Source organism: Citrobacter braakii (genome assembly GCF_002075345.1).
GTDB lineage: Bacteria > Pseudomonadota > Gammaproteobacteria > Enterobacterales > Enterobacteriaceae > Citrobacter > Citrobacter braakii.
Window position 1 is genome coordinate 114,778 of the sequence record NZ_NAEW01000008.1, and the last position, 85,287, is coordinate 200,064.

Consider the following 85,287-nt stretch of genomic DNA (forward strand, 5'->3'; position numbering starts at 1 on the left):
AGCACGATCTCCGTTGCCATCCGGCCTTCTGGTTACGCCATACTTCTCAACGGAATGGGAAGCCTCCATATGGAAATTTATAACTCAGATCGCAGAAATTAATTTCTAAATCATAAAATCTATTTCCGCTTTTCCCTTGCTAATATCCCCTCGAGAGCCAATGTGGCGTAAGTGCCACATAATAAAAGGTGCGCTCCATGCGAAAAAATTTAACCAATAATGAACTGCGAGTTTATAAATTCTGTCAGGAGAACCCTGCTGATGTTTATAAAATGAAAATTCATGAACTGGCAGATCGCGTTTATACTACCGCGCCATCTATTTCTAAGCTGGTAAAGAAATTAGGCTTTAATAATTTCCAGGAGTTTAAGGTCAACATTCGGGACGTATTCTCCAGATCGCAAAACTCGCAGCACCATAACGCGTTTGTTAGCGAATATATACAAGAAATGCAGGATGCTTTAGCCAGAGTGTCTGAGAATAAAGTCAAAGTCTTTTGTGATTTTTTGTCCGACTGCAATACGATTATCACCTGGGGATACGGTACATCAGATAGCGTGGCGAACTATGTTAGCTATAATCTGATGGTGCTGGGCTTTAATATCCTCAATGAAACAGACTACACCAACTGTAATGTCCGCAGCCGCTTTCTGACCGCTAACGATTGTATGCTGATTGTTTCCAACAGCGGTGAGTCAGAAATGCTGGAAGAGATAATTTTTAATGCCAGAAAAAACGGCATCAAGGTGGCCGCGATTACCAGCCGGGAAAACTCTACGCTGGCGCTTAAGGCCGATGCGGTCTTGATCTACAAAAACGCCATTATTAAAGATACTGCTTTCGAAAATATAAGCTATCCGATCCAGATAGCCATCGTAGATATTATGCTTTTCCATTTATCCAATGTCAGAAAAGTGTCGTTGAAATTTAATTCAAAAGTAGAAGACTAATGAAAAAACTAAAACTCGTGGTGATTGGTGCGGGTAGCAGCTATACGCCAGAACTGATTGAAGGTGTAATTAAAAACTACCACCAGCTTCCCATCTCTCACATCGCTTTTGTCGACGTTGAAATGGGTAAAGAGAAAATGAACATCATTTTCGATCTCACCAAAAGAATGCTTGCCAAAGCAAATTTACCAATTGATGTCATCCAAACTTTTGACCGCAAAACAGCGCTGCTAGGTGCCGACTTCGTGGTGACTCAACTGCGCGTCGGTGGTATCGATGCCCGAATCGTTGATGAAAAACTGCCGAAGTCATACGGTTTTATTGGCCAGGAAACCAACGGCGCGGGCGGGATGTTCAAAGCTCTGCGCACCATTCCGGTCATCATTGAAATAGCGAATGAAATGAAGGCGATTTGTCCAAACGCCTGGCTGATTAACTTCACCAATCCAGCTTCCATGGTGACAGAAGCGGTACTCAAATACAGCCACAACAATCGGGTCATCGGCCTGTGCAATGGTCCTGTCAATATGACCCATCAGGTGGCCGGGCTGCTGAATGCCAACGTAGAGGATTTATACGTCGAGTTCAAAGGCTCCAACCATATGAACTTTATTACCAAAATTTTGCATAACGGCGTCGACCGTACCCGTGAAACCATCGAGATAATCAACGCCGCTGACGTCGATGCATTGAGCTTTAAAAACATCAGCAATGAGCAGTTTAATAAAGAGCTGCTGGCCGCCACCAATCTGATCCCCTCTTCCTATTTAAAATACTACCTCAAGACGACTGAAATGCTGGCCGAGCAGGAAGCAGCCGAGCAATCACGGGGTGAGATCGTCAAAAATATCGAAGCCGAACTGTTTAAAAAATACAGCGACGTTACGCTTCAGGATAAGCCTAAAGAGCTGGAAGCCCGCGGCGGTGCGCTTTATTCCACCGCCGCGCTGAACGTTATTCGCGCTATTTACCTCGACGATAAGAGCATTCAAACCGTCAACGTTCGTAACGGCGGTGCTATCACTAATTTACCGGAAGAGGCGGTAGTTGAAGTGAACTGTGTGCTTACCCGTAATGGTCCGATTCCAATTTGTACTGGTGAGATCCCATCTCCTGCGAAAGGGATTGTTTCCATGATGAAAGACTATGAAGCGCAGATCGTTAAAGCCGCCGCCACCGGCGATTATCAAGCGCTTATTTCTGGCTTTATTTTCAACCCATTATGCTCAAGCGACACTTCGGGCGTGGCGTTAGTCAAAGAGATGCTGCTGGCCAATAAAAAGTATCTTCCTTTATTCGCCAAAAAGATTGAATCACTTTAATAGCGAGAAGAAACGGATGAAATGTACAACGTTTGATACCAATGCCGCGCTGGCTGAACAGGTCGTTAGTGAGCTATCCGCGCTCAAACCACATTCTCGCGTGCTGATCCCCTCCGGTAGCACGCCTCACTGGATTTACGAAGCACTGGCAGCGACACCGTTTGCCGAACGCCTTACCTTCTTTGCGCTGGATGAGTGGGTCAACGTGCCCAGCGAATCAGATGGCAGTTGTCTGAACATGATTAATCAGGACTTTGTGCACAAATGTGCCTATCCGGTGCGGTTAGTCCATTTCAATCCGTTTGCCTCTACGGCACAAAATATTGCCCATTACCAAACTGCGCTCAACGGTGAAGAGTTTGACTATGTAATTCTGGGCGTGGGAATGAACGGGCATATCGGCTTAAACGAGCCGGGCGTGCCGTTTGATGAGGATTATCTACAAACTCAACTGGATGACGTAACAATTAACGTCGCCAGCCATAAATACTTCTCCGGAGATGTCACCCTCACCGAGGGTATTACCGTCGGGCTGAATAAAATCATCAAGGCTGGAAAAGTGATTGTCATCATCAACCACGATACGAAAAAAGATATTTATCAGGAGATTGTTAACGGCGATGCGCACCACACTCAGGTTCCTGCCATCTATATCAAGCAGTTCCCGCAGGTTAATTATTACGTGACAAAAAACCTTATAGGGTAAGCGGGCATGAGCATAACCTCTCTACTCGAACAAAAGATGTTGCCACTGGCCGAGAAAATCTCGTCAAACATCTACCTGACCGCACTAAAAAATGCGTTTATTGCCCTGATTCCCTTTTTGATTGTCGGTTCATTTTTCGTATTGTTAACCAACTTTCCTGTTAACGGCTATCACGAGTTTATGAGTTCGCTGTTAGGGGAAGGCGTGCTGGATAAGCTCAATTACGGGATTAACGCCAGCTACGGATTAATGACGCTGCTGGTGATTATCACCTTCTCAAAGGAGTTAGTTGAGAAGCTTAATCTCAGCCAAAGTTCCGCTATTTTACCGGTGGCGATCTTCTTCTTAATGTCGCCTGGTCATATTACGACAGGCTCGGGAGAAATCGTCGCCGATGCTTACGCGTTGCTCGACTTTAGCTCTGAATCGATGTTCTTAGGGATTATCGTCACTGTGGTCACCATCAAGGTGGTTCAGTTTCTGGAAAACAGGGCTTTCACCATCAAGATGCCTGCGAGTGTCCCGCCAGAGATTGCCAGGTCGTTTAAATCGCTGGTACCTATCTTCTTGGTGCTACTGTTCTGGATTATCGTCAAGGTGCTGTTTGAGAACACGCCTTTTGGTACGCCGGGGAAATTTATCAGCGTCATGCTGCAACAGCCGTTGCTGTATCTGGGGAATTCCCTCTTATCGCAACTGATTGCTGAGATGATGATCAGTTTCTTCTGGTTCTTTGGGATCCATGGCGACTCTATCATGACATCCGTAATGGGGCCTATCTGGCAAACGCTCAGTGCGCAGAACCTGGCGCAAACTCAGGCCGGGCTGGTAGCGACCAACATCATTACTCAGCAGTTCAGGGATGTCTATTTGATTGCCGGCGGTACGGGTTTTACCGGAGCGCTGTTGATTAGCATCTTTATGGTTGCCAAAAGTACGCGATTAAAGCAGCTCTCACGGCTGGCGGCACCGGCGGCAATTTTTAACATTAATGAGCCGGTTATTTTTGGTTTGCCAATCGTGCTTAATCCGCTGATGCTTATCCCGTTTATCATTACCCCAATGGTGCTGTGTACGGTTACTTATGTGGTTATCGCACTCGGCTGGGTTCCCCCCACCTCTGGTATCTCCATTCCCTGGACAACGCCGATCTTTATTTCTGGTTTCCTCACCACCGGGATTTCAGGCATTGTTTTACAGGCCGTGAATCTGGTTATCGCCACCGCGATTTATACACCGTTCGTGAAGATTTTAGATAAGCAGTATCTGCATGAAGAGAGCCAGTCAGAGAACGCTATGGGCGAAATGCAGCCCCAGCAGTAAGGGCATAGAATCCAGGCCGGATGAAGTATTTACATCATCCGGCACTTTCTGCAGACGAAGAGGTTAGATTTCGTTTTCCGCCAGTTCACGCAGATACTGGAAAATCTGACGTGCTGATTTCGGCGGCTTGTTGCCTTCTTGCTCTTTCTTCGCATTGCGAACCAGAGAACGAAGCTGCTGGCGATCGGCGTTTGGCCACAGGTTCAGCACTTCCGCTACCGCATCATCACCTTCGGCGATCAGGCGATCGCGCAGTTGCTCAAGCTTATGAAACAGTACAACCTGTTGGTTGTGACGGTTTTTCAGCTTGTCCAGCGCCTGACGGATAGGATCAACATCGCGCTGGCGCAACATTTTGCCAATCAGCTGCAGCTGGCGGCGGCGACCTTCCATCTTAATACGCTGGGCCAACTCAATCGCGGCACGTAAATCCGCGTCGAGCGGGATTTTATCCAGCGCGTTTTTCCCCAGTTTTACCAGTTCCACACCCAGGTGTTTTAACTCCTCGGCGTCACGTTTTATTTCACTTTTACTAACCCAGATAATTTCATCGTCTTCGTCTTCGATGTCATCACCGGGAACGTCGTCGAGCCAGTCTTCGGGCTGCTTAGTCATGTCAGGCTCCTTAAAAAAAGAGGCTAATGTTACCAGTTAAGATGCGCACTGAAAAACGGTTCTCTGTTAGACTTCAGAGAAACTCTCTCTACATTATGGCATTTGCGATGAAAGTAATCTCACAAGTTGAAGCGCAGCGTAAGATTCTGGAAGAAGCGGTCTCGACGGCACTGGAATTAGCGTCAGGTAAGTCGGATGGCGCGGAAGTCGCTGTGAGCAAGACCACGGGTATTAGCGTCAGCACCCGTTATGGTGAAGTGGAGAACGTAGAATTCAATAGCGATGGCGCGCTGGGGATTACGGTTTATCACCAAAATCGTAAGGGCAGCGCATCGTCCACCGATTTAAGCCCGCAGGCGATTGCACGTACCGTGCAGGCCGCGCTGGATATTGCACGTTACACCTCACCGGACCCGTGCGCGGGCGTGGCAGATAAAGAACTGCTGGCCTTTGATGCGCCCGATTTGGATCTGTTCCACCCGGCGGAAGTTTCCCCTGACGAAGCTATCGAACTGGCAGCCCGCGCGGAACAGGCGGCGCTGCAGGCCGATAAGCGTATCACCAATACCGAAGGCGGCAGTTTTAACAGCCACTACGGCATCAAAGTGTTTGGTAACAGTCACGGGATGCTGCAGGGCTACTGCTCTACGCGTCATTCTCTTTCCAGCTGTGTCATCGCGGAAGAAAATGGCGATATGGAGCGTGATTACGCCTACACCATTGGCCGGGCGATGGGCGATCTGCAAACGCCGGAATGGGTGGGGGCAGACTGTGCTCGCCGCACCTTATCTCGCCTCTCTCCGCGTAAACTTTCCACCATGAAAGCACCGGTGATTTTTGCCAACGAAGTGGCGACTGGGCTGTTCGGACATCTGGTCGGCGCGATTGCCGGTGGTTCGGTGTACCGTAAATCCACCTTCCTGCTCGACTCGCTGGGCAAACAAATTCTGCCGGAATGGCTGACTATTGAAGAACATCCGCACCTGCTGAAAGGGCTGGCGTCGTCGCCGTTCGACAGCGAAGGCGTACGGACCGAACGGCGTGACATTGTTAAAGACGGCGTGCTGACCCAATGGCTGCTGACCAACTATTCCGCACGTAAGCTGGGACTGAAGAGCACCGGTCATGCGGGCGGGATCCACAACTGGCGAATTCCGGGACAGGGTCTAAGCTTCGAGCAGTTGCTCAAAGAGATGGGCACAGGTCTTGTGGTTACCGAGCTGATGGGGCAGGGCGTTAGCGGCATTACCGGCGATTACTCTCGCGGCGCGGCGGGTTTTTGGGTCGAAAACGGCGAAATTCAGTATCCGGTGAGTGAAATTACCATCGCCGGGAACTTAAAAGAGATGTGGCGCAATATTGTGACCGTAGGCAACGATATTGAAACGCGCAGTAATATTCAGTGTGGTTCGGTATTGTTACCGGAGATGAAAATCGCCGGGCAATGATACTCGTTAAGGCGTTAATTTTTTAATAATAAAAAAGGAAGTGAGCAATGCGTAAACACCTGTTAGCGATCGTCGCGGCTTCAACGCTGGTTCTTGGTTCTTCTGCGTTTGCAGCCGATCTCGAAGATGACATGGGGATCCTCAACGACAACCTGAAGATCGTCGAAAAAACGGACAATGCGACTGAACTGAAAGACGCGTTGACCAAAATGCGTGCAGCCGCGCTGGATGCTCAAAAGGGAACGCCGCCGAAGCTGGAGAGCAAATCCCCGGACAGTCCGGAGATGAAAGATTTCCGCCACGGCTTTGATACGCTGATCGGTCAGATTGACGGCGCGCTTAAACTGGCGAACGAAGGTAAAGTCAAAGAGGCGAAAGCCGTTGCGGAAGACCTGAAAAAAACGCGCAACGAAAACCACAAGAAGTTCCGCTAATCTACTCTATCCGGCCTGCATAACCGTAGGCCGGATAAGACGCTGCGCCCCTGCATCCCATAAGTAAACGCTATCCCCATCACATTTTTTCATTTTTATCGTCCATTCATTGTTCGCATTTCCTTCCATTTTGCTGCTCACTCTTGCGATCTCAATCACATTCTTCCAGTGATTAATCGTGGTCCCGGCCCTTTTTGCGGCACAGATCACTATCGCTGCGCCCCTTTCCACTTCGAAGTGGAAAACAACTCGCTACAAACTTTTAACCCCCACCGCTAAGTTACCCTCAGAGCCACTAGTGGGGTAAGACGAGTGAATAACGGAGCTGTAATGAATGACATGGGGGAATCGGTGGAACTGGCCGACCGCATGCTGGCGCAGGTGTATGCCTTGCTGCGTGAACGCCACATTATTCCCAACGCTGTACAGGAACAGATGCTGACGTCGCATGTTCGCGCCATGGCGCACCGCTCGGTAACGGGTGAACCCTTACCAGAAGTCGATGCCAGCTTGTTTGATGAAATTTCTGCCGAATCAATGGCGCTTGCCCGTGACGTGGTCGCTGAGTTTGGCAATCTTCCTGAGGAAGAGGCCTGGCTGCTGTCGGTGCACTTCGAAGTCGCGAAAGACAACCTTTAAGGAGCAAAAGATGGAACAGATTACCGTAGTGATTGGCGATCGTCTGGGTAAAGGCCAGAAAGTGGCGGCAGGCGTTGAGAAAGCGGGCGGCCGTGCGGTTGTGGTGCCGGGCGTTGCGGCAGATATGAAGCTGGGTGACGTGATGAAAGCGGAAAACGCCACCTTTGGTATCTCGTTTTGCGGCAGTGGCGGCGCGGGTGCGATTACCGCGCAGACCAAATACGGCTACAAGGCGAAATACGGCATGCGCTCGGTTGATGAAGGGGTCACGGCCATCAACGAAGGTTGCAACGTGCTGGGGTTCGGTTTTATGGACAAAGAAGAACTCGGTGAGCGCCTGGTACAGGCGTGGCAAAAGAAACACGGCGCTTAAGCATGAAAGAACAATTCACCACCACGGTGAGAGTCACTGGCAAGGGCGAGGCCAAAGCACGCGCCTTTGCCGATGCCCTGAACCACGTTCAGGCTGCGGTGATGAAAGCGTCGCCGCATATCTTACTGCGTATTGAGCCACAGGATGTGCAGGTTGTTCAAGCGCGTGAATCGGTGCGCAAAGAGGCATTTTTATTCCTCTTTTTGCGCCGGGAAAGACGCACCTTCAGCGTGGAGCTGGACGTGACCGTCAACGTGACTGCCATCAATCTCGACAAGGTGGATTTCGTTACGCAACGCTGATTCTTTATTAAAAGGCATAATTATGTTCCTGATAATATTAATAAAATCGCTCATCATCGGCGGCCTGGTTGGCGTCGGTGTCGGCGCTGGGGCTGCACGCATGTTTCATGCGCCTACCACTCAAGGGATGGGCGCGTTTCGTACTCTGGGAGAACTGAATTCCTGCGAAGGGGATCCGGCTTCTCACTTCTCGTTCGGCCTGGGCTTCTTCTTTAACGCCTGGGCTTCCTCCGTTGCGGCGGGGGCGTTCACTCAGGACGTCGACCATCGCATCATCCCCAACTGGGGCGCTGCTGCGCTGATGGTTAAAAACCGCAACGTCGGTGAAACGCTGCACGATCCCAAGCGCATGGCGATTGCCTGCGGCGTTATCGGGATGATCGTCGTGACCTTCCTGAACCTCACGGCGTCATCCGTACCGGAAGCGTTGCAGGTGACCGCCGTCAAGGTGCTGGTGCCTGCGGCTAACCTGCTGGTCAACACCGTGATGCCAGTGATCTTCTGGCTGGCGGCGATCGATGCCGGTAAAAAATCAGGCTTCTGGGCCACCGTCTTTGGCGGCGCGGCGCAGCTGATTATGGGCAACGCCGTTCCGGGTCTGGTCCTTGGCATTCTGATCGGTAAAGGCGTGGAAGAGAGCGGCTGGAACCACGTCACTAAAGTGATGATGGTGGCTATCGTCGCGCTGTTTGTCCTGAGCGGCTTCTTCCGCGGCTTCGACATGAAGATGATCGAATCCTTCCATCTGACCGTGCCTAACTGGCTCGAACTGATCCACAACTCGCTCAGCGGCAAATAACGGAGGCCATCATGGAACAGAATAAAGGTTTTTGGTTCGCTGACTGGTCGTTCCCGATCTTCGTTGGCCTGCTCTCCTCTGGCGTATTTGCCGGAACGCACATGTACTACCTGTACGGTATTGGCGCATTTAACGAAGTCGCTTTTGTGGCGATGCTGAAGGCGGGAATGGACACCGGCTCCTACGGGGCGGTGGCGGCATTTGGTGCAAGCTTCCTGTTTGCCCGCATCATTGAAGGTTCGCTGGTGGGGATTCTGGATATTGGCGGGGCGATTCAGACCGGGGTCGGGTTAGGTGTTCCGGCGCTGCTGTTGGGCGCAGGTATTATCTTCCCGGTTGCCAACTTCGCAGCGTCGCTGGTCACCGGTCTGGTGATTGGTCTGGCGATTGGCTACATCATTATTCTGGCGCGTAAGTTCACCATCAATCAGAGCGACTCGACCTACGGTGCGGATGTCATGATGGGGGCCGGTAACGCCTCCGGTCGCTTCCTCGGACCATTGATTATCCTCAGCGCGATGACGGCGTCTATCCCTATCGGCATCGGTTCACTGGCGGGCGCGCTGCTGTTTTACCTGTGGCAGAAACCGATCACCGGCGGGGCGATCCTTGGGGCGATGATCCTCGGGTCCATCTTCCCGATTGCCATTAGCTAACTGTTGATTTGTAGGCCGGATGAGGCGGTTGCGCCGCCATCCGGCAAAGGAGAGAGCGATGTTTGATTTACTCCTGCGCCGTGCGCGCCTTGTTGACGATACGGTGAGCGATATTGCGCTCAAAGACGGCAAAATTGCGGCGTTGGGCGACGTAGATGGCCCGGCGCTGAAAACCATCGAACTTGGCGGCGAGTACTACGTCAGCGCAGGTTGGATTGATTCCCACGTTCACTGCTATCCGAAATCCCCGATTTATCACGACCAGCCGGACAGCGTCGGTATAGCTACCGGCGTTACCACGGTGGTGGATGCGGGCAGTACCGGGGCGGACGATATCGATGATTTTTATACCCTGACCCGGGAAGCGGCCACTGAAGTGTATGCGCTGCTGAATATCTCCCGCGTTGGGCTTATCGCCCAGAACGAGCTGGCTAATATGGCCAACATTGACGCCGATGCGGTGCGACAGGCGGTGAAGCGCCATCCTGATTTTATCGTCGGCCTGAAGGCGCGCATGAGCAGCAGCGTGGTCGGTGAAAACGGCATTACGCCGCTGGAGCGCGCCAAAGCGATGCAAGCGCAGAACGGTGACCTGCCGCTGATGGTGCACATCGGCAACAATCCGCCGGATCTGGATGAGATCGCCGAACGCCTGACCGCGGGCGACATCATTACCCACTGCTACAACGGTAAGCCGAATCGCATTCTGACGCCGCAAGGCGAGCTGCGGGCGTCAGTGACGCGGGCGATTTCACGCGGTGTGCGTCTGGACGTTGGGCATGGCACTGCCAGCCTGAGCTTTGCGGTGGCAAAACGCGCTATCGGTCTGGGCATTTTGCCGCACACCATCAGCTCCGATATTTATTGTCGCAACCGTATCAGCGGCCCGGTGTATTCCCTGGCGAATGTGATGTCGAAATTTCTCGCCATTGGGATGTCGCTCCCGCAGGTCATTGAGTGCGTTACTGCCAATGCCGCCGATGGTCTGCGCCTGAAACAGAAAGGGCGACTGCAGGTTGGTCTGGATGCCGATTTAACCCTCTTTACGCTTAAGCGCCAGCCAACCGTGCTGGTAGATGCAGAAAACGACAGCCTGCAGGCTGAACAACTGCTGGTGCCGCTTGCCGCAATACGTGCGGGCAAGGGCTATATGACCGAACAAGGGAGCGCGGAACATGCCTTCGATTTTTGAGAAATACAATTTAAAACAGGTGATTAACACCTCAGGCCGCATGACGGCGCTCGGCGTTTCTACGCCACGACCAGAAGTGGTTGAGGCCGCAATGGCGGGGATGAATCAATATTTTGAGATGAAAGACCTGGTCAATAAGACCGGTGACTACATTGCGAAATTGCTGGAGGTGGAAGGGGCTACCGTCGTCTCCTGCGCTTCGGCCGGAATCGCCCTGTCAGTGGCTGGAGTGCTGGTTAAGGACAGCGACTGGCTGCTGGAGAACCTGCACGTCGCGCCGATCGAGAACAACGAAATCGTGCTGCCCAGAGGCCACAACGTCAACTTTGGCGCTCCGGTTGGCACCATGGTGGCGCTCGGCGGCGGCAAGCTAGTGGAAGCGGGTTATGCCAACGAATGTTCCGCCGCTCAGCTGGCGGCGGCCATTACGCCACGCACGGCGGCCATTCTGTATATCAAATCTCACCACTGCGTCCAGAAAAGCATGCTCAGCGTGGAACAGGCTGCGGTGGTGGCGCGTACGCATAATCTGCCGCTAATCGTGGATGCGGCGGCGGAAGAGGATTTGCAGTGCTACTACCGGGTTGGTGCGGATCTGGTGATTTATAGCGGTGCGAAGGCGATTGAAGGGCCAACCAGCGGCCTGGTGATTGGCAAAACCCAATACGTTGAGTGGGTGAAGCGCCAGACCGCGGGGATTGGTCGGGCGATGAAGGTGGGCAAAGAGGGGATTCTTGGCCTGACCTGCGCCATCGAACTGTATCTGAACGCGCAGAAAGAGAGCGGCGCGGAGATGGTCGAGAAAATGACGCCGTTCATTAATGCGTTAAACCAGCTTCACGGCGTAAGTGCCCGCGTGGTGTGGGACAGCGCAGGGCGCGACATCGCGCGCACCGAAATTAAGTTTGACGAAGCGGCAACCGGCATCGCCACAGGTGAACTGGTCGACGCGCTCAAGCAGGGAGAGTACGCGATTTACTTCCGTGGTTACAAAGCTAACGAAGGCATTATCGAAGCCGATGTGCGCAGCGTGGATCGCGCGCAACTGGAGATTGTGGCCCGTCGAATTGGTGAAGTGATTTCGCAGGAGAAAAAAGCATGAAACTGACCCCTAACTTTTATCGCGACCGCGTCTGCCTGAACGTGCTGGCGGGCTCCAAAGAAAATGCCCGGGATATTTACGCGGCGGCGGAAGGACACGTGCTGGTCGGTGTGTTGTCAAAAAATTACCCGGATGTCGCAAGCGCGGTCGCGGATATGCGTGAATACGCAGCGCTTATCGACAATGCCCTCTCCGTGGGGCTGGGGGCGGGCGATCCCAACCAGTCGGCGATGGTCAGTGAAATCTCCCGTCAGGTGCAGCCACAGCATGTTAATCAGGTCTTTACCGGCGTGGCGACCAGCCGCGCGCTGCTGGGTCAGCAGGAGACGGTGGTCAACGGTCTGGTCTCGCCAACCGGCACTCCGGGCAGGGTGAAAATCTCCACCGGTCCGCTGAGCAGCCAGACGCCGGACGGCATTGTGCCGGTAGAAACCGCGATTGCGTTGCTCAAAGACATGGGGGGGAGCTCGATTAAATACTTCCCAATGGGTGGCCTGAAGTGTCGTGAGGAATACATTGCAGTCGCCCAGGCCTGCGCCCGTCATGACTTCTGGCTGGAGCCAACTGGCGGTATCGATCTGGATAATTTCACTGAAATTTTGCAGATCGCCCTGGATGCCGGAGTGAGCAAAATCATTCCTCACATCTATAGTTCGATTATTGATAAGGTGAGTGGTAACACCCGCCCGGACGACGTGCGCCAGCTGATGGCGATGACCCGGGCCTGCGTAGGCTAACTGACTGATGAGGAAACTGACGTGCGATTCCCCAACCAACGTTTAGCGCAGCTGTTTGGCATGCTGCAAAACGAAGCGCTTCCACAGGACGAGCTGGCGCAGCGGTTGTCGGTTTCCACACGCACCGTACGGGCGGATATCACTGCGCTAAACGCGCTGCTCACCCAGTACGGCGCGCAGTTTGTCCTCAGCCGGGGTAACGGTTATCAACTCAAAATTGACGACCCGGCACGTTATCATGCCCTGCAAACGCAGCGGCCAGACGCGTTGCTGCGCATCCCTCGCACCAGCCAGGAGCGGGTGCACTGGCTGGTGGTTCGTTTTCTGACGTCGGCCTTTTCGCTGAAGCTAGAGGATTTGGCTGATGAATGGTTTATCAGCCGCGCGACGCTGCAAAACGATATGGCTGAGGTGCGCGAGCATCTGCAACGTTATCATCTGACCCTGGAAACGCGCCCCCGTCACGGTATGAAACTGTTTGGCAGCGAGATGGCGATCCGCGCCTGTTTGACCGATCTGCTATGGACGCTGGCACAGCAGGATCCACAGCACCCGCTAGTGACGCAAGAGGCACTAAATGCCGGGATCCCTGAACAGCTACAACCTGTTTTGCAGGATATTTTTGCCCGTTTTCACATTCGCCTGACCGATGAGGGTGAGCTGTTTTTGCGGTTGTACTGCGCGGTGGCGGTACGGCGGATTAGCGAAGGGTATCCCCTCCCGGAGTTTGCCGCAGAAGAAGCCGAGCAATCGGTGTGCCTGGCCACGCGGGAAATCGCAGCGGTATTGCACCGACTGGCGGATAAACCGCTTACCGTTTCCGAAGAGAACTGGCTGCAGGTGCATATCGCCGCCCGCCAGGTACAAGAGATCGCCCCCAGCGCCATCAATGCGGATGATGACGAAGCGCTGGTCAATTACATCCTGCGGTTTATCAACAGCCAGTACAACTACAACCTGTTGAATGACAAACAGTTACATGCTGACCTGCTGACGCATATTAAGACGATGATCACCCGGGTGCGTTACCAGATAATGATCCCCAATCCGCTACTGGAAAATATTAAACAGCACTACCCGATGGCGTGGGACATGACGCTGGCCGCCGTCTCGGGATGGGGAAAATATACGCCGTACACCATCAGTGAAAATGAGATTGGCTTCCTTGTGCTGCATATTGGCGTCGGGCTGGAGCGTAGTTACAACATCGGTTACCAGAGGCAGCCGAAAGTTCTGCTGGTATGCGATGCTGGAAATGCGATGCTGCGGATGATTGAGGCGGTGCTGGCGCGTAAGTATCCGCAGATAGAAATCGTTGATACCGTGACGCTACGCGACTACGAACAGCGGGAAAGCATCAGCGAAGATTTCGTCATCTCTACCGCGCGGGTTGGTGAAAAAGATAAGCCTGTGGTGATGATTGCACCGTTCCCTACCGATTATCAACTGGAGCAAATTGGCAAACTGGTGCTGGTCGACAGAACCCGTCCGTGGATGTTGAACAAATTCTTCGATGCCGCCCATTTTCGTGTGATCGACGAGCCAATGGATCAACAAACGTTGTTCAACGTTTTATGTCGCCAGTTGCAGGATGAAGGCTTTGTCGATGCGGAGTTTCTTGATTCGGTGGTTGAACGTGAGGCCATCGTCAGCACCATGCTGGGTGACAGCATTGCCCTGCCGCACGCCCTCGGTCTGCTGGCAAAGAAAACGGTGGTCTACACCATCCTCGCCCCGCAGGGTATCGCCTGGGGGGATGAAACGGCGCATGTGATCTTCCTGCTCGCCATCAGCAAAAGCGAATACGAAGAAGCGATGGCGATCTACGATATTTTCGTCACCTTCCTGCGCGAGCGCGCGATGACGCGACTCTGCGCATGCCGGAATTTCAGCGAGTTCAAAACGGTTGCAATGGAGTGTGTGAGCCGTTTTTGAGGGGCGGAAAACAGAACCTCTACTGCTGGAAATTAACGCAAGTGATGTACAACCTGATTACTGCTCCCGCGCCAGATTAGCGCCGGGTCTTTGAGATCCTGCACGTATTTGCCATCGACCAACACGTTGATGAGATCCACCACCTGCATTTGCGCGGCATCGAGTTCATCGAGCTTGTAGCCGGTCCACACCCAGATGTCTTTTCCCGGACACTCAGCGCGAATGCGCTGCACCAGTTGCAGAATATCCGGCACGTTTTGTGGATGCAGCGGATCGCCGCCGGAGAGCGAGATCCCCTGACGGTGAATACGCGTGTCGTTCAGATCGGCAATGATCTTGTCTTCCATCTCTTTGCTAAACGGCTGGCCGGAATTGAGCCGCCAGGTGCTTTTGTTATAGCAACCGGGGCATTCATGCACGCATCCTGAAACAAACAGGGTACAGCGAGTACCGGGACCATTAACGATGTCGACAGGGTAATACTGATGGTAATTCATTTTCGCTTCTCATCCGTTTATCAATTCGCGCCATAGCTGCGTTCGTGCGCCCGAGTCACTTACTTATGTAAGCTCCCCGGGACTTACTCATTTGCTGCCTTGCTATGACGTGAATTGCGTTGCGGAAATAATGGCCCGAAAAGCGTCGCATCGCCGGGCAATAAAATCGTCTAAATTAACCGATCTGCCCGTTCCCTAAATGCTTAACGCGGCGCTTCACTTCTTCCTGCTTACCGGCGTTAAACGGACGTGCGTCCGGGCTGCCTAAGTAACCGCAGACGCGGCGGGTGACCGATACGCGGGCGGCGTCGTGGTTACCACATTTCGGGCAGGTAAAGCCTTTGCTGGTGCACTCAAATTCACCGGTAAAGCCGCACTCGTAGCATTCATCGATTGGCGTGTTGGTCCCGTAATAGGGCACGTGCTGATAGCTATAATCCCAGACGTCTTCCAGCGCTTTCAGGTTGTGCTGAATATTCGGGTATTCGCCGTAGCAAATGAAGCCCCCGCTTGCCAGCGGCGGGTACGGCGCTTCGAAATCGATCTTGTCGTACGGGTTAACCTTCTTCTCCACGTCGAGGTGGAAGCTGTTGGTGTAGTAGCCTTTGTCGGTCACGCCCGGGACCACGCCAAATTCGGCGGTATCCAGACGGCAGAAACGGTCGCACAGGTTTTCACTTGGCGTGCTGTACAGGCTAAAGCCGTAGCCAGTCTCGTCTTTCCACTGATCGACCGCCTGACGCAGGCGTTCCACAATGGCGATACCTTTGGCGCGCAGCTGCTCGCTGTCATACACATGCTTGTCGCCAAACAGCGCATTGATGGTTTCGTGAATACCGATGTAGCCCAGAGAGATGGATGCACGACCATTTTTAAAGATTTCTGACACATCATCGTCCGCTTTCAGACGCACGCCGCAGGCCCCTTCCATATACAGAATGGGCGCCACGCGGGCCTTCACGCCTTCCAGGCGCGCAATGCGGGTCATCAGCGCTTTACGCGCCAGCACCAGACGATCGTCGAGCAGTTTCCAGAAGGTGGCTTCATCGCCATGCGCTTCCAGCGCGATACGCGGCAGGTTGAGGCTGATAACGCCGAGGTTGTTACGTCCGTCGTGAATCTGCTCGCCGTTCTCGTTTTCCCACACGCCGAGGAAGCTGCGACAGCCCATTGGCGTTTTGAACGAGCCGGTCACTTTGACCACCTGATCGTAGTTCAGGATGTCCGGATACATACGCTTGCTCGCGCACTCCAGTGCCAGCTGCTTGATGTCGTAGTTCGGATCGCCAAACTTGTGGTTCAGACCGTCACGAATCGCGAACACCAGTTTCGGGAACACTGCGGTTTTACGATTTTTACCCAGGCCGGCAATACGGTTACGCAGAATGGACTGCTGGATCAAACGCGATTCCCAGCTGGTTCCCAGGCCAAAACCAAAGGTCACGAACGGCGTCTGACCGTTGGCGGTATGCAGGGTGTTCACTTCATACTCGAGAGACTGGAATGCGTCGTAGCACTCTTTCTCGGTACGGGAATGGGCATAACCGTCGGCGTCCGGGATTTGCCACTCTTCAGCGGTTTTACGATGTTTATTAAAGCTCTCGGTGACGAACGGCGCGAGAACTTCATCAATACGGTTAATGGTGGTGCCGCCATAAATATGGCTGGCGACCTGCGCGATAATTTGCGCGGTGACGGCGGTCGCGGTAGAGATGGATTTTGGCGGTTCAATCTCCGCGTTACCCATCTTAAAGCCCTGCGTCAGCATGCCTTTCAGGTCGATCAGCATGCAGTTAAACATTGGGAAGAACGGAGAGTAGTCGAGATCGTGATAGTGAATATCACCACGCTCGTGCGCCTGGACGACATCACGCGGCAGCAGGTGCTGACGCGCATAGTGTTTGGCAACGATACCGGCCAGCAGGTCGCGCTGGGTTGGGATTACTTTGCTGTCTTTGTTGGCATTTTCATTCAGCAGAGCAGAGTTGGTTTGCTCAACCAGACCACGAATTTCCTGGTTCAGACGGCCACGTTTTTCACGCTGGATATCACGGTCGTGGCGATATTCGATGTACGCACGGGCGAGTTGTTTGTACGGGCCAGACATTAGCTGGTTTTCTACCGCTGTCTGGATCTCGTTGATATCGACCTTGCTGCGCTCATTCATCTGACTACTAACGACTTCTGCGACGGTGGCACAGTAATCTGCGTCATCGACTCCCGCTGCTTTAGCTGCACGCAGAATGGCTTCTTTGATGCGCTCTGATTTAAACGGCACTTTACAGCCATCTCGTTTCATCACATGCGGTGTCATGATCACTCCATATTTATAAGAACAGGTTATCCACAGAGGTTGGGGAGGCCATCAGGGCTTTATTCATCTCTATTGCCAATGACTTCCCGCAATCCTGACCCACTTTATCCACAATTCCACCGTGAAGCGGTGCACTGTAGTTGTAGCAATTGTAGTCGATTAATACAACATATTGGGTCGGCGTGCATTTTAAGTTCTATATGTAGTGATTTGCATCAAGGATGTTTACGATTTATTTGATGTAGCGCAAAGTAAAAATCGGAGCGTACAGATGACGGGCACTACAGCCGATTGTAAATTGTGGGCAGAAAATTCTGATTAATTATTCAACAAAAACAGAAAGGTAAGCTGAGCGTAGGCATCAAAGCCCGGCAGCGTTATGCGTACCGGGCCTGAACATAATTGCAAGCTATTTTTGCAACCACCAGACAGCTTCAAAAGGACGCAGCGTCATGTCTGCGGGTTGGCTGGCGACCTCGGCATAGTTGTGCATCAGCACCTGCCAGTTGCCGTCGGTCTGGGTCGGCTGCCAGCTCTGGAAGGTATCGCTCAGATTAGCAATGACCAGCAACCGCTGTCCTTGCCATTCACGTTGATAGCACCACAGATGCGGGCTGCCCGGTAGCAGATCCTGATAGTCGCCCCAGGTGATAACCGGCTCTGCTTTACGCAATGCGATCAGCTTCTGATAGGTATAGAACACCGAGTCGGTATCGCGCAGCGCTGCCGCCACGTTGATATCCGCTGCGTTGTCGCACAGATTGATCCACGGTTCACCCGCGGTGAAGCCCGCGTGTTTGCTGGCATCCCACTGCATCGGTGTGCGGCTGTTATCGCGCGATTTACTGGCGAGGATCGCCAGCAGCTCTTGCGCATCGCGCCCCTGGCCGTTCAGGGCGGCAAACATGTTATGGCTTTCCACATCGCGATAATCGGTAATCTGGCGGAAGTGCGGATTGGTCATGCCGATCTCTTCACCCTGGTAGATGTAGGGCGTGCCCTGCATACCGTGCAGCACCATCGCCAGCATTTTTGCGGCCGGAACGCGGTATTTACCTTCATCGCCAAAACGCGACACGATGCGTGGCTGGTCGTGGTTACACCAGAACAGCGCGTTCCAGGCCTGATTGTGCATGCCTTGCTGCCAGTGGCGGAACAGGGTTTTGAGCGCCACATAGTCGGGTTTGGCTAACGTCCACTTCTCACCGTTGGGGTAATCCACTTTCAGGTGGTGGAAGTTGAAGGTCATCGACAGTTCGCTGCCATCGAGTGCGGCGTACTGCTGGCAGTTTTCCAGCGTGGTGGAGGACATTTCTCCGACCGTCATCAGGCCGCGGGGCGTGAAGACGTCGCGATTCATTTCACGTAAAAACGCATGCGCGCGCGGGCCGTCGGTATAAAAACGCCGCCCATCGCCGTCGGGATCGCTCGGGAAGTGCTGATCTTTAGAGATAAGATTCACCACGTCGAGACGCAGCCCGTCCACGCCGCGATCGGCCCAGAACTCGCACACTTTTTTTAGCTCGGCGCGGACCGCCGGATTCTCCCAGTTCAGGTCTGCCTGCTCCGGAGCAAAGAGGTGCAGATAGTACTGCTCGCTTTCGGCGTGCCAGCCCCAGGCGCTGCCGCCAAATTTGGAGCGCCAGTTATTCGGGAGACTGTCTGGCGTACCGTCGCGCCAGAGGTAAAACTGACGATACGGGCTGTCTTTATCCAGCGCCTCGCGAAACCAGGGGTGCTGGGTTGAAGTGTGGTTAAACACCATATCGAGAATAATACGGATGCCGCGCGCTTTCGCCTGCGCCACCAGTTCGTCAAAGTCTGCAAGCGTTCCGTAGGCCGGATCGACAGACATGTAATCCGCGACGTCGTAGCCGTTATCAACCTGCGGCGAAATATAGAACGGCGTTAGCCAGATGGCATCAACCCCCAGCGTTTGCAGATAGCCGAGACGCTGCGTCACGCCGCGTAAATCGCCGGTGCCGCTGCCGGTGGTGTCCTGAAAACTCTTGGGGTAAACCTGATAGATGACGCCGTTTTGCCACCAGTGGGGAATATTCATGGTTGTTTCCTGGAAATACGATGGGGCGCAACTGCGCCCCGAAGAAAAGTTAGACAATTTGTAGTGTGCCCATACGGTGTTTACGCTGATAAACGAATGAGGTCAGTACCATGGGGATAACAATCGCAATGACCATTGCCATGCCAAATACCTGCCAGTAAGTCGGCTGGATGGAGAGGATGCCTGGCAAACCGCCGACGCCAATTCCGTTCGCCAGCACACCGTTCAGGCCGCACAGCAGTCCGGCGAGACCGGAACCGATCATCGCGCACAGCATTGGGAAGCGGTATTTCAGGTTGATCCCGTACATGGCCGGTTCAGTGACCCCGAGATAGGCGGAGATCGCGGCAGGAACGGAGATTTCACGTTCATTGTGTTTGCGACTGGAGATGATGATCCCGACTACCGCTGAGGCCTGAGCGATATTCGACAGTGCGATCAGCGGCCATACTGGCGTACCGCCCATGCTCTGAATCATCTGCATGTCGATAGCCAGCGTGGTCTGATGCACGCCGGTTATCACCAGCGGGGCATACAGGAAGCCGAACAGCGCCGCGCCAATCGGGGCAAAGCTGCCGGTCAACAGGTGACGGACCGCAAACGCGACACCGTCGCCGATCATGCGGCCAAACGGACCAATAAAGGCGTGCGCGAGGAATACCGCGAGGATCAACGAGCACACCGGGACGATCACCAGATACAGATAATCCGGGACGATGCGTTTCATGCGTGTCTCAATAAACCCGAGCGCCAGACCGGCCAGCAGTGCCGGAATAACCTGTGCCTGATAGCCCACTTTCTCAATGCTGAACAGGCCGAAGTTCCACACTTCCGGTACCTGTTGACCGAGTAGATAGGCGTTCATTAGCTGCGGTGAAACCAGGGTCACACCCAGCACAATACCGAGGATCGGCGTACCGCCCATTTTCTTCACTGCTGACCAGCAGATCCCGACCGGCAGATAGAAGAAGATCGCTTCGCCAATTAGCCACAGGAAGTCGTAAAGGGTTTTCAGCGAAGGGTGCATCTGCGCCAGCGTCTGCCCGTTGCTCATGGGCAGATCGCCAATCACATTACGGAACCCCAAGATCAAGCCGCCGCTAATCAGCGCTGGCAGCAGCGGGAAGAAGATCTCCGCAAAATGAGAAATCAGCTGTTCGTGCCATTTCATATTCTGCCGCGCGGCTTTTTTCGCCTGCTCTTTGTCGGCGCTGGCCTGACCGGTTGTCGCCAGCAGCGCTTTGTAGTAATCGCCCACTTCGGTACCAATCACCACCTGAAACTGCCCGGCGTTGGTGAAGCAGCCTTTGACCATCGGCAACTGTTCGATCTCTTTTGGCCTGGCATTCGCAGGCTGATTCAGCACAAAACGCAGGCGAGTAATGCAGTGACTTACCGTGGCGATATTGTCGCGCCCGCCTACCAGCTCAATCAGCCGGTCGATGTCTGCTTGTTTTATTTTGCTCATGATGATGTGTGTTCCCCGTAGGCCGGATAAGACGTTTTAGCATCGCCATCTGGCAACTCTCTCGTTGCTGTGGCCAGAGTATATCGTCGATGATTTTTTAAAAATGGGAACGTTCCCGAAACGCAGCGAAGATCACAAATTAACGCTCAGAAAGCGATCAGGAGAGGGTGGAAGGAATAACGATTTGTCGTAGTTCGCTACGGCCATTGATCTGCTCGATCAGCTGCGAGGCCGCTTGTCGTCCGGCTTCGGCATATCCTGGATCGACGGTGATAATTTCCGGATGGAGGAATTTCATCAGCGGCGTACTGCCCACGCTCGCCAGCTGTAGATTCTCAATTCGCTGCTCTTGCAGATATTTGCTGACACCAAGGGCGAGGGTATCCGTCGCGCAGACTAAGGCAGTGGTTTCCGGGGTGATGACGTTGGCGGCCTGCTCATAACCCTGCTTCATGGCAAGACCCGGTAGCGCGGCTACAGGATGCAGTTTGTGGTTCTTACAGAACGCCAGGTAGGCTTCATGGCGGCGCTTACCGGTGGTCACGTCGCTATGGGGAACGCCAAGAAAGCTGATATGGCGATGCTCGCGATCGTATAAACGCTGCATCAGGGTGCGAATGGCGCCTTCATCGTCATAGCAGACGGAGGCAAAGCCTTTGGCATCTCTTGCCAGCAGCACCAGCGAATCCTGCCAGGAGGCGAGCATGGATTCACTTATGCCGGTAAAACCAAACAGCACCACGCCGTCAATATTGCGGCGTCTGAGCATGCCGAGATGCTCTTCAACCAGCTCGGGCGAGAACTGGCTTTCCATCATGATCGGGTCGTAACCCTGCTCATAAAAGGCGGGCAGCATGGTTTGCACGGCGAGATTTTCCGAAAGCGAGTCCAGACGCGTGACGATGATCGCCACCACCTTGTCACTTTGTCCACGCATGGCGCGAGCGGAGCGGGAAGGGGAAAAACCGTGCTGATTCATCACCGCTTCAACGCGTTCGCGGGTGCGTTCGCTCACGCCGCTTTCATTGTTAAGCACACGGGAAACGGTTGATTTTCCCACACCGCTTAAGCGGGCGATGTCTTTAATTGTCAGCCGGTTTTGCATCCTGTTTTCCCGTGTTGCGTGTGAAGTTATGCCAAATAGAGAATAACTTTACTCAAGCGCAGCGCAATGGGCAAAGTCTGGTATACGTTTGGTTTAGTTTCCATGGTTTATCATACTGCCATAATTGCCACAAACCTTATGGTTTTCTGCGTATAATCCGCAGCGAAAATCATTCACTTACCGGAGGCTATATGGATCCCGATCCCACCCCTCTCCCGAGATGGAGAAACTCCCCTTTCCGGTAAGCCTGTCTTTCACTGTCTTACCGGAGCAGTAAGACAGTGACGTTCTGACGTCCCTGTTGTGATTTTAATATTGCCATCAGGTAAGGCTTTGCCACGCCTGAAGGATTTACTGCGTCTGTTGAGACTGGCGCAGAGGGACTGCCTATGTTCAAAAATATTACTCGCCAGCTATTTGCCCGGCTAAACCGCCATTTACCACATCGTTTGGTGCATCGCGATCCGTTGCCTAATGCCCAGACCGTTGCCAGCACGCCGATCCCGCCATCGCTGAGCGAACATTGTCTGAAAATGGCGCTGATGGACGAAGCCGCGCTGTGGAAAACGTTTGGCGCGCACCCGGAAGGATTAAACGCCGCAGAAGTGGAAAACGCTCGCGAATTACATGGTGAGAACCAACTGCCGGCGCAGAAGCCGTCGCCGTGGTGGGTGCATCTGTGGGTCTGCTACCGCAACCCGTTTAATATTTTGTTGACCATCCTCGGTGCGATTTCCTATGCCACCGAAGATCTGTTTGCTGCTGGCGTCATTGCTCTGATGGTCGTCATCTCTACGCTGCTGAATTTTGTGCAGGAGGCGCGTTCCACCAAAGCGGCAGATGCGCTGAAAGCGATGGTCAGTAACACCGCTACGGTGCTGCGCGTTATCAACGAGAAAGGAGAGAACGGCTGGGTTGAACTGCCGATCGACCAGTTAGTTCCCGGCGATATCATTAAGCTGGCGGCAGGGGATATGATCCCGGCCGATCTGCGTGTGGTGCAGGCTCGTGACCTGTTCGTGGCCCAGGCTTCGCTGACCGGTGAATCGCTGCCGGTGGAGAAAGTCGCAACCAGCCGCGACCCGCAGCAAAGCAACCCGCTCGAATGCGATACCCTGTGCTTTATGGGCACCAACGTGGTGAGCGGCACGGCGCAGGCCATCGTGATTGCGACCGGAGCCAATACCTGGTTCGGGCAACTGGCGGGCCGCGTCAGCGAGCAGGAAAGCGAGCAGAATGCTTTCCAGAAAGGGATCAGCCGCGTCAGCATGCTGCTGATCCGTTTTATGCTGGTGATGGCGCCGATTGTGCTCATCATCAACGGCTATACCAAAGGCGACTGGTGGGAAGCGGCGCTGTTTGCCCTGTCTGTCGCGGTGGGGCTGACCCCGGAAATGTTGCCGATGATCGTCACCTCGACGCTGGCGCGCGGGGCGGTGAAGCTGTCAAAACAAAAGGTCATCGTCAAACACCTCGACGCCATTCAGAACTTTGGCGCGATGGATATCCTGTGTACCGATAAAACGGGCACCCTGACACAAGACAAAATTGTACTTGAGAATCATACAGATATATCTGGTAAACCCAGCGAGCACGTCCTGCATTCTGCGTGGTTGAACAGTCATTACCAGACCGGGCTGAAGAATCTGCTGGATACGGCAGTGCTGGAAGGCGTGGACGAAGAATCAGCCCGCCAGCTCTCTACCCGCTGGCAGAAAATTGATGAGATCCCGTTTGACTTCGAACGCCGCCGCATGTCGGTGGTGGTCGCTGAAGAAACCGATGTGCATCAGCTGGTGTGCAAAGGCGCGCTGCAGGAGATCCTCAGCGTCTGCACCCAGGTGCGCTACAGCGGTGAGGTTGTCCCGTTAGATGACAACATGCTGCGTCGGGTGAAGCGCGTCACGGATACGCTGAATCGCCAGGGGCTGCGCGTGGTGGCAGTGGCGACGAAATACCTGCCAGCGCGTGAGGGCGATTACCAGCGTATTGATGAATCAGATCTGATCCTCGAAGGCTATATTGCGTTCCTCGATCCGCCGAAAGAGACCACCGCGCCAGCGCTCAAAGCGCTGAAAGCCAGCGGTATTACGGTGAAAATCCTGACTGGCGATAGCGAGCTGGTGGCGGCGAAAGTGTGTCACGAAGTGGGGCTGGATGCGGGCGATGTGGTTATCGGTAGCAACATTGAAGGGTTAAGCGACGATGAGCTGGCAACGCTGGCCCAGCGCACCACGCTGTTTGCTCGTCTGACGCCGATGCACAAAGAACGCATTGTCACGCTGCTCAAGCGCGAAGGTCATGTGGTTGGCTTTATGGGGGATGGCATTAACGATGCCCCGGCGCTGCGCGCGGCGGACATTGGTATCTCCGTTGACGGCGCGGTTGATATTGCGCGTGAAGCGGCTGATATCATCCTGCTGGAAAAGAGTCTGATGGTGCTGGAAGAAGGGGTGATCGAAGGACGCCGTACTTTTTCTAACATGCTGAAGTATATCAAAATGACGGCCAGTTCTAACTTCGGTAATGTGTTTAGCGTGCTGGTGGCGAGCGCCTTCTTACCGTTCCTGCCGATGTTGCCGCTGCACTTACTGATTCAGAACCTGCTGTACGATGTATCCCAGGTGGCGATTCCGTTTGATAACGTTGACGAAGAGCAGATCAAAAAGCCGCAGCGCTGGAATCCCAGCGAGTTGGGGCGCTTTATGATCTTCTTTGGACCGATCAGCTCGATCTTCGACATTCTGACATTTTGCCTGATGTGGTTCGTCTTCCATGCGAATACGCCAGAACATCAGACGTTGTTCCAGTCTGGCTGGTTCGTGGTTGGCCTGCTGTCGCAAACGCTGATTGTGCATATGATCCGTACCCGCCGCGTGCCGTTCATCCAAAGCCGCGCCGCATGGCCGCTGATGCTGATGACGCTGGTGGTCATGGTGGTAGGCATTGCATTGCCGTTCTCGCCGCTGGCCAACTATCTGCAATTGCAGGCGCTGCCGCTGAGCTACTTCCCGTGGCTGATTGCGATTCTGGCGGGCTACATGACATTAACCCAGCTCGTGAAAGGTTTTTATAGCCGTCGCTACGGCTGGCAGTAATCCTCAACTTCTTTGCAGGAGGGTGTTAATACTCTCCTGCATTTCTCTTTTTCATTCGAAAGATATTCTCCCGAAATATTGGTGTTTTATTTTTATTGAAATGCTAACGCGGGTAATTAGTATCAAATTGCCTTCTTTGCGTTGTTTTTTTATCAATAAAACGATCTGCGTTGCAAAAATGAAACAGCGTGCTAAAAATTATAAGCATCTGCGATTTTTTGTGAACGCAGTCATCGAAATAAATTGTTACACCAGTTAGTCTGCGCAGGTAACGTCGTTAAGAAAGTTTCTCGCTGCCCGTTTTTAATTCCGGCAGTCATTTGCTCTGCAAGCTATTCCTGTTAATGGATATTATGAACTTCTGGAGAAGGACAAATGAAACTGACAAAAAACCTGTTAAGTCTGTGTATTGGCGCGTCTGTATTACTGGCGAGTCATGCAACGCTGGCACAAACCTTTCGCGCCGCAGATGTGCATCCGGCTGATTACCCAAACGTTGTTGCAGTGAAACATATGGGGGAGAAACTTAACGCCGCGACCGAAGGTCGTCTGGAGATCAAAACATTTCCAGGTGGTGTGTTAGGCGATGAAAAACAGATGATTGAACAGGCGCAATTAGGCGCCATTGATATTATTCGCGTCTCAATGACGCCAGTTGCCGCAATTCTCCCTGAAATAAACGTGTTTACCCTGCCATATATTTTCCGCGATGAGGACCATATGCATAAGGTTCTCGACGGCATGATTGGTCAGGAGATTGGCGACCGTCTGACAGCCAATACCAAATCACGACTGGTGTTCCTTGGCTGGATGGATGCGGGAACGCGCAACCTGATCACCAAGAATCCGGTAGTGAAACCGGAAGATTTGCACGGCATGAAAATCCGCGTTCAGGCCAGTCCGATAGCGCTGGATACCCTAAAAGAGATGGGCGCTAACTCCATTGTGATGGGCGTCAGTGAAGTATTTAGCGGCATGCAGACCGGCGTTATTGATGGTACGGAAAATAACCCGCCAACGTTTGTTGCGCATAACTATTTGCCGGTCGTGAAAAACTATACCTGGAGTAAACACTTTATTATTCCTGAGCTTTTTCTGTTCTCGAAAGCCAAATGGGATAAGTTAAAAAAAGAAGACCAGGAACTCATTATTAAACTCGCTAAAGAAGCCCAGGTAGAGCAACGTAAACTTTGGCAGGATTATAATGCGAAATCGCTGGAGACCATGAAAGCCAACGGTGTTCAGTTTCACGATATTGATACGGACTATTTCTATAAAGCCACGCAGTCAGTACGGGATAATTACGGTAAAGACCACCAGGATTTGATCAAACGTATTCAGGATGTGAAGTAATTCATCGGGTGGAGGATATCAATCCTCCGCCTGAGTCTTTTGATTAATTCGAGGTGATAATTATGGGTGAATGCTATTCATCGGTAATGGATTTTCTTTATCGAGTGTCAATGTGGATTGCCGGTATCGCATTATTGGTTATGGTCGCCATTATCCCCATTGGCATATTCGCGCGTTATGTCCTGAATAACGCCCTGTCATGGCCTGAGCCAGTCGCCATTCTTTGTATGGTGACATTCACCTTTATTGGCGCGGCGGTGAGCTATCGCGCAGGTTCGCATATCGCGGTAAGCATGGTGATTGACCGTCTGGGGGAATCTTCCCGCCGTTACTGCTCGGTAGTCGCAGACGTTATGTTAATGGCGATAAGCCTGTTCATTCTGTGGTACGGCTCCATGCTATGCCTCGAACTGTGGGAACAGCCCGTGGCGGAATTCCCAATTTTAAGCGCCGGGCAAAACTATCTCCCGTTGCCGATTGGCTCTGCTATTACGCTGCTGTTTATCGTTGAGAAGATCTGCCGTGGCTCGCAGTACCAACGCCCTGTTGTCATGCTGGGATCGACCAGCTAGTTACCGCCCCCATTTCAGAAAGGAAAGCAGATGGATGCATTTATTCTCGTCTTTACGCTCGGCATTATGCTGGCGATTGGGGTACCGGTAGCGTACGCGGTTGGCATTAGCGCCATCATTGGGGCCTGGTACATTGATATTCCGCTGGAAGCGGTGATGATCCAACTGACCAGTGGGGTGAACAAGTTTTCGCTACTGGCGATCCCGTTCTTTATTTTAGCCGGGGCTATTATGGCTGAAGGGGGCATTGCGCGGCGGCTGGTAAACTTTGCCTATATTTTCGTTGGCTTTATTCGCGGCGGGCTGTCGCTGGTCAACATTGTGGCCTCGACCTTTTTTGGCGCAATTTCTGGATCGTCGGTGGCCGATACCGCGTCTATCGGTTCGGTAATGATCCCGGAGATGGATAAAAAAGGTTATCCGCGCGACTTTGCTGCAGCGGTCACTGCCAGCGGCTCGGTGCAGGCGATCCTCACGCCGCCGAGCCATAACTCGGTTATCTACTCGCTGGCAACGGGCGGGACGGTGTCGATTGCCGCGCTGTTCATCGCCGGGATCCTACCGGGCCTGCTGTTAAGCTTCAGCCTGATGGTGATGTGCGTCGCTTTTGCGCACAAACGCGGTTATCCAAAAGGGGAGCGCGTACCGTTTCGCCAGGCGCTGAAGATATTCGTCGATACGCTGTGGGGCTTAATGACCGTTGTGATCATCATGGGCGGTATCTTGTCAGGTATCTTTACCGCGACGGAATCTGCGGCGATTGCCTGTCTGTGGGCCTTCTTTGTCACCATGTTTATCTATCGTGACTATAAATGGTCTGAACTGCCGAAGCTGATGTTCCGTACGGTGAAAACGGTCACTATCGTCATGATCCTGATAGGTTTTGCCGCCGCGTTCGGTGCCGTCATGACCTATATGCAGTTGCCGATGCGTATCACCGAAGCTTTCACCAGCATCTCGGACAACAAATACGTCATCCTGATGTGCATTAACATCATGCTGTTGCTGATCGGTACGCTGATGGATATGGCGCCGCTGATCCTGATTTTGACGCCGGTTTTGCTACCGGTAACCAACGCGCTCGGCATTGATCCGGTCCATTTTGGGATGATCATGCTGGTGAATTTAGGGATCGGCCTGATAACGCCGCCGGTAGGGTCGGTGCTGTTTGTGGCCAGTGCGGTGAGTAAGCAGAAAATTGAGCAGGTGGTGAAGGCGATGCTGCCGTTCTACTTCGTGCTGTTCCTTGTGCTGATGATCGTCACGTACATTCCGGCGATTTCGCTGTTCCTGCCGAGACTGTTTGGTGTGATGTGATAAATGCCCGGTGGCGCTCGCGCTTACCGGGCCTGCAAACTATGCTTGCGTAGGCCGGATAAGGCGAAGCCGCCATCCGGCACAAAAAGACTTAGCGACGAACGGCGATCGCTTCAATCTCGATTTTCACGTCTTTCGGCAGACGGGCAACTTCCACGCAAGAACGGGCCGGGAAGGTGGCGTTGTGCTCGGTGAAGAACGCTTCGTAGGTCGCGTTTACGGTTGCGAAATCGTTCAGGTCTTTAACGAAGACGGTAGTTTTTACGATGTCGCCCACTTTCAGGCCTGCTGCTTCAACGATAGCTTGTACGTTTTCCAGCGACTGACGCGCCTGAGCGGACACGTCTTCCGATACGGCACCGGTTTTCGGATCGACCGGGATCTGACCGGAAGTGATTACCATGCTACCCAGGTCAACGCCCTGAACGTATGGGCCGATTGCTGCTGGTGCATTTTCCGTCGCGATAGTCTTGCTCATGATTTCTCCTGAATTACAGCGGTAATAGAATGTTCCCGGCCATTATAGGGAGCCGGGAAATCATTACCAACACCAATTAATTGGCCAGCACCACATAATGCGAAAACTCTTTTTCACAGTATTTGCATTTGAGTGCGATGTCGTCAGCGCGCTTTTTCACTGAAAAACTGGACGATACTGGTTCAGCATGGCTGATGCAGTTGCTGTTCGGGCAAACCAGCACGTTATCGATACGTTCAGGCAGGCTCGGACGTGATTTACCCACCACGTCATAATCGTCAATGCGGTTTACCGTTGCCTGCGGAGCGTACAGGGAGAGCTGGTTTACCTGCTCGTCGGTCAGGAACGTATTTTCGATTTTAATCAGGTCTTTACGGCCCATTTCGCCAGACGGCAGGTTCAGGCCGATGGTGATACGCTGGTCGGTTTCAGTCAGTTTGAACAACGTCAGCAGCTTAAAACCAACCTGTGCGGGAATATGGTCAATTACGGTGCCACGTTTGATGGCTTCAACCTGCAGTTTGTTATCGTGTGTCATCTCTTTTTCTCCCTTACAGTGCCAGTTCGCTATTCAGTACCAGTGCCAGTAACGCCTGGCGGGCGAAGATGCCGTTGCCAGCCTGCTGGAAATACCAGGCGTGCGGCGTCTTGTCGACGTCGGTGGTGATTTCATCGATGCGCGGCAGCGGATGCAGCACCTTCATGTTCGCTCTGGCACCGTTCAGATCGCTGGCACGCAGAACAAACTGCGCTTTCACGTTGGCGTATTCGGACGGGTCCAGACGCTCTTTTTGTACGCGGGTCATGTAAAGGATATCGACCTCCGCCATTACCTCTTCGATAGTGCCATGCAGGCTCCAGGCGATACCTTTTTCATTCAGCATATCCAGAATGTATTGCGGCATGGCCAGCGCATCCGGGGCGATGAAGTAGAAGCGGTTACCTTCGAACTTTGCCAGCGCCTGGGTCAGGGAGTGGACGGTGCGGCCATATTTCAGGTCACCCACCATGGCGATTTGCAGATTGTCCAGGCGACCCTGCGTTTCCTGAATGGTAAACAGATCCAGCAGCGTTTGGGTGGGATGCTGGTTGGAACCGTCGCCGGCGTTCAGTACCGGCACGTTACCGGAGAACTCCGTTGCCAGACGCGCGGCGCCTTCCTGCGGATGACGCATCACGATGGCGTCGACATAAGTGCTGATGACGGAAATGGTGTCGGCCAGAGTTTCGCCTTTTTTGCCAAGCGACGTGTTGCTGCTGTCAGAGAAACCCACCACGCTGGCGCCCAGACGGTGCATGGAGGTTTCAAAAGATAAACGGGTGCGGGTTGACGCTTCAAAGAAGCAACTGGCGATGACCTTATGTTTTAACAGCTCGGGCTGCGGGTTAGCTTTTAATTTCGCCGCCGTCGCGAGGACCAGATTGAGGTCATCGCGGCTGAGGTCGTTTATGGAAATGATGTGTTTTTGATAGAGCGGGTTAGCCATGTTTATCTCCTGACGCCTGGGCAAAAAAAAAGCCCCTCAATTGAGGGGCTCGGAATGGGTGATCAACGGAAAGAAAAACGGCAGGCCAGCGTCCTTTTTCAGACGCGGTAAGACAAAATGTCGTACACACTGAACCATACATCCTCCCGGCAAATTGTCCGCGATTATACTCAGCTCCGTTATGGGATCAAGCGAAAAATGCACTATTTATTCATCGCAAACGGTTCTTATGAATTTTAATTCATTTTGAATAGATAATTAATCTGTTTATGGACCAGGCCCGTTCGCTGTACCACCCGCGGCGCGACCCAGACAATACTGCTACCGGCAATGACGCCGAGAATTTCTGGCAACGCGTGATAATCGAGGATTCTGGCTACGGCGCGACCATAGCCAGCCGCCGTGTGGATGAGGATAAACTCGCTATTGTGTTCCACGCTGACCACCATTTCAGCAATCGATCGGGCAGCATCAGGCGCGGGTCGTGATTGCGGATTTACAGAATAAATTTTTTGCCCTTTTGTATTTCTTATTTTTATAGCACCGAGCAGTTTCAGCAGACGAGATACCGTTGACTGGCTAATCCCGGTGAAACCATGGTGTTGTAGATCGCGGCGAAGCGCTTCCTGAGACAGGTAGCTTTTTTCGCTAATCAGGCGCTGACAAATCGCCAACTGTTTCTGCTCTTTGGTCGAGTAATCATCGAATTCCTTCATAAAAACACCCTAAATTTATCATTTGTATCAATGCGATGGCGAAATTCACCACATTTGCAGTATCAATAACGGCTCAAACGGGCGGTTGTGCAGAAAAACGAGAGCGCGCTCAAAAAAGCCGTCGGGATCCGACGGCCAACAGGACTACAGCATCGCGCCGATACTCAGAACAACCATGTTCAGCACCGTCAGAATTAGCAGCAGTGGTGCGACCCATTTCAGGTAGCGCACATAAGGAACACGAGCGATGGCCAACCCTCCCATCACAACCGCTGAGGTGGGGGTAATCAGATTCACAATGCCGGAAGCGGATTGATACGCGGTGACGACCAGATCCCTTTGCACATGGGCGAAGTCAGCCAGCGGGGCCATAATGGGCATCGTGAGCACCGCCAGTCCAGACGAGGAAGGGACCAGGAAGGAGAGCAAGACTTCCAGCCAGTAAGTCACATTGATGAAAATGGTGGTGGACAGACCGGAGACTAAATTTTCGGCGCTGTGCAAAATGGTGTGGGTGATCATGCCGTTGTCCATCACCACGACGATACCGCGCGCAATGCCGATAATCAGCGCCACGCCGAGCAGATCCCGAGCCCCGTCAATGAAGGTACTGGTGAATGCCTCTTCACTCATGCGGGCAATCACGCCGACGATAATCGCAGATGCCAGAAAAACCCCAGATATTTCCGCCATCCACCAGCCGAGCACCGCGACGCCATAAATCATCACGGCAAAGGCGGCGGCGAATATCAGCAGGATCCACTTACGCGTAGCCGTGAATTCAAGATTGGTATTGGCACGACTACCGAGAAAATGGGCACGGTTTTCCTCCATTTTATCGGCCACGATGGAAAGCTCAGGATGGCTGCGAACTTTCCGTGCATAGCGCATGACCCATACCACACAGATTACATAGCCGACGACCAGTAGCAGAATGCGCATCAGCATTCCCTGGGTGAAGGGGATCCCGGCGGCGTTAGCGGCGATAACTGTTGCGAAAGGGTTGATTGTTGAACCGAGGGTGCCGATGCCTGCGCCAAGCAAAACGGTTGCAGCAGCAACCAGTGGATCAAAGCGCGCAGCCATCATGACCGGAACCAATAAGGTGTAGAAAGGGAGTGATTCTTCCGCCATGCCGTAAATCGTGCCTCCGGCGGCGAAAAGTCCCATCAGGATGGGGATCATCCACTCTTCTTTGCCGTTCAGCCTGACCGTCACGCGTTCGATGCCGGCGTCGATGGCGCCCGTTTTGTTTACCACGCCGAGAAACCCGCCAATAATCAGGACAAACAACGCCACATCAATCGCGCCTGCGGTGTAGGTTTCGTGGTTATAAAGCCCGTCAATCGGAGCCAGCAGTACAGCCGTTAAACCTTGTGGATGCGCCTCTGTTGGGGCATAGGTACCGGCAACCGGCACTTCTTTGCCCAAGGTGGCATTCATCGCCATCTGGTATTTCCCGGCTGGGACAATCCAGGTCATAACGGCGACGAGCGCAATAAGAATAAACAGGATGGTATACGCGCTGGGAAATTTGAATTTGCCCATGATGTTCTCCGGATAGCTTGGGCATATGCCGCCAGGCGACACATGCCCGCTGGGGTTAGTCGCCGAGTGTCGCTACCATGACCGCTTTGATGGTATGCATCCGGTTTTCTGCTTCGTCGAAGACGATGGAATGCGCTGACTCAAATACCTCCTCCGTGACTTCAAGCCCTTTCAGGCCGTAAGCCGCTTCGATTTCACGGCCCACTTTGGTGTGCTCGTTATGGAAGGCGGGCAGGCAGTGCATGAATTTCACGTTGGGATTGCCGGTCGCATCGATGACCTGCTGGTTAATTTGATAAGGCGTCATCAGGCTGACGCGTTCTGCCCACGCCTCTTTGGGTTCCCCCATCGAAACCCAGACATCGGTGTAGAGAAAGTCCACGTCGTAAACGCCTTCCTCAACATCCTCTGTGAGCGTAATGCGCGCGCCCGTCACGCTGGCGATTTCACGGCATTCGGCAACCAGCGCCTCGTCCGGCCAGAAGGATTTCGGTGCGACCAGACGAATATCCATCCCCATTTTCGCCGCGCCGACCATCAGCGAATTGCCCATGTTATTGCGGGCGTCACCGAGGTAAGCGAAGCTCAGTTCGGGTAAGGTTTTACCCGGGGCGTGTTCCAGCATGGTCATCAGATCCGCGAGGATCTGCGTAGGGTGGAATTCATTCGTCAGCCCGTTCCAGACCGGCACACCAGCGAACTGACCCAGTTCTTCCACGATCTCCTGGCCGTAGCCGCGGTATTCAATACCGTCATACATGCGGCCTAACACGCGGGCGGTATCTTTCATCGACTCTTTATGACCAATCTGCGAGCCGCTTGGGCCAAGGTAGGTCACCTGTGCGCCCTGATCGAAAGCGCCGACTTCAAAGGCGCAGCGGGTGCGAGTTGACGTTTTTTCGAAGATTAGCGCGATATTTTTACCGACCAGCGTTTGCCTTTCGCGCCCGGCTTTTTTCGCCGTTTTTAACTCGATAGCCAGATCGATCAGGTACTGGATTTCCGTTGGGGTGTAGTCCAGCAATTTGAGAAAATTGCGATTTTTCAGGTTAACAGTCATGAAAATATCCTTATGTAGGCTGGATAAGGCTTCGCTTTACCCAGCAAAAAAAAGCCTTAAGCGTTAACATCAGTGGCTTCGCGCCGAATTAGCGTGCCTTTGTCACCGGCGAGAATGGCCGAACCGTCAGCCAACGAGCCGATGCCAGCAATCCCGTGACAGTGAGAGACAAATTCCGCGCAGGCGGTGACTTTGGGGCCCATTGAACCGGCGTCGAATTGCATTTCGCCGAGCCGTTCCGGTGTAACCTGGGCCAGCGGGCGCTGGGTAGGTTTGCCCCAGTCGAGATACACCGCATCGGCATCGGTCAGGATCAGCAGCGCATCGGCGTGGATTTGTTTGGCGAGCAGGGCGGCGGAGAGATCTTTGTCGATCACCGCTTCAATACCGTGGTAGCCATCGGCTTTTTCCACCACCGGTACGCCGCCACCGCCGTTGCAGATAACCAGATGATCGCGGGCGATCAGTGTGCGAATGGCGTCACTTTCCACGATTCGTTTGGGTTGTGGAGAGGGCACAACACGGCGGAACGCTTTACCATCGGCTTTGAAAACCCAGCCTTTTTCCGCCTGTAACGCGTGGGCCTGGGGTTCGTCATAAATCGGCCCGATATATTTGGTGGGATTGCTGAAGGCCGGATCGTGGGCATCGACTTCAACCTGAGTCAGCAGGACACTAATTTCACGCTGTGGGAGCTGGTTTTTCAGGGCCTGTTGCAGCATATAGCCAATCATTCCCTGACTTTCTGCGCCGAGAATATCGAGCGGATAGGGGGTGACGTTGGCATAAGCACTGTTTTGTAACGCCAAAAGTCCAACCTGCGGGCCATTGCCGTGTACCAGAATTACGCGCCACTGCTGCGTGAGTTGAGCGAGAGTTCTTGCCGCCAGCTCAATATTCTTGCGTTGGATGTCGGCTTCCAGTGGTTCGCCACGTTTGAGTAGTGCATTGCCGCCCAGCGCCACAACCAGGGTAGGTTTGTTTTCCATAACGTCTCCTTAAATACCGTCGCGTTCCAGTGGGCAACTCATGCAGCGCGCACCGCCGCGCCCACGTCCCAGTTCGTCGCCAGGAATGGGTAAAACAGTGATGCCAGCTTTGTCGTATTTTTCGTTGGTCCAGATGTTACGTTCGTAGCCCACCACAACCCCGGGGCGCAGCGTCAGAACATTGTTCGCGTCATTCCACTGTTCGCGTTCAGCTTCGAAGGCGTCGCCACCGGTGGTGATCAGATTGATCTGGTCGAGGCCAAGTGCTTTTTCGAGGGCATGTACCAGCGTACTTTCCTGGGTGCGTTTCAGGCCGCCGCGCCCGTCTGGTGTCAGGGTCCAGCACTGGACATCCGGGCGCACCACTTCCGGGTAGACGGAGAAGGTATCGATATCGATGTGGGTCATGACGGTATCGAGGTGCATACAGGAGCGATGTTTCGGCAGTTCGACTGCGATAACGCGTTCTGCCTGGCGATGCTTAAAGAGCGACTGGGCAAGGAATTCAATGCCCTGCGGCGTGGTACGTTCCGACATACCGATGAGAACTGCGCCGCGACCAATGACCAGCACATCTCCACCTTCTAATGTGGCGTGGTCGTAATTAATATTTTCATCGCCGAAATATTTAATAAACTCACCATCGGCAAATTGTGGATGCCAACGGTAAATCGCCCGCAAGTTATTAGTTTCTCGTTGACGTGCAGTTTTTGCCATCGGATTAATGGATACGCCGTTATATATCCAGCATGAGGTGTCGCGGGTAAATAAGTGGTTTGGTAATGGCTTCATAATAAAGTCATTAATATCGTGAGTATCGACCACCATATTTTTGATTGAGGCAGGAATTTCTCCGTATGTCAGCCCACCGCTTAAATGTCGGGCGAGCTCCCGGTGCTGCATATCTGCAAGCCAGGCGCGAATATCCGTGGCGAAAGCGGGGCCAAGGCGATAATCAGAAATTTGTGTATCCAGTAGCCAGCTTTTGGCATCGGGGATATCCAGAGTTTGTGTCAATAAATCAGTGAGTAACAGAACCTCAATTCCCTGTTGACGTAACGTGTTGGCGAAAATGTCATGCTCTTCTCCTGCACGTTCTACCGAAAGAACATCATCAAAAAGCAGTTCCTGGCAATTTGACGGCGTCAGCCTTTTTAGGCTGAGGTTAGGGCGATGTAGCATTACACTACGTAATTGACCGATTTCAGACCCGACATAATGCTTTTCCATCATTATTCCTTTAATACGATTTTAAAAAATAAAGAGGAGGTGCCTGCAAATAATGTTTATTGCAGTCATGATTTTTCAGCTGATTTCAGAATCTATATTTAGATCTTATCTGATATAGAAACGTGATTTATTTCACAGTCAGGTCGATGTTTGGCATTTGTTGTTTAATTTATGAGATGGCTCTGAGAATTTAAAAAATAAAAACATGAATAATTGAATTACTACGCAGGAATATGTCTTGTTATTTAACTGTGTTAATTTTATGTACATATTTAAATATTTAACAAATTAAATAGTGCGTTGATTTTTATATATTTTTCTATATTTAATGAATTTTTATGCGAATCTATTATTTTATTATTTGTGCTGTAAGGTTTATTTCAAAATAAATATGACGATGAAGAAAGATAACGAAGGAGACGTAAACTGTGATCGATTGCTGGTTTTTCTAACAAAGCTTTCTATAACAGTGAGTTAGTGACTGAGTTGAAAAGTATGAGACGAAAGTTATGCAGAGTTTATGCATAACCTGTTGCTGGCTATTAGCAATTATTTAACATCATCAGCGATAAACATGCGTTGACGCAAAATATCGGCAAATAGCAGTGGTATGGCAGACCGTTTTTTCGTATAACAACCAAAATGAAACGATGTTTTAATTAAGAGGTTTGAAATGATTGTCGGCAATATTCACAACCTGGATGCCTGGCTGCCGGAAGAGCTGCGTCAGGCGATTGAGCACATTAAAGCGCACGTGACGGATGCGACGGAAAAGGGTAAGCACGACATCGACGGCGAACGTCTGTTCTATCTGATTGCTGAAGATATGACGGAGCCGTTTGCGCAGCGCCGCGCCGAATATCACGCTCGCTATCTGGATATTCAGATCCTGCTCAAAGGTCAGGAAGGCATGACTTTCAGCACGCAGCCTGCGGGCGCACCGGAAACTGACTGGTTGGCGGATAAAGATATCGCCTTCCTGCCGGAAGGCGAACAGGAGAAAACGGTGGTGCTGAACGAAGGTGACTTCGTCGTCTTTTATCCGGGCGAAGTGCATAAACCGCTGTGCGCGGTCGGCGCTCCGGCACTGGTACGCAAAGCCGTGGTGAAAATGCGGGTAGCATAAACCGGTTTGCCGGGGGCGACTTACCCGGCCTAAGGAAGTACGATGGTAGGCCGGATAGGGTGCGTCAGCATCGCCATCCGGCAATTCAATCGCGCAATGCTATGATTTGGAAAGCGTCGCGACCATCACCGCTTTGATGGTGTGCATTCGGTTTTCCGCCTGATCAAATACGATACTGGCGGGTGACTCAAACACCTCGTCGGTCACTTCCATGCCGCCGTGCAGACCATATTCCTGCGCCATTTGTTTGCCAAGCGTGGTTTGATCGTCATGGAACGCGGGCAGGCAGTGCAGGAATTTCACCTGCGGATTGCCGGTCAACGCCATCATCGCGCTATTAACCTGGTACTTACGCAACTGCGCAATACGTTCGGCCCATTTCTCTTTCGCTTCGCCCATCGATACCCAGACGTCGGTATAGATGAAGTCCGCGCCTTTCACGCCCGTGGCGACATCTTCGGTTAGCGTTATATTGCCGCCGTTTTTCTGTGCCAGCGCTTTACACTCCGCAACGAGGCTTTCCTCCGGCCAGCAGGCCTGGGGCGCGACCAGACGCAGATCCAGTCCGGTTAACGCAGCGGCTTCCAGCATGGAATTGCCCATATTGTTGCGGGCATCGCCGGTGTAGACCAGCACCATCTCATTAAACGCTTTACCCGGCAGGTGTTCCTGCATCGTGAGTAAATCCGCCAGCAGTTGGGTAGGGTGAAATTCGTTGGTTAATCCGTTCCAAACCGGAACTCCGGCATATTCCGCCAGCGTCTCGACAATTTCCTGACCGTGGCCCCGATACTGAATACCGTCGTACATACGACCGAGTACGCGGGCGGTGTCTTTGATCGACTCTTTATGACCAATCTGGCTGCCGCTCGGCCCGAGATACGTCACGCGCGCGCCCTGATCGTATGCGGCAACTTCGAAAGAGCAACGGGTGCGGGTTGAGTCTTTTTCGAAGATGAGCGCGATGTTTTTACCGGTGAGTTTAGCGACCTCGGTACCGTTTTTCTTATCCGTCTTGAGCTGCGCGGCGAGCTGGAGCAGTGACGTGAGTTCAGCAGAGGTGAAATCAAGCAGTTTCAAAAAATGTTTCTGATAAAACGCAGACATAGTTCCCTCACATGGCTTAGGCCATTTATTGAATTAAAATTCAATTTATATGGATGTTTATTCATTTGCAACCTTGTTTAACAAATCTTTCCTGGAAAGGTGGAGGCAATGACAGCGGTATGTGACAATAAGAGTATCGGCAGGACATTATGAGGAATGAGCCATGGCAAACCCGGAACTACTGGAAGAACAGCGTGAAGAAACGCGCTTGATTATTGAAGAGTTACTCGAAGATGGCAGCGATCCAGACGCGCTGTACACCATCGAGCATCACCTTTCCGCGGACGACTTTGAGACCCTGGAAAAAGCGGCAGTAGAAGCCTTCAAGCTGGGTTATGAAGTGACCGAGCCGGAAGAGCTGGAGGTGGAAGAGGGCGACACGGTTATTTGCTGTGACATCCTGAGCGAATGTGCTCTGAATGCCGAGTTGATCGACGCTCAGGTTGAGCAACTGATGAACCTGGCTGAAAAATTTGATGTGGAATACGACGGTTGGGGCACCTATTTTGAAGACCCGAACGGCGAAGAAGGTGAAGACGGCGACGATGAAGACCTCGTCGACGAAGATGATGACGGCGTGCGTCACTAAGTCATCTGCTGACCTACGGTAGCGTCTGCTGCCGTAGGCCAAGGATAACGTATGGATTACCTGCAAATACTCTCCCCGATCCACAACCTCCTGCACTGTAAAACGCCCCAGGCCTGGCTTGATAAAGCGCGAGCCCCGGCGAATCTCCCTCTGTTACTGACGGATCATCTCGTCTGCGAGCTGAAAGCGGCGCAAACGGCCATGCTGCTGGTGCGTAAGTATGTTGCAGATAAACAGGGATCGCAGGCGCTACTGGACTGGCTGAAACCCTATGAAGCGTATGCTTTCAGAGAAGGGGATGAACCGGATTTTATCGCGCTGAATAAACAGATAAGCAAAAGCGTAATGCCGCAAACTGACGATCCGTGGGGACGCAAGCTGATCGACAGCATGGTTTTGCTGATCAAAGAAGAGCTGCACCACTTCTGGCAGGTGCGTGAAGCGATGATGAGCCGCAACATTCCCTACGTCAAAATTACCGCCAGCCGTTATGCCAAAGGCATGCTTAAAGAGGTGCGAACCCACGAGCCATTAACGCTCATCGACAAACTGATTTGCGGGGCTTACATTGAGGCGCGTTCTTGTGAACGGTTCGCCGCGCTGGCGCCGTATTTGGATGACGATTTACAGGCATTTTATCTTTCGCTGCTGCGATCCGAGGCGCGGCACTATCAGGACTATCTGGCGCTGGCACAGCAGGTTTCTGCCGACGATATCAGTAGTCGGGTGCGGTTCTTTGGCGAAGTAGAAGCTGCATTGATTACTTCTCCCGACGATGAATTCCGCTTCCACAGCGGCGTGCCAGCCTGACTCCCTTCTCTGACGCGCGGCGCTAATCGTCGCGCGGTTTAACCTTTCCTGTTTCCATTAGCAAAATCTGGTGGCTGGAAATCGCTCGCTGCTGCCGTAATAATCAAAACACACGAAGGGGAAATATATCCCCGCAACAGAGACTGTTTTGCATAAGGATGGTTAATGAACTGGGCACACGTATTATTGGCGGGTTATATCGGGGCGGTGATTGCTATCGTCGTTGGCATGTTTCGCAAAAAAGGCTGGCTGGGCAAGATCTCCGGCGCGGTGGTTTTTGTGGTGGCGATTGTCGCGTGGAATCTGTTTGATGTGCACTACCTGATCCCGCGCGAAAGCCCTGATTATGGGCTGACGGACGCGCAGAAATTTGAAAATGCGATGCTGGCAATGCCTGTTTATCAGGTACTTAAAGAGCAAGAACCCGCGTTATGGCAGAATATCCTCAACCAGGCAACGCAACTGAAAGAAGCTGGGAAAAGCGAACAACAGATTATCGACGCTATTCAGCCGCAAATCCTGCAGGTACAGATGGCGCGTTTGCAGCAGGCACCCGATGCCAATGTGATTGAGTATATGAAAATTAACCTCGAGCAGATTGCTGCGGTGGCAAAAGTGGGCGATGACGAGTGTTTTCGCTTTCTGTTCCCGGCGGTGAAAGGCGGGATTAACCCGGTGCGTATTATTCCGCGGGAGCTGATGAATCGTCGAATGGCCAGCGACATGAGTATGATGCACGCGGCTTATGGCCCGAACAAACATACGGTTACGGCGCAAGAGAAACAGCTGGCGCTTCAGGATCTGCAATCCATCGGCCCGGGATTGGTACAGCGCTTTGGACCGGATATCCAGATTATGGCTGATCCGAGTAAAGGTGTGGGCAAAGAGAAAGTCGCTTGTGAAATGGTGCAGGATTTATGGTCACAGGTGCTGACGCTGCCAACCGCTCGCGCGGCTGGCGTCATTCGGCTGATGCTCTCCGCCGAAATGCAGTAACACAACCATTGCCCCTCCGGCTGAAGTCAGAGGGGTTTTAACATCCGCACTTCGCAATCCACGTGCCCGGTACAGCCCAGCGCTTCGTTGATATGCTCAAACCCTAAATGTTCATACAGGCGGATTGCCTCGGTCAGAAACGCCGTGGTCTCCAGATAGCACTGTTTGAAACCCTGCTCACGGGCATGTTCGAGGGCCATCAGCGCCAGCTTTTTCGCCAGCCCCTGACCGCGTGCGCTCGACAGGAAGTACATCTTTTGCAGTTCGCAAATGTCCGGTTCGCTACATCCTAACGGCGCAACGCCGCCGCCGCCCACGACTTCACCGTTTTGCTCAACCACCCAGTAGGCCGCGCCCGGCTGGCTGTAAACCTGGAATAGTTCATCCAGATTAGGGTCGGCAACGGTATAGCCTTTATCGGCAGTAAGCCCGTATTCAGCGGAAACTTTGCGGATCACCGCAGCGATAGCGGCATTATCTGCTGCGGTGATTCGGCGCAGCGTAAGCGTGGTGGGTAGCACAACATTCATAATATGGCTCAATTCTAAAAATACACTTATATATTTATTTAATACCACTCTCTTCTGTCGGGTGCAAGACGTTCCTGAATCAGAAAAAATTAAAACACATTGGCTAATTAAAAATAGTATTGTAAACGAACCAGTAAATAAACACTGGTTTTTATTTTTTATCTTAATGGAATTTATATTAGGGATATTGTTCATGAATGATTTTGTTGGTGGTCGGGAAAATCAACGACACACATTTATTTTTATCGGTAAAGGATGGCAGTACTTTATTATTTGCATTGTCAATTTTTTGCTGTGTTGTATTACTCTGGGTATTTATACACCGTGGGCGATAGTGAAATGTCGGCGTTATATTTACGAGAATATGACTCTCAATGGCCAACCCTTTACCTATAAGGCGACAGGTGGCGCGATATTCGTAAGCTTCTTGTCGATTATGGTGGTTTATGGTGCCAGCATGAGTTCTATTGCTAACGGCAGCCCTCTCGTTGGTTTTACTTTGATTGGTTTACTGGTAGCTGTCCTTCCATTAATGACCATAAAAAGCCTGCAGTATCAGGCGATGATGACGTCGCTTAACGGTGTGCGTTTTGGTTTTGACTGCTCACAATTACATGCATGGCTTTTTTTACTGGTTGTGCCAGTGGTGCTTGCTGTGGTGAACTGGGGAGTGATTTATCTTCTGATACTTGCCACCGACTGGATTGAGGGCAGTACTGGAATGCTTATCAGAATAGCATTTATCGCGTTGGTGGGAATTGTGGGCATGGGTATCACCTACGGTATTACCTATGCAAAATGGATGCAGTTAGTGGGTAATGGCGGTAATTTTGGTATTCACCGCTTTACTATTAACGTCAATATGAAAGCAAGCATAGTGGGGTGTATTAAAGCCGTGCTGGTACTGCTGCCATTTGTTGTTGTGATTGTCTGGCTAATTGCCCCTATTTTTCTGCAAATGGTGATGTTGGCTGTGTTAGGCGTGGCCGACGACGAATTTATCCGGGAGAATCAGAGCAGAATAATGGCGAGCTATTTTCTCTATTTCGCCGGAATTATTGTGGTTGGAAGCTATTTATACACCACGCTACGTAATCTGTTCATGAATAACCTGGCGCTGGCCGAGGGCAAAATCCGCTTTCATTCTTCCGTCACTGCACATGGCCTGATCTGGCGTTTTGTACTGGTGTTGTTTATTTCAGGCATCACGTTTGGGCTAGCTTATCCGTGGATGAAAATGTGGCTGGTCAGTTGGCTGGCCAGTAACTCCCATGTACAAGGGGATTTGGATGCGCTGGAACTGACTGACCATACAGAGGCGTTGGAAACAGGTCCGGCGATGTGGGTATCACGTGGTGTGATGACCTACTTCCCGTTCATCTGATACAACAAGGCCGGAGCATGCTCCGGCCTTTAATACGTGTATAACGTAACGGCAATTACAGCGCGGCGATGACCGCCTGCTGCTCAATCAGCTTCGCTTTCGCTTCCGCATAACCGTCCAGCTTCTCACGCTCTTTGGCGATAACCGCTTCCGGTGCGCGAGCAACGAAACCTTCGTTGGAAAGTTTGCCTTCGATACGGGCAATCTCACCTTCGATTTTCGCTACTTCTTTCGCCAGACGCGCCAGCTCATCTTCTTTATTGATGAGGCCAGCCATCGGGATCAGCAGCTCGGCGCCGTCGATGATTTTGGTCACGGAGACTGGACCTTTGTCATCGGCTGGCAGTACGGTGATGCTTTCCAGACGCGCCAGGTTCAGCAGGAAGCTGCGGTTATCGTTCACACGGCGCATCGCATCAGCGCTGCAACCGCGCAGCAACAGTTCGAGCGGTTTACCTGGGGCGATGTTCATTTCCGCACGGATGTTACGTACGGCAACGATCGCCTGCTTCAGCCATTCGGTATCAGCCAGTGCGGCTTCATCAACCTGTGCGGCGTTATATTCCGGGAACGGCTGCAGCATGATGGTGTCGGCGGTAATACCGGAAATCACCTTCACGCGCTGCCAGATGGTCTCGGTGATGAACGGGATGATCGGATGCGCCAGGCGCAGCAGACCTTCCAGAACGGTGACCAGCGTATTGCGGGTGCCGCGCAGTTCAGACTCGGAACCGCCGTTCATTACCGGCTTGGTCAGCTCCAGATACCAGTCGCAGAACTGGTTCCAGGTGAATTCGTACAGAATGCCCGCGGCGATGTCGAAGCGGAAGTTGTCCAGCGCTTCGCGGTACGCTTTGATGGTCTGGTTGAATTCAGCAAGGATCCAGCGATCCGCCAGCGACAGGGTCATTTCGCCGCCGTTGAAGCCGCAATCCTGGTCTTCGGTGTTCATCAGCACAAAGCGGCTGGCGTTCCACAGCTTGTTACAGAAGTTACGATAACCTTCCAGACGCTTCATATCCCAGTTGATGTCGCGACCGGTAGAGGCCAGCGCCGCCAGGGTGAAGCGCAGTGCGTCGGTGCCGTGCGGCTCGATGCCGTCCGGGAACTGCTTCTCGGTACGCTTGGCAATCTTCTCGGCCAGTTGCGGCTGCATCATGTTGCCGGTACGTTTCTCCAGCAGTTCTGCCAGGGAGATTCCGTCGACCATATCCAGCGGGTCAATGACGTTGCCCTTGGATTTGGACATCTTCTGGCCTTCGTCGTCGCGGATCAGACCGGTCATGTAGACGGTCTTAAACGGCACTTGAGGCTTGCCGTTTTCATCTTTGATGAAGTGCATGGTCATCATGATCATGCGGGCAATCCAGAAGAAGATGATGTCGAAACCGGAAACCATCACGCTGGTTGGGTGGAACTGACGCAGCGCGTCGGTGTTTTCCGGCCAGCCCAGGGTAGAGAAGGTCCACAGTGCGGAGGAGAACCAGGTATCGAGAACGTCTTCGTCCTGGCGAAGCTGAATGTCGGCACCGAGGTTGTTTTCCTGACGCACTTCGTCTTCAGTACGGCCAACGTAGACGTTGCCGTCGTTGTCATACCATGCCGGGATACGGTGACCCCACCACAGCTGACGGGAAATACACCAGTCCTGAATATCGCGCATCCAGGAGAAGTACATGTTTTCGTACTGCTTCGGTACGAACTGAATGTCGCCGTTTTCAACCGCTTCAACCGCCGGTTTCGCCAGCACGTCGGCACGGACGTACCACTGGTCGGTCAGCATCGGTTCAATAACCACGCCGCCACGGTCGCCGTAAGGTACGGTCAGGTCGTGCGGTTTAATTTCTTCCAGCAGGCCCAGCGCATCAACGGCGGCAACCACCGCTTTACGCGCGGCAAAGCGCTCCAGCTTCTGGAACTCAGCCGGGATTTCATTGGAATAAACGTCAGACTCTTCGCCTTTGGTGTCGTACACTTCCGCGGTTTCACGGATGTCGCCGTCAAAGGTCAGAATATTGATCATCGGCAGGCCGTGACGTTTCCCGACTTCGTAGTCGTTAAAGTCGTGCGCCGGGGTGATCTTCACGCAGCCGGTGCCTTTTTCCATATCAGCGTGTTCATCGCCGACGATGGGAATGCGGCGGTTAACCAGCGGCAGAACAACAAATTTGCCAATCAGATCTTTATAACGCGGATCTTCCGGGTTGACGGCCACGCCGGTATCGCCCAGTACGGTTTCCGGACGGGTGGTGGCGACGACCAGGTAATCTTTACCATCAGCGGTTTTCGCGCCGTCGGCCAGCGGATAGCGGATGTGCCACATTGAGCCTTTCGACTCGCGGTTTTCCACTTCCAGGTCGGAAATCGCGGTGCGCAGTTTCGGGTCCCAGTTCACCAGGCGTTTGCCACGGTAAATCAGGTCTTCTTTGTACAGGCGAACGAAGACTTCTTTCACGGCATTGGAAAGACCTTCGTCCATAGTGAAGCGCTCGCGCTCCCAGTCAACGGAGTTGCCGAGACGGCGCATCTGGCGGGTGATGGTGCCGCCGGATTCCGCTTTCCACTGCCAGATTTTGTCGATAAACGCTTCGCGACCGTAGTCGTGGCGGGTTTTACCTTCTTCAGCGGCAATCTTACGCTCAACCACCATCTGGGTTGCGATACCCGCGTGATCGGTACCTGCCTGCCACAGGGTGTTTTTACCCTGCATGCGCTGGTAGCGGATCATGGTATCCATGATGGTTTGCTGGAAAGCATGACCCATATGCAAACTGCCGGTGACGTTCGGCGGCGGGATCATGATGCAGAAGGACTCTTTGCTTTCATCGCCGTTAGGTTTGAAATAGCCCTGCTTTTCCCAGTGCTCGTAAAGCGGCTGTTCGATATCTTGTGGGTTGTATGTCTTTTCCATTATTTCCAGGTTGCCGTATTCAGGTTAAAACCAGCCACGCGGTAAGCTTTGTAGCGATCGCGTGCCGATTGTTTCAAAGAATCTTCGTAAGGGACGAAGTCTATCACTTCTGTGAAAGCGGTGGCAAAATCTGCAAAGCCAACGCGCAAACTGATAAGCAGGTCGCGCGGGCTGCTGTTGCGTTTCTCCGGCCAGGCAATTTCTACCGGTGCGCCGCCTCTGGGGCCTTCACCTGCCAGATTATGCGGAACAAAGCTTTCTGCCGGTCTTGCCCACAGGGCTTCATCCAGTCGAAGAGCCTGCTTTTCGTTTTCGCAGGCGATCAGCACGCGCTTGCCAGCACGCCAACGTTCTGCGGCAATTTCACACACCAACTGCTCGACGGCGCTTAAGCCATCGTGTTGCGTGTCATTGTCCAGAAGATAGAAAGTTGCGTTTCTCATATATGGGGCTTCTTCTGGTGAATTTAAATGCGTTGCCATGATGCACAACCGTAGGCCGGATGGCGTTGCGCTTATCCGGCCTACGGGTCTTATTGCTTGTGCTTACCGCCTTACTCTTCGCCGTTAAAACCGGCGCGATTGAGCAGGAACTGCGACAGCAGCGCCACCGGACGACCGGTTGCGCCTTTGGCTTTCCCTGAACGCCATGCGGTACCGGCGATATCGAGGTGCGCCCAGTTGTACTTACGGGTAAAGCGTGACAGGAAGCAGCCCGCGGTAATGGCGCCGCCAGGACGTCCGCCGATGTTCGCCATATCCGCAAAGTTGGACTCTAGCTGCTCCTGGTATTCATCACCCAGCGGTAAACGCCACGCGCGGTCGCCAGCCTGTTCGGACGCACCGATCAGCTCATGCGCCAGCGGGTTGTGGTTCGACATCAGGCCAGTGATGTGATGGCCCAGCGCAATCACGCACGCGCCGGTCAGGGTTGCGACGTCAATCACCGCTTCTGGCTCAAAGCGCTCGACGTAGGTTAATACGTCGCACAGGACCAGACGGCCTTCGGCATCGGTATTGAGTACTTCAACGGTCTGACCAGACATGGTGGTCAGCACGTCGCCTGGGCGATACGCACGGCCACCCGGCATGTTTTCGCAGCCTGCCAGCACGCCGACGACGTTGATTGGCAGTTGAAGCTCGGCCACCATGCGCATCACGCCATATACCGCTGCCGCGCCGCACATGTCGTATTTCATCTCATCCATGCCTTCGGCAGGTTTGATGGAGATACCGCCGGAGTCAAAGGTTAACCCTTTACCGACCAGCACGATCGGACGCGCGTCTTCGGATGGATTGCCTTTGTACTCGATGACCGACATCAGCGACTCATTCTGCGAGCCGTGACCGACGGCCAGATAAGAGTGCATGCCCAGCTCTTTCATCTGCTGCTCGCCGATCACGCGGGTTACAACATTTTTGCTGTAGCTGTCTGCCAGCTGGCGCGCCTGAGAGGCAAGGTAGGCGGCGTTACAGATGTTCGGCGGCATGTTGCCGAGATCTTTTGCCGCTTTAATGCCGGCGGCGATCGCCAGACCGTGCTGGATCGCACGCTCACCGCTGGTTAGTTCCCGGCGGGTCGGTACGTTGAAGACCATTTTACGCAGCGGACGACGCGGTTCGCTTTTGTTGGTCTTCAGTTGATCAAAGCTGTACAGCGTTTCCTGTGCTGTCTCAACGGCCTGACGCACTTTCCAGTAGTTATTGCGCCCTTTGACGTGCAGCTCAGTCAGGAAGCAGACGGCTTCCATTGAGCCAGTATCATTCAGCGTATTGATGGTTTTCTGAATGACCTGCTTGTATTGGCGCTCATCAAGCTCGCGCTCTTTGCCACAACCAATGAGGAGAATTCGCTCAGACAGAACGTTAGGAACATGGTGCAGCAACAGGGTTTGACCTGGTTTGCCTTCCAGTTCGCCACGACGCAGCAGTGCGCTGATGTACCCGTCGCTGATCTTGTCGAGCTGCTCTGCAATCGGAGAGAGACGGCGTGGTTCAAAGACACCCACGACGATGCACGCACTCCGCTGTTTCTCCGGGCTACCGCTTTTTACACTGAACTCCATGCACTACGCTCCTGAATCTTAAAGACAACGGCGGTGGCTACGGATAGAATTGCAAGCTTTCGTAACTCATACCCGCTGTTGCGGTGACTTCGTGTTAATCTTAACGTTATTACGGCATTGGCACGTCAGAACAATTTCTGAGAGGTGGATCCGTTGAGTATAATGATCTTAGCGACGATTTCGACGACTCAAGAGAATAAATGACGTTTAAGCCATGAAACAAGCTAAATTCCGGCAAAAGACGGGTTTTTACGGGCGTATTTAAAGTGATAATCATAAGATATCTGGTTCGGGAAACGCTCAAAAGCCAACTTGCGATCCTATTCATCCTGCTTTTGATCTTCTTTTGTCAAAAGTTAGTCAGGATCCTTGGTGCGGCGGTTGACGGTGATATCCCGGCGAATCTGGTGCTCTCGCTGCTGGGGCTGGGCGTGCCAGAAATGGCGCAACTTATCTTGCCATTAAGCCTGTTCCTCGGGCTGCTGATGACGCTGGGCAAACTGTATACCGAAAGTGAAATTACGGTCATGCACGCCTGCGGGCTGAGCAAGGCTGTCTTAGTGAAAGCGGCGATGGTGCTGGCGCTGTTTACCAGTATTATTGCGGCGGTCAACGTGATGTGGGCCGGACCGTGGTCCTCCAGACATCAGGACGAAGTCCTGGCGGAGGCGAAAGCGAACCCCGGTATGGCGGCGCTTGCTCAGGGGCAATTCCAGCAGGCCACTAACGGCGGCTCGGTGCTGTTTATCGAAAGCGTTGACGGCAGTAATTTCAACGATGTGTTCCTCGCGCAAATCCGCCCGAAAGGTAACGCCCGTCCTTCGGTGGTGGTAGCGGACTCCGGTCATCTTACTCAATTGCGCGATGGCTCTCAGGTCGTGACGCTGAACCAGGGGACGCGTTTTGAAGGGACCGCGCTGCTGCGCGATTTCCGCATTACCGACTTCCAGAATTATCAGGCGATTATCGGTCATCAGGCCGTGGCGCTGGATCCAAACGATACCGACCAGATGACCATGCGTACGCTATGGACGACCGACACCGATCGCGCCCGTGCGGAGCTGACCTGGCGTATCACGTTAGTATTCACCGTATTTATGATGGCGCTGATGGTTGTACCGCTGAGCGTGGTGAACCCGCGTCAGGGTCGCGTACTGTCCATGCTGCCAGCAATGCTGCTTTATTTGCTGTTCTTCCTGGTTCAGACATCGCTGAAGTCGAACGGCGGCAAAGGTAAGCTGGATCCGGTGTTCTGGATGTGGACGGTTAACCTGGCGTATCTGGCGCTGGCGATTGTGCTTAACCTCTGGGATACGGTGCCGATGCGCCGCTTACGTGCCCGTTTTATGCGTAAAGGAGCGGTATAATGCAGCCTTTTGGTGTACTTGACCGCTATATCGGTAAAACCATTTTCACCACCATCATGATGACGTTGTTCATGCTGGTGTCGCTCTCCGGGATCATCAAGTTTGTCGACCAGCTGAAAAAAGCCGGGCAGGGGAGCTACGATGCGATGGGCGCCGGGCTGTATACCCTGCTCAGCGCGCCGAAAGATATCCAGATCTTCTTCCCGATGGCGGCGCTGCTGGGTGCTTTGCTGGGGCTGGGCATGCTGGCGCAGCGCAGTGAACTGGTGGTCATGCAGGCTTCTGGCTTTACCCGTATGCAGGTGGCGTTGTCGGTGATGAAAACCGCAATTCCGCTGGTGCTGCTGACGATGGCCATCGGCGAATGGGTGGCGCCGCAGGGCGAACAAATGGCGCGTAACTACCGTGCGCAGCAGATGTACGGCGGCTCGCTGCTCTCTACCCAGCAAGGTTTGTGGGCGAAAGATGGCGACAGCTTTGTCTACATCGAGCGGGTGAAAGGTGACGCCGAGTTAGGCGGAATTAGCATCTACTCCTTTAACGACAAGCGCCGTCTGCAGTCCGTTCGCTATGCCGCAAGCGCGACGTTTGACCCGGAGCAGAAGGTCTGGCGTTTGTCGCAGGTGGATGAATCCAACCTGACCGATCCGAAGCAAATCACCGGCTCGCAGACGGTGAGCGGTACCTGGAAAACCAACCTTACACCCGACAAGCTCGGCGTCGTGGCGTTGGATCCTGATGCGCTCTCGATTAGTGGTCTGCATAACTACGTGAAGTACCTGAAGTCGAGCGGCCAGGACGCCGGACGCTACCAGCTCAATATGTGGAGCAAAGTCTTCCAGCCGCTGTCTGTGGCGGTAATGATGCTGATGGCGCTGTCGTTTATCTTTGGTCCGCTGCGTAGCGTCCCGATGGGCGTGCGCGTGGTGACAGGGATTAGCTTCGGTTTTGTGTTCTATGTGCTGGACCAAATCTTTGGCCCGCTGACGCTGGTGTACGGCATTCCGCCGATTATTGGCGCGTTGCTGCCAAGCGCCAGCTTCTTCCTGATAAGCCTGTGGCTGATGCTGCGTAAGTCCTGATATTCGCCCCTCCCGCTGTGCGGGAGGGGCGCCTTCCTGCTAGCGTTTTCTCCCGCCCATCAAACTCCCCAACATGCCGCGGATTATCTGATTGGTGACCTGTCGCGCCGCGCTCTTCGCCACGCTCTGTACCACGCCATCGCGCTTGCCGCCGCGCGGTCCGGTGCTGCCAAACAGAATATCCTTCAATCCACCGAGAATACCGCCGTCCACATCGATCGCTTTACCGTTGGCGGGAGGTGTATTTTGCTGCTCGGTGCTGGCCTGCACGCCTTGCTGTAAACGCTCATAGGCGGACTCGCGGTCGACCTGTTCTTCATATTTACCGTACAGCGAGGAGTGATTAATCAGCCCGTTACGCTCGTCATCCGTCACTGGTCCCATCCGCGAGCACGGCGCAATCACCATTGCTCGTTCAACCACCGACGGGCTGCCTTTAGCGTCCAGAAACGACACCAGCGCCTCGCCGGTTCCCAGTTCCTGAATGGCTTTTTCGGTATCAAATGCCGGGTTGGCGCGCATGGTTTGCGCGGCGGTTTTCACCGCTTTCTGATCCTTCGGTGTAAACGCGCGCAGGGCGTGCTGCACGCGGTTCCCCAACTGACCGAGCACGTTGTCCGGAATATCTGACGGGTTTTGCGAGACGAACCACACGCCGACCCCTTTCGAGCGGATCAGGCGGATCACCTGTTCGATTTTATCCAGCAGCACCTGCGGGGCGTCGTTGAACAGCAGGTGAGCTTCATCGAAGAAGAACACCAGTTTTGGCTTCTCCAGATCGCCTGCTTCCGGCAGCTGTTCGTACAGTTCGGAGAGCATCCACAGCAGGCTGGCGGCGTACAGTTTGGGCATCTGGTAGAGCTTCTCTGCGCTGAGGATGTTGATCATCCCTTTGCCGCTGGCGTCAGTTCGCATCCAGTCTTTGATGTCCAGCATCGGTTCGCCAAAGAAGTGCGCCGCCCCCTGTTGCTCCAGCGACAGCAGTCCACGCTGGATTGCCCCGACCGAGGCGCTGCTGATATTGCCATACTGATTCTGGAAGGATTTGGCGTTATCGCCGATGTACTGGGTAATGGCTCGTAGGTCTTTGAAATCGAGCAGCAGCAGACCCTGGTCATCAGCAATGCGGAAGATAATATCCAGCACGCCGGACTGTACGTCGTTGAGGTTCAGCAAACGGGCCAGCAGCAGTGGGCCGAGGTCAGATACCGTGGCCCGCACGGGGTGACCTTTTTCGCCGAAGATATCCCACACCGTGACCGGATTAGCATGCGGTTGCCAGTCGGTAATGCCGATATTTTTCAGGCGGGCGAGCAGCTTTTCAGAGGCCTGCCCTTCCTCGGCCACGCCGGTTAAGTCGCCTTTCACATCGGCCATAAATACCGGTACGCCAATTTCAGACAGCGATTCGGCCAGCTTCTGTAGCGTGACGGTTTTACCGGTCCCGGTCGCGCCGGTAATCAGTCCGTGACGGTTGGCCATGCCTGGCAGTAAAAACAGTTCGGTGTCCGGCGTGCGGGCAATTAGCAGGGGTGTGCTCATTGAGATTTCCTCCATTTATCTTGCCTGGAGTATAGGCAATGTCCATCAAAGAGAGTATGCGATGGCCAGAGAAAATGACTTAAAGCGTATTGCCGTGATAAATCTGGTACCCCAAATCCACGGTGTTGTGGTTATGGTCGTTGTTCTTGATTTTGCTCAGCAACATCTGCGCTGCCATGCGGCCAATGTCAAAACGCGGGGTGATCACGCTGGCGAGGCTTGGGATCATCTGCCTGCCCATTTCCAGCCCGTGGAAACCGGCAATCGAGATCTGTTCCGGAACGGCCAGATCGCGCTCGCGGCACAGCAGCAGCGCGCCCATCGCAATATCGTCGTTGGTGCAAAAAACGCCGTCTAAATCCGGATGCGCGGCGAGCGCGTCCCGCATCATCTGGGTGCCGAGATGGATGGACGAAATAGAACGCGGATTGACGCGCAGCGGCGCCAGACCCCGGCGCGTCATGGCATCGCAATAGCCGCGATAGCGCTGTTCATCGCGGACGTCGTCTTTCGAACCGAGATAGAGGATTTTGTGCCGCTGGCGTTTATCCAGCATGGTGCTGACCATATAAAATGCCGCCTGACGGTTATCGAAGCCCACTTCCATGTCCAGACGATCGCCCTGAATATCCATCAGCTCTACCACCGGAATGTTGGCTGAACGCAGAAACTTAACCGTGCGCAGGGTGTGGTATTTCTCGGACAGGATAATGCCGTCGATATTATACGACAGCAGGTTGATCACCGACTCTTCCTCGGATTCCCGGTCGTAATTGTAGTTGGCGATCAGCGTCTGATAGTTATGATCCGAGGTGACCGACTCAATGCCGGCCAGAATGTCAGCGAACAGTTGGTTTTGAAACGAGGGGATCAGCACTCCAAGCGTATAGCTTTGCGCATTCAGCAGCATCGCGGGCGCGCGGTTGGGGATGTAATTAATCTCCTCCATAATCTGCGCGATGCGTTCACCGGTTTCCTTTGCGACCTTTTTTGGCGAGCGAATGTAGCGGCTCACCGTCATTTTGGTCACGCCCGCCAGCGTGGCGATGTCTTGCAAAGAAATTCTGTGGTTCCTCATTTTCTCTCCAGTGCCGGGGAGCGCGGATCTGTGCTCCCCGGTGATGACTGTCTTAATGCAGAATGGCGTTCAGCGCCAGAACCCCCAGCAGCCCCATAATGGAAATCAGCGTCTCCATTACCGTCCAGGTACGCAACGTTTCCCCGACGCTGAGATTAAAATAGCCTTTAAACAGCCAGAATCCCGGATCGTTAACGTGGGAGGCAATCACGCTGCCCGCGCCGGTAGCCAGCACCATCAGCGCCGGGTCGGCGTGAGTGACGTTAATAATCGGCAGTACCACGCCTGCGGTGGTGATCGCCGCCACGGTGGCTGAACCGAGCGCGATACGCAGCAAGGCGGCGACCGTCCAGCACATCAGCAGCGGAGAAAGCGATGTGCCGGTCATCAGGTGCGAGATATATTGCCCCACGCCGCTGTCGACCAGAACCTGCTTAAACGCGCCGCCCCCGGCGATGATAAACACAATCATCGCAATCGCACCGATAGAGTCGCCAATGATATCCATAATTTGCTCGATCGTACGTCCGTTACGTCGACCAAGGGTAAAAATGGCGAGCACGATAGCGATAAACAACGCGACCGCAGGGTTACCGATAAATTCAAAGAACACCCGTACGCTGTTGGTTTTCGGCAGCGTGATTTCGCACACTGCGGCGACCGCCATCAGTATGACCGGGATTACCGCGGCAAAGATACTGTTCCAGAATGACGGCATCTCTTCTTCGGTGAACAGATGCGGGTTGAATAACCCTTCCGGCGGCGCTTTCTCAAAGCGGGTCAGCAGCTTAGAAAACAGCGGCCCGGCAACAATCACCGTCGGGATAGTAATAATAAAGCCGTACAGCAGGGTGGTGCCGAGATTAGCCTCGAAAATGGTGGCAATCGCGGTCGGCCCCGGATGCGGCGGCAGAAAACAGTGGGTCACGGACAGCGCAGCTACCATCGGGACGCCAACATACAGCAGCGGCAGGCCGGAAGAGGCCACCACCGTAAACACCAGCGGCAGCAGCAGAACAAAGCCGACTTCGAAAAACATCGCCAGACCCACCACCAGACCGGTGATCACCAGCGCCCACTGCACGCGTTTCTTACCAAACGTGCCAATCAGCGTGGTGGCGATGCGCTGAGCCGCGCCGGTATCGGAAATCAGCTTACCGAGCATTGCACCGAAGCCAAGGATCATCGCCAGACCGCCGAGCGTCCCGCCGATCCCATTTTGTATTGAGTGCAAAACGGCCTGGGCATCCATCCCTTCGGCAAAACCGACGACCGCCGCCACCAGGACCAGAGCAATAAAGCCGTTAACTTTAAAACCAATCATCAGGACCAGGAGCAGCGCGACGCCTGCCGCAATTATTATTAATGGCATAATCGTTTCTCTTATATCCCCGTCATACTTCAAGTTGCAGGTGTGTTGGCTGCGCTCACTCACCCGAATCACTTACTCAAGTAAGCTCATCGGGTTCATTCACTTGCCGCCGTCCTGCAACTCGAATTATTTAGGGGTGGCCAAAAATGCAGCGCCTGGGCGCTGCGTGATGTTGCGTTGTGTTGTATCAGACGGCGACCAGCATGCCGCCATCGACAAACAACAGGTGCCCGTTAACAAAATCGGATGCTTTGGAAGAGAGGAAGACCGCTGCGCCAATCAGCTCCTGCGGATCGCCCCAGCGCGCGGCTGGCGTACGTTTGCACAGCCAGGCGGTGAAGGCTTCATCCTCGACCAGCGCTTTGGTCATCTCGGTTTTGAAGTAGCCCGGTGCGATACCGTTGACCTGGATATTGTGGCGCGCCAGCTCAACGCACATACCGCGGGTGAGCATTTTCACCGCGCCTTTCGAGGCGGCATACGGCGTGATGGTGTCGCGGCCCAGTTCGCTCTGCATGGAGCAGATGTTGATGACCTTCCCGGCCTGACGTTCCACCATGCGACGCGTTACCGCCTGCGAGACCAGGAACACCGCCGTCTGGTTAACGGCAATCACATCGTTCCAGTCCTGCTCCGGGAACTCGGTAAACGGATGGCGGCGCTGAATACCGGCGTTATTCACCAGCACATCGATTGGGCCAATGTCTTTTTCGATATGGTCGATGGCGGCATCAATGTCCTGTTTCTGCGTAACATTGAACGGCGCGGCAACGGCGCGGATCCCTTCCTGTTGCAGTTTGGCGACGGCAGCCTCCGCGCGCTCCGGCGTAATATCATTGACGATAATCTGCGCGCCATATTTACCCAGCCCGGTCGCCAGTAAATAACCGATACCCTGGGCCGAACCGGTGATCAGAATATTTTTGCCATCCAGCGAAAAAAGATCGTTCATTATGTTCTTCCTTATTTTGTTTCAGCAAAAACGAGCTGGACTTTCGCCGCCTGGGTTTTATCCCCGGCAAAGATCAGCGCCTGTTCAAGCTCGGTAAACGGATATTCGGCGCTGAGTAATGGCAGCGGATCGATAACGTTATTCGCCAGCCACGACACCGCAGTGTTGAACTCGGTGGTAAAGCGGAACGAGCCTTTGAGCGCGATCTCTTTGCCGATCAGCATCATCATCGGGAAGTCCGGCACCGCGCCGCCCATGCCGACCTGCACCATCACGCCTTTCGCGCGGGTGACCTCCAGGCAGGTGGTGATTGAGGACGGATGACCAGAGACTTCGAAGCTGACGTCGAAGTAGCCTTTTTCTTTTTTCCACTCATCGAGCGAGTCCTGCTGCGGGTTAATCAGCGTGTCAGCACCCATCTGCTGGGCAAGCGACAGCGAGCGCGGGCTGATATCAGCACAGACAATTTCTGCTGCGCCGAGCGTTTTCACCGCGCTGACGATCAGGCAGCCGATAGGCCCCACGCCGGAGATAAACACGCGCTTGCCCTGCAGGTCTCCTGCTTCATGCGCGGCGTGGATCGCGACTGCCAGCGGTTCGGCAAAGGCCATGACTTTTTCATCGGCGTGCTGGGGGTAGGGGATGCACTGCGCGGTATCGACGGTTTTAAATCGGGTAAAGCCGCCGTCAACGTGGGGAAAATACATGGCGCTGCCAAAAAAGCGCATTTCCGTGCACTGGTTTTCTTCGTGCTGCAGACAGTATTTACAGTGGCCACAGGGCTTCGACGGATTAATAGCCACCGACTGACCTTCATGTAATTCTTTTGAGTCGCTGTGCACCACTTTACCAATAACTTCATGGCCTAAAATCATCGGTGCTTTAACGGTAAAATTACCGACTTTTCCTTCCTGATAATAATGTAAGTCGGAACCACAAATTCCTCCTCGGGTAATTTGTACCAGCGTTCCTTTATTATTCCATTCAATATTTTGGTCGGTAATGGCAACAGTTTTCTTACCCGCGACAACGCAGGATTGTGTTTTGACTTGCATAAATGCCTCACTGGTCAGGTAGTAACCTCGGCAGCATTTAAACGGTTTTGATTGTTATTATTTGTGATAAAGATCACGCTGGAAAATTGTTACACTACAATGTTACGCATAACGTGATGCGCCTTGTAAATCTGCTCAGCCACGCCGAAAAAAGGTGAATTCTGCAATGTGGAAGGCGTAGTATCGCGCCATGGAATATGAATCTGGAGTTTTTTCAATGGCCGGGGAAAGTTATATTTTAATGGGCGTTTCGGGTAGCGGTAAATCTTTAATTGGCAGCAAAATTGCTGCGGTATTATCGGCTAAATTCATTGATGGTGACGATCTCCATCCGGCCAAAAATATTGATAAAATGTCTGAAGGTATTCCATTAACCGATGAAGACCGACTACCGTGGTTAGCGCGATTAAATGACGCTTCATACAGTTTATATAAAAAGAATGAGACCGGGTTTATTGTTTGCTCGTCATTAAAAAAACAGTATCGCGATATATTGCGGCAGGGCAGTCCGAATGTGCATTTTTTGTGGCTGGACGGCGATTACGAGACCATTCTGGCGCGCATGCAGCGCCGGGCAGGGCATTTTATGCCGGTGGGATTACTCAAAAGCCAGTTCGATGCGCTGGAGTGCCCGCAGGAGGACGAACGTGATATTGCCCGCATCGACGTGAACCATGACATCGAGCATGTGACGGAACAGTGCCGCCAGGCGGTGCTCGCGTTTCGTAACAGGCAATAAGCTCAGCCCCTTGCGGGACTGAGCCTTGCATCAGAAGTCGGCTTTCAGCACCACGCGGTAGCGGGCTTTGCCGTCACGCACGTGCTGGATAGCGTCGTTAATTTGCGACATTGGGTACAGTTCGGTGGTGGGCGACACCTTGCTGCGCCCGGCAAACTTCATCAGCTTGCGCAGTTCGAACGGCGTACCGGTTGCCGAACCGGAGATGCTGCGATCGCCAGCAATTAAGGTGAACGCTGGCACCGGCAGCGGCTTCAGCACCGCGCCGACGGTATGGAAGTTACCGCCGTAGGCCAGTGCTTCAAAATAAGGCTGCCAGTCGAGATCGACGTTAACCGTGTTAATAATGAGATCGAACTGGCCCGCCAGCGCTTTTAGCGCATCCGGATCGCGGCTGTTAACCACCTTATCCGCCCCCATCGCCAGCACTTCCTGCTCTTTCGCCGGATTGGAGCTGAACGCAGTCACTTCGCACCCCATCGCGTGTAACAGCTTAATGGCGATATGCCCCAGGCCGCCGATGCCGATCACCCCAACGCGGCTGGTGGCGGTGATATGGTGCATCAGCAGCGGTTTGAACACCGTGATACCGCCGCACAGCAAGGGACCCGCCGCCGCCAGATCGATGCTTTCCGGCAGCGGGATCACCCACTGCCAGTCGGCCCGCAGCTTCTCGGCAAAGCCACCGCGATTGAGAATAGTGGGAACGGAACCTTCCAGACAGTTAATCTGATTGCCGCTGATACAGGCGTCACAGTGCCCGCAGCTGCGCGCCGTCCAGCCAATGCCGACACGCTGACCAACCTTCAGACCTTTATCTTGCGCCGCGCTGCCGAGCGCCGCCACGCGACCAATCACCTCATGCCCGGCAACCAGTGGATACTGAGAGAACCCCCATTCGTTGTCGATCATCGACAAATCGGAATGGCAGATACCGCAGTAATCGACCTGGACTTCGACATCTTCCGGCTTAAGCTCGCCTGCATCATATTCATAGAGTTCGAGTTCGCTGCCCGCCGCTTTTGCGGCGTAGCTTTTTATCATCGACATCGTGTTTCCCTCAGTGTGGTGTTGAACTGGAAGTGTAGAGCATGGGGAAACGGGACGCTTCGCAGAAGGGGGGATTAATAAGGGGACAAACTGTGACGATGGTTGCAGGTGAGAAAGGGAATGCTGAAATTTTCAACACTTAGCGAGTCAGGCACACGCTGGTGCTTGCATGGTGGCGCATGACAGGTATAATCCACAACGTTTTCCGCATCCCTTCCGTGCCGGAGTGGCGAAATCGGTAGACGCAGTTGATTCAAAATCAACCGTAGAAATACGTGCCGGTTCGAGTCCGGCCTTCGGCACCATCGGAACATCAATAGACGTCAACGGACGTCTTTTTTTGTGCCTGAAATCCAGTATCCGCAAGGCTTTCCTCGCTTTTTCACTCAACCTAAGTCAACCTGATTCAATCTACATCAACTTACTGATGCGGGTACAACTGCGGGTATATCCCGGTTCGATAATGTTTGTACCCACACAGAACCCTTGAAAGGATACTCATCATGGCTCTGAGTGATGTGAAAGTTCGTTCGGCTAAGCCTGAAGCAAAAGCCTATAAACTTACTGACAGTGAAGGCATGGTGTTGCTGGTTCACCCTAACGGTTCTAAATACTGGCGACTTCGTTATCGCTTTGGTGGTAAAGAAAAAATGCTGGCGCTGGGGAAATATCCTGAAGTGTCGCTGGCGGATGCCCGGGCACGCAGGGATGAGGCCCGTAAACTATTAGCTAATGGCGTCGATCCTAGTGAGAACAAGAAAGCCGTTAAGGTAGAGCAGGAACAAGAAGCGATAACGTTTGAAGTGGTAGCCAGAGAGTGGCACGCCAGCAATCAGAAGTGGTCTGCATCGCATAGCGCTCGTGTATTGAAAAGTCTCGAAGACAATTTATTTGCTTCAGTTGGGAAGCGAAATATCAAAGATATTGGTACTCGTGACTTACTGGTCCCAATTAAAGCGGTGGAAAAGTCAGGACGCCTTGAAGTGGCTGCGCGTCTTCAACAGCGAACAACGGCAATAATGCGCTTTGCGGTACAGAACGGCTTAATCGATTACAACCCAGCGCAAGAGATTGCCGGTGCAGTTGCTACGGCGAAAAGAAAGCACCGTGCGGCTCTGGAGCTTAACCGTATACCTGAATTACTTCACCGCATTGATCACTACTCTGGTAGACCGTTAACCCGACTGGCGATTGAACTCACTTTGTTGGTTTTCATCCGTTCAAGCGAGCTACGTTTTGCCCATTGGTCAGAAGTAGACTTTGAAACGGCCCTGTGGACGATTCCAGGCGAGCGTGAGCCACTGGAAGGAGTCAAGCATTCTCAGCGTGGTTCAAAGATGCGAACACCTCATCTTGTTCCTTTGTCGCGCCAAGCCTTAGCTATTCTGGAAAAGATCAAAAGCATTAATGGGAACCGTGACCTGATCTTCGTTGGAGACCACGATCCGAGTAAACCCATGAGTGAGAACACGGTGAACAAAGCTTTGCGAGTGATGGGCTATGACACAAAAACGGAAGTCTGTGGGCATGGCTTCAGGACCATGGCGTGTAGTTCACTGATAGAATCGGGCTTGTGGTCGAGGGATGCGGTAGAGCGGCAGATGAGTCACCAGGAGCGTAGTTCTGTACGGGCGGCTTACATCCATAAGGCGGAGCATCTGGGAGAGAGGAGGCTGATGCTGCAGTGGTGGGCTGATTATCTTAATGCGAATCGGGAGAAGGCGGTAAGTCCGTTCGATTTTGCGAAACGGATCATGGGGGGAATGAGAATATATTCGTAAGGACATGGTAGACTTGGCTTATTATTTATCAGCTAATATATCGGATGATAATTAGCAGGTTAGATTGTAGTTTTGTGTCATTCCCGCAAGATACAATCTAACAGAATGGGACATGTCCAGTCCGTCAATCTCGACTGAATGCTCAAGCGATGTGCTATTCACCATAATCTTCTTATGCTGGTTACGATGCAGTCATTGATGCAAGGGATTGCAAAATGACGCCGTCTCTTTCTACTCATATATGATTTCTTGCTAGCGTTTTGGAGAGAATTGGTCGATAGCTGGAAGCAGCGATACCCACAGTTGCTGGAATCTGGCCGGGCTCAAGAATACGCAGATGACGTGATTATTAATCTGATGATGGGATCAATGTCTTTTGGTGTTACCAACGTTTTGTCCAAGGACAAAGGCGTGGGCTGGTTTGGTGCGAGAGTGAATAGGGCTATATCTTCAAGAAGTTAGTGATGTGTGACAAGGTAGAGGGTCTGCAGGTAAAATGATTATGAAGTGACAGAACAGGCACAATCATCGACAACGATAGCCACCTTTAACGTTCGGTTGCGTTATAATCCTCGGCAAATTTTTGCTCTTCGTCATATGTCAGTGACCTGGCGAGAAGTGGACAGCTAAGAGAACCTTATGACAACCGAAACCGCACCTGAAAAAATTTCTCTCGACGAACTGAAAAGCTGGCTCTGGGGCAGTGCCAACATCATGCGTGGCACCGTCGACAGCAGTGACTTCAAAAACTACATTTTTGGCCTGATCTTCCTCAAACGCCTCTCTGATGTCTTTGATGAGCGTGTTGCTGCCATCATGAAAGACGAAAAATGTTCGGAAACGTTAGCGATGGCGCTTATCAAAGAAGATAACCCTGAGCAGTTTGTTCCCGAACAAGCTCGTTGGTCGAATCTCGTTAAGAAAACTGAAAACGTAGGCGAAAGCATCGACGAAGCCTTTGCAGAAATAGAACGTCAGAATCCGTCACTCGAGAAGGTACTGACTGCCATTCAGTTCGGCGACAAAGACAAACTCAGCAACGAACTGCTGATGCGTTTATTACGCCACTTTAACCGTCATAAACTGGGCAATAAAAACCTTTATAAAGCTGATTTGCTGGGCGATGCCTATGAATACCTGATCGGTATGTTTGCTGACGATGCGGGTAAAAAAGGCGGAGAGTTCTACACTCCACATGGTGTGGTAGAGCTGATTGTAAAACTGATTGACCCTAAACCTGGCCACGAGATCTATGATCCAACCTGTGGCTGTGGCGGCATGCTGGTCGAAGCCGCAAACTACATTCGGGATACCTATCCTGATGATGGCGTCGTAATGGGTAAACCCAACTGTAAGCTCTACGGTCAGGAAAAGAACCTTGGAACCTGGGCGATCGCCAAATTGAATATGTTCCTGCACAACCTGGATGGTGATATCAGGCGTGGAGATACGCTGGTCAATCCACAGCATCTTGACAGCAACAATGGCGTAATGCCATTTGATCGCGTCATTGCTAATCCGCCGTTTTCCAGCAAAGAGTGGTGGGAACCGCTGGAGCTTAACAAAGAAACTAAAGTCGATAAGAACGGCAAAGAAACCGAAATTGCCCCCAAATACGCAACCGAACTGAAGGATCCTTTTGGTCGCTTCGGGTTAGGCGTCGCGCCCCGGACAAAGGCTGACCTTGCCTTTGTGCAGCATATGATCACATCCACTCGTGAAGATGGGCGTATTGGCGTGGTCGTCCCGCACGGTGTACTTTTCCGTGAAGGGGAAGAAGGTAAAATCCGTCAGGGCCTCCTGGTGGGTAAAGATGGCTTCAAAGGTGATTTGATTGAGGCCGTTATTGGCCTGCCTCCTGCATTGTTCTTTAACACAGGAATTTCTGCTGCCATTGTTCTGATTAACAAAGCGAAACCTGCTGCGCTTAAGGATAAAGTGATCTTTATTGACGCTTCATCTGACTATGAAGATGGTAAAAGTATGAATTATCTGCGAAATAAAAATATTGAAAATATAGTTTCAGCATATAGAAAAGCTAAACATGAAATAATTGACGCAGGTGAGCAAGCTGAAAAATCATTGGGGGAAGTAATAAAAAAAGTTGAAATTAAAAAATATTTGCGCATTGTTGAAATTAGCGAAATCATTAAAAATAAATATACTTTAAGTATTGGTAGATATATAGATCAATCTAATACAGAAGATGAGATAGATATATTAAAAACACAAAGCCATTTAGATGAAATAAAAGAAAAAATTACAGAGATTGATTGTAAAATAGAGTTTTTAATATCTGGTCTGACTGAAACTCCTGATATAAATCTCAAAGAGTCCTCTTTCGGAAAAATACCTACCATTTGGAATACCGTTAAACTTGGCGATTATACAAGTAAGATAGGAAGTGGCATAACACCCAAAGGTGGTAGCAAGGCCTATGTTGAACAAGGCATCCCTCTATTAAGAAGTCAGAATATTTTACATGGGAAATTGAAGTTAGATGATGTAGCTTTCATTAGTAATGTTCAGCATAACAAAATGAAGAACTCTCAATTACAAGAGAGGGATGTATTGTTAAATATTACAGGGGCATCTATTGGTCGCTGCGCTGTTTTACCTAATAATTTTAATGTTGGTAACGTCAACCAGCATGTTTGTATAATACGAACTTCACAAAAATTACAGCCAGAATTCTGTGGTATTTTTCTAAACTCACATTTTGGCCAAAAACAAATATGGAATTTACAAGCAGGCGGAAACCGTGAAGGTTTGAATTTTCAACAGATTAGAAGCTTTGAAATCCATCTTCCTCCTTTAAATGAACAAAAAAGAATTGTAGAAATTTTTAATGCTATTGATACTAAACTTGACTTAATCGAACAGCTGGAATTTGAGACCCAAAACCTGAAAAAAGGCCTGATGCAAAAGTTACTCACAGGAGAATGGCGAGTTCCGTTGGATTGCGACGAAGAAGCTGCTGCGTAATGAGAAGATGCCCTTTTCCGGGCATCTTTTACACAATATGAATGAAGGAAATGGCTATGTCAGGTAAGACTGCAACATCTTTCCCGGAATTGGATGGCGTTGAGCGTCCAGCGATTGAGTGGCTAAAGAAGCTCGGCTATACCCATATCAAGGGATGTCAGGTTGAACAAACGGTGCGGACCGAGCCCCTGATTCTGGAAGAAGTCCTCCTCGAAAGATTGCATGCACTCAATCCCTGGCTGGCAGAAGTCTCCGGCGCGGCTTCCCGAGCAATGAAACAACTGCGTGATATCTGGTTTGAAAATAATAGCGATCTGATGCTGGCAAACCATGCTTTCTGGGAAAACGTGCTGTTTCAGTCCAACCTGCAAGAAAAAGATAAAGAGGGACGCAAGCGCAGCGTCCGATTTATTGACCAGTCCGGTGCAGCCCACAACCGTTTCCACGTCGTCGATCAGTATGTCGGTAAAAATAATAATGCTGCGCCTTTTAAACCGGACCTTTTGCTGTTCATTAATGGGCTACCGCTGGCACTGATCGAATGTAAAGCCAGCAACGTTAAACTGAGCAAGGGTATAGCACAGATTGACGGTTACCAGAATTCATTCCCACATCATTTCGCATTTAACATGGTATGTGGGGCAATCAATCGCAGCCAGGCTAAATACGGCGCGCTTTATTCTCCAGAGCAGTTTTACCTCAAGTGGAAATTTGATCCTAAAAGACCTGATGAGCACGCCATTCTCACTGAAATTAAAGAGTTACTAGGTAAAGAGCCCACAGCACAGGACACTTTGCTGTGGGCATTATTCGAACCTTCTCGCTTTGTTCGTTTTGTTTGCTTCTATCCTCTGTTTGAAGTTGAAGATGGTCAAATGATCAAAAAACTGCCTCGCTATCAACAATGGCGGGCCGTTGAGAAATCCTTGCTCCGTCTACAGGGGAATGATCCAACCTTGCCGGGTAAATCACAGGGAGGCGTTATCTGGCATACCCAGGGAAGCGGGAAATCGCTGACCATGGCACTTCTGGCGCGTTTGATGCGCGCAGAAATATCCAATTTCGAAAATCCCAGCATTCTGGTATTAACGGATCGCACCGATCTGGACCGTCAGATCCACAACACCTTTATCAATGTGGGGCTCAGGGCGTCAAAAGCTGATTCAGTCGCCGGACTTGAGACCATGTTAAGCAATGATTACGGCGCGATCTTCACCTCTACGGTTCAGAAGTTTCAGGAAAGCGATGGTAAACAGATCCAGGCGGCAAAAGACTCTGAAAATAGTGAGGATACGGATGAAGAGCAGTCCTCAAAGAGCCGTGTCAGACGTGTTTTAAAACGGCTGGAAAACGGCAAAGATGAATGCTGGATAATCAAAGAAAACAATCTTAACTTCGGTTTGAATAACGCCAGTGGTGAGCCCCTGAAAGCAAAATGGCAAAAAGTTAGCGAAGAAAAAGTGGATTTCCGGGTTCTCAGTACTAAAGCAAACTTCTTTGTTATGGTTGATGAAGCACATCGTAGCCAATACGGTTTTCTCGCGGCCTTTATGCGCGCATCACTCCCCAATGCGAAGTTCATTGCTTTTACCGGTACGCCTCTGTTCAAAGAAGACAAAAATACCCTTGGAGAATTTGGCGGCAACGAATATATAGATATTTATCGCCTTGATGAGGCGGTGGCAGATGGCGCAACGTTACCCATCAAATACCAAGAAGGTATGGCCGAATGGGCCAGTGATGGCAATCTGAAGGAGGCGTTTGAAGCTGAGTTCGGTCAGGAACCTCTGGCACGCAAGAAAAAACTGAAGCAACAGTTGCTGAAAAAACGCCGGGGGGCAATCAGCCGCATTGAACAAAATGCGAAGCATTTGATTGAGCACTTCCTTACCAGCGTAAAACCCCGAAAATTTAAGGCGATACTTGTCTGTGATGGCCGGGATATGGCGGTTCGCTACAAAGATGTTATCGATGGTCTGATGGCAGAACGCCAGGCACAAAATTTACCCACATTCGACAGTAAGGTCGTTATTTCTCTGGGGAGTATGACGGATAACCGTACTGGTGCAAGCGAGCAGCAAGCCCATAATGCCACAGGCGCACAAGGGGTTCTGGAGACGATAGAAGAGAGAGTAAAGCGCGAGGCTAAAGAAGGGAAAACTCCGGTTGCCGTTCTGAGCGATGATATTCCCACTTTGGTCAATACCGAATTCAAACTGCCTTATGGTCATGAAGCAGAGAACAAACCTGATGGACAAGCCAGGATTAATAACATTGGTTTGATCATCGTTTCCGATATGCTGCTCACTGGGTGGGATGCGCCGATTGTCAGTACCCTCTATCTTGATAAGCCTCTGAAAGAACATACCTTACTTCAGGCTATTGCCCGTGTGAACCGTACCCGCAAGGGAAAAAAAGCAGGTTATATCGTCGATTACTACGGTGTTGTTGAATACCTGGATGAAGCGCTCAAAATTTATGGTGGCGATGTTCTGCCTGAACAAGTCTGGACCGATGTAGAATCGGAACTGCCAAAACTTAAAGCCGCGCTGAGCAAAGTAGAAGATATTCTGCCGAAAAAACACAATCTACTTAAGCACCCTGAACCCTATAAAGAGGACGCCGATCTATATTTAGATCCGGACGTACGGCTTGATATCGTGGAAGATTTCCTCGTTGCTCTTGCGGAGTTCAATGGTCGTTTAGATATTGTATTACCCGATGAGCGCGCAGCCCCGTTTAAACCTTATTTTAAGGTATTCAATGAAATTAAACTGCAGTTGCTGAATAAAATGCCGGACAGTGCGGATAAGGTACGCATCACCGCTTCAGAATCAGAACTGCTTAAGGGAATGCTGGACGAACACATTGAATCAAGTGAAGTCAAAAGCCTGCTGGGACGCGAAGTCTCTATCCTTGATGCCGCCGATATGGATCTTCTGCGTAAGCAAAAAAGTAAAGGCAGCGCAGCGCTGGTGATGAAGAATAAACTGAAGCACACGATCAGAACCGGTAAAGGCAAAGATCCGGCGTTCTTCGGCGATCTTGAAGAAGAGCTCGCAAGACTGATACAAGAAGAGCGGGAAGGCCGGATCGAACAGGCTCTGTTTCTGGAACAACTGGAATTGTTCGCACAGCGTATCAGAGATAAAGATGCGAAGCCCAGCGAAATGGGGTTGAGTACCGCAACTGAACGGGCAACGTTCAACTATCTGATAAAACAGGTTGCTGAAGCAGAAGCCCTGGCGTGGACGAAAGGATTATTCAATCATCCAGATATTGCAGCTGTCATGCGCTCTCCTATCTGGAAGAAACAAAGTGACATCCACAATGAGATCAAGAAAACGATACGTACAATTTTACGCGGTCTGGGGGGGTGGGACATGACCGTTGCACGTCAGCACACCAATGAGATATTCCAGATAATGCTGAACAACTGACAGTCGAGTCATTAACAATGCCCATTTTTCAATACGGCACCATGGCTATCGAGTGGGAGTTTAGGGTCGACTCAAGGCTCGCTCATCACTATGTGACCGTGGAACGTGGCCATAAGGTACTCCTTCGAGGACCGGATGTGTCGTTGCAGGAACAGCAAGAGTTGATACGCTATCGCGCCCGATGGATCAAGCAACGTCTGGCTGAGGTCAACCGGCCATTGAAAGATGAGATCGTGACGGGTAGTCGCTTACCTTATCGTGGTAAAACTTTCTATTGTGAAGTCATTCCTTCGCCTGAGCTCACTGTACCCAACATTACGTTCAACCAAAGTCGATTCAAGGTGTTTTCACCCGAGGGCCATTTTGTAAGCCGTCGTCTTTTTAAACCTGCACTGGACGGTTTTTACAGGCAGAAAGCAAAAGAGAAGCTGCATGCGAGGATCCTTCACTGGCAACGAGAAACAGGTCTAACCGCAACGACGTGGAGAATTAAGCACTTCGATGCGCGATGGGCAAACTGCACGGAAAACAACGTACTTGAATTCCATCCCCGTTGTATGGAGTTTTCAAATCGCGTAATGGATTACATCATTATCCATGAGCTGTGTCATACCGTTGAGAAAAACCACGACAAACCATTCTGGTTACTCATAAAGAAATATTGCCCAGAATGGAAAGAGCTCCATGCTCAAGTTGAACATCCTGAAATGCAACTGTAATGCATCACATGGTCGGTGAATATCTACCCATCAACAGGGCTAACATAATCAATATCTATTATTCTTAAAGGGCTATATTGTTCATCTTTGTTTTCATATATTTCCCCCGTTATTTTTGCATTGATTTTCAGCACTGGAGTGCCCTCCAGTATTTCAATAGAGTATGGCTGCCGTGACAAAGATTCTTTAATCTTGTTCGCTATTTTGTTATCTATTTTTGCCAGTATTTTATCCAACATTTTTTTACTAAAGTCCAACGAGAGACAGAATGTTCCGTCATTAAAGCCCTCACTAATCGGGCCAATTTCCACGACAGCAGAGTATAAATCGTCATTGACCCTAATAATAAATGGTAAACCTAAGGACTTGAAAGATATAATATCTCCAAGCGGATACCCAAGTTTATGCAAAGCCAGTCCGAAGTCGGGTTTGAAGTCAAGTAAACGTGGGTTTGAAAATGCCAATGGCGATAATATTTTTTTTAATTCATTCAGATTGCGACTTAAATCTTTAAGGTTAAAAATTAAAACGGGATCGGTTTTATTTATATTAAAAATAGCTATCTGGTGTCCATTGCATAAAGCATAAACTGAGGCCCTAATCTCAGGATGAATAGCATAGCTATACGCTTGCTCGACATTTTTACCTGATAAAATATTTTCAGAGGGGCCTTTGGCATCTAAGATCCATTTATGTTTGCCATCTATCATCAGTAAATAGTCAGGGATGATTTTAATATTATTCTTTTTTGTCCCAATATAAACATATGGATGGGGGAGTGCAAAACTTCTGATGATCCGATGATTGCCAGAAATAGAGTAACCCAAGGCCTTTAATAGCGGAGAAATCAACTCTTCCCTTACCGCATCTTCTTTAACCCATTTACTGTTTAATAATGAAAAATCAAAATTATAGAACATAAAAAACCCCGATAAGTACGCTCTTATCACATTAAGCTGATAAATAAGTTTTTTTGCGGAACCAAAAACTTAGTCTCAACATCATCCTGTTCGTAGTTTGCCACAAGAGCGCGAACCAAATCATCCAGTATCCTGAATATGAGCTCGAATGTTTTGTTCAACTTAACGGCGCAGCCTACGTATCCATTTATACGAGCGGTAAGTGGGGGCGCTAAGGCGGGCCCACGGTTTATCGTTCTCAGGATTGTGCGGTGTAATACACGAAAGCCAGCTTGTTGCCATCGGGATCTCTGACGTAAGCGCTGTAGAAATCTTCGCCGAAATGCGGACGTAGGCCTGGTGCCCCCTCGTCCGTGCCGCCGCGAGGATACGCCAGTATATCCATCAGCGGATCGTAAAATGTAATGGCGCGTGACAGATCATTGGTCCCTGGCATAATGTAAGAAAACATCTGCTCTCCTTTATGGAACCAGGGGAGAGAAGATAGCCTGCCTAAATCACGCAGGCTTTGTTTTTCATTCATCTGCTTTATGAGCCCAGGCGGGCATTGCCGTCAGGTAACGCTTTGCTCGCTTCCGAGCTTCCTCCGGGCCGACTTTTTGCCAGGAATCAAGGAAGCTGGCCAAGCCTGATACCGCCTCTTCCCAGGGTTTAAGATTGCCGTTGCTGTCGCTGCAATACGCACAATATTGATCGCTGGCACTGTGTGCATCGGGTGCAGACATCGGCATTCCGCAAGCCTGACAGAACTGTTCATGTTGTGACATATGATGCTCCTTATGGTGACATCCTGATTAATAAATATACTGAGTATGTATTGTGCAGGTGATGCCTCAGATCAAAGCAAAGGCGAAGCCTCCGGTATCACCGGTCAGAAATACCGGGAACCTGTTGTTACCTGGCGATGAGTGCAAACACGCCCCAGCCAAAGTATTCCCGCGCGTACGTTACGTGGCGTTTCGGCGAGATGTTTAGCTCGGCCCTGACTTCGGCGGCGAAGTCGTCGTCAGGATTGGCCTCCAGCCAGCGGCGCATGGTCAGCCATTTCGCGGCCTCATACCGGTCCCAGCCTTCCTGGTCTGCCAGTACCATTTCCACCACGTCGTAGCCGAGGTCGTCAAAAGCGCTGACAAGCCCTGGAAGCGTCAGGAAATCGCTTGTAGAGCTGACGCCGCAGGCCTGGGCTATCTCGTTCGTTGCCGGTAGCTGACGCCAGTAGGGTTCGCCGATAAGCATGATCCCGCCCGGTTTCAGGCTTTGCGCCAGCAGTTCAACCGTCCCGGCAAACCCACCGGCAATCCATGTCGCGCCGACACAGGCGGCTATATCGCATTTCTCTTCTGCCACATATCCGGCGGCGTCGTTATGAATGAAATGAACCCGGCTGCTGACGTCGAGTTCTTCTGCGCGGCGTCTGGCCTGCTCGCTGAACAACTGGCTCATGTCGATACCGACCCCGGTAATGGCGTGATCGCGGGCCCAGGTACAGAGCATTTCCCCCGAGCCGCTGCCGAGGTCAAGAATGCGGGTGCCCGGCTTCATGCGCAGCACGCGACCCAGCGTGGCGTACTTCTCTTCGGTGAACGGATTATGAATGCGGTGCTCACTTTCGCTGATGGTAAAAATACTTGGGATATCCAATGTGGAATTCCTTTTATTGCGTTGAGTATTAAGAGGGTGTTTCTCTGAGATATTTGCTTTTTCAGCCAGCAGAACAAACAGCTTCCTTTCGAATGTCTCGCTGACTGGCCAGTCGTGGCTTTCAAGAGGAGGAAGCAGGGCAAACCCGGCATTGTCGAGCAGGCTGACGTACTCGTCATCGCGCCAGGCCGTCATCTGGCTGCCGAAACGGGTGGTTTGGCCGTTTGCCTCTATGGCCCAGAACTGCGTTGAGCTGGTCTGTGCTTCCTCATCCCAGCCATGTTCCGTCAGCAGTAGGTGAGGGACGCCCAGAAACAACCCGTCCGGACAGCGTTGCCAGCTCGGTTCAGCCATTCCCTGACGTTTAACTTCGTCGAAAGTATGGACTTCAGTGAGCAGCCTTCCACCCGGCTCCAGCCACAGCGCACATCCGCTGACGAGCGAGCGCGCATCTGCCGTGCTAAATACATTCAGTTCCCCGAACGTTATCATGATGAAATCGAAAGATTTATCCGGCCAGTATGCGCGGACATCCTGCTGAACATAGTCGATATTCAAGCCTGCGTTCTGCGCCTGCTGACGGGCCCAGCTCACGGATGCCGGTGAGAAATCCACGCCGGTGCAGTGAAATTCGCGCTCCGCTAAGCGGTGGGTATAAAAGCCGGGACCGCAGCCGAGATCGAGGATATGTGCGCCAGGGGGTAACTGGCTGGCGATCCACTCGACTTGCTGCTCAATGACCTCCTGCCTGCGGCTGGCCCAGTCGTGGTCCTGCGACAAATGGTTCGCCAGCATGCGCTGGCTGAAGGCCGGTTCGTCCCAGGGAATTTTACTTTCCTCCGCTGACAGCTGGACGTGTCGGGATGAGGAAATAAGGGTGCTAATATCCATCATGCTCTCCTTAACGATTATCTGGCTGTGCGCGAACGTTATTCAGCCCGGTGGTATTGATGCGGTACGGCTGACCGTTGACGGACTTGATCAGTTTTTTGGTTTTGAGTTTTTTGAAGGTGGCGAGGGTGCAGTCGATGAGCAACAGCCCTTCGCGGGTGTAGCATTCAACGGCGGTGACGCGGCCAGACACATCGCGGACATGCGCAATACGGCCACCTTTGGCGAGAACGTGTAAGGTACGTTGTTCCTGACGGGATAAATTCATACTGGAAAACCTGTTTAATCATCATGTGCAAAACGTGCAAACACATAGCGGTGTCCGCATTCGATTTCGGCGCATTGATAATCAGTCCGGCCTGAAAAGGTCGGGTAACTGATTATCGGATGATTACATTCTCCAGCATCAAAGCCTCGGGTTGAGTTGAAAGGTATTTACGGAGCGAATAGTAACACGTAGTTTTAGGAGGGATATGTTTCAGTAGAAAAAGTGTGATGTACTTTGGAAATTGAATGCCAACCCATTTACTGGGAAATGCTGATGACACTGACGAATGCATGTTGAAGTACGCCAGAAATGGCCTCATCGGCTTTTCCCCTCGGGAGATTATTCTCCTTTTGTTAAATCCAGAACATAAATATGCTCACCCTCTTCGATGCCTGAAAAGTTGAAGCCAATCCTGATAAGTAATTTTATTGAAAGGGTATTTTCCGGATTCACACCGGCTTTGATGAGTGAAAAACCGTTCTCTTTTATCCAGTCGATCGTGGCGGTAATTGCTTCAATTGCATATCCCTGGCGAGCATAAGAGGGACTGATGGTATAGCCGAGCCAAAACACATCGCATTGCTGACGTAAATAGATATCACCAATCAAAACCTGCGTCAGCTTGTTGACAATGGCCAATTGAATACCGCGAGCAAGTGTAAGAACTCCAAGCAACTCTGCTTCATAGTCCTCTTTTGTTAGCCCCTTAAATCCCTGATATTTCATCCACTCAGCATCATTACGATACACCATAAAACTATCAATTTCGTGTGACTGAAATGGTCGAATGATGCATCTTGACGATATTATTTGCATAAGGCTTCCTGTTTAATGATTCTCCTGCCCCAGTCTCTGCGACTACAAGAGTTACCGCCTGACGCTACGCCCGACGGCTACTCTCTGACTATGTCCGGTGCGTCGCCGCTTTCATACACAACACGAAAACTGTCAGTTTGATTTTCAACCCTCATCGGCATAGAACACAAACGCCAGCTTATTCCCGTCCGGATCGCGTACATAGGCACTATGGAATCCCTGTCCGTATTGTGGCCTGTGCCCCGGTGTACCTTCATCCCTGGCACCCAGACTGATAGCAAGTTCGTACAACTGCTGGATGTGTTCAAACGAGTGGGTATTCAGTGCGACCATCGTGCCATTACCAACGCTCGCTGGTTGCTGGTTAAAGGGCCTGCCGACGCACAATCCGATGGTATGGTTATTGCTGAACGTCCCCCAGGATGCGCCTTCTTCATTACGGCCTGCCTTTGGATGTCCAAGCAATTCCATCAGCGGATCGTAGAACCTTATGGCGCGCTGTAGATCGTTAGTACCCAGCATCACGTAAGAAAACATAAACCCTCCTTAATCTCTTTTGCATTATTGCTCCTAGCAGCCTACCGGTGATACTGACTGCCCCTGGTGCTGCTTGCACAGTTTAAGCAGACCGGAAACCAATAGATGACGGCTATACCGGCTAGCAGTGTCGCGTAGTGGAAGGTCATCCTGCCGCCAGCAGAAAGTAAATCCATCGAGTTGCATCACCGGAAAGAGTAAATGCGCTCTAAGCAAGAATACAGGCGGATATCGGCATCTCATAGGCCTGACAAAACTGTTCGTGCTATGTCATAACACACACCTTCTGTCGTTTAATTGTCTACTAAATATACAGAATTGCTGCGCGGCGTTTAGCGAGTCAGATCAAGAGATGCTGCTGATAACATTATGAATATTGACTCAACTCATATGTCCAATGAATGCCGCTTTGATAGTCTTACTGTATCTCTTTGGTCGTTGACAGGATTGTAACGTTGGAAATCTTTTTTTAACCCGCTGAAAAATAACTCTTAAATATTTTTCATACATAAACATCTATGGTCCGTTCAGTACGGATCCGGTTTTGTATGGGTTAAAAAAGGTAGGTTATGAAAGTTACATGGACCGTCACGCCCGTGGGGTATCAGCGCATTGCGAAACGCTGCCCTTCATGCAACATTAAACGGGACTTCACGCCATCAGGTGCATTTCGGATTAATTCGCAAAAGAAGGTGCTGGGCGTGTGGAGTATCTATAAATGCACACTCTGTGATTACACCTGGAATATCTCCCTGTTTTCGCGCCTGCACGTTAGCAAAATTGACCGCCAGCTTTATCATCGGCTAATGACAAACGATGCCGCCACGGTACAGCACTTTGCAAGTGATATCGCGATGCTGAAGCGGAACAACGCAGAGCTATCGGGTCGGCCTGATTTTCACATTCAGGAGCGCTGGCCGGTAAGCATCACTGCCCACCAGCGGGTCCGCGTTAGTGTCAGGATTTCCCGTTCATTTCAGGTCAGCTTGTTGTCGATTTTGAAGCAGCAGCTCATGCTGAGCGCTGGTGAAATTCAGAGAAGGGTTGCAGCAGGGCATATAAGTGGCGTTACGCTGAAGTTGCTTAAATCGAGAAAGCTGAAGGCCGCGGAATATAAATTCCAGCTGTCTGCGGAAACGCTGTTCGCCCGGCGCAAGATCGTTCTGACGCGTCATTAAAAATAAGAGTCTCACCCCAGGGTTACCTGCGCCAGTATGGTAACGGCTTAAGGGATTAATGGGCATACCAGGGAAAGGTGAGCCTCTGCTTTTCATGCCCCGAGCCAAGAACCGGCTCCGGGCAGGGGAGGGTATGAGCGTCCGTCTGGCGTGTATTGGTGTGGGGAGCCAAGAGTGAGGCGGCCTGGTTTACCTGGCCGCGGGCATAGGGAGGGAGCAGCGTAAATGACGATTGCTTAACCGCTAGCTCAAAATGATTCTCGCAGCAGCCGGGGACTATCGACCAAAACTTTCTCACGGTGGCTTTCGCCGTTAATAATGTGCAGCGTACTTAAGCGCCCAATCTCATAGTGCGGAAGCTGGACCGTGGATAGCGGAGGTAAAAACAAATTACCGATCCCTACGAGGTTGTCGTACCCAAGAACCGCAATATCCTGTGGGATGCGGATCCCTCGCGTCAACAGCGTCTGATAGACCATAAACGCAATGCGGTCATTACCACAGATCACCGAATCAAACTGCGGCTGCCCCCGCTCCAGATACGCCAGCAAAATGTCAGGAATATCACGGTAGTGCTCATCGCCATACTGCATATAGCAGTGCTCAAGCGTATCGGGATTGATATTGGCTTCCCGGCAGGCGCGGTCCAGCCCCTTACGGCGGCGAAGCGTCGCCAGATGATTGACAGGTAAATGCAGGCAAAGGGGGCGGCGGTATCCCGCCGCTAACAGCGCCTGTACTGCGGTATACTGCCCTTGTTCATCGTCAGGAATATAGCTGGCAACCGGTTCTCCCGTGTTCTCGCAGTTGGCCAGCACGCAGGGGTGCTCCAGTAATCTGGGCGAGATGTTCACCTCGCGCAGTCCCATGGTGGTGAAAATGATCCCCCCGGGCCTGTGCGCGAGCAGCAGGTCGACAATATCGTCAGGATTATCATCGGTAAACATGTTAACCACGAAGCTATTCCAGCCATACGCGCGGGCCGTTTCCTCGATAGACAACGTTATCTCAACCGAAAACGGGGTAGTGACGGTATCCAGCGCAAGCACGCCAATCGTTTTATTCCTGGAGCCGACGCGACGAACCTGCCGGGCAGAGAGGTCCGGCACATAGTTTAGCTGTAAGATAGCCTCCTGCACCCTGGACAGGGTTTCAGGCTTCACGCGTTTCGGATCGTTAAGCACCCGCGACACGGTCATTAGCGATACGTTGGCCACTCTGGCCACATCTTTTAAAGACGCCATAGCCTTCCATTAATCAAACTAAGTATCCAATCCTGATTTGCACGCAATCCACCGATTAGCGGGCTGTGAGCACCTGTAAAAATCCTATTCTAGGCGTTGAACCCCGGGGAGTTGCAAGCCACGAAAGAAAATTTGATCTTGATCTCAAAGTATGTATGTTAACGTTAACTTTTGTGATTAACATCGAGTATCAACGCGAAATCAAGTGTAGAACAAAAATGTTAACGTTACCATGTCAGCATATCATTCCTCTGAGATTACGTTGATGAAAAAAAGGCCTTCCCAAAGCTATCTGCTGCTTAGCGCTCTGCTGTTCTTTTTCTTTGTGACCTGGTCCTCATCAAGCTCACTCCTTTCCATCTGGCTGCATCAGGAAGTGGGGCTGAAAGCGTCGGAAACCGGCATTATCTTTTCCGTGTTATCCGCATCCGCGCTCTTCGCTCAGGTTTGCTATGGCTTTATTCAGGACCGGCTTGGCCTGCGTAAACATTTGCTCTGGTGCATTACGGCGCTGCTCGTTCTCTCCGGCCCCGCCTACCTGCTTTTTAGCTATTTGCTGAGCGTTAATATTCTGCTAGGCAGCGTATTCGGCGGCTTGTTTATCGGGCTGACCTTTAACGGCGGCATCGGCGTTCTGGAGTCCTATACCGAGCGCGTTGCGCGGCAGAGTACCTTTGAGTTTGGTCGGGCCCGCATGTGGGGGTCGCTGGGCTGGGCTGTCGCCACGTTTTTTGCCGGGCTGCTGTTTAATATCAACCCTGACCTTAACTTTCTGGTGGCCTCTTGCTCAGGGGGCATTTTCTTCTGCCTGCTGGCCCGCTTAAAGATCGCGGCTCCGGCAAGCATGGAAAAGCTTGAGATAGGCGCTAAAAAGGTCTCCCTTGATGATGCCCTGCGTCTGCTCACTCTGCCGCGCTTCTGGGCGCTAATATTCTTCGTGGTCGGCACCTGTATTTACGGCGTCTACGATCAGCAATTCCCGGTCTACTTCTCTTCACAGTTCCCGACGCTGAAAGAAGGCAACGAGATGTTCGGCTACCTGAACTCCTTCCAGGTCTTTCTGGAGGCCGCGGGCATGTTTTGCGCGCCCTGGCTGGTTAACCGCGTTGGCGCCAAAAATGGCCTGATATTCGCAGGGATGGTAATGGCGCTGCGCATGATCGCTTCCGGGCTGGTGGAAGGGCCGCTGCTCATTTCGATTACCAAGCTGCTCCACGCCGTCGAACTGCCGATACTGCTGGTCGCCATTTTTAAATACAACAGCCTGAACTTCGACAAGCGCCTGTCCTCCACCATTTATCTGGTGGGATTCGCCTGCACCAGCTCAATTATTGGCACCGTATTATCCCCGCTGGCGGGCTTTAGCTATGAGAAGTTTGGCTTCGCCCAGTCCTATCTGATCATGGGCATTATGGTGTTCTGCACCACGTTTATTTCCATTTTCCTATTGCGCTCAAATAGGTCCTCATCTGAGCCAACCTTTCTGCAGCAAAAAGCTGTGTAATGTACCGAGAGTAAAGACGATGACATCCTTATTAGAACTGGCTGAACGGACGCTTGAAAAAGCACAACCCGCTATTAATTCGCGCTGGTATCCGCGCTATCACCTTGCCGCTCGCGCAGGCTGGATGAACGATCCAAACGGCCTGGTATGGTTTGACGGTTGGTATCACGCGTTTTATCAACATCACCCTTATTCCCCTGAATGGGGGCCGATGCACTGGGGGCATGCCCGCAGCAAGGATCTGGTGCACTGGGAACATCTGCCGGTCGCGCTGGCTCCCGAAGGCCCGGCGGATAAAGACGGCTGCTTCTCCGGCTCCGCCGTAGTGGACGGCGATACCCTGGCGCTGATTTATACCGGACATAAGTTTCACGGTTCGCCAGACACCGACGACAATCTCTACCAGGTGCAGTGTCTGGCAACCAGCCGTGACGGCATTCATTTTGAACGGCATGGACTGGTGATTGATACCCCGCCAGGGCTGCACCATTTTCGCGATCCGAAGGTGTGGCGCGAAGGTGAGTTCTGGTACATGGTTGTCGGTTCCCGCGTGGAGAATACCGGCCAGGTGCGCCTGTACCGCTCCACCGATCTCCGCGAATGGCACGACGAAGGCGTGTTTGCCGAGGCCGAAGACGGCAAGGGTTTTATGTGGGAATGCCCGGATTTCTTTACCCTGGGAGGGACGCGCGTCCTGATGTTCTCCCCACAGGGCATGGCGGCGGAAGGGTATCACCATCGCAACCTCTTCCAGAGTGGCTACCTGCTCGGGGAGTGGCAGCCAGGCCAACCGTTTAGCCATAACGGACAGTTTATTGAGCTGGACCACGGCCACGACTTTTATGCTCCGCAAAGTTTCCTGACCCCGGATGGCCGCCGCATCGTCATCGGCTGGCTGGATATGTGGGAATCGCCGATGCCAGAACGGCAGGATGGCTGGGCCGGTATGCTCTCTCTGCCGCGCGAATTAAGCCTTACCGACGATCGTCGTCTGAGGATGAAGCCCGCCGAGGAGGTCACCGCCCTGCGCGGCAGCTATTATCCGACGCCGGTTCGCTGCCTGAATAATCAGCAAGTCCCCGTCGCGGCAGATGCCGAAGCGGTCGAAGTGCAGCTGGTATGGGACCTGAGCGCCTCTACGGCCGAACGGTTCGGCATGGCATTGGGCGACGGGCTGAGAATATATGTCGACGATCAGGCGAGGCGTCTGGTGGTGGAGCGTCGCTATCCGGAGTATTCGCTTGAAGGCACGCGCAGCATTCCGCTGCCAGCGGATAACCTACTGTCACTGCGCATCTTTATTGACCGCTCATCAGTGGAGGTTTTTGTTAACGATGGCGAAGCTTGCTTAAGCAGCCGAATTTATCCGCAGCCGGGCCAGCGCGATATTTCACTGTTTGCCAGTCATGGCGCCGCCTCATTACATGACGCCGGATACTGGTCTCTGAAGAGATAATTCCGCCGGGATCGGCTTTGCTTCTTACCCTATGAAATTTTTATTTCTGCCAGTCTCTGGCTGGCATTTTATTATCTGGAATAATGAGAGAGCGAAATGGATAAAATATTAACGCCTCACTGTCGCATTAAAGCAATAAATAAAAATATGTTCGCTTCTGGAAAACAAACATTGGCATTGATGCTGTCATTATCCGCATTTTCTGCCATCGCTGAAGAAAACAACGGCCAGCCAGGAAGCTATACGGGCAGCTATCAAAGCTATTTCCAGGATGAGCCTGAAGTTCAGGAAAAGCCTTCATTGCCTGTACAAAAGGGAAATGCGCAATCGTCCCTTAGTGCTTCTTCGTCCCCTGTTGCTGCGGGAGCTGCGGCTGAATCTATGAAGTCGACAACGCTACCCGAGGTAACGCAGAATAAATCAGCCGGGGTAACAAAAAATCGTAAAGCGGATAATCCTGAGGACGTCAGCCTACTGCGCTTAAGGCAGGAAGACCCGCCCGTTCATTGGAACAGTATCGGCCGTAACATGGAGGCTGGCGGCCTGCACGGCAACATCGGCACGCAAATAGAAATTGACGACGTGCGCTGGAGTAATAATAAGAAAAATAGCGGTAAATTCAAACTCGCTACCATTCAGGCATTTTTAAGACACGATGAGCTGCCCAACTGGTATTTTGGCTTCTGGAACGCGAGGGAAGACAGCTATAAAGGTCAATTCAGCAATCAGGACTACGGCGGCACCAATACGATCAATGAGTTTTTTGTTGGCCATATCTTTGAAACCTGGCGGGGTAATATCGGGACGGAAGTTATGGTCGGCTCCGAAACGGCAACTAAACGCTGGAAAAACCGCTTCAAAGTCTGGCAGGACATCCGCCTGACCAACAAATGGAGCCTGGCCGGGTACGCTTACGGCGAATTCCAGCCCCAGGGGAATGAGCCGGGAAATGGCGATCTTGAACAGTACATTTTCGAAATTGAGCCAGCCATTCAATACCGCGTGAATCCGGATCTCGGCCTGTATTTACGACCATATTATTACTATAACCGTCAGGAGCGTCAAAGCTGGGGCGATATTGTTGAAGAAGAATGGAAAATCACCGCTGGGCTCTGGCGAAACTGGTATCCGCTGTTAACCTCTCTGTATTTTGGCGTCGGGCAGGACAAAATAGATAATGCCAGCAATGCCAAAGAAGTTTTTTATGACGGCCGATATAAATTTATTGGCGGCACCCTTAGCTATCCGATTTATGGCGAAGTGCGATTATATGGTGAATTCAAAGCGCAGTTCACTAAAGAAACCGGACTCTGGACATCTACCGGGCACTCATGGAATCCCTTTACCGTAGTTGGCGTGAATTATAACTTCTAACATTCAGGTGTATCATGAAAAAATTAACGCTAGCGGCATCGGTCGCTCTGCTGGTGCTTTCGTTTGCAAATATGCCAGCCTGGTCGCAGCCGTCTAAAGAAACATTACAAAATAAAAGCATTAGCCATATTAAAGATTTTTTCCCACGGGTCGAAGGCTCCTTTGTTGGCGACCCGATGCCGGTCTATAACGACGGTGAATTTGATATTTTTTATCTGAACGATATCCGCGGCGGCAGCGACCTCGGGGTACACGCCATACATCTGCTGTCGAGCAGCAACTTATATGATTATCAAAACCATTCGGAAGTGATTCCCTACGTTAACGACGTGGACGATCCTGAACTGCTGCTGGGAACCGGTTCAATGATTAAAGTCGGCGATACTTGGCATGCCTGGTACACCGCACACAATGAAAACGTGTTCCCGGTTGAATCGATAATGCACGCCACCAGTAAAGATCGCCTTCACTGGGTAAAACATCCGCAGAATACTATTCTACCGGGCGCTAGCTACCGGGGGAATGACTTCCGGGATCCCCATGTCGTTTGGGTTGAAGAAAAGAAAGAATACTGGATGTTAATTACCACCCGCAGCAACGGGCGCGGGGTGATTGCCCGCTACAGCTCAACCGATTTGGAAAACTGGCAGGACCGCGGCGTATTTTTTGATAACGACACCATTACCAGCAATGCCAACCTCGAATGCCCGACGCTAGTCTTCTTCAACGGACGCTGGTATCTCAGCTTTAGCGACCAATGGCCGTTGCGCCTGACCCAGTACCGGGTCGCCGACAATCCGGAAGGACCGTGGCAAAAAATGGATAACTATGTGGTCGATGGATCGGGTTTTTACGCGGGAAAACTGGCGCTTAAAAACGATCGCCTGTTTGTCTTCGGCTGGATCCCGACCAAAGCGGGCACCCGGGACGGCGGCAATGTTGACTGGGCAGGAAATCTGGTTGCCCATGAGCTCACCGCAGACAGCAACGGGCGGCTCAACAGCATCCTTCCCCAGGAGCTTCGCACGGTGATAAATAACAACCCTGGTCCGGTAACCCCCTTAACGAGCAGTAAAACACTAAACATAGCAACGCAGTTCGGCCCGCTGCAGTCATCTGTCTATCCGCCATTGCCCAAAAAAGGAGAGCTAAGCGCGACGATAGACGTTCCCTCTGCGGGAATGGTGATGAGCTTTGGTCTGACCGACGACAGGGTGGCTGACGCAACGCTCAACGTTGTGTTCAACAGGAGCAAGGGGAAGGTTTATTTTTTCAACGCTCCGCTGACGTCGATTCACCAGGCCAACGCTGAATCCTGGGTGGATGTTCCGCTCGATGAAAAACTTGAGCTACGCGTCCTGATCCAGGACTCGATTGCCGTCTTTTATATCAACGATAAGGCGGCATTCAGCACCCGGATGTATTCCATGCAGAACAAGCCATGGAGCATTAGCCTGCCTCAAAACGATAATTTTCACGCGACGCTGAAAATAAAAGAAATGATTTAACGGGATATTATTATGAAAAACCATCATGCCCTGACTGTTATTTTTGCTCTTCTGTTTCCGGCGCTGGCGAATGCAAGTATGAGCATCATGAAGGATTTGTCGGGAAAGGTTGTTGCCGTGGATCCGTGGTCATATCTGGATGAGGATGTGATGTGGACCTCAGCCCGCTCCTCTAATCCTACCGGTGGCCGCGTTCACGGACAGCTGAAAATGAAATATGCCATCGAGGATAATAACTGGCGTAACAGCCATTTCCATAGCGGGAAGGATTCACTGACTTTTGTGCAGGGGGTTATGCATCACGATGCGTTACCCGGCTGGTATCTGGCTTTCTCTGAGGGCAGAACCACCAACTATAACGGGACGTGGGAAGATCAGACTTACCTCAGCCAGAATCAGTGGACCCAGTTGATTATCGGCCATGAATATTTCTACAAGCGGCTGCGCTACGGCTGGGATGTTATGGGCGGAAGCTCGTCAATTGAGGACCGCTGGCAGGGGCGCATCAAGCTGTTTACCGATCTGCGCGTCACGGACAGCCTTTCCTTCTTTAACTACCTGTACCAGCAGGTTGACCACCGCCGCAGCGGCGGTTCACAAAATGACCGTGACGTGCGTTCATTTCAGATTGAACCCGGTGTTCAATACATTATCAACAACACCACCGGGGTCTGGTTCCGCCAGCAGTTCGCTTCCGCCATTTTAGACCGGGCGCAGTGGGGCGATATCGACGAAAAAAGCTGGAGCACCTCATTCGGCGTCTGGCACAACTGGGGGAGGCTATCCACAACGCTCAGCGGCGGGTACGGGCATTATAAGAAAGATAATGCCCAGCCCGAGGATGGCGAAGTATTCCAGAATACCCGCAATCGCTACCTGAAGGTGTCAGCGAATTATCCTCTGACCTCCCGCTTCACGGTGTCCGGGGAAGTTACCGGCTCGTTGATAAAGCAGAGCGGAAGCTGGGTCACTAACGGCGATGCCATCGCTACCGATTATAAGGTGATGCTGGATTATAACTTTTAACAGATAGGTTTGAATGACCGGCGGGGCATGAATACGGTTAGGCAATAGCGCAAAACCTGACGTGCCCGCAGGTCGTGTATGCATAAAATTAGTTAATTATTATTGAGGAAAAGTCATGAATATCTGGACGCTTGGCGATGCGGTGGTCGATCTTCTACCCCTTTCAGACATGCAGTATCAGGCCTGTGCAGGAGGAGCCCCGTTCAACGTTGCGGTCGGTACCGCACGCTTACGCAGCCAGAGCGGTTTTATCGGCCGGGTCGGTGACGACGACTTTGGTCATTTTTTAAAAACAACGCTGTCTGATTCAGGCGTCTCAACCGCAGGCCTTCAGATGGATAGCCAGTACAGAACCAGCACGGTGCTGGTCTCGCTCAACGGTGATGGAGAGCGCGGGTTTACGTTTTTAACCAATCCTTCCGCGGATCAGTTTTTAACGCCCGACGGACTTCCAGAATTTAACGACGATATTCTGCACTTTTGCTCGCTGGCGCTGGTCGCCGAAGTTTGCCGCACTACGTTAGCCACCGCTATCGGCAAAGTTAAGCAGCGTGGGGGATTGCTGAGTTTTGATGTGAATTTACGCGAGCAAATGTGGCTCGATAAGCGTCAAATGCTCGATACGGTGCGCCAATTTTCCTCACAGGCCGACATTCTTAAACTCTCGGAGGAAGAATGGTACTGGATGACGGGCACGCACGATTTTACCCGAGCTCTTGACGCCCTTAAGGCATTCCCCGCGCAGCTAAAGGTAGTGACCTACGGCGCGCAGGGTGCCATGGTGCTCTGGCGCGACGGCGTCATCCATTTTAACGGTTATACCGTCGACAGTGTTGATACCACCGGGGCTGGCGACGCTTTTGTCGCCGGTTTGCTGGCCTGGATTGCACAAAACGGGATGCCGGAGAGCTTTGAACAGCTCCACCAGGCCGTTGCTCAGGCCGGTGCCTGCGGTGCCCTCGCGACAACCCGCAAAGGTGCGCTGACCGCTCTGCCGGATACCGACGCGCTTGATGCTTTTATTAGCCAATTTTCTCTGCCCGACTACGAGGTTAAAAACGTCTAAATACCTTAGCTGCACGATCTCCATCCAGAAAACAGGGCCGGGCTAAGCTGGAATATTCGGCCTTTTTTCCACTTTATCCTGGGAGCCGCACTCACAGGAAAATCACAGTCCGGCGTCTGCCGATGCATGGTTGTATTTTTCACTGGAAGAGGAAAGGGGAATGATAGTCAGAACAGGACACGGCTGTGTTCCGCTAAAACATGCGCAAGGTTTTGCAAAACACCTTGAGAACACGGGTGTGGAGCATTCCAGTAGCATACCGGGAAACAGAGGTGCATTCGTGCGCAGTGAAACCCAGGGCGACTGGCCGCATTTCTTTCTGGCAAAATGGTGGCAGGGTCTGCAGTCGATCAAAGAATTTGCCGGAGAAAACTATCACATGGCGGTGACCTACCCGGACGATGAAGAGTTTGAGCTACTTTCCGAGCCTTACGTTTTTCAACATGTTGTGGAGACCGTTTCACCCCTTTAGGCTTATTTCTCGGGTAATCTCCCGGTTACCCTATTTGCTACAGCATCCTTGTTATCGTAAAGGCTACACTTTCGCTCCCTGCGGTGGGTTTAGCGGGCCGACGCCACGCTATCCATTATCAAGGGGTCATGACGGGCTTCGACCTGAACACTGGGCTAGCGTTTATTCAGATAATTTTGCGCTTCTCTAATCGAACGTCAGCATCATCAATATCCGTTTCATTACCCCAGCCGAGGTGCCTGTAAAACTGCACCGCACGGCTGTTTTTAGCCGTTTCCAGCCAGGCAATTTGATGATGTTTAAACATCTCTGTCTCCGCGGCGCTGACCAGCCCACGTCCTATCCCCTTATTCTCATAAGCAGGAACAACAAATGCGGAAAACAGACAGCATTCATCCGTTAAAATCATTGAAAACTCAACGATTTTCCCGTTATCAACCGCCACCCATGCGCAGGGGCCTTGCGCTATCATAGCGGCTATCGTGGCCTCGGTGATCCCCATCAGCTGCATCTCTCTACGGCTGAGATGATTCTCGGTCACCGAGGTTCTGACGTCGAAAATAGCTTCCACGTCTTAGGACTGGGCAAGTCTAAACTGAATTCCCATTAGGTTTGCTTCCTGCAGGATTGAAATGGTGTGTAAGGGCCTACGCGAGCGTATTTTGTCAGCCCCGCTTACAGGAATTGACCAGTCGGCTGATTGCGCTAGGCGTAAAGTTACGATTCGGTATCCATCCAGTAGCCGGGCGTTTACCGGGACATATGAACATGCTGCTGGCGGAAGCAAAAGTCTCCTACGATTTAGTGCTGGAGATGGAAGAGATTAATGACGACTTCAGTGATACCGACGTGGTGCTGGTCATCGGCGCCAACGACACCGTTAACCCTAACCCTGCTGCACAGGAAGATCCCGGAAGCCCCATCGCAGGTATGCCGGTACTGGAAGTGTGGAAAGCACAGCAGGTGGTGGTGTTCAAACGTTCGATGAATACTGGCTACGCAGGCGTACAGAACCCCTGTTCTTTAGAGAAAATACCACTATGCTGTTTGGTGATGCAAAAGCGAGCGTAGAGGCGATACTTGCGCAGCTCTAATTAATTGATTAGACGTACTGGATGCATTGCAGAGGATGATGGAAGAGTACATCACCTCCTGAAATTTTGCTCGAGTCAGAATCAGGGTATTACATTGAATATCAACACTGTTCGCTCAGCGCAGGATAGTTCTGACACATCGTTAAAAGTAAGAAGCTCATCTTGAGGTCGGTTGTGCCAGTAGGGTAATGGCTTAACAGAAGGACAGATTCAAGATGAGCTTCAGGTGAATTACATTGCCTGTGACATAAGCTAAAGGCAATGATGAAACTTAGGGGGAAATATGAATGAGCATGCGGTTCTGAAATTGCTTAATGAGCTGGATATATCTTTTCAGTACATATCACATCCGGAAGTTAAGACGGTCGCTGACCATGCGAGTTTTGCTGCGGATTTTCCGGCACAGCTGCTGAAGAACCTGTTGCTGAAAAATAGTTCTGGTAAGCATTTCTACCTGTATATGCTGGATGGCAATAAAAAGGCAGATCTTCGCGAGTTAGCGCTCCAGCTTAATGAATCGCGTCTGTCTTTTGCTAAATCAGACGAGTTAATAGAAGTACTCGGTGTGGAACCTGGCGGGGTTACGCCTTTCGCTATTGCACATAACAAGGAGAGGGATATTCGAATTGTTATCGATTCTTCTGTATCAGCGAGTCGTTCACTGGGCTTTCATCCTCTGATCAACACCGCTTCGGTTTGTATTTCTAAAAAAGACTTATTGCGGCTACTGACATTTTTCGGTTATTCCCCTGTTGATGTTCAGACCGATAGCGTGCTCGTGCTACTCGCGCGAACAACGGATGCGTTCTAATAGCCAGTCTTCGACTTCACTCTGTCGCCAGCGGGAGCTGCGACCCAGTTTGATTGGCTTCGGGAACAGGCCATCTTTTATCAGCTTATAGAACCATTTATCCGTCAGCCCCGTTAGCTTCGTGATGAACCGCATATCCACCAGTTGGTCATCGAGTAAAGAAATATGTTCTGTCATGATGCTGTCTTCCATTGTGGGATTACCCTGAGCTGGTGGTGGATCGCTCGTTACCACCAGCCCTTCCACATCAATGGATTGATACGTAAAAAAGTGCAGAACGCGAGTTACACCGTGCGAGGACGCCCCAGTCCGCTGGGTGACGGTACCTCACTGGCTCCGTAGTGATAGTGACCGTGTTTTTGCTCTTCTTTGGCGAGGTAGCTGATGATGTAGCGCAGGTTATCAATGGCTTCGGTATCACCGTAGTTCACCGGCTTATCAATACTGACGTCATAAGTGGGTTTGTATTCGCAGCGGTTGTAATAGCCTTCTCGTCGCGTTATTTCCCGCCATATTGTTCCGACTCTCTCAGCTATTGGGTAGGTAGCCTGGTTAAGGTGCCTGTCGAGATAGAACACGACATGGGCATGGCATCCGTGGTCTACAGAGTTCTCGAGTACCCAGAAATACCCAGCCAGATTTGTGTGCTGCAGGGTGCGTTCAACCAGCATGCGCACCTCTTGCTCGGTTTCGTTCCATGAATAATGTTTATAGCGTCCTGTACCTTTCTGATAGAACAGGTCGAGTCTGAGTGCCTGTATTCGGGAGTATCGGTTCAGTAGCTGATTCAGGTGGTCATTGAGTAGAGACAGCAAAAACCAGTTCATCGTGTATTTGGAATTAAAAGTGTCACTAACGGTGCGAAAGTGATCCATATCCGACGCCTGAAATCAGATCCAGGGGTTAATCTGCTCTCCTGATTCGGGAGAGCTTATGGTCACTTTTGAGACAGTTATGGAAATTAAAATCCTGCA

At 51.9% G+C, this 85,287-nt stretch carries 82 protein-coding genes, 1 tRNA gene and 2 pseudogenes; 45 read left to right on the top strand and 40 right to left on the bottom strand.

What is annotated here, in order from left to right:
- The first annotated feature begins 197 nt into the window (after positions 1 to 197).
- Genes BZK42_RS17865 through BZK42_RS17880 form a run of 4 tightly spaced genes read left to right on the top strand, consistent with a single transcriptional unit; the run spans position 198 to position 4,301 of the window.
- Positions 198 to 950, top strand: a complete 753-nt coding sequence (locus BZK42_RS17865; protein ID WP_046275824.1) for a MurR/RpiR family transcriptional regulator — start codon at positions 198 to 200, stop codon at positions 948 to 950.
- Positions 950 to 2,272, top strand: a complete 1,323-nt coding sequence (locus tag BZK42_RS17870) for a 6-phospho-beta-glucosidase (RefSeq protein ID WP_080859623.1) — start codon at positions 950 to 952, stop codon at positions 2,270 to 2,272. Before BZK42_RS17865 ends, BZK42_RS17870 begins: the two co-directional genes overlap by 1 nt.
- A gap of 16 nt (positions 2,273 to 2,288) precedes the next feature.
- Positions 2,289 to 2,978: a 6-phosphogluconolactonase gene (locus BZK42_RS17875; protein ID WP_016155538.1), complete on the top strand. Its 690-nt coding sequence runs from the start codon at positions 2,289 to 2,291 to the stop codon at positions 2,976 to 2,978.
- A 6-nt stretch (positions 2,979 to 2,984) separates the two neighbouring features.
- On the top strand, positions 2,985 to 4,301 hold the full coding sequence (locus BZK42_RS17880) for a PTS sugar transporter subunit IIC (RefSeq protein WP_080859624.1): 1,317 nt from the start codon (positions 2,985 to 2,987) through the stop codon (positions 4,299 to 4,301).
- Between the two features lie 63 nt (positions 4,302 to 4,364).
- Here BZK42_RS17880 and yjgA read toward each other — a convergent pair whose 3' ends face one another.
- A complete protein-coding gene (gene yjgA / locus BZK42_RS17885) occupies positions 4,365 to 4,916 on the bottom strand; it encodes a ribosome biogenesis factor YjgA (RefSeq protein ID WP_016151465.1) in 552 nt (183 codons plus the stop codon).
- A 95-nt stretch (positions 4,917 to 5,011) separates the two neighbouring features.
- Here yjgA and pmbA point away from each other — a divergent pair, with 95 nt between their 5' ends.
- The 11 genes from pmbA to BZK42_RS17940 all read left to right on the top strand — a co-directional run bounded on the left by pmbA (position 5,012) and on the right by BZK42_RS17940 (position 14,533).
- A complete protein-coding gene (gene pmbA / locus BZK42_RS17890; protein ID WP_047358563.1) occupies positions 5,012 to 6,364 on the top strand; it encodes a metalloprotease PmbA in 1,353 nt (450 codons plus the stop codon).
- Positions 6,365 to 6,411: 47 nt separating this feature from the next.
- Positions 6,412 to 6,798 (top strand): cytochrome b562, encoded by a 387-nt coding sequence (cybC, locus tag BZK42_RS17895; protein WP_080859626.1) that lies wholly within the window; start codon positions 6,412 to 6,414, stop codon positions 6,796 to 6,798.
- 330 nt (positions 6,799 to 7,128) lie between these two features.
- Entirely contained in the window at positions 7,129 to 7,437 is a 309-nt protein-coding gene (locus tag BZK42_RS17900) for a PRD domain-containing protein (RefSeq protein ID WP_016151467.1), read from the top strand.
- A gap of 10 nt (positions 7,438 to 7,447) precedes the next feature.
- Positions 7,448 to 7,810 carry an SFCGS family glycine-rich protein gene (locus BZK42_RS17905; protein ID WP_003830384.1) on the top strand — a complete coding sequence of 121 codons (363 nt, stop codon included), beginning with the start codon at positions 7,448 to 7,450 and terminating at the stop codon, positions 7,808 to 7,810.
- A 2-nt stretch (positions 7,811 to 7,812) separates the two neighbouring features.
- On the top strand, positions 7,813 to 8,112 hold the full coding sequence (locus BZK42_RS17910; protein WP_016151468.1) for a DUF4312 family protein: 300 nt from the start codon (positions 7,813 to 7,815) through the stop codon (positions 8,110 to 8,112).
- Between the two features lie 22 nt (positions 8,113 to 8,134).
- On the top strand, positions 8,135 to 8,911 hold the full coding sequence (locus tag BZK42_RS17915) for a DUF4311 domain-containing protein (RefSeq protein ID WP_005134210.1): 777 nt from the start codon (positions 8,135 to 8,137) through the stop codon (positions 8,909 to 8,911).
- 11 nt (positions 8,912 to 8,922) lie between these two features.
- On the top strand, positions 8,923 to 9,567 hold the full coding sequence (locus BZK42_RS17920) for a DUF4310 family protein (protein ID WP_003830379.1): 645 nt from the start codon (positions 8,923 to 8,925) through the stop codon (positions 9,565 to 9,567).
- 58 nt (positions 9,568 to 9,625) lie between these two features.
- Positions 9,626 to 10,759: an amidohydrolase/deacetylase family metallohydrolase gene (locus tag BZK42_RS17925; protein ID WP_016151469.1), complete on the top strand. Its 1,134-nt coding sequence runs from the start codon at positions 9,626 to 9,628 to the stop codon at positions 10,757 to 10,759.
- The gene (locus BZK42_RS17930) at positions 10,743 to 11,861 is read left to right on the top strand and encodes a DgaE family pyridoxal phosphate-dependent ammonia lyase (RefSeq protein ID WP_053389029.1); all 1,119 of its coding nucleotides are present in this window, start codon (positions 10,743 to 10,745) and stop codon (positions 11,859 to 11,861) included. The genes BZK42_RS17925 and BZK42_RS17930 overlap by 17 nt, the downstream gene beginning before the upstream one ends.
- Complete coding sequence (gene dagF / locus BZK42_RS17935; RefSeq protein WP_016151471.1) at positions 11,858 to 12,598, top strand: 2-dehydro-3-deoxy-phosphogluconate aldolase; 741 nt, start codon at positions 11,858 to 11,860, stop codon at positions 12,596 to 12,598. Before BZK42_RS17930 ends, dagF begins: the two co-directional genes overlap by 4 nt.
- Before the next feature lie 21 nt (positions 12,599 to 12,619).
- Positions 12,620 to 14,533 carry a BglG family transcription antiterminator gene (locus BZK42_RS17940; RefSeq protein WP_049043244.1) on the top strand — a complete coding sequence of 638 codons (1,914 nt, stop codon included), beginning with the start codon at positions 12,620 to 12,622 and terminating at the stop codon, positions 14,531 to 14,533.
- A gap of 32 nt (positions 14,534 to 14,565) precedes the next feature.
- Here the strand turns inward: BZK42_RS17940 and nrdG are convergent, their stop codons facing one another.
- From nrdG to treR, 5 genes are all read right to left on the bottom strand, one after another.
- Positions 14,566 to 15,030, bottom strand: coding sequence for an anaerobic ribonucleoside-triphosphate reductase-activating protein (gene nrdG, locus BZK42_RS17945; RefSeq protein ID WP_016151476.1), 465 nt, complete (start codon positions 15,028 to 15,030; stop codon positions 14,566 to 14,568).
- A 175-nt stretch (positions 15,031 to 15,205) separates the two neighbouring features.
- Entirely contained in the window at positions 15,206 to 17,344 is a 2,139-nt protein-coding gene (gene nrdD, locus BZK42_RS17950; RefSeq protein ID WP_016151477.1) for an anaerobic ribonucleoside-triphosphate reductase, read from the bottom strand.
- 409 nt (positions 17,345 to 17,753) lie between these two features.
- Complete coding sequence (treC, locus tag BZK42_RS17955) at positions 17,754 to 19,406, bottom strand: alpha,alpha-phosphotrehalase (protein WP_080859628.1); 1,653 nt, start codon at positions 19,404 to 19,406, stop codon at positions 17,754 to 17,756.
- Between the two features lie 49 nt (positions 19,407 to 19,455).
- The gene (gene treB, locus BZK42_RS17960; RefSeq protein ID WP_016155564.1) at positions 19,456 to 20,874 is read right to left on the bottom strand and encodes a PTS trehalose transporter subunit IIBC; all 1,419 of its coding nucleotides are present in this window, start codon (positions 20,872 to 20,874) and stop codon (positions 19,456 to 19,458) included.
- A 157-nt stretch (positions 20,875 to 21,031) separates the two neighbouring features.
- A complete protein-coding gene (gene treR, locus BZK42_RS17965) occupies positions 21,032 to 21,979 on the bottom strand; it encodes a trehalose operon repressor TreR (protein ID WP_047414711.1) in 948 nt (315 codons plus the stop codon).
- A 191-nt stretch (positions 21,980 to 22,170) separates the two neighbouring features.
- Between treR and mgtL the strand changes: the two genes are divergently transcribed.
- From mgtL to BZK42_RS17985, 5 genes are all read left to right on the top strand, one after another.
- Entirely contained in the window at positions 22,171 to 22,224 is a 54-nt protein-coding gene (mgtL, locus tag BZK42_RS29690; protein WP_223870169.1) for a mgtA regulatory leader peptide MgtL, read from the top strand.
- A gap of 144 nt (positions 22,225 to 22,368) precedes the next feature.
- Positions 22,369 to 25,077, top strand: coding sequence for a magnesium-translocating P-type ATPase (mgtA, locus tag BZK42_RS17970; RefSeq protein WP_019078248.1), 2,709 nt, complete (start codon positions 22,369 to 22,371; stop codon positions 25,075 to 25,077).
- Between the two features lie 375 nt (positions 25,078 to 25,452).
- Positions 25,453 to 26,430, top strand: coding sequence for a TRAP transporter substrate-binding protein (locus BZK42_RS17975; protein ID WP_080859630.1), 978 nt, complete (start codon positions 25,453 to 25,455; stop codon positions 26,428 to 26,430).
- A gap of 62 nt (positions 26,431 to 26,492) precedes the next feature.
- Positions 26,493 to 27,002: a TRAP transporter small permease gene (locus BZK42_RS17980; protein ID WP_046275813.1), complete on the top strand. Its 510-nt coding sequence runs from the start codon at positions 26,493 to 26,495 to the stop codon at positions 27,000 to 27,002.
- A 30-nt stretch (positions 27,003 to 27,032) separates the two neighbouring features.
- Positions 27,033 to 28,319 carry a TRAP transporter large permease gene (locus tag BZK42_RS17985; RefSeq protein ID WP_016151490.1) on the top strand — a complete coding sequence of 429 codons (1,287 nt, stop codon included), beginning with the start codon at positions 27,033 to 27,035 and terminating at the stop codon, positions 28,317 to 28,319.
- Between the two features lie 91 nt (positions 28,320 to 28,410).
- Here the strand turns inward: BZK42_RS17985 and ridA are convergent, their stop codons facing one another.
- The 5 genes from ridA to pyrL all read right to left on the bottom strand — a co-directional run bounded on the left by ridA (position 28,411) and on the right by pyrL (position 30,422).
- Positions 28,411 to 28,797, bottom strand: coding sequence for a 2-iminobutanoate/2-iminopropanoate deaminase (ridA, locus tag BZK42_RS17990; RefSeq protein ID WP_016151491.1), 387 nt, complete (start codon positions 28,795 to 28,797; stop codon positions 28,411 to 28,413).
- Between the two features lie 76 nt (positions 28,798 to 28,873).
- Entirely contained in the window at positions 28,874 to 29,335 is a 462-nt protein-coding gene (gene pyrI / locus BZK42_RS17995) for an aspartate carbamoyltransferase regulatory subunit (protein ID WP_016151492.1), read from the bottom strand.
- Positions 29,336 to 29,348: 13 nt separating this feature from the next.
- Complete coding sequence (pyrB, locus tag BZK42_RS18000) at positions 29,349 to 30,284, bottom strand: aspartate carbamoyltransferase (RefSeq protein ID WP_016151493.1); 936 nt, start codon at positions 30,282 to 30,284, stop codon at positions 29,349 to 29,351.
- Between the two features lie 2 nt (positions 30,285 to 30,286).
- Positions 30,287 to 30,340 (bottom strand): pyrBI operon leader peptide, encoded by a 54-nt coding sequence (locus BZK42_RS29695; protein ID WP_106875647.1) that lies wholly within the window; start codon positions 30,338 to 30,340, stop codon positions 30,287 to 30,289.
- The gene (gene pyrL, locus BZK42_RS18005; protein WP_003025819.1) at positions 30,321 to 30,422 is read right to left on the bottom strand and encodes a pyr operon leader peptide; all 102 of its coding nucleotides are present in this window, start codon (positions 30,420 to 30,422) and stop codon (positions 30,321 to 30,323) included. The genes BZK42_RS29695 and pyrL overlap by 20 nt, the downstream gene beginning before the upstream one ends.
- Here pyrL and BZK42_RS28360 point away from each other — a divergent pair.
- The gene (locus tag BZK42_RS28360; RefSeq protein ID WP_085951096.1) at positions 30,402 to 30,524 is read left to right on the top strand and encodes a hypothetical protein; all 123 of its coding nucleotides are present in this window, start codon (positions 30,402 to 30,404) and stop codon (positions 30,522 to 30,524) included. The two genes, pyrL and BZK42_RS28360, sit on opposite strands and share 21 nt — an antisense overlap.
- On the opposite strand, the gene BZK42_RS18010 is transcribed toward BZK42_RS28360, so the two are convergent.
- The 5 genes from BZK42_RS18010 to arcA form a co-directional block, all read right to left on the bottom strand.
- Positions 30,521 to 31,000 (bottom strand): arginine repressor, encoded by a 480-nt coding sequence (locus BZK42_RS18010; RefSeq protein ID WP_003839609.1) that lies wholly within the window; start codon positions 30,998 to 31,000, stop codon positions 30,521 to 30,523. The genes BZK42_RS28360 and BZK42_RS18010 overlap by 4 nt on opposite strands.
- Before the next feature lie 144 nt (positions 31,001 to 31,144).
- Positions 31,145 to 32,548 (bottom strand): YfcC family protein, encoded by a 1,404-nt coding sequence (locus tag BZK42_RS18015; protein ID WP_047499900.1) that lies wholly within the window; start codon positions 32,546 to 32,548, stop codon positions 31,145 to 31,147.
- Between the two features lie 55 nt (positions 32,549 to 32,603).
- Positions 32,604 to 33,608, bottom strand: coding sequence for an ornithine carbamoyltransferase (gene argF / locus BZK42_RS18020; protein WP_016155572.1), 1,005 nt, complete (start codon positions 33,606 to 33,608; stop codon positions 32,604 to 32,606).
- A gap of 56 nt (positions 33,609 to 33,664) precedes the next feature.
- Positions 33,665 to 34,597: a carbamate kinase gene (arcC, locus tag BZK42_RS18025; RefSeq protein ID WP_016151496.1), complete on the bottom strand. Its 933-nt coding sequence runs from the start codon at positions 34,595 to 34,597 to the stop codon at positions 33,665 to 33,667.
- 9 nt (positions 34,598 to 34,606) lie between these two features.
- Positions 34,607 to 35,827: an arginine deiminase gene (gene arcA / locus BZK42_RS18030; RefSeq protein WP_019078252.1), complete on the bottom strand. Its 1,221-nt coding sequence runs from the start codon at positions 35,825 to 35,827 to the stop codon at positions 34,607 to 34,609.
- Between the two features lie 673 nt (positions 35,828 to 36,500).
- Between arcA and BZK42_RS18035 the strand changes: the two genes are divergently transcribed.
- A complete protein-coding gene (locus tag BZK42_RS18035; protein WP_016151499.1) occupies positions 36,501 to 36,953 on the top strand; it encodes a YhcH/YjgK/YiaL family protein in 453 nt (150 codons plus the stop codon).
- Between the two features lie 99 nt (positions 36,954 to 37,052).
- Here the strand turns inward: BZK42_RS18035 and argF (BZK42_RS18040) are convergent, their stop codons facing one another.
- Both argF (BZK42_RS18040) and argL read right to left on the bottom strand, forming a co-directional pair.
- Positions 37,053 to 38,060 carry an ornithine carbamoyltransferase gene (argF, locus tag BZK42_RS18040; RefSeq protein WP_016155574.1) on the bottom strand — a complete coding sequence of 336 codons (1,008 nt, stop codon included), beginning with the start codon at positions 38,058 to 38,060 and terminating at the stop codon, positions 37,053 to 37,055.
- Positions 38,030 to 38,125: a putative translational regulatory protein ArgL gene (gene argL / locus BZK42_RS29700; protein WP_370916541.1), complete on the bottom strand. Its 96-nt coding sequence runs from the start codon at positions 38,123 to 38,125 to the stop codon at positions 38,030 to 38,032. Before argL ends, argF (BZK42_RS18040) begins: the two co-directional genes overlap by 31 nt.
- A 98-nt stretch (positions 38,126 to 38,223) precedes the next feature.
- On the opposite strand from argL, the gene rraB reads away from it, so the two are divergent.
- The 3 genes from rraB to BZK42_RS18055 all read left to right on the top strand — a co-directional run bounded on the left by rraB (position 38,224) and on the right by BZK42_RS18055 (position 40,455).
- Positions 38,224 to 38,649, top strand: coding sequence for a ribonuclease E inhibitor RraB (gene rraB, locus BZK42_RS18045; protein ID WP_016151501.1), 426 nt, complete (start codon positions 38,224 to 38,226; stop codon positions 38,647 to 38,649).
- Positions 38,650 to 38,700: 51 nt separating this feature from the next.
- Positions 38,701 to 39,459 carry a tRNA isopentenyl-2-thiomethyl-A-37 hydroxylase MiaE gene (miaE, locus tag BZK42_RS18050; protein WP_080859632.1) on the top strand — a complete coding sequence of 253 codons (759 nt, stop codon included), beginning with the start codon at positions 38,701 to 38,703 and terminating at the stop codon, positions 39,457 to 39,459.
- A 165-nt stretch (positions 39,460 to 39,624) separates the two neighbouring features.
- Entirely contained in the window at positions 39,625 to 40,455 is an 831-nt protein-coding gene (locus tag BZK42_RS18055) for a hypothetical protein (RefSeq protein WP_019078255.1), read from the top strand.
- Between the two features lie 26 nt (positions 40,456 to 40,481).
- Here BZK42_RS18055 and BZK42_RS18060 read toward each other — a convergent pair whose 3' ends face one another.
- Complete coding sequence (locus tag BZK42_RS18060; protein WP_075849114.1) at positions 40,482 to 40,985, bottom strand: GNAT family N-acetyltransferase; 504 nt, start codon at positions 40,983 to 40,985, stop codon at positions 40,482 to 40,484.
- Positions 40,986 to 41,178: 193 nt separating this feature from the next.
- Between BZK42_RS18060 and BZK42_RS18065 the strand changes: the two genes are divergently transcribed.
- Positions 41,179 to 42,369 carry a YjgN family protein gene (locus BZK42_RS18065; RefSeq protein WP_065554565.1) on the top strand — a complete coding sequence of 397 codons (1,191 nt, stop codon included), beginning with the start codon at positions 41,179 to 41,181 and terminating at the stop codon, positions 42,367 to 42,369.
- Positions 42,370 to 42,424: 55 nt separating this feature from the next.
- Here the strand turns inward: BZK42_RS18065 and BZK42_RS18070 are convergent, their stop codons facing one another.
- The 3 genes from BZK42_RS18070 to pepA all read right to left on the bottom strand — a co-directional run bounded on the left by BZK42_RS18070 (position 42,425) and on the right by pepA (position 47,345).
- Positions 42,425 to 45,280 (bottom strand): valine--tRNA ligase, encoded by a 2,856-nt coding sequence (locus tag BZK42_RS18070; protein ID WP_075849118.1) that lies wholly within the window; start codon positions 45,278 to 45,280, stop codon positions 42,425 to 42,427.
- Positions 45,280 to 45,723 (bottom strand): DNA polymerase III subunit chi, encoded by a 444-nt coding sequence (gene holC, locus BZK42_RS18075; RefSeq protein WP_016151505.1) that lies wholly within the window; start codon positions 45,721 to 45,723, stop codon positions 45,280 to 45,282. The genes BZK42_RS18070 and holC overlap by 1 nt, the downstream gene beginning before the upstream one ends.
- Before the next feature lie 110 nt (positions 45,724 to 45,833).
- Entirely contained in the window at positions 45,834 to 47,345 is a 1,512-nt protein-coding gene (gene pepA, locus BZK42_RS18080; protein ID WP_003025870.1) for a leucyl aminopeptidase, read from the bottom strand.
- A gap of 153 nt (positions 47,346 to 47,498) precedes the next feature.
- Between pepA and BZK42_RS29310 the strand changes: the two genes are divergently transcribed.
- The 3 genes from BZK42_RS29310 to lptG all read left to right on the top strand — a co-directional run bounded on the left by BZK42_RS29310 (position 47,499) and on the right by lptG (position 49,794).
- On the top strand, positions 47,499 to 47,549 hold the full coding sequence (locus BZK42_RS29310) for a hypothetical protein (RefSeq protein ID WP_212723231.1): 51 nt from the start codon (positions 47,499 to 47,501) through the stop codon (positions 47,547 to 47,549).
- 62 nt (positions 47,550 to 47,611) lie between these two features.
- Positions 47,612 to 48,712 (top strand): LPS export ABC transporter permease LptF, encoded by a 1,101-nt coding sequence (gene lptF / locus BZK42_RS18090; protein WP_016151506.1) that lies wholly within the window; start codon positions 47,612 to 47,614, stop codon positions 48,710 to 48,712.
- On the top strand, positions 48,712 to 49,794 hold the full coding sequence (gene lptG, locus BZK42_RS18095; RefSeq protein WP_008786067.1) for an LPS export ABC transporter permease LptG: 1,083 nt from the start codon (positions 48,712 to 48,714) through the stop codon (positions 49,792 to 49,794). Before lptF ends, lptG begins: the two co-directional genes overlap by 1 nt.
- 39 nt (positions 49,795 to 49,833) lie before the next feature.
- Here lptG and BZK42_RS18100 read toward each other — a convergent pair whose 3' ends face one another.
- The 5 genes from BZK42_RS18100 to idnD form a co-directional block, all read right to left on the bottom strand.
- Positions 49,834 to 51,336, bottom strand: coding sequence for a helicase HerA-like C-terminal domain-containing protein (locus tag BZK42_RS18100; RefSeq protein WP_029139751.1), 1,503 nt, complete (start codon positions 51,334 to 51,336; stop codon positions 49,834 to 49,836).
- A gap of 79 nt (positions 51,337 to 51,415) precedes the next feature.
- Positions 51,416 to 52,414 (bottom strand): DNA-binding transcriptional regulator IdnR, encoded by a 999-nt coding sequence (gene idnR / locus BZK42_RS18105; RefSeq protein ID WP_080859634.1) that lies wholly within the window; start codon positions 52,412 to 52,414, stop codon positions 51,416 to 51,418.
- A gap of 52 nt (positions 52,415 to 52,466) precedes the next feature.
- A complete protein-coding gene (gene idnT, locus BZK42_RS18110; protein ID WP_016155581.1) occupies positions 52,467 to 53,786 on the bottom strand; it encodes a gnt-II system L-idonate transporter in 1,320 nt (439 codons plus the stop codon).
- A 187-nt stretch (positions 53,787 to 53,973) separates the two neighbouring features.
- Positions 53,974 to 54,738 carry a gluconate 5-dehydrogenase gene (gene idnO / locus BZK42_RS18115; RefSeq protein WP_016151510.1) on the bottom strand — a complete coding sequence of 255 codons (765 nt, stop codon included), beginning with the start codon at positions 54,736 to 54,738 and terminating at the stop codon, positions 53,974 to 53,976.
- A gap of 11 nt (positions 54,739 to 54,749) precedes the next feature.
- The gene (gene idnD, locus BZK42_RS18120) at positions 54,750 to 55,793 is read right to left on the bottom strand and encodes an L-idonate 5-dehydrogenase (RefSeq protein ID WP_016155582.1); all 1,044 of its coding nucleotides are present in this window, start codon (positions 55,791 to 55,793) and stop codon (positions 54,750 to 54,752) included.
- Between the two features lie 217 nt (positions 55,794 to 56,010).
- On the opposite strand from idnD, the gene idnK reads away from it, so the two are divergent.
- Positions 56,011 to 56,532 (top strand): gluconokinase, encoded by a 522-nt coding sequence (gene idnK, locus BZK42_RS18130; RefSeq protein ID WP_046275803.1) that lies wholly within the window; start codon positions 56,011 to 56,013, stop codon positions 56,530 to 56,532.
- 30 nt (positions 56,533 to 56,562) lie between these two features.
- Here idnK and ahr read toward each other — a convergent pair whose 3' ends face one another.
- Positions 56,563 to 57,582, bottom strand: coding sequence for an NADPH-dependent aldehyde reductase Ahr (ahr, locus tag BZK42_RS18135; protein WP_016155584.1), 1,020 nt, complete (start codon positions 57,580 to 57,582; stop codon positions 56,563 to 56,565).
- 220 nt (positions 57,583 to 57,802) lie between these two features.
- Between ahr and BZK42_RS18140 the strand changes: the two genes are divergently transcribed.
- The 5 genes from BZK42_RS18140 to BZK42_RS18160 all read left to right on the top strand — a co-directional run bounded on the left by BZK42_RS18140 (position 57,803) and on the right by BZK42_RS18160 (position 66,507).
- Positions 57,803 to 57,887, top strand: a tRNA-Leu gene (locus tag BZK42_RS18140).
- A 198-nt stretch (positions 57,888 to 58,085) separates the two neighbouring features.
- Positions 58,086 to 59,363 (top strand): tyrosine-type recombinase/integrase, encoded by a 1,278-nt coding sequence (locus BZK42_RS18145; RefSeq protein WP_080859635.1) that lies wholly within the window; start codon positions 58,086 to 58,088, stop codon positions 59,361 to 59,363.
- Between the two features lie 639 nt (positions 59,364 to 60,002).
- The gene (locus BZK42_RS18150) at positions 60,003 to 62,348 is read left to right on the top strand and encodes an N-6 DNA methylase (RefSeq protein ID WP_158083365.1); all 2,346 of its coding nucleotides are present in this window, start codon (positions 60,003 to 60,005) and stop codon (positions 62,346 to 62,348) included.
- Positions 62,349 to 62,404: 56 nt separating this feature from the next.
- Entirely contained in the window at positions 62,405 to 65,788 is a 3,384-nt protein-coding gene (locus tag BZK42_RS18155) for a type I restriction endonuclease subunit R (protein WP_080859636.1), read from the top strand.
- Positions 65,789 to 65,829: 41 nt separating this feature from the next.
- The gene (locus BZK42_RS18160; protein ID WP_211280442.1) at positions 65,830 to 66,507 is read left to right on the top strand and encodes a YgjP family zinc-dependent metalloprotease; all 678 of its coding nucleotides are present in this window, start codon (positions 65,830 to 65,832) and stop codon (positions 66,505 to 66,507) included.
- A gap of 23 nt (positions 66,508 to 66,530) precedes the next feature.
- Here BZK42_RS18160 and BZK42_RS18165 read toward each other — a convergent pair whose 3' ends face one another.
- From BZK42_RS18165 to BZK42_RS18195, 8 genes and pseudogenes are all read right to left on the bottom strand, one after another.
- Positions 66,531 to 67,427, bottom strand: coding sequence for a type I restriction enzyme HsdR N-terminal domain-containing protein (locus tag BZK42_RS18165; protein WP_080859638.1), 897 nt, complete (start codon positions 67,425 to 67,427; stop codon positions 66,531 to 66,533).
- A 26-nt stretch (positions 67,428 to 67,453) separates the two neighbouring features.
- Positions 67,454 to 67,561 (bottom strand): annotated as a pseudogene (locus BZK42_RS29315) (hypothetical protein); the annotation flags it as partial.
- A 104-nt stretch (positions 67,562 to 67,665) separates the two neighbouring features.
- Positions 67,666 to 67,878: a VOC family protein gene (locus BZK42_RS18170; RefSeq protein ID WP_079781042.1), complete on the bottom strand. Its 213-nt coding sequence runs from the start codon at positions 67,876 to 67,878 to the stop codon at positions 67,666 to 67,668.
- Positions 67,879 to 67,942: 64 nt separating this feature from the next.
- A complete protein-coding gene (locus tag BZK42_RS18175) occupies positions 67,943 to 68,194 on the bottom strand; it encodes a zinc ribbon domain-containing protein (protein ID WP_063415696.1) in 252 nt (83 codons plus the stop codon).
- Between the two features lie 127 nt (positions 68,195 to 68,321).
- The gene (locus BZK42_RS18180; RefSeq protein WP_143329704.1) at positions 68,322 to 69,962 is read right to left on the bottom strand and encodes a class I SAM-dependent methyltransferase; all 1,641 of its coding nucleotides are present in this window, start codon (positions 69,960 to 69,962) and stop codon (positions 68,322 to 68,324) included.
- A gap of 7 nt (positions 69,963 to 69,969) precedes the next feature.
- On the bottom strand, positions 69,970 to 70,227 hold the full coding sequence (locus tag BZK42_RS18185; protein WP_080859640.1) for a YjhX family toxin: 258 nt from the start codon (positions 70,225 to 70,227) through the stop codon (positions 69,970 to 69,972).
- Positions 70,228 to 70,566: 339 nt separating this feature from the next.
- Positions 70,567 to 71,043, bottom strand: a complete 477-nt coding sequence (locus BZK42_RS18190; RefSeq protein ID WP_080859642.1) for a GNAT family N-acetyltransferase — start codon at positions 71,041 to 71,043, stop codon at positions 70,567 to 70,569.
- A 144-nt stretch (positions 71,044 to 71,187) separates the two neighbouring features.
- The gene (locus BZK42_RS18195) at positions 71,188 to 71,580 is read right to left on the bottom strand and encodes a VOC family protein (protein ID WP_000493336.1); all 393 of its coding nucleotides are present in this window, start codon (positions 71,578 to 71,580) and stop codon (positions 71,188 to 71,190) included.
- Positions 71,581 to 72,149: 569 nt separating this feature from the next.
- On the opposite strand from BZK42_RS18195, the gene BZK42_RS18200 reads away from it, so the two are divergent.
- Positions 72,150 to 72,758 carry a DUF1062 domain-containing protein gene (locus tag BZK42_RS18200; RefSeq protein WP_080859644.1) on the top strand — a complete coding sequence of 203 codons (609 nt, stop codon included), beginning with the start codon at positions 72,150 to 72,152 and terminating at the stop codon, positions 72,756 to 72,758.
- A 248-nt stretch (positions 72,759 to 73,006) separates the two neighbouring features.
- Here the strand turns inward: BZK42_RS18200 and BZK42_RS18205 are convergent, their stop codons facing one another.
- Positions 73,007 to 74,002, bottom strand: coding sequence for a LacI family DNA-binding transcriptional regulator (locus tag BZK42_RS18205; protein WP_032681798.1), 996 nt, complete (start codon positions 74,000 to 74,002; stop codon positions 73,007 to 73,009).
- Positions 74,003 to 74,264: 262 nt separating this feature from the next.
- Between BZK42_RS18205 and BZK42_RS18210 the strand changes: the two genes are divergently transcribed.
- The 7 genes from BZK42_RS18210 (at position 74,265) to BZK42_RS18240 (ending at position 82,408) form a co-directional block, all read left to right on the top strand.
- The gene (locus BZK42_RS18210) at positions 74,265 to 75,506 is read left to right on the top strand and encodes an MFS transporter (protein ID WP_080859660.1); all 1,242 of its coding nucleotides are present in this window, start codon (positions 74,265 to 74,267) and stop codon (positions 75,504 to 75,506) included.
- A gap of 19 nt (positions 75,507 to 75,525) precedes the next feature.
- Positions 75,526 to 76,962 (top strand): glycoside hydrolase family 32 protein, encoded by a 1,437-nt coding sequence (locus BZK42_RS18215; protein ID WP_080859646.1) that lies wholly within the window; start codon positions 75,526 to 75,528, stop codon positions 76,960 to 76,962.
- A 96-nt stretch (positions 76,963 to 77,058) separates the two neighbouring features.
- On the top strand, positions 77,059 to 78,336 hold the full coding sequence (locus BZK42_RS18220; protein ID WP_080859648.1) for an OmpG porin family protein: 1,278 nt from the start codon (positions 77,059 to 77,061) through the stop codon (positions 78,334 to 78,336).
- 14 nt (positions 78,337 to 78,350) lie between these two features.
- Positions 78,351 to 79,844: a glycoside hydrolase family 32 protein gene (locus tag BZK42_RS18225; protein WP_079937223.1), complete on the top strand. Its 1,494-nt coding sequence runs from the start codon at positions 78,351 to 78,353 to the stop codon at positions 79,842 to 79,844.
- A gap of 12 nt (positions 79,845 to 79,856) precedes the next feature.
- Positions 79,857 to 80,870, top strand: a complete 1,014-nt coding sequence (locus BZK42_RS18230; protein ID WP_032681794.1) for an OmpG porin family protein — start codon at positions 79,857 to 79,859, stop codon at positions 80,868 to 80,870.
- 115 nt (positions 80,871 to 80,985) lie between these two features.
- On the top strand, positions 80,986 to 81,936 hold the full coding sequence (locus tag BZK42_RS18235; protein WP_080859650.1) for an aminoimidazole riboside kinase: 951 nt from the start codon (positions 80,986 to 80,988) through the stop codon (positions 81,934 to 81,936).
- Positions 81,937 to 82,096: 160 nt separating this feature from the next.
- Positions 82,097 to 82,408 (top strand): hypothetical protein, encoded by a 312-nt coding sequence (locus tag BZK42_RS18240; RefSeq protein WP_080859652.1) that lies wholly within the window; start codon positions 82,097 to 82,099, stop codon positions 82,406 to 82,408.
- A 166-nt stretch (positions 82,409 to 82,574) separates the two neighbouring features.
- Here BZK42_RS18240 and BZK42_RS18245 read toward each other — a convergent pair whose 3' ends face one another.
- Entirely contained in the window at positions 82,575 to 82,949 is a 375-nt protein-coding gene (locus tag BZK42_RS18245) for a GNAT family N-acetyltransferase (RefSeq protein WP_249025145.1), read from the bottom strand.
- 140 nt (positions 82,950 to 83,089) lie between these two features.
- Between BZK42_RS18245 and BZK42_RS18250 the strand changes: the two are divergent.
- Both BZK42_RS18250 and BZK42_RS18255 read left to right on the top strand, forming a co-directional pair.
- Positions 83,090 to 83,502: pseudogene (locus BZK42_RS18250) on the top strand (NAD(P)(+) transhydrogenase (Re/Si-specific) subunit beta); the annotation flags it as partial.
- A 283-nt stretch (positions 83,503 to 83,785) separates the two neighbouring features.
- Positions 83,786 to 84,313: a YbaK/EbsC family protein gene (locus BZK42_RS18255; protein WP_080859655.1), complete on the top strand. Its 528-nt coding sequence runs from the start codon at positions 83,786 to 83,788 to the stop codon at positions 84,311 to 84,313.
- Here BZK42_RS18255 and BZK42_RS18260 read toward each other — a convergent pair.
- Both BZK42_RS18260 and BZK42_RS18265 read right to left on the bottom strand, forming a co-directional pair.
- Entirely contained in the window at positions 84,284 to 84,490 is a 207-nt protein-coding gene (locus BZK42_RS18260) for a helix-turn-helix transcriptional regulator (RefSeq protein WP_024360482.1), read from the bottom strand. The genes BZK42_RS18255 and BZK42_RS18260 overlap by 30 nt on opposite strands.
- A 107-nt stretch (positions 84,491 to 84,597) precedes the next feature.
- Complete coding sequence (locus tag BZK42_RS18265) at positions 84,598 to 85,188, bottom strand: YagK/YfjJ domain-containing protein (RefSeq protein ID WP_080859658.1); 591 nt, start codon at positions 85,186 to 85,188, stop codon at positions 84,598 to 84,600.
- Between the last annotated feature and the right edge of the window lie 99 nt (positions 85,189 to 85,287).

Coding starts and splice junctions, on each gene's coding strand:
- BZK42_RS17865 (WP_046275824.1), top strand. CDS start 198: ATGCGAAAAAATTTAACCAATAATGAACTGCGAGTTTATAAATTCTGT.
- BZK42_RS17870 (WP_080859623.1), top strand. CDS start 950: ATGAAAAAACTAAAACTCGTGGTGATTGGTGCGGGTAGCAGCTATACG.
- BZK42_RS17875 (WP_016155538.1), top strand. CDS start 2,289: ATGAAATGTACAACGTTTGATACCAATGCCGCGCTGGCTGAACAGGTC.
- BZK42_RS17880 (WP_080859624.1), top strand. CDS start 2,985: ATGAGCATAACCTCTCTACTCGAACAAAAGATGTTGCCACTGGCCGAG.
- yjgA (WP_016151465.1), bottom strand. CDS start 4,916: ATGACTAAGCAGCCCGAAGACTGGCTCGACGACGTTCCCGGTGATGAC.
- pmbA (WP_047358563.1), top strand. CDS start 5,012: ATGGCATTTGCGATGAAAGTAATCTCACAAGTTGAAGCGCAGCGTAAG.
- cybC (WP_080859626.1), top strand. CDS start 6,412: ATGCGTAAACACCTGTTAGCGATCGTCGCGGCTTCAACGCTGGTTCTT.
- BZK42_RS17900 (WP_016151467.1), top strand. CDS start 7,129: ATGAATGACATGGGGGAATCGGTGGAACTGGCCGACCGCATGCTGGCG.
- BZK42_RS17905 (WP_003830384.1), top strand. CDS start 7,448: ATGGAACAGATTACCGTAGTGATTGGCGATCGTCTGGGTAAAGGCCAG.
- BZK42_RS17910 (WP_016151468.1), top strand. CDS start 7,813: ATGAAAGAACAATTCACCACCACGGTGAGAGTCACTGGCAAGGGCGAG.
- BZK42_RS17915 (WP_005134210.1), top strand. CDS start 8,135: ATGTTCCTGATAATATTAATAAAATCGCTCATCATCGGCGGCCTGGTT.
- BZK42_RS17920 (WP_003830379.1), top strand. CDS start 8,923: ATGGAACAGAATAAAGGTTTTTGGTTCGCTGACTGGTCGTTCCCGATC.
- BZK42_RS17925 (WP_016151469.1), top strand. CDS start 9,626: ATGTTTGATTTACTCCTGCGCCGTGCGCGCCTTGTTGACGATACGGTG.
- BZK42_RS17930 (WP_053389029.1), top strand. CDS start 10,743: ATGCCTTCGATTTTTGAGAAATACAATTTAAAACAGGTGATTAACACC.
- dagF (WP_016151471.1), top strand. CDS start 11,858: ATGAAACTGACCCCTAACTTTTATCGCGACCGCGTCTGCCTGAACGTG.
- nrdG (WP_016151476.1), bottom strand. CDS start 15,030: ATGAATTACCATCAGTATTACCCTGTCGACATCGTTAATGGTCCCGGT.
- nrdD (WP_016151477.1), bottom strand. CDS start 17,344: ATGACACCGCATGTGATGAAACGAGATGGCTGTAAAGTGCCGTTTAAA.
- treC (WP_080859628.1), bottom strand. CDS start 19,406: ATGAATATTCCCCACTGGTGGCAAAACGGCGTCATCTATCAGGTTTAC.
- treB (WP_016155564.1), bottom strand. CDS start 20,874: ATGAGCAAAATAAAACAAGCAGACATCGACCGGCTGATTGAGCTGGTA.
- treR (WP_047414711.1), bottom strand. CDS start 21,979: ATGCAAAACCGGCTGACAATTAAAGACATCGCCCGCTTAAGCGGTGTG.
- mgtA (WP_019078248.1), top strand. CDS start 22,369: ATGTTCAAAAATATTACTCGCCAGCTATTTGCCCGGCTAAACCGCCAT.
- BZK42_RS17975 (WP_080859630.1), top strand. CDS start 25,453: ATGAAACTGACAAAAAACCTGTTAAGTCTGTGTATTGGCGCGTCTGTA.
- BZK42_RS17980 (WP_046275813.1), top strand. CDS start 26,493: ATGGGTGAATGCTATTCATCGGTAATGGATTTTCTTTATCGAGTGTCA.
- BZK42_RS17985 (WP_016151490.1), top strand. CDS start 27,033: ATGGATGCATTTATTCTCGTCTTTACGCTCGGCATTATGCTGGCGATT.
- ridA (WP_016151491.1), bottom strand. CDS start 28,797: ATGAGCAAGACTATCGCGACGGAAAATGCACCAGCAGCAATCGGCCCA.
- pyrI (WP_016151492.1), bottom strand. CDS start 29,335: ATGACACACGATAACAAACTGCAGGTTGAAGCCATCAAACGTGGCACC.
- pyrB (WP_016151493.1), bottom strand. CDS start 30,284: ATGGCTAACCCGCTCTATCAAAAACACATCATTTCCATAAACGACCTC.
- BZK42_RS28360 (WP_085951096.1), top strand. CDS start 30,402: ATGTCGTACACACTGAACCATACATCCTCCCGGCAAATTGTCCGCGAT.
- pyrL (WP_003025819.1), bottom strand. CDS start 30,422: ATGGTTCAGTGTGTACGACATTTTGTCTTACCGCGTCTGAAAAAGGAC.
- BZK42_RS18010 (WP_003839609.1), bottom strand. CDS start 31,000: ATGAAGGAATTCGATGATTACTCGACCAAAGAGCAGAAACAGTTGGCG.
- BZK42_RS18015 (WP_047499900.1), bottom strand. CDS start 32,548: ATGGGCAAATTCAAATTTCCCAGCGCGTATACCATCCTGTTTATTCTT.
- argF (WP_016155572.1), bottom strand. CDS start 33,608: ATGACTGTTAACCTGAAAAATCGCAATTTTCTCAAATTGCTGGACTAC.
- arcC (WP_016151496.1), bottom strand. CDS start 34,597: ATGGAAAACAAACCTACCCTGGTTGTGGCGCTGGGCGGCAATGCACTA.
- arcA (WP_019078252.1), bottom strand. CDS start 35,827: ATGGAAAAGCATTATGTCGGGTCTGAAATCGGTCAATTACGTAGTGTA.
- BZK42_RS18035 (WP_016151499.1), top strand. CDS start 36,501: ATGATTGTCGGCAATATTCACAACCTGGATGCCTGGCTGCCGGAAGAG.
- argF (WP_016155574.1), bottom strand. CDS start 38,060: ATGTCTGCGTTTTATCAGAAACATTTTTTGAAACTGCTTGATTTCACC.
- argL (WP_370916541.1), bottom strand. CDS start 38,125: ATGAATAAACATCCATATAAATTGAATTTTAATTCAATAAATGGCCTA.
- rraB (WP_016151501.1), top strand. CDS start 38,224: ATGGCAAACCCGGAACTACTGGAAGAACAGCGTGAAGAAACGCGCTTG.
- miaE (WP_080859632.1), top strand. CDS start 38,701: ATGGATTACCTGCAAATACTCTCCCCGATCCACAACCTCCTGCACTGT.
- BZK42_RS18055 (WP_019078255.1), top strand. CDS start 39,625: ATGAACTGGGCACACGTATTATTGGCGGGTTATATCGGGGCGGTGATT.
- BZK42_RS18060 (WP_075849114.1), bottom strand. CDS start 40,985: ATGAATGTTGTGCTACCCACCACGCTTACGCTGCGCCGAATCACCGCA.
- BZK42_RS18065 (WP_065554565.1), top strand. CDS start 41,179: ATGAATGATTTTGTTGGTGGTCGGGAAAATCAACGACACACATTTATT.
- BZK42_RS18070 (WP_075849118.1), bottom strand. CDS start 45,280: ATGGAAAAGACATACAACCCACAAGATATCGAACAGCCGCTTTACGAG.
- holC (WP_016151505.1), bottom strand. CDS start 45,723: ATGAGAAACGCAACTTTCTATCTTCTGGACAATGACACGCAACACGAT.
- pepA (WP_003025870.1), bottom strand. CDS start 47,345: ATGGAGTTCAGTGTAAAAAGCGGTAGCCCGGAGAAACAGCGGAGTGCG.
- lptG (WP_008786067.1), top strand. CDS start 48,712: ATGCAGCCTTTTGGTGTACTTGACCGCTATATCGGTAAAACCATTTTC.
- BZK42_RS18100 (WP_029139751.1), bottom strand. CDS start 51,336: ATGAGCACACCCCTGCTAATTGCCCGCACGCCGGACACCGAACTGTTT.
- idnR (WP_080859634.1), bottom strand. CDS start 52,414: ATGAGGAACCACAGAATTTCTTTGCAAGACATCGCCACGCTGGCGGGC.
- idnT (WP_016155581.1), bottom strand. CDS start 53,786: ATGCCATTAATAATAATTGCGGCAGGCGTCGCGCTGCTCCTGGTCCTG.
- idnO (WP_016151510.1), bottom strand. CDS start 54,738: ATGAACGATCTTTTTTCGCTGGATGGCAAAAATATTCTGATCACCGGT.
- idnD (WP_016155582.1), bottom strand. CDS start 55,793: ATGCAAGTCAAAACACAATCCTGCGTTGTCGCGGGTAAGAAAACTGTT.
- idnK (WP_046275803.1), top strand. CDS start 56,011: ATGGCCGGGGAAAGTTATATTTTAATGGGCGTTTCGGGTAGCGGTAAA.
- ahr (WP_016155584.1), bottom strand. CDS start 57,582: ATGTCGATGATAAAAAGCTACGCCGCAAAAGCGGCGGGCAGCGAACTC.
- BZK42_RS18145 (WP_080859635.1), top strand. CDS start 58,086: ATGGCTCTGAGTGATGTGAAAGTTCGTTCGGCTAAGCCTGAAGCAAAA.
- BZK42_RS18150 (WP_158083365.1), top strand. CDS start 60,003: ATGACAACCGAAACCGCACCTGAAAAAATTTCTCTCGACGAACTGAAA.
- BZK42_RS18155 (WP_080859636.1), top strand. CDS start 62,405: ATGTCAGGTAAGACTGCAACATCTTTCCCGGAATTGGATGGCGTTGAG.
- BZK42_RS18160 (WP_211280442.1), top strand. CDS start 65,830: ATGGCTATCGAGTGGGAGTTTAGGGTCGACTCAAGGCTCGCTCATCAC.
- BZK42_RS18165 (WP_080859638.1), bottom strand. CDS start 67,427: ATGTTCTATAATTTTGATTTTTCATTATTAAACAGTAAATGGGTTAAA.
- BZK42_RS18170 (WP_079781042.1), bottom strand. CDS start 67,878: ATGTTTTCTTACATTATGCCAGGGACCAATGATCTGTCACGCGCCATT.
- BZK42_RS18175 (WP_063415696.1), bottom strand. CDS start 68,194: ATGTCACAACATGAACAGTTCTGTCAGGCTTGCGGAATGCCGATGTCT.
- BZK42_RS18180 (WP_143329704.1), bottom strand. CDS start 69,962: ATGATGGATATTAGCACCCTTATTTCCTCATCCCGACACGTCCAGCTG.
- BZK42_RS18185 (WP_080859640.1), bottom strand. CDS start 70,227: ATGAATTTATCCCGTCAGGAACAACGTACCTTACACGTTCTCGCCAAA.
- BZK42_RS18190 (WP_080859642.1), bottom strand. CDS start 71,043: ATGCAAATAATATCGTCAAGATGCATCATTCGACCATTTCAGTCACAC.
- BZK42_RS18195 (WP_000493336.1), bottom strand. CDS start 71,580: ATGTTTTCTTACGTGATGCTGGGTACTAACGATCTACAGCGCGCCATA.
- BZK42_RS18200 (WP_080859644.1), top strand. CDS start 72,150: ATGAAAGTTACATGGACCGTCACGCCCGTGGGGTATCAGCGCATTGCG.
- BZK42_RS18205 (WP_032681798.1), bottom strand. CDS start 74,002: ATGGCGTCTTTAAAAGATGTGGCCAGAGTGGCCAACGTATCGCTAATG.
- BZK42_RS18215 (WP_080859646.1), top strand. CDS start 75,526: ATGACATCCTTATTAGAACTGGCTGAACGGACGCTTGAAAAAGCACAA.
- BZK42_RS18220 (WP_080859648.1), top strand. CDS start 77,059: ATGGATAAAATATTAACGCCTCACTGTCGCATTAAAGCAATAAATAAA.
- BZK42_RS18225 (WP_079937223.1), top strand. CDS start 78,351: ATGAAAAAATTAACGCTAGCGGCATCGGTCGCTCTGCTGGTGCTTTCG.
- BZK42_RS18230 (WP_032681794.1), top strand. CDS start 79,857: ATGAAAAACCATCATGCCCTGACTGTTATTTTTGCTCTTCTGTTTCCG.
- BZK42_RS18235 (WP_080859650.1), top strand. CDS start 80,986: ATGAATATCTGGACGCTTGGCGATGCGGTGGTCGATCTTCTACCCCTT.
- BZK42_RS18240 (WP_080859652.1), top strand. CDS start 82,097: ATGATAGTCAGAACAGGACACGGCTGTGTTCCGCTAAAACATGCGCAA.
- BZK42_RS18255 (WP_080859655.1), top strand. CDS start 83,786: ATGAATGAGCATGCGGTTCTGAAATTGCTTAATGAGCTGGATATATCT.
- BZK42_RS18260 (WP_024360482.1), bottom strand. CDS start 84,490: ATGACAGAACATATTTCTTTACTCGATGACCAACTGGTGGATATGCGG.
- BZK42_RS18265 (WP_080859658.1), bottom strand. CDS start 85,188: ATGGATCACTTTCGCACCGTTAGTGACACTTTTAATTCCAAATACACG.